We start from the raw sequence: 113,918 nt of genomic DNA, 5'->3' as shown, positions 1-113,918 counted from the left end.
GGTCCCACCCCGAGCGCCGCCCAACCGGCGAGCAGCGAGGTGCCGACCACCACGACCGAGGCCAGCACCGCGGCGGCGGCGACGGCGGACGCCTTCAGCAGCACCAGCCGGCCGGGCCCGACCGGGGACAGCCGCAGCCCGTCCAGGGTGCCGCGGGCCCGCTCGGTGGCGAACGCGTCCGCTGCGACGAGCACCACCGGCATGCCGAGCGAGAACGCGGCGGGCTCGGCCAGCGCGACCATCAGCACGCCGAGGACGTAGGCGTAGCGCTCCGGGCCGCTCGCCGCGAGCGCGGCCGCCCCCAGGATCGGGACGAGCGCGGCGGCCGCCAGGGCGACCGCGGTCCGCGGGCGGGCCAGCGCCAGCTCGATCTCCGAGCGCAGCAGCCGGGACAGCGGCGCCGCCGTCCGGCGCCGGGTACGGGCCGGACGGTCCGCCGGCGGACCGGGCTGCGGGAACCGGCCGGCACCGGGCCGGGCGGGCGCGCTCATCGGTGCAACCCGGCCGGTACCGCCGGGCGCCCCGGCCGGCCGGGACGGACTGACGCGTTCACCCGGTGCAACCCGGCCGGCACCGCCGGGCACCCCGGCCGGCCGGGACGGGCGGGCGGGTTCACCGGTACGCCCCGACCGGCACCGCGGGGGACCCGGGCCCGCCGGTGTCGCCGGTGAGCCGGGCGAACACGTCCTCCAGCCGGACGGTGGGCCGGGTGACCTCGTGCACCGCGACGCCGGCGTGCACCAGCAGCGCCACCACCTCGGGGGCCCGCGCCCCCGGCACGTGCACCCGGCCGTCGGCCGCGGCGACAGCGTCGAACCCGCGCTGCCGCAGGGCCTGCACGGCCCGGCCGCCGCCCGGGGTGGTGATCACGAGCAGGTCCGGGGCGCCGCCCAGCAGCTCGTCCAGCGGCCCGGCGGTGAGCAGCCGGCCGGCCCGGAGCACGGCGACGTGGGTGCAGGTCGCCTCGATCTCGCCGAGCAGGTGCGAGCTGATCACGACGGTCGCCCCGGCCGTGTGCATCTCACCGATCAGCCGCCGGACGTCGCGGGTGCCCGCCGGATCGAGACCGTTGGTCGGCTCGTCGAGCACCACCAGGCGGCGCCGGGTGAGCAGCGGGACCGCCAGGCCGAGCCGCTGGCGCATGCCGAGCGAGTACTCGCGCACCCGGCGGTCGGCGGCCCCGGACAACCCGACCCGGTGCAGCACCGCAGCGACCGCGGACGGGATCCGGGCGGTGTCCAGCAGCGGCTCGGCGGCGGCGTAGCGGAGCAGGTTCTGCCTGCCCGTCCGGTGCGGGTGCACGGCGGGCAGCTCGATCAGCGCGCCGACGTGCGGCAGCACCTCGGCGGCCCGCCCGGGCAACCGCCTGCCGAGCAGCTCGACCGTGCCCTCGGTCGGCGCGAGCAACCCGAGCAGCATCCGCATCAACGTCGTCTTGCCCGCCCCGTTCGGACCGAGCAGGCCGAGGACGGAGCCCATCGGGACGTCGAGATCGACGCGGTCGACGGCCCGGACCCCGCGGAAGCCACGGCCGAGGCCGACGGCGCGGACGGCGGGTGGGCGGCCGGGCGGAAGGGTGACGGTCGGGTGCACCGGGACAGGGTGGCCGTCCGGGACCGTGGGCGGGCCGTTTCGGCAACATCCACCGGTGACGTCCACTCCCGGCACCCACCGGTGCCGCGCACCCGTCCGCACCGCCCTGCGAGGATCGGTGCCGTGCCGGTGATCAGTCTCGACCATCGCGTGGCCGGCCCGCCCGAGCTGGTGGCGGGCGTGCTGCGGGAGACGGCGCCGGCCGCGGCCGCCGTCGCCCGGGCCGGTGCCCGGCTGACCGCGCAGGCGGCGCTGCTCGTCGCGGGCGACGAGGTCCGGGTGACCCTCCCGGGCGGGCTCGTCGGCTGCCGGACCCGGATCACCCGGGCCGGCCGGGACGGCCTGTGGTCCGAGCTCGCGGCCGGCCCGGCGGCCGCGCTGCGGCACGCGACCCGGATCGTCGCGGACGGCACCGGCGGGACCCTGGTGCGGGACGAGCTCGCCTGGACGGCGCCGCTCGGCGGGCTCGGCCGGCTCACCGACCCGGTACTGCGACGCTACGGACACCGGCTGCTCGACGCCCGCCGCGACGCGCTGGCCGAGCGGGCCGGCGAGCTGAGCGTGGCACCGGTCGTCGTCGGTGCGGCGATCGTGCGGGACGGGAGGCTGCTGGCCGCCCAGCGGTCCTACCCGGCCGCGCTGGCCGGCCGCTGGGAGCTCCCGGGCGGCGGGGTGGAGCCGGCGGAGTCCGAGGCCGGAGCGCTGGTCCGGGAGTGCGCCGAGGAGCTGGACGCCCGGGTGGAGATCGGCGAGCGGCTGGGTACCGATCTGCCGATCGGCCGTCGCGTGCTGCGGATCCACACCGCCCGGCTGCTGCCCGGATCGCCGGAGCCGCAGCCGCGGGAGCACCGGGCGCTGCGCTGGGTCGGGGTGCGTGAGATCGCGGCGCTGGGCTGGCTGGACGCCGATCGCGCGGTCGTCGCGGAGCTGCTCGGGCTGCTGCGGCCCTGATCCGGCGCTGGTCCGGCGCTGGTCCGGCGCTGGTCCGGTGCTGATTCGGTGCTGATCCAGCGCCGGACCGGTGCCGGCCCGGCGCGGTCGCCGGTGCCGAAGTGGAGATCATCCGGGACGGGCCGGAACCGCGAGGGCCCCGGCGTCGTCCAAGCCACATGAACCGGAATCCCGTCACCAGAGTCCCGACCCCGACCCCGACCCCGACGAACGCCGCCCGGCCGCTCCCGGCGCCGCTCGCCCGGCTCGTCACCGCGCAGGACGGACTGGTGACCCGGGCCCAGGCCCTCGCGCACGGCCTGTCCCGCGACGTCGTCGACCGGCGGCTCGCGGCCCGGCGCTGGGAGCCGGTCCATCCCCGGGTCTACCGCGATCCCGCGGGCCCCACCTCGGAGCGGGCCCGGATCCGCGCCGCGGTGCTGTGGGCGGGCGACGACGCGGTGCTGACCGGGGCGGCGGCCGCCTGGTGCTGGGGCCTGCTCGCGACCGCACCCGCCGAGGTCACCGTGACGGTCCCGCGCTGCCGGGCACCCCGGTCGCGCGCCGGGATCCGGGTTCGCAGACGCGATCTCGACCCGGCCGACGTCGCCGGGCACACCGGCATGGCCGTCGCCGCTCCGGCGCTCGCCGTGCTGGAGACCGTGCTCGATCCCGGGGTGCCCGGCGCCGAACTCCTGGAACACGTCCTGTGCGGGGCCGGCCCGGATCTGGCGGCGCTCACCGCCGCGCACTCACGCAACCTGGGCGCACACGGGTCGGCGGAGAGCGGCAGGCTGCTGGCCGAGACGTCGCGGCGGGCGGCCGACCGGGCGGTGCACCGGCTGCGCGTCCTGCTGCTGCGGGACCGGATCCGCGGCTGGCGGTGCGCGCATCCGGTGGCCGGGATCGTGCTGCCGCTGGCGTTCCCCGGCGCCGGGCTCGCCGTGGAGATCGACGGGCACGCCGGGGCGCGCGCGGGCAGCGGCTGGCGGCAGGCCGTGCTGCGACGGCACGGCTGGCGGGTGTTCGTGCTCGATCCGGCCGAACCGTGGCTGCGTCCGGCGGCCACGCTGACGGCGCTGCGGCTCGCGCTGACCCGCCGCCCCGGCGGCCCCGGCGGCGGCGCGGCCGGGCGCGCAGCATGAACAGCGGCGGCCTGGGCGGCGGTGTGAACACCGGACGGACGGGATGTGCCGGACCGGTGCACGGCAGCCGGCCGGGACCCGGACGGGCGGTGCCGCCGGGCAGGAGTGACCGGGACGACGATGTGATTCCGGCCATGGCCGGACGGGACTCGCAGAGCCCGGCCGGCGGCCCCGTCGAGGACGTTCGCGGCGGATCTGCGGGTCGCCCGGGCGGGCGCCCACGCGCCCGCGCAGGCGCCGCGGCCGGACCGTTCCGCGGCGCACTGCGGTGCCCGCGCGAACGGTGTCGTGGCCGGTCAGCGCCCTGACGGACGTGTCAGTAGATGCGCGCGATCTTCAGTGCGCGCTCGAAGGCCTTGCCGCTCAGATCGTCCGCACCTGCCTTGCGCAACCGCATCGCGACGACCGGACAGCTCTTGCAGCGCTTCGGCTTGGACCGGCAGCACTTCTTCTTCACCTTGCCCATGAGGAGGCCAGGCTAACCTGCGCCCGGCGCAGGGACCAGGGGTTGCCCCGGATACCGTGGAGGTGTGACCATCCCTCGTTCCGCCTCGGCCCTCGATGCTCGCTCCGCGCTCGAGAGCGACGCCGTGCCCGATCAGGCCGGCCGTCCCGAGCTGCGTAACGTCGCGATCGTCGCGCACGTCGACCATGGCAAGACCACCCTCGTCGATGCGATGCTGCGCCAGTCCGGCGCCTTCGGCGAGCGCGCCGAGCTCGTCGACCGCGTGATGGACTCCGGCGACCTGGAGCGCGAGAAGGGGATCACGATCCTCGCCAAGCACACCGCGGTGAGCTGGCAGGGCTACACGATCAACGTCGTCGACACCCCGGGCCACGCCGACTTCGGCGGCGAGGTCGAGCGCGGCCTGTCCATGGTCGACGGCGTGGTGCTGCTCGTCGACGCCTCCGAGGGCCCGCTGCCGCAGACCCGGTTCGTGCTCCGCAAGACCCTCACCGCCGGCCTGCCGGTGATGCTCGTCGTCAACAAGACCGACCGCGGCGACGCCCGGATCGCCGAGGTCGTCGACGAGTCCCTGGAGCTGCTGCTCGAGCTGGCCGACGAGCTGGACCTGGACGAGTCCGTCACCGGCCACCTGCTCGACCTCCCGGTCGTCTACGCCTCCGGCCGCGCCGGCAAGGCGTCCCGGATCCGTCCCGGCGACGGCGAGCTGCCCGACGCCGAGGACCTCACCGCGCTGTTCGAGACGCTGCTGGCGACCGTGCCGCCGCCGTCCGACGACCCGGACGCCCCGCTGCAGATGCACGTCACCAACCTCGACGCGTCCAGCTTCCTGGGCCGGATCGCGCTCTGCCGGGTCCGCGCGGGCGTGGTGCGCCGCGGCCAGCAGGTCGCCTGGTGCCGGGAGGACGGCAGCACGCCGCGGGTCAAGATCACCGAGCTGATGATGACCGAGGCGCTCACCCGCGTCCCGGCCGACGAGGCCCGCGCCGGTGACCTGGTCGCCGTCGCCGGCATCGCCGAGGTGACCATCGGCGACACCCTCGCCGACCCGGAGCGGCCGGTCGCGCTGCCCCGGATCGACGTCGACGAGCCCGCGATCTCGATGACGATCGGCACCAACACCTCGCCGCTGGCCGGCCGCGACCCGGTCCCCGGCAAGAAGCTCACCGCGCGGCTGGTGAAGAACCGGCTCGACGCCGAGCTCGTCGGCAACGTGTCGGTCCGGGTGCTGCCCACCGAGCGCCCGGACACCTGGGAGGTCCAGGGCCGCGGCGAGCTGGCGCTGGCCGTGCTGGTCGAGACGATGCGCCGGGAGGGCTTCGAGCTCACCGTCGGCAAGCCGCAGGTGGTCACGAAGACCATCGACGGCAAGCTGCACGAGCCGTTCGAGCAGCTGTCGGTGGACGTCCCGGAGGACGCCCTCGGCGCGGTGACCCAGCTGCTCGCCGCCCGCAAGGGCGAGATGGGCGACATGGTGCACGGCGAGGGCCGGGTGCGGATGGAGTTCCGGGTCCCGTCGCGGGGCCTGATCGGCTTCCGCACCGAGTTCCTCACGATCACCCGCGGCGCCGGCATCGCCAGTCACGTCTTCGACGGCTACGGCCCCTGGGTCGGCGAGATCCGCACCCGCAACAAGGGCTCGCTGATCTCCGACCGGTCCGGGCCGGTCACGCCGTACGCGATCGACCAGCTCGCTGACCGCGGCACCCTGTTCGTCGGGCCGACCACCCTCGTCTACGGCGGCATGGTCGTCGGCGAGTACACGCGCAACGAGGACCTCGAGGTGAACATCACCCGGGAGAAGAAGCTGACCAACATCCGCTCCTCGACGAGCGACGTGCTGGTCAAGCTGATTCCGCCGACGATCCTCTCGCTCGAGCAGTCGCTCGAGTTCTGCGCGACCGACGAGTGCGTCGAGGTCACGCCGGAGAACGTGCGGATCCGCAAGACCGAGCTGGACCCGAACCTGCGGGCCCGCGCCCGGTCCCGGGCCAAGGCGGCGGCGAACGCCGCCAAGTGAGCCCGGCGGTCGGCCGCGGGCGGGGTGACCGCCGGCGTGCCCAGGTGAGCAGAGCAGAGTGCCCCGCCGACCCACCCCGTCCGGTGGGCCGGCGGAGCCCGGCGGGGATACTGCGGACGTGAGAGCACGGCGACCGTTCCGAGCGCTCCCCGCGCTGCTGCTGGCCGGCCTGCTGGCGCTGACCGCGTGCAGCGCCGATCCCCAGCCCGCCCCGCCGCCGGACATCGACGCACCCACCGAGCCGATCACCACCCCGACCCGGGTGGTGGCCGGCGTCGACGAGCTGGGGCCCGGGTTCAACCCGCACCTGCGCTCCGACCAGTCGCCGGTGACGACGGCGATCGCCACGATGGCGCTGCCGTCGGTGTTCCGCCCGGACGCCGACGGGAACCTGCAGCTGGACCGGACCGTCGCGACCGACGCGAAGGTCACCTCGCAGGAGCCGTTCACGGTCAGCTACGAGCTGAACGTGGAGGCAGGCTGGTCGACCGGCGCGCCGATCGCCGCGGAGGACTTCGTCTACCTCTGGCAGCAGATGCGCACCCAGCCGAACACGATCGGCGCCGCCGGCTACCGGGAGATCACCGACGTCCGGTCGCGGGCCGCCGGCAAGGCCGTCGACGTCGTCTTCGACCGGCCCTACCCGCACTGGCAGGAGCTGTTCGACAACCTGCTCCCCGCGCACCTGCTCAAGGATGCGCCCGGCGGCTGGACGGCTCCGTTCGCGAACGGCGTGCCCGCCTCGGGCGGCCCGTTCCGGCTGATGCAGGTCGACCGGCTGCGCGGCGAGGTGCTGCTGGTCCGCAACGACCCGTACTGGGACACCTCCGCGGTGATCGACGAGATCGTGCTGCGCCGGATCCCGCCGAACACACTGCCGACCGCGCTGGAGAGCCAGGGCATCGACCTGGCGCTGCCGGACGCCCGGCCGGAGATCGGGCAGGCGCTCGACGTGCTCGCCGGGTCCCCGGAGCCACCGACCGTGCAGCGCGGCCCGCGCCCGGCCGTGCAGCAGCTGGAGTTCCGCACCCAGGACGGCCCGCTGGCCGATCCGCGGGTCCGCGAGGGCATCGCGGCGACGCTGGACCGGGCCGCGATCCGCGAGCGGGTCAGCCCGGAGGCCGTCCCCGCCGACGCGTTCGGCGCCGCCCCCTCCGATCCCGGCTACCAGCCGACCGCACCGCCCGGGGCGCCCGGCCGGCCGGACCCGGCCGTCGCCGAGGCGGCCTTCACCGAGGCCGGGTACGTGCGCGGCGGGAACGGGCGCTGGACGCTCGGCGGACGGCCGCTCGGCGTCGTCATCGGGGCCGGCGCCGAACGGAGCGAGGACGTCGAGGTCGCCCGGATCGTGGCCGAGCAGCTGACGGCGGGCGGCATCCAGGCGACGATCGTCGCGCCGTCCGCACCGGAGCTGCTGACCAGCGCCAGCGTCGCCCCGACGACGCCGAGCCCGACCACCACCCCGGCGCCCGGGGCGGGCCCCGCCCCCGGCGACGGGGCAGGCACACCACCGCCGGCCGCCGGGCCGACGGACCCCGCCGAGCCGACGAGTCCGCCGACCACGGCCCCGACCACCGCCGCGGGCGGCGGCGCACCGGTCGCGGTGGACGTGCTCGTCGCGCCCCGGCCGGCCTACGGAGCGATCGGGCCGCGGCTGGACTCGGTGTACGGCTGCCCGCCGGACGACGTCGGCGAGGACCTGCCCGGCACGTCCTGCTTCCCGGTCCTGCAGCCGCTGCTGGACGAGCTGACCGGCTCGGTGGCCGATCCGGCGGTCGTCGCCGAGGCCGAGCGGGTGCTGTGGCGCCAGCTGCCCGCGCTGCCGCTCTACCAGGCGCAGGGGCTCGTGATCAGCAACCGGGAGACCGACGCGTCGACCGGCGTCACTCCCGGCCCGATCGCGACCGGGCCGATGACCGGCGCGCAGACCTGGTCCGAGCCGGAGGGCTCGCGGGAGGACGACACCGGCACCGAGGAGCCGGACGCCGACAACTGATCCGGCATCCGGCCCACCGCGGTGGCCGCGCCGCACGGCACGGCCACCGCGGGCGGATCAGCCGGGCAGCAGGTTCTCCTCGTGCGCATGGTGGCAGGCGCTGAGATGATGCCCGCCCGAGCGGACGGTCAGCTCCGGCTCCTCGGTCGAGCAGATCTCGGTGGCCTTCCAGCAGCGCGTCCGGAACCGGCAGCCGCTCGGCGGGTCCACCGGGCTGGGGACGTCGCCGGTCAGCCGGATCCGCGACCGTCCCTCGCGCACCGACGGGTCGGGCACCGGCACCGCGGACAGCAGCGCCTGGGTGTACGGGTGCGCGGCCCGGGTGTAGATCTCGGCCTCGGTGCCGAGCTCCACCATCTTGCCCAGGTACATGACGCCGACCCGGTCCGACAGGTGCCGCACCACCGACAGGTCGTGCGCGATGAAGATGTAGGACAGCCCGAACTCGCGCTGCAGCTCGCCCAGCAGGTTCATCACCTGCGCCTGGATCGACACGTCCAGCGCGGACACCGGCTCGTCGCAGATGATCACCTCGGGGCGCAGCGCGAGCGCCCTGGCGATCCCGATCCGCTGCCGCTGCCCGCCGGAGAACTGGTGCGGGTAGCGGTTCACGAAGTCCGGGTTCAGCCCGACGACGTCGAGCAGCTCCTGTACCTTCCGCCGCCGGTCGCCCTTCGGGGCCACCTCCGGATGGATCTCGAAGGGCTCCCCGACGATGTCGGCGACCGTCATCCGCGGGTTCAGCGAGGTGTACGGGTCCTGCAGCACAATCTGGACCTGCCGGCGCAGCGCCTTCAGCGCGGCGCCGCGCTTGGTGAAGATGTCCTCACCGTGGAAGCGCACGGCGCCCGCGGTCGGCGGTTCCAGCCGCATCAGCACCTGGGCCAGCGTCGACTTGCCGCAGCCCGACTCGCCGACGATGCCGAGCGTCTCGCCCTTGTTCAGGGTGAACGACACCCCGTCGACGGCGCGGACGTGGCCGACCGTCCGTTTGATCACCGCGCCGATCTTGACCGGGAAGTGCTTGACGAGGCCGTCGACCTCGAGGATCTGTTCGGATGTGCTCATGACTGCGCCAGCTCCTCGGCGAACAGGCACGCCGAGGCACGCCCGCCGGGCAGTGCCAGCAGCGGCGGGTCGGTCTCCCGGCAGACGTCCCTGACCCGCGGGCAGCGCGGGTGGAACGGGCAGCCGGACGGGATCCGGGTCAGCGTCGGCGGCAGCCCGCGGATCGCCTGCAGCTCGGTGCCCTTGCTGTCCAGCCGCGGGATCGACGCCAGCAGGGCCTCGGTGTACGGGTGGCGGGGCTCGGCGAACAGCTGGTGCACGTCGCCCTGCTCCACGATCCGGCCCGCGTACATCACCGCGATCCGGTCCGCGACCTCGGCGACGACGCCGAGATCGTGGGTGATCAGGATCAGGCCCATCTCCCGCTCGCGCTGGATGTCGGCGAGCAGGTCCATGATCTGGGCCTGCACCGTGACGTCCAGTGCGGTGGTCGGCTCGTCGGCGATCAACACGTCCGGATCGAGCGCCAGCGACATCGCGATCATCGCGCGCTGCCGCATCCCGCCGGAGAACTCGTGCGGGAAGCTGGTGACGCGCTGCTTCGCGCCCGGGATGCCGACCATGTCGAGCAGCTCGACGGCCCGGGCCCGGGCGTCCCGGCGGCTCATCCCGCGCCGGGTGCGCAGCTGCTCGCCGATCTGGAACCCAACGGTGAACACCGGGTTCAGCGCGGACAGCGCGTCCTGGAAGATCATCGCGACGTGCTCGCCGCGCAGCTCCCGGCGCCGCTCCTCGTCGGCGGTCAGCAGCTCCTCGCCGCGGTAGCGGATCGCGCCGCCGGTGATCCGGGCCGGCGGCACCGGCAGGATGCCCATCACCGTGTTCGCGGTGACCGACTTGCCGGAGCCGGACTCGCCCAGCACGGCGAGGGTCTCGCCGGCCCGGACGTGGTAGCTGACGCCGTTGAGCACCGAGGCCACGCCGTCCCGGGTGTGGAACTCGACGCGCAGGTCCTCGACCTCCAGCAGCGGTGCGTCGGCGAGGCCGGTGGGCCCGGGCGCCGCACTCGTCTCGGTGTGGACGAGCGGCCCTGCGGGTGGGGTGCTCATGAGCGGCCCTTCGGGTCGAACGCGTCACGGACGGCGTCACCGAGCAGCACGAAGGCGAGCACGGTGACGACCAGGAAGCCGCCCGGGAACAGCAGCAGGTGCGGCGAGGTCCGCAGATAGCTCTGCGCCTCGCTGATCATCACGCCCCAGGAGACGACGGGATCGCGCAGGCCGACACCCAGGAACGACAGCGTCGCCTCGGCGCCGATGAAGGCGCCGAGCGCGATGGTGGCGTAGACCATCACCGGCGCGATCGTGTTCGGCAGCATGTGCCGCACGATGATCCGCCACGGCCCGGCGCCCAGCGCGCGGGCCGCCTTCACGTAGTCCTGGCTGCGGGCCGCGATCGCCGCCGACCGCATGATCCGCATGGTGACCGGCCAGGACAGCAGGCCGATCGTGCCGATCACCAGGCCGCTGATCCCGATCACGCTCTGCCCGACGGACTGGCGGAACGTGGAGAGCACCACGATGGCGCCGAGCACGAACGGGACGCCGAAGAACACGTCCGCGATCCGGGCCAGCAGCGAGTCGAGCCAGCCGCCGACGAAGCCGGCGATCAGACCCATGACGGCGCCGAGCAGCACCACGAAGCTGGTCGCCAGCACGCCGACGACGATCGAGACCCGGGTGCCGTAGATGGTGCGGGCGAACACGTCGCGGCCGAGGTTGTCGTAGCCGAACCAGGCCTCCGCCGACGGCCCCTGCCGGGCCCGCGAGAGGTCGCCGACGGTCGGATCGACCGAGGTGAACAGCTGCGGGAACGCGGCCAGCACGAGCAGCGCCCCGATCAGCGTCGCGGCGACGATGAACAGCGGCCTGCGCCGCAGGTCGTACCAGGCGTCGGCGCCGAGGCTCCGGGAGCGGGTGACGGCGGCCTCCGCGGCCGCCGGCGACGCGACCGGCTTGTCCGAGGTGACGGAGGTGGGGTCAGTCAAGGCGGATCCTCGGGTCGAGCAGCGCGTAGGTGACGTCCACGAGCAGGTTCGCGAGGAGGTAGACCATCACCAGGAGCACGACCACCCCGGTGACGACCACCCCGTCGAGCCGCTGGATCGACTCGAAGATGAGCCCGCCGATCCCGCGGATGTTGAAGATGCCCTCGGTGACGATCGCGCCGCCCATCAGGCTGCCGAAGTCCGCGCCGAGGAAGGTGATCACCGGGATCGCCGAGTTGCGGGTCAGGTGCACCCCGACGACGCGATTACGGCTCAGGCCCTTCGCGGTCGCCGTCCGCACGTAGTCGGCCCGCGAGTTCTCCGCGATCGAGGTCCGGGTCAGTCGGGCCACGTAGGCCAGGGACAGACTGCCGAGCACGTAGCCGGGCACGATCAGGTCGAGGAAGCCCGGGTTCGCCGGGACGGTCGGCGGGATCAGCCCCAGCCGCAGCCCCAGGACGGCCTGCAGCACGTAGCCGGTGACGAACACCGGGACGGCGACCAGGAACAGCGTCGCGGTGAGCACGACGTTGTCCAGGAAGCCGCCGGGCCGCAGTCCGGTCAGGACGCCCGCGGTGAGACCGATGACCGCCTGGATGAGCAGCGCGACCACGGCCAGCTTGATCGTCACCGGGTAGGTGTTCGCGATCAGCGTGCCGACGTCCTGGCCGCGGAAGTTCTGCCCGAAGTCGCCCTGCAGCAGTCCGCCGAGGTACGAGAAGTACTGGACCAGGATCGGCTGGTCGAGGCCGTACTCCACGCGCATGCGTTCGATGAAGGCGGGAGGACAGGCCTGGTCGCCGCACTTGCCGGCCAGCGGGTCGCCGGGCAGCGCCCAGACCATGAAGTAGATGAGGAAGGTGGTGCCGATGAAGACCGGCACCAGCTGCAGGAGTCGTCGCAGGACATAGCGCCCCACGGGTCACCTCCGGGTTCGGGACACGCCCGGCGGACCGCGCCGGACACGTGCGCCGACGGCCGGGGATCACCCGGCCGTCGGCGGCTGTGCGTGTGGTGGTGGCGTGCGTGGTGGTGCGGACTACTCCTGGACGGTGACCGACATCAGGTCGAGCTCACGGTCGTAGGTCATCGACACGTTGTCCAGCCGCTCGGACCAGCCGAACTGCGCGGACTGGTCGTTGATCGGCACGGCCGGCATGTCCTGGATCAGCACCCGCTCGGCCTCGGCCCACAGCTCCTGCGCCTCCTCGATCGAGGCGGCGCTGCTGCCCTGCGCGACCAGCGCGTCGAAGGCCGGGTTGGTGTACTGGCCGTCGTTGTTCTCGGCGCCGGTGACGTACTGCGGCTGCAGGACGTACTCCATTGTCGGCTGCGCGGCGATCCAGCCGGAGCGCCAGATCCCGGTCAGCTCCTGCGCCTGGCGCTGGGTGAGGAACTCGGCGAAGGTCGGCACCGGCACGAAGTTGCACTCCACGCCGAGGGTGTTGGAGATGCTGATGCAGGCGGCCTGCATCCACTCGCGGTTGATCGCCGAGTCGACGTTGGAGATCAGCTCGATGGTGCCCTCGAAGCCGGACGCGGCGAAGAGCTCCTGGGCCCGCTCGGGCTGGAAGGTGCACAGCTCGCCGCACTGGTCGGCGACGTAGCCGGGCACGCCCTCGGGGATGAAGCCGGTGGCCGGCCGGACCAGGCCGTTGTAGACGTTGTCGATGATCGCCTGGCGGTCGACCGCCATCGAGATGGCCTGGCGGACCTGCGGGTCGGCGTAGCGCTCCTCGTAGATCGGGAACGCCATCGTGTTGATGCCGGCGTAGGGCTGGTTCCCGTTCCGCTCCGGCAGGTCCTGCTGGTACAGGTTGTCGATCAGGAACGAGCCGGGGATCGACTCGAGGAAGTCGAGGTTGCCGCTGACGACGTCCTGGTAGGCGGCCTCGCTGTCGGCGTAGAACCGGAACTCGACGCCGCCGACGTTGGCCGGGGCGGCCCCGCCGTACTCGTCGTAGCGGGTGACGGTCACGTTCTGGTCCGGCACCCGGGACTCGAAGCGGAACGGGCCGTTGCCGATCGGGTTCTCCTCGAACGCCTGCGGGTCGGCGAAGAACGACTCGGGCATCGGGAAGAACGAGATGTCACCGAGGGTGGTCTCGAAGACCGGCGACGGCGAGGTGAGGGCGACCGTGAAGGTGCGGTCGTCGACGACCTGCAGGCCGGACATGGTCTCGGCGGTCGGCTCGCCCTCGGCCGGCGCGACGTCGTCGTACCCGGTGATCGGGGCGAAGAACCCGGTGCTGGACTGCCCGTTGGGCGCGTAGGCCACGTAGTTCCAGGCGTCCACGAAGCTCTGCGCGGTGACCGGCGTGCCGTCGTGGAAGGTCCAGCCCTCGCCGATGGTGATCGTGTAGTTCTGCGAGTCGGTGGACTCGATCGACTCGGCGACGATGTTCTCGGTCTCGCCCTCCGGGGTGTAGCCGACGAGGCCGACCCAGAGCGAGTCGATGATCTTGCTGCCGCCGGTCTCGCGGGTGTTTCCGGGGAGCAGCGGGTTCTGCGGCTCGGTGCCGAAGACCGAGATCGTCGGTGCGTCGGCCTGGGCGTCACCGGTGGCGTCCCCGCCTCCGCCGCAGGCGCTGAGTACCAGTGTGGTGGAGAGGGAGAGCGCGAGGAGCGCAGCAGCTCGGCGTGATCGCATCGGGTTCCGGTTTCTGTGCAGTGGGCCGGGCGGGGGTGGGGGCACGGCCGTACGGGCGATTGTGGCTTGGGACAGTAACCGCCGCGAACCGTCGAGTAGGTTACAAATCGGTTGCACGGGACGGGCGGCATCATCAGGATGTTCCGGGCGGTCAGCCGCGACAACCAACGTGCCTGACGATGAGTGGTACATGTGTACCAAACGGTCCTCGGTGTGTGGTAGATGCCGAGTGGCGAGGATCTCCCGTTATGAGCGGTCGACGCCGCCCCTGACCTCGCTATCCCTTTTCACGGTCTCTGTTTGGTCACGATCCACCGCGCCCATCGCGAGCGGGGGACGGGATTTTCGCGTCCTTCCCGGCGGTACATCCGGTGCCCTGCCATCCCGGATCGGGCGCCGCACCGGCGTGCGCCCGCTGATCTCGAGAGGCACATTCGACCAGGCGGATGAAGGCGGCGGCTGCGGTCGCGGTGGCGGGCGTGGGGGCCCTGCTGCTGAGCGCGTGCGGCGTGGGGGAGGCGGTGGCGATGCCACCGCCAGCGCAGCAGGAGGAGTACACCGACAACCTCGCGGGCACCGACCTCGGCAGCGGCAACGTCGAGCGGGCCCGGGCAGATCCTCACCGAGGCCGGCTACACCGGCGTCGGCCAGGACCTGGTCGCGCCGGACGGCCAGGCCGTCCCGGACCTGCGGATCCGCTACACCGTCGGCGCGATCCGGCAGAGCCAGTCCGAGCTGTTCGCGCAGTACATGCAGCAGCTGGGTATCGGGATCACGGTCGAGCCGACCGACGACCTCGGCACCACGCTCACCGCCGGTGAGTACGACATCATGGTGTTCGCCTGGGTGCAGTCACCGTTCCCGTTCGGCGGCGCGCAGCAGCTGTGGCTGTCGGACTCCGGATCGAACTTCGGCCAGTACAAGAACCCGAGGACCGACGAGCTGATCAACGCCGCCGCGTCCAGCACCGACAAGGCGGCCGCCGCAGAGCAGCTCAACGAGGCCGACAAGATCATCCTCGGGGGACGCCTACGTGCTGCCGATCTACCAGAAGCCGACCCTGCTGGCGACCCGCGACAACGTCGCCAACGTGCGGCAACGCCACCCTGGACGGTCCGATGTACAACGTCGCCGAGTGGGCACCGCGCGCCGAGGGCTGATCCGTACCCGCGGGCCACACCGACGACCGCTCCCACCACGGCGGAGAGACACCTTCATGCTCATGTACGCAGTGCGCCGGGTCGTGATCTCGATCCCGATCCTGCTCGTCTCGTCGTTCATCGTCTTCTGGCTGGGCACGCTGTCCGGCAACCCGCTCACCCCGCTGCTACTGCGCAACCCACCACCAGCGCAGAACGTGCTCGACGCCGAGGCGGCCAGGCTCAACCTGGACCAGCCGCTGCTCCCGCGCTACCTGTCCTGGCTGGGCGGGGTGCTGCGCGGTGACTTCGGGCCGTCGGTCGTCTCCACCCAGGTGGTCGGCGACGAGCTCGCCGCCCGGTTCTGGGTGACCATGCGGCTGGTCATCCTGGCGATGCCGTCGTTCTGGCTGGCCATCCTGCTCAAACAGCGCGGCATCGACGTCAACAACATCCTCGGCGTCCAGCTGATCTCCACGATCGGCGCCGAGTCGATCCCGCCCGAGCAGGGGTCCACCCGGGCCTCGATGCTGAGATCCTGAACTCGGACTACGTCCGGCTGGCCCGGGCGAAGGGGCTGCCCCGGCGCACGGTGATGGTCCGGCACGCGCTGCGCACCGCGCTGATCCCGCTGACGACGATGACGGCGCTGGACATGGCGGCCATCCTCGGCGGCGCCGTGGTCACCGAGCGGGTCTTCCAGTGGCGCGGCCTCGGCGACTTCCTGCTCGAGTCGATCAAGCTCTACGACACCTACGCGGTCGCGTCCTGGCTGCTCGTCACCGCGGTGATCGTCATCGCCTTCAACCTGGTCGCCGATCTGCTCTACGGCGTCCTCGACCCCAGGATCCGTTATGCCTGACGCGACCGGAACGAAGCCGGACGCCGTGACCGAGCGCGAGTTCACCATTGCCGAGCGCAGCCAGGCGCAGCTGGTGCTGCGCCGCTTCGTCCGGCACCGGGCCGCGATGGTCAGCCTGGTCGTGCTCGTCGCACTGGTGCTGCTGGCCTACGTCGGCGGCTGGCTGTGGCGCTACGACGTCGGCGAGATCACGCCGTCGAACTCGCAGCCGCCGTCGCTGCAACACCGAGCATCGCGGCGACCGCGACCAGCGGGAGGGTGAGCACCAGGTCGGCGATCCGCATCATGAGGCTGTCCACCCAGCCGCCGAAGTAGCCGGCGACCGACCCCCACAGGGTGCCGACGAACGTCGCGACGAGCGCGACCAGGACCGACACCTGCAGCGAGATGCGGGTGCCGCCCGAGTTCGTCGAGGCCGCCCGGGCGCTCGGCGCGTCCGACACCCGGATCATCCTGCGCCATCTCGTGCCGAACGCACTCGGCTCGATCCTGGTCAACCTGACCATCCTGGTGGCGCTCGCCATCCTGCTCGAGACGGCGCTGTCCTACCTGGGTTTCGGCGTGCAGACGCCGGACACCTCGCTCGGGCTGCTCGTCTCCGAGGCGCAGACGGCACTCACCACCCGCCCGTGGTTGTTCTACTTCCCGGGAATCTTCATCATCGTCATCGCGCTCACGATCAACTTCATCGGCGACGGCCTGCGTGACGCGTTCGACCCGCAACAGACGAAGGTGCGTCAGTGAGCAAGGTGCATCAGTGAGCAGAGCAACGGACCCGGCGGTGCTGGACGTCTCGGGTTTGACCGTCACCTTCCCCAGCGCCGACGGCCCGGTCCGCGCCGTCCGCGGGGTCGACTACCGGCTGCGCCGCGGCGAGGTACTCGGCATCGTCGGCGAGTCCGGCTCGGGCAAGTCGGTCACCTCGCTCGCCGTGATGGGCCTGCTGCCGCGCACCGCGCAGGTGACCGGCTCGATCGTCTTCGACGGCCGGGACCTGCTCACGCTGTCGGAGAACGAGCTCAACGGGATCCGCGGCGAGCGCGTCGCGATGATCTTCCAGGACCCGATGACCTCGCTGAACCCGGTCTACACGGTCGGCTACCAGGTCGAGGAGGCGGTGCTCGCGCATCGCGACGTGAGCAGAGCGCAGGCCCGGGAACGGGCCGTCGAGCTGCTCGGCCTGGTCCGGATCCCGAACCCGGAGCAGCGCGTCTCGTCGTACCCGCACGAGCTCTCCGGCGGGATGCGGCAGCGGGTGGTGATCGCGATCGCGATGGCCAACGACCCGGACGTGATCATCGCCGACGAGCCGACCACCGCCCTCGACGTGACCGTCCAGGCCCAGGTGATGCAGGCGTTGCAGGCCGCGCAGCAGGCGACCGGCGCCGCGATGGTGCTGATCACCCACGATCTCGGCGTGATCGCCGGGCAGGCCGACCGGGTGATGGTGATGTACGCGGGCAAGCTGGTCGAGGTCGGCGACGTCGAGCCGATCTTCTACGAGCCGCGGATGCCCTACACGCTGGGCCTGCTCGGGAGCCTGCCCCGGCTGGACCGGCCCACCGAGCGATTGACCCCGATCCCCGGGGCGCCGCCGTCGGTGGTGAACATGCCGCCCGGCTGCCCGTTCTCGCCGCGCTGCCCGCTGTCCACCGACGTGTGCCGGGACAGCGAGCCGGAGCTGGTGGCGGTGGGCGACGGCTCGGCCGACCACCACGCCGCCTGCCACCACTCGTCGCAGGTGTCCGGGGTGGCGGCGGAGGACGTGTTCGACCCGGCCGCGGTCGCCGACGGCGACCTCGCCGTCGGCCCGGTCGGCCCCGCCGACCTGCTCGACCCGGAGAGCCCGGCGACCACGGAGGGGGCCCGATGAGCGACACGGTGACCACTCCGGCGCTGCTGTCGGCGCGCAACCTGGTCAAGAACTTCCCGATCCGTTCCGGCGGCCTGTTCCGCAGGCAGGTCGGGGCGGTGCAGGCGGTCAGCGACGTGTCGTTCGACATCGCCGGCGGCGAGACGCTCGGCCTGGTCGGCGAGTCCGGCTGCGGGAAGTCGACGCTGGCCCGGGTCGCGCTGAACCTGATCCCGGCGACGTCCGGCGAGGTCCGGTTCGACGACCGGGAGATCACCGGGCTGTCCGGCGGGCGGATGCGGGCGCTGCGCCGCGAGATGCAGCTCGTCTTCCAGGACCCGTACGCCTCGCTCGACCCGCGGATGCCGGTCAACGAGCTGATCGCCGAGCCGCTGCGCATCCACGGCCGTTACGGCGACGACGGCCGCCGCCAGGTTCGCGACCTGATGAGCACGGTCGGGCTGCGCCCCGAGCACGGCAACCGGTACCCGCACGAGTTCTCCGGCGGCCAGCGGCAGCGGATCGGGATCGCCCGCGCGCTCGCGCTGCAGCCCCGGCTGATCGTGCTCGACGAGCCGGTCTCCGCGCTCGACGTGTCCATCCAGGCCGGCGTGCTCAACCTGCTGCAGGAGCTGCAGGCCGAGCGCGGGCTGTCCTACCTGTTCGTCTCGCACGACCTGTCGGTGGTGCGGCACATCGCCGACCGGATCGCCGTCATGTACCTGGGGAAGATCGTCGAGACCGGGCCGGCGGCGTCGCTGTTCGAGGCGCCGGCGCACCCGTACACGCACGCGCTGATCTCGGCGATCCCGCTGCCCGATCCGCGCCGCGAGCGGGCCCGGGAGCGGATCACCGTGGTCGGGGACCTGCCCAGCCCGGCCGATCCGCCGTCCGGCTGCCGGTTCCGCACCCGCTGCCCGACCTTCGCCGACGCGCTCACCGAAGGTGAGCAGAGCAGGTGCGTCGAGGAGGAGCCCGCGCTCGTCGACCGGGGCAGCGGGCACCCGGTGGCGTGCCACTACGCGCAGGCCCGCGCGCTGCTGTAGGCCGGGGCGCCGCCGGCGACACGCTGCCCGGTGCGAGACTGGACGGCGTGTCGCTGGTGCTGGGAATCGAGACGTCCTGCGACGAGACCGGCGCCGGGCTCGTCCGGGACGGGGCGCTGCTGGGCGAGGGATTGGCGTCGTCCGCCGACGAGCACGCCCGGTTCGGCGGCGTGGTGCCCGAGGTCGCCGCCCGCGCGCACGTGAGCGCGGTGGTGCCGACGGTGCGGGCCGCCGTCGCCGCGGCCGGGGTGTCGCTGTCCGACGTGGACGCCGTCGCGGTCACCGCGGGCCCCGGGCTGTCCCCGGCGCTGCACGTCGGGGTGGCGGCGGCGAAGGCGTACGCGACGGCGCTGGACGTCCCGCTGTACGGCGTGCACCATCTCGCCGGGCACGCCGCCGTCGACGTCCTGGAGCACGGCCCGCTGCCGGCCCGCTGCATCTGCCTGATCGTGTCCGGCGGGCACACCTCGCTGCTCTCGCTCGGCGACCTGGCCCGCGACCCGGTCGAGCACCTCGGCGACACCGTCGACGACGCGGCGGGGGAGGCGTTCGACAAGGTCGCCCGGCTGCTCGGGCTGCCCTACCCGGGCGGGCCGTCGGTGTCGGCGGCCGCGCTCGACGGCGATCCGGCCGCCGTCGCGTTCCCGCGGCCGATGACCGGGCCGCGCGACGCCGCGTTCGGCTTCTCCTTCTCCGGCCTGAAGACCGCCGTCGCCCGGCACGTCGAGGCGGCCCAGGACGCCGGCCGGCCGGTGCCGGTGACGGACGTGGCGGCCTCGTTCCAGATGGCCGTGGTCGACGTGCTGGTGCGCAAGGCGCTGCGGGCGTGCGCCGAGCGCGGGGCGGACACCCTGCTGATGGTCGGCGGGGTCGCCGCCAACCGGGTGCTGCGCGCGGAGATGGAGCGGGCCTGCGCCGCCGCCGGGATCACCCTGCGGGTGCCCGCGCCCCGGCTGTGCACCGACAACGGCGCGATGATCGCCGCACTGGGCGACCTGCTGGTGCGGTCCGGGATCGGACCGGCCGGGCTGGCGACGACGGCGGTGCCGACCGTGCCGCTGACCGGTGCGTCGGTCCCGGTCCCGCCCACGGAGGGGGAGGCCGCGGCGCACCCGCTGCCCACCACCGCGACGGCGGGACGGATCATCGCCTCGTAAGCTCCACGGGTGTCTCCCGACCGCCGCCTGCTGCTCGTCCACGCCCATCCGGACGACGAGACCCTGACCACCGGCGGCACCATCGCCCGCTACGCCGCCGAGCCCGGCACCGGGGTCACCGTGGTGACCTGCACGCTCGGCGAGGAGGGCGAGGTGATCGGGCCGGAGCTGGCCGAGCTCGCCCCCGACCGGGGCGACCAACTGGGCGGTTACCGGATCCGCGAGCTGGAGACGGCGCTGGCCGCGCTCGGCGGGCCGGAGCACCGCTTCCTGGGCGGGGCCGGGCGCTGGCGGGACACCGGCATGGTGCTGGCCGGGCACGGCACCCGGGCCGCGCTGCCGCCGCAGCTGCACCCGCGGGCGTTCGCCGCCGCCGATCCGTTCGGCGCCCAGCTCGCCCAGCTGCTGGAGATCGTCGACGAGGTGCGGCCGCAGGTCCTGGTGTCCTACGCCGCCGACGGGACCTACGGCCATCCCGATCACGTCCGCGCGCACGAGCTGACGGTGGCCGCCGCGGCCGCCCGCCCGGACGTCGTCGCCAAGCTGTACTTCGCCGTCCGGTCCGGGGCGCTGCTGGAGGACGGCCTGGACCGGCTGCTGGCGGCCTGCGGTGCCACCGGCGGGACCGGGCTGCGCTGGCCGGAACCCGACGAGCACCCCGGCCACGACGCCGGTGCCGTGACCACCCGGATCGACGTCGGCAAGTACGACGCCGAGCGGATCGCCGCGATGCGCGCGCACGCCACCCAGATCGACGTCCGCACCGGGCCCGGCTGGACGGCGTTCGCGATGAGCAACGGGATCGTGCAGCCGCTGCTCGGGGTGGAGGAGTTCGTGCTGGCCGGGGCCGAACCCGGATGCGCGGAGACCGACCTGTTCGAGGGGGTGGACCCGTGACCGTCCTGGCCCGGGCACCGCTCGCGGCGCTGCTGTTCGTCATCTCGGTGCTGCTGGTCGCGTTCCAGCTGATGTTCCAGATGCTCTACATCGGACCGGTCCCGGTGCCGATCGGCACCGTGATCGTGCTGGTGTCGCTGCCGTGGCTGGTGCACGCCACGGTGACCGAGATCTCCCCGACGACGGCCGGGGCCGCGGCCCCGGTCCTGGTGTGGTTCGCCTCCGTCCTGGTGCTGGGCATGTTCGGTCCCGGCGGCGACATCCTGCTCCCGGCGACCTGGCAGTCCCTGCTGCTGCTGCTGGCCGGGGCGGCGGCCGGGCTGATCGCGTTCCGCAGGGCCGTGGAGAACATCGCGGCAGCCGACTCCGGAAGGACCCTGCGATGAGCGGGATGACCGACCATCACCTGGTGACCGTGCTGCGCCCGTTCGTCCGGGCCACCCGGCCGGTGCTCGACGGGCTGCGGGAGTCGGACCCGTTCGGGCTGCGCTCCCGGGCGACGCCCGGCGCCACCGGTGCGGCGCCGGAGGAGCGGCGGCTGTCCGAGAAGATCCTGGACACGCTCGCGTCGGTACAGGTCCCGGGCACGGCGGCCTGGGCCCGGATGGACGTCGACGGTCGCGCGCACTGGTGGATCTACCGGGTTGGCCGGTTCACCACGCTGATCGCGGCGATCCCCGGCCTCGGCGGTGCGCTGGCGCGGACGCTGCCGGTGTCCGACGCCGTCGGCGCCGCCGGCGAGGGCCTGCTGCTGGTCGCCATCGCCGGCGAGCACGGCGTCCGCGACGAGGACCGGCTGGTGGAGCTGCTCGCCTCGGTGCTGTTCCAGCGGGAGCTGACGGTCGCGGACCTGGCGCTCACCGCCGAGGAGGACGCGGCGGCCGACGCCCGGGCCCGCGAGCTCACCGGCGAGCTGGCCGGCTCCGGCACCCGGGCCACCCTGAAGAAGGTCGGCGGCGCGGTCTGGCGGCTCGGCCGCGCCCTCTGGTCGGTCGAGGACGAGCTGGACAAGCGCCCGCACGGGCGCTTCTACCACCAGTGGCTGGGGCTGCTGCCGGTCGTCGGGGCGGTCGGGAAGTACCTCGGGGAGTGGTCCGGGCTGAAGCGGGCGGCCAAGCAGGGCCGCAGCTGGCTGGACCGGCACGGCCTCGCCGCGACCGGCTGAGCGGCGGGCCGCCGCCGGATCAGCCCGATCCGGGCACCAGGTAGTGGTACCGATGGTGCTCGGTCCACCCTTCGCGGGCGTACAGCGCGCGGCCTGCCGGGTTGTCGACCGCGACGTCGAGCAGCGTGAACCGCGCGCCCCGCGCCGCGCCCCAGGCGAGCGCGTCCCGGGTGAGCCGGGTGGCGAGGCCGCGCCGGCGGAAGGGCTCGGCGACCTGCAGCCGCGCGACGTACACATGATCCTCGACGACGGCGGCGCGGATCGCCGCCGCCGGCACCCCGTCGTCGGTCTCGGCCACGCCGAACCCCACCTGCGGTGTCGCTCTGCTCTGCTCACCATGCGGCGGCGGGCCGGTCTGCCCGGTCTGCCCGGCCGGCCCGCCCTCCTTGCTCTGCTCACCTCCTCCGCGCACCGGCCCGCCCGCGCCGGTCAGCACCGCCCAGGCCGGTGAGCCGGGGGACGGCGGCTCCTCACCGGACGCGGCCCACCACGCCGCCGACGGGATCGCCGGCCAGCCCGGTGCGCCGTCGGCGGCCCCGGCGGGTGCGACCAGCACCAGGCATTCCCCGCCCCATTCGGGCAGCACCCGCCATCCGGCGTCGAGCACCCGGTTCGACCAGGGTGAACCGGCCGGGGCCTGCACGACGGGGGCGATGCCGTGCCGGGTCGCGAACTCCCGGACCCGGTCCAGGGCCTGCTCCACCGGCACACCCGGGTCCGCCGGCGCGAGCGCGGAGTTCGCCCGTTTCGTGTACCCGCCCGCGGCGCGCAGCAGCCAGCCGCCGAGCTGTTCCCGCACCGGCGCGGGCCAGGCGTCGGCGCGGAGCCGTTCCAGGCGGGCCACGGCGGCGCGGGACGCCCGGCGCGGCGGGGTGGGCGGCACGGCCCGGATCGCGACGACGGCGTCCCGCTCCACCCGGACCGGTCCGCCGCGGGTGTGCACGATCACCGCGTCCGGCCCGTCGGGGGCGAGCTCGCCGACCGCGTCGGTGAAGCGGGGGCCCTCCGCCCCGTCGTCGGCGATCCGGTGGCGCAGCGCCACCCGGCGTCCGAGGAACTTCTCCGGCATGGCGCCGACCACCTCACTCCTGCCCCTGCCGGGGTCGCGGGTTAACCTGCGGGAGTCCCAGTTTGACCGGGCCCCCCGCCACCACACGATCTCCGGGGGCCCGCGCCCCGAGTGGAGGACCACCGAAGTGACCTACGTGATCGCCGAGCCCTGCGTCGACCTGCTCGACAAGGCGTGTATCGAGGAATGCCCGGTGGACTGCATCTACGAGGGCGGCCGGATGCTCTACATCCACCCCGACGAGTGCGTCGACTGCGGTGCGTGCGAGCCGGTCTGCCCCGTGGAGGCCATCTACTACGAGGACGACGTGCCCGAGCAGTGGGCCGCCTACACCAAGGCGAACGTCGACTTCTTCGACGAGCTGGGCTCGCCCGGCGGTGCCTCCAAGGTCGGCAAGGTCGACCACGACGTGGAGCCCGCGAAGAGCCTGCCCCCGCAGGAACACGACGAGTGACCAGGCTGGACCTTCCCGACTTCCCGTGGGACTCGCTGGTCCCCGCGCGTGAGCGGGCCGGCGGGCACCCCGGCGGCATCGTCGACCTGTCCGTCGGCACCCCGGTCGACGGCGTCCCCGGCCTGCTGCGCGATGCGCTGGCCGGCCCGGCCGCCGCGGAGCCGGGCTACCCGACGACGCACGGCCCGGCTCCGCTGCGCGAGGCGATCGCGGCCTCGCTGCAGCGGCGCTTCGGGGTGACCGGCGTCGATCCGGCCGCCGTCCTGCCGACCATCGGTTCCAAGGAGCTGGTGGCCTGGCTGCCGACGCTGCTCGGGCTCGGGTCCGGCGACACCGTCGTCATCCCGGAGCTGGCGTACCCGACCTACGAGGTCGGGGCCCGGCTGGCGGGGGCCGAGCACATCCGGTCGGACGGGCTGACCGCGGCCGGTCCGGCGCGGGTGCGGCTGGTGTGGCTGAACTCGCCGTCCAACCCGACCGGACGGGTGCTGCCCGTCGAGCACCTGCGCAAGGTGGTTGCCTGGGCACGCGAGCGCGGCGCCGTCGTCGCGTCCGACGAGTGCTACCTCGGACTGCCCGGCGACGCCGATCCCGCGCCACGGTCGGTGCTGCATCCCGACGTCTCGGACGGCGACCACACCGGCCTGCTGGCGGTGCACTCGCTGTCGAAGGTGTCGAACCTCGCCGGCTACCGGGCCGGGTTCGTGACCGGTGACCCGGCGCTCGTCTCGGGCCTGCTGGAGGTGCGCAAGCACGCCGGCATGATCGTGCCGCGGCCGGTGCAGGCGGCACTGCAGGCCGCCGTGTCCGACGACGCCCACGTTGCCGAGCAGGCCGCCCGCTACGACGCCCGCCGGACCCGCCTGCGGGCCGGTCTGGAGAAGGCCGGCCTGCAGATCGAGCACTCCCAGGCCGGGCTGTACCTGTGGGCCACCGATGGTGAGCAGTGCAGGACGACCGTCGACCGGCTCGCCGGGCTCGGGATCCTGGTCGCGCCGGGCGAGTTCTACGGACCGGCCGGAGCGCGTCACGTCCGGGTCGCGCTGACCGCGCCGGACGAGCGGATCGACGCCGCCGTGGAGCGGCTCGGCGGCACCTGAGCCCGTCCACCGGTGTCCGCACGTCCCCGCTGGGGGGCTGCTGCGGGCCGGTGCGCCGGGTCCTGGTCCAGCGAGGCGAAGGAGCCTGATGTCGTCCCCGGCGAGCCCGTCGCCCGCGCTGCGAACGGTCCGGCCCGCGCTGGTCCTGCTCGGGGTGCTGGCGGTGGCGGTGAACCTGCGTGCCGCGCTGGCCGGCTATCCGCCGCTGCTGGAGACGATCCGGGCCGATCTCGGCGTCGGCTCCGGTGTGGCCGGCCTGGTCCAGGCCGGTTCGGTGCTGATGATGTCGGCCGGATCGTTCGGTGCGGCGGCGCTGACCGCCCGCATCGGGCGGGAGCGGCTGCTCGGGATCGCCGTGGCGACGATCGCGCTCGGCAGCGCGCTGCGGTCGGTCGCCGCGTTGCCCGCCCTCGTCGGCGGCAGCGTGCTGGTCGGGCTGGGGATCGGCATCGCCGGTGCCCAGCTGACCGGGGTGGTGAAGGAGCACCTCGCCGACCGGGCCGGTGCGGTGACCGGCGCCTACGTCGTCGCGATGATGGTGGGGGCGACGGTCGCGTCCGCGGTCGCGGTCCCGTTGGCGGTGCTGCTCGGCGGCTGGTCGCTCTCGCTGGCCCTGTGGACCGTCCCGGCGCTGCTGGCCCTCACCGTGTGGCTGCCGGTCGCCGCCCGGATCGGCCGGTCCCGGCCCGTGACCCCCGGTTCCGTGACCGCCGGTTCGGCGACTGCCGGTTCGGTGACCGCCGGTTCCGGGCCGGCTGGTGCCGGGACGCCGGAGGTGCGCACCTGGCGGGACCCGTTTGCCCGCTGGACCGCCTGTTACCTCGCCGGTTCGTCGACCGCGTTCTACGGCTGGCTGACCTGGCTGTCGCCGTACTACGAGTCGCAGGGCTGGAGCCCGCAGGCGGCGGGTCTGCTCCTGGCGGTCTGGAGCGTCGCGCAGATCCCGGTCGCGCTGCTGGTGCCCGCGGCGGCGGAACGACGGCGGCGCTGGCGGTTCTGGGCCTCGTTGTCCGTGCTGAGCACCGTCGCCGGGACTGCCGGGGCCCTGCTGGCGCCGGCGCCGGAGACGGCCCTGCCGTGGCTGTGGACGGTGCTGATCGGCTTCGGTGTCGGGTCCGGTCTCCCGCTGGGGCTGACCGTGATCGCCTGGCGGACCCCGACCCCGGCCCGGAGCGCGGGGATCAGCGGGTTCGCGATGGGGATCGGCTACCTCGCGGCCGGCCTCGGCCCCCTGGTGATGGGCCTGCTCATCGACGTGGGCGGCTTCGGACCGGCCATCGGCCTGCTCGTCGCGGCCGGGCTGGTCCAGGGGATCGCCGTCGCCCGGATCGGCGATCGCCCGGCGTAGCGGGAACGGCGCAGCTCAGAGCCGGTCGGCCCGCGCGGAGAGCGACTCCCACGCCTCCCACCAGCAGCCGCGGAGCTGCTCGGCGCGCGCCCGCTCACGTTCCACGAGCCGGCCACCGACGAAGACCTCGTGGGCGTCCGGGGAGTCGCCCAGCTCGTCGAGCAGCGCACGGATGCGGTGCTCGGCGACGCAGGCGTCCTGATGGTCGCCGAGGACCTCCTGCAGGCCCTCCGCGGCCTTGAGCATCTTCCGGACCCGCTTGGCGTCCGAGGTGCGCTTGCCCTTCGACGTGCGCATCGCCGGTTCGACGAGCTCGCCGGTGTAGCGCAGCCGCTTCGTCCGGATCCGCAGGTCGTGCAGGATCATCTCCGGCGGGTTCGGCCCGGCCCGGCGCACCGCCCTGGTCAGCTTGCGGGTCTCGGTCCGGACCAGGTCGATCAGCGCCGGTCGCGACCCGTCGTCGGGCGGCTCCGGCAGCGGCGCCGACACCGCCTCGACGAGACGGCGGCGCAGCGCGGCGTGCCGGTCGGCGTCGAGCTCGTCGAGCATCTCCGACCGCGCTCCGATCCGGTCGGCCTCCAGCACCGACACCAGGCGTTGCCCGGCGGCCTGCTCGGCGGGCGGCAGCGTCGCCACCGCACCGCGCAGCCGTTCGATCATCACGTCGAGATCGCGGACGGGGCCCAGCGCCCGGCCGAGCCTGCCCAGCTCTGCACGCAGCTCGTCGGCCCAGGCGCCGTCGAGGAGCGGCCGCGCGGACTTCAGCGCGGCGCGTATCCGCCGGACGGCGACCCGCATCTGGTGCAGCTCCTCGGGATCGGAACCGTCCCGGACGCCCGGTTCGTGGTGCAGCATCGCGCGCAGTCGCTTGTCCAGCAGCGCCCGCACGTGGTTCACCGCCGGCTCCCCGGGGCCGGCCGCCAACGGCTCACCGAGATCCGCGGCGCCGTACAGGTTCGAGGGAGGCTGCGGGGCCCCGTCCATGCTCACGGCCTAGTTGGCGTGCAGCGCGGCGTTGAGGGCGATGCCGTCGCCGGTGCGCGGCAGCGCCTCGACCGCACCGGTCACGGAGTTCCGGCGGAACAGCACCCCGTCCCGCCCGGACAGGGTGTGCGCGGCGGCCGTCGTCCCGTCGGGAAGCGTCACCTTCGTTCCGGCGGTGACGTAGAGGCCGGCCTCGACCACGCAGTAGTCGCCCAGCGAGATCCCGAGGCCCGCGTTGGCGCCGAGCAGGCAGCGCCGCCCGATCGAGATGACCTCCTTGCCGCCGCCGGACAGGGTGCCCATGACCGAGGCGGACCCGCCGAGGTCGGATCCGTCGCCGACGACGACGCCGGCCGAGATCCGCCCCTCCACCATCGAGGTGCCCAGGGTGCCGGCGTTGAAGTTGACGAACCCCTCGTGCATCACGGTCGTGCCCTCGGCCAGGTGCGCTCCCAGCCGGACGCGGTCGGCGTCACCGATGCGGACACCGGAGGGCACCACGTAGTCGACCATCCGCGGGAACTTGTCGACGTGGCTGACGGTCACCGGGCCGCGTGCCCGCAGCTTCGCGCGGGTCAGCTCGAAACCGGCGACCGGGCACGGTCCGTGGTTGGTCCAGACGACGTTGGCGAGGAGGCCGAACTGGCCCTCCAGGTTCACCTGGTGCGGCTGGACGAGACGGTGGCTGAGCAGGTGCAGGCGCAGGTAGACGTCGGCGGCGTCGGCGGGAGCGTCGGCCAGTGACGCGATCTCGGTGCGGACGACCTCGGAGCGCACCCCGCGCAGCTCGTCGGAGGTGACGAGCGCGGCGAGATCGTCAGCGGGATCGGTCACCTCGGTCCCGGCGAGCGCCGGGGCCGGGTACCACACGTCCAGGACGGTGCCATCGGTCGTGACGGTGGCCAGGCCGGTGCCGGAAGCGCCTTCGCGGCGGTACTCGGTACTCACGGACCACGAACCTACCGGTCCGGTGACGGTCGCGGCGCGCCGCCGTGGGTGCGCCCGGCCACCCTCGTGCCCGCCACCTGAGCGCTCGCGATGCGGGCGGCCGCGTCGAGGTAGCGATGGACCCGCTCGACGGTGAACGGCGGCGGAACCGGCGGTGGGATCCGCCCGCACTGTTCGCACCGAGCCTGCAGCTGGATCCACCGCTCGATCGTGGGCGGCGGATCCGCCCACTGGTAGTCCTTCACCCGGACCTCCCAGACGCTGCGACGGCGCATCACGTCGCGCATCGTCCGATCCCGCCGGAACGTCTCCGGTGGCCGGGCGAAGCCGTAGCGGTCGGCCCACCACTCGCCGGGCTCCGGATCGAGGATGACGTCGAGATGGGACGGGAAACGCCGGCCTGCGCCGTCGCGGAGCTCGTCGCCGGGCGGATCCTCCATCGGCGTGACCCGCCGGTTCTCCTCGTCGACCGCGACCAGCCGAATGCCGCCGACGGCGAGAATGGCCGCGAGCGTGGTGAGGGCGGGGACCAGCGACCGGCTCTCGATCCGGCCGATCGTGGCCGGTGACAGGCCCGTGCGCTCCGCCAGCTCCCGCTGGGAGAGATCGGCCCGGCGCCGCACCGCGCGCACGATCCCGGAGACGTCGGGCACCGGCCCGACCGGGGTGGGGGGTCGCGGATCCTCGGGTGGACGATCGTCGTCCGCCGGCCTGTTCATGCCTCGATCGTGAGCGGGATCCGGCCCGACGGACCGGCGATCTCCGTGCCTGTGGATCGTTCGACCCCCTGTGGGCAACTGCCTGCCCGGCCGCCGGTACGGGCGCGCCCTGCCGGGCGGCACAGGACGGGAGGTGGGTGGGGGGGTGTGTCCCGCTTTGCTCTGCTCACCCGGCCGGGGTCGGTGCGCGAGCGGAGCGGTGGCGCCCGGCCACCACCGAGCCGACCGGCCGAGCCGGGAGGCAGGCGCCGGCCCGTATCCGGGGCAGGTGGCGATGGGGCCGCGGCCTACGGCGGTGGCCCGCGGTACGCGGCACCGCGACGCGCACAGGCGGTAGCCCCCGGCAGGGCTCCGGGCCGGTGTGGAGCCGGCGGAGAGCCGAGGTGAGCAGAGCAAAGCGACACAGAGGGTCCCCACCCCTGGGCCCCGGCCGCCGGTCCGGCCCCGCTCCACGGACGCCTTCGGGTCCGGAGCGCGGTCGGCGGCGGGAGACCTCCGCGGGGTCGGTACCGTCGTCGCGGTGACGAGCACGATCCCCGCCCTGGACCTGACCGCCGATCCGGTCGCGCTGACCGCGGCGATGGTCGACGTCGCGAGCGTGTCCGGCGAGGAACAGCAGCTCGCCGACCTGCTCGAGCGGGCCCTGCGGGACCAGGCCCCGCATCTGGAGGTGCTGCGGTCCGGGAACGCGGTCCTGGCGCGCACCCGGCTCGGCCGGCCGCACCGGGTGCTGCTCGCGGGCCACCTCGACACGGTGCCGATCGCGGACAACGTGCCGTCCCGGCGGTCCGGCGGGATCGTGCACGGCTGCGGCACCTCGGACATGAAGGCAGGCGACGCCGTCTTCGCCCATGTCGCGGCGACGTTGCCCGAGCCGCGGCACGACGTCACCTACGTCTTCTACGACTGCGAGGAGATCGAGGCCGAGCGCAACGGGCTCGGCCGGATCGAGCGGGAGCACCGCGAGTGGCTCGACGCCGATCTCGCGATCCTCGGCGAGCCGACCGACGGCGCGCTGGAGGCCGGATGCCAGGGCACACTGCGGGTCGAGCTCCGCACCGGCGGCCGGCGCGCACATTCGGCGCGCTCCTGGCTCGGTGACAACGCGATCCATCGGGCCGGGGAGATCCTCTCCCGGCTGGCGTCGTACCAGGCCCGCGACGTCGACATCGACGGCTGCCGGTACCGCGAGGGCCTGCAGGCCGTCCGGATCTCCGGCGGGGTCGCGGGCAACGTCGTCCCCGACGAGTGCACCGTCACCGTGAACTTCCGGTTCGCGCCCGACCGGTCCGCGGACCAGGCCGTCGAGCACGTCCGTGAGGTGTTCGACGGCTTCCCGCTGACCGTCACCGATCTCTCGCCGGGTGCACTGCCGGGACTGTCGGCGCCGGCCGCAGCCGAGTTCGTCGAGGTCAGTGGCGCCGTGCCGCGTGCGAAGTACGGCTGGACCGACGTGTCGCGCTTCGCCGCGCTGGGGATCCCGGCCGTCAACTACGGCCCGGGCGACCCGAACCTCGCGCACACCCGCGACGAGCACGTCGCCGAGGCCGCGATCACGGCCTGCACGGCCGTGCTGCGGCGGTATCTCGCGCCCTGAGCCATCCGGCCGATCGGCCGTCCGGACCCCGGAATACCGTGCTCCGCATGGCCGACCAGAACGCCGACCCCCAGAGGCTGCCGGAGAAGCAGCGCGGCCCCGTGGTGCTCCGCCGCAGCCGCAGCATCGAGCCCACGACCACCGACCAGCGGCTGCTCGACTCGCGGGGCCCGGCGGACTGGGTGCACACCGACCCGTGGCGGGTGCTGCGGATCCAGGCCGAGTTCGTCGAGGGCTTCGGCATGCTCGCCGAGCTGCCGCGCGCCGCGACCGTGTTCGGTTCGGCGCGGACGCCGCCCGGTTCGGCCGAGTACGAGCTGGGACGTGAGCTCGGCGCCCGGCTCGCAGGAGCCGGGTTCGCGGTGATCACCGGGGGCGGACCGGGTGCGATGGAGGCCGCCAACCGCGGGGCCTCCGAGGCCGGCGGGCTGTCGGTCGGCCTGGGGATCGAGCTGCCTTTCGAGCAGGGCCTCAACCCCTGGGTCGATCTCGGGATCAACTTCCGGTACTTCTTCGCGCGCAAGACGATGTTCGTGAAGTACTCGCAGGCGTTCGTCTGCCTGCCCGGCGGGTTCGGCACCCTGGACGAGCTGTTCGAGGCCCTCGTGCTGGTCCAGACGAAGAAGGTCACGAAGTTCCCGGTCGTCCTGCTCGGCACCGAGTACTGGGGCGGCCTCTACGACTGGATCGCGACGACCGTCCAGCGTGACGGCAAGATCTCGCCGCGGGATCTCGACCTGCTGCACGTCACCGACGACATCGACGACGCCGTCGACGTGGTGAACGAGGCGTACCACGCCTGGGAGGAGACGCACTGATGGACGGCGGCGAACGGGGTTTCGCGGTCTGCGTCTACTGCGCCAGCTCGGACGGCGTCGCCGCGCAGCACCTCGATCTCGCCGAGGCCGTCGGCCGCGGCATCGCGGCGCGGGGGTGGACGCTGGTCTCCGGGGGCGGCCGGAAGTCGATGATGGGCGCGGTCGCGGCCGGTGCGCGCGCCGCGGGCGGTCGCACCGTCGGGATCATCCCGCGGTCGATGGTCGAGCGGGAGTGGGCCGACCACGACAGCGACGAGCTCGTCATCACCGGCAGCATGCGGGAACGCAAGCAGCTGATGGAGGAACGATCCGACGCATTCCTCGCACTGCCCGGCGGCATCGGCACCTGTGAGGAGCTGTTCGAGGTGTGGTCCTCGGCGGTGCTCGGACTGCACGGGAAGCCCGTCGTGCTGCTCGATCCGGGTGGGCACTGGGACGGACTGCTCACCTGGGTCGCCAGTCTCGCCGCGGGCGGCTTCACCTCGTCGGCGCCGATGGAGCGGTTGCGGGTCGTGCGTGGTGGCGGCGGATCCGGCGCGGACCCGGGCTCGGCGGCCGTCGCGGTGTCCGTGGCCGACCCGGTCGAGGAGGCGCTCGCGGCCTGCGCCCGTCCCGTCAGCTAGGGCGTGTCTCCTAAAGCGCGGAGCCAGGTGACGATCGCCTTCAGGACGGCGCCGCCGCGGAAGGTCAGCGCGAGCTTGTCGTAACGGGTGGCCAGCCCGCGCCACTGCTTGACGTGGCAGAACCCGCGTTCGACGACGTTGCGATTGCGGTAATCGGCGCGGTCGAACGCGGGCGGGCGGCCGCCGCGTGCCCCTCGCCGTTTGCGGTGTCCTTGCTGGTCGGCGGGCTCGGGAATGACGGCGACGATCCGCCGCTCGCGTAGATGGCGGCGGATCGCGCGCGAGGAGTAGGCCTTGTCAGCGCGCAGTCGTTCCGGCCGTGTTCGGGGACGTCCCGGGCCCGCTCGCGCGATGCTCAGATGCGCCATCAGGTGCGGGAACATCGGCGAGTCCCCGCCTTGGCCCGGTCCGAGCAGGACCACCAGCGGCCGGCCGTGACCATCGACGAGCTGGTGGATCTTCGTCGACAGCCCGCCGCGAGACCGACCCAAGGCGTGATCGCCGGGCTCGGCGAGCAGATTCGTGTAATTCGATCCTGCCCCCTGTGTCGCGGGCCAGGGTCGCGGCGTGTTGGTGGGCGCGGAGGATCGTGGAGTCCACACTGACCGCCCAGTCCACGATCCCGGCGGTGTCGGCGTCGGTCAGCAGAGCCGCGAGAACGTGGTCCCAGGTGCCATCGCCGGAGTAGCGGCGGTGCCGCTTCCACAACGTCTGCCACGGCCCGAACTCGGACGGGACATCCCGCCAGGCCAGGCCGCACCGGTATCGGTAGATGATGCCCTCGAGTACTCGACGGTTGTCTCGAAACGGGCGCCCGCGACGACCCTCCGACGAGGGCAGGAGCGGGGCCAGCCGGGCCCACTGAACGTCGGTCAGGACCGCAGTGCGCGACACCGCTACAGCATCGCGCACCCCGACCCACCTATTTCGGAGACACGCCCTAGTCGTTCGGCCGCCCGGCGCGCGGTGGCGAACGGCCCAGCGGGGCGGGATGTCGGTATCGCCGGCACGTGATGAGATGGCGCCATGGGGACCGCGCTGGTGTACGTGCTCGTCCTCGCGGTCGTGGCGGGGCTGGTGTTCGTGCTGGCCGCCGCGGTGTTCGGCCGTGGCGAGGAGCTCGCCCCGCTCGCCCCGGACGCGACGCCGACGAGATTGCCCGCCCGCGAGGTGTCCGGCGCCGACGTGCGTGACCTGCGGTTCCAGCAGGTCCTGCGCGGGTACCGGATGGCCGAGGTCGACTGGGCGCTGGACCGGCTGGCGGGGGAGCTGGACCGGATCCGGGTCGAGCGGCACGAGCTGGCCGAGCGGGTCGTCCGGCTGGAGGCGACGATCGCGCGGATGCGCGCCGAGGAGGGTCCGGATGACGGGAACCGGCCGGAACAGTGAGCAGAGCAGTACCGGTGAGCAGAGCAGAGCGGCGGAGCTGACCGTCACCGTCGACGTGAACGTCCCCGCCGACCTGCTCTGGGAGGTCGTCTCCGATCTCGAGGGCCAGTCCGACTGGATGCTCGCCACCACCGTCGAGGTCGTCGCCGGCGACGGCCGCTCGGTGGGCACCGAGCTGCGCGCCGTCACCGGGTTCGGCCCGCTGGGCGTCGCCGACACGATGCGCGTCACCGGGTGGACCGAGCCACCGGCGGGCGAACCGGGTGTCCGGCGGATCGTCGTCACCCACACCGGCAGGCTGATCCGTGGCGACGGGATCTTCGCCGTCGAGGAGCTCGGTCCGCGGCGCAGCCGGTTCCTGTGGACCGAGCTGCTCGACCTGCCGCTGGGGGCGCTCGGCCGGACCGGCTGGCCGGTGGTGCGCCCGGCACTGCGGGCCGGCGTCGCCCGGTCGCTGCGCACGATGGCCGAACGCACCGAGGACCGCTACCGGGCGGGCCGGTGACCGGGCCGACGACCGGGCCGACGACCGGGCCGGACGGTCGCGGCCGCTGCGACTGGGCGCTCTCCGCGCCCGACTACGTCGCCTACCACGACGACGAGTGGGGCAAGCCGGTGCACGGCACCGCCGCGTGGTTCGAGCGGATGACGCTGGAGGGCTTCCAGTCCGGGCTGTCCTGGATCGTCATCCTGCGCAAGCGTCCGGCGTTCCGCGAGGTGTTCGCCGGGTTCGACCCGGAGCGGGTGGCGCGCTTCGGCGACGACGACGTGGCCCGGCTGCTCACCGACGCCCGGATCGTCCGGAACCGGCAGAAGATCGAGGCGACGGTGTCGAACGCCCGCGCGGTGCTCGACCTGATCGACGCCGGTGACGATCTCGGCGGGTTCCTGGCGTCGTTCGCACCCGATCCGGCGACCCGGCCCCGGCCGGCGACCCTCGCCGACGTCCCGGCGAGCACGCCCGGATCCACCGCGCTGTCGCGGGCGCTGAAGAAGCGCGGGTTCCGGTTCGTCGGGCCGACCACCTGCTACGCACTCATGCAGGCGACCGGACTGGTCGACGATCACGTGGCGTACTGCTGGCGGGCCGGCGGCGGCGCGGAGCCCTCCGGGCGGCCCGGATGAGCTGACCGGAACGTCGCCGGGCCGTTGCGCTGCGTCGATGCCGGATCGGCTCCGGACGGCCGCCGCCGCGCCGTGATCGCCTCGGTTGCACCCCGGCACCGGTGATGAGGGACAATGGTGTTCCCGCCGCGGCGCGTGCCCCGAACGCGTCGACGCGGGACGACAGTGTGTGTGGACCTTGACGGAGGACGGACGAATGGCCGCGATGAAGCCCCGCACCGGCGACGGGCCCCTGGAAGTGACCAAGGAGGGCCGGGGCATCGTGATGCGCGTCCCGCTCGAGGGTGGTGGCCGCCTGGTGGTCGAGATGACCCCCGACGAGGCCGCCGACCTCAGCGAGGCGCTGAAGGCGACCGTCGGCTGACCCCCTCCGGGTGGCGGCACCGTGCGCGGTGCCGCCACCCGCCCGTCACACCACGCTCTCGTAGACGTCCAGCGTCTGCCGGGCCATCTCGGCCCAGGCGAAGTCGCCGACCGCGCGCTCCCGCCCGCGCTCTCCCATCCGGGCCGCCCGTTCCGGGTCCGCGACGAGCTCGTTCACCCGGTCCGCGACCGCGGTCTCGAAGGCCGCGGTGTCGCCCGCGTCGTAGTGCGCCAGCAGTCCCGTCTCGCCGTCCGCGACGACCTCCGGGATGCCCCCGACGTCCGAGGCGACCACGGCCGTCCCGCAGGCCATCGCCTCCAGGTTGACGATGCCGAGCGGCTCGTACACCGACGGGCACACGAACACCGTTGCGGCGGACAGCAGCTGGCGGACCTCGGTGGTGCGCAGCATCCGCTGGATCCACACCACCCCGGACCGGGACGCCGACAGCTCGGCCACCGCCCGTTCGGTCTCGGCGGCGATCTCCGGCGTGTCCGGTGCGCCGGCGCACAGCACGACCTGGGCCGACGGGTCGAACCGGTGCGCGGCGGCGATCAGGTGGGCGAGCCCCTTCTGCCGGGTGATCCGCCCGACGAACACCACGCTCGGCCGGTCCGGGTCGATCCCGTTCTCGACGAGCGCGTCGCGGGCCGGGTCGGGCCGGTAGAACTCGGTGTCGATCCCGTTGTGCACCACATGCACCAGCTCGGGGTCGATCGCCGGGTAGGCGGCCAGCACGTCGCGGCGCATGCCGTGCGAGACGGCGATGACGGCGTCCGCGGCCTCGTAGGCGGTCCGCTCGACCCAGGACGACAGCCGGTACCCGCCGCCCAGCTGCTCGGCCTTCCACGGCCGCAGCGGCTCCAGCGAGTGCGCCGTGACCACGTGCGGGCGGCCGTGCAGCAGCCCGCCGAGGTGCCCGGCCATGTTCGCGTACCAGGTGTGCGAGTGCAGGATGTCGCAGCGTTCCAGCTCGGCCGCCATCGACAGGTCCACCCCGAGCGTGGACAGCGCCGCGTTCGCCCCGTCCGGCAGCGGCGGCGCGGAGTGGGTGCGGGCGTCCGGCGGGGCGTCGCTCCCCGGCTCGGCGAAGCAGTGCACGTCGACGTCGACGAGCTCCCGCAGGGCGGGTACGAGGTGTCCGACATGGACCCCGGCACCGCCGTAGACGGCAGGGGGGTACTCACGGGTGAGGAGGCCGACGCGCACGGCGGCTGACCGTACGGGATCCGGGCCGGGCGTCGCGAGCAGTGATCGAGTGCTCCCCGGCCCGCGGCCGCAGGGCGCGCCGGACGTATGGCCCCTTCACCGTGCGGGCACTAGGGTTCACCCCATGCGACCGACGTCGTCCGGACGGCTGCCCGGCAGGGTCTTGGGAATCGTGCTGGCGGGTGGCGAGGGCAAGCGTCTGTGGCCGCTCACCGCGGACCGTGCGAAGCCGGCCGTCCCGTTCGGCGGGAACTACCGGCTGATCGACTTCGTGCTGTCGAACCTGGTCAACGCCGGTATGGACCGGCTGTGCGTGCTGACCCAGTACAAGTCGCACTCGCTGGACCGGCACATCTCGACGACCTGGCGGCTGTCCAGCGTCCTCGACCAGTACATCACCACCGTCCCGGCCCAGCAGCGGCTCGGCCGCCGCTGGTACACCGGCAGCGCCGACGCGATCTTCCAGAGCCTCAATCTCGTCTACGACGACGAGCCCGAGTACATCGCGGTGTTCGGCGCGGACCACGTCTACCGGATGGACCCGGCGCAGATGATCGCCGAGCACGCCGAGTCCGGTGCCGGGGTCACGGTCGCCGGGATCCGGGTGCCGCGGGCCGAGGCGAAGGCGTTCGGCTGCATCGCCTCCGACGAGACCGGGCGGATCACCGAGTTCCTGGAGAAGCCGTCCGACCCGCCGCACGTGCCGGACGACCCGGACGTGACGTTCGCCTCGATGGGAAACTACGTCTTCACCACCCAGGCCCTGCTCGACGCGCTGCGGGCCGATGCCTCGAACGCGGACTCCGACCACGACATGGGCGGCGACATCATCCCGGCGCTGGTCGAGCGCGGCGAGGCGAACGTCTACGACTTCGCCGACAACATCGTCCCGGGCGCGACCGACCGGGACGCCGGCTACTGGCGCGACGTCGGGACGATCGACGCGTACTACGACGCGCACACCGATCTCGTCTCGGTGCACCCGATCTTCAACCTGTACAACGCGCGCTGGCCGATCCGCAGCGCGACGCCGGCGCTGCCGCCCGCGAAGTTCGTCGAGGGCGGGATCGCCCAGGACTCGGTGGTCGGCGCCGGGACGATCATCTCGGGGGCGATCGTCCGGCGGTCGGTGATCAGCCCGAACGTGAGCGTCCAGGGCGGCGCCGAGGTCTCGGACTCGGTGGTGCTCCCGGGGGCCCGGATCGGCCGCGGCGCGGTGGTGCGCCGGGCGATCCTGGACAAGAACGTCGTCGTCCCGGACGGTGCGCTGATCGGCGTCGACATGAACCTGGACCGCAGCCGCTACACGGTCTCCAACGGCGGCGTGGTCGTGCTCGGCAAGGGCGTCACCGCCCACTAGGCGCGGGGCCTTCCGCAGGGCGGACCGGGCTCAGCGCCGGACCGCGCACAGCATGCCGTCGGCGACCGGCAGGAGCGCCGAGAGCAGCCGCTCGTCGTCGCGGACCAGCCCGGCGGTCTCGCGCAGCGCCGCCGTGCCCGGCCCGTCGCCGCTGCCGTCGCCGGCGACCCGGCCGCCGTCGAGCACCCCCTCCAGGATGAGCACGCCACCGGGCCGCAGCAGCCGGATCGCCTCCGCGAGGTAGCCCGGGTACTCACCGGGGACGGCGTCGGCGACGACCAGGTCGTACCCGCCGTCGGTGAGCCGGGGGAGCACGTCCAGCGCCATCCCGTTGATCAGCCGCAGCCGGCCCGGCCCGTACCCGGCGTCCAGGAACGTGCGGCGGGCCGATCGTTGCAGTTCCGGATCGACGTCGATGGTGGTCAGCACGCCGTCGCCGGCCATGCCGCGCAGCAGGTACAGCCCGCTGACCCCGGCCCCGGTCCCGACCTCGACGACCGCCCGCGCGGAGATCGTCGCGGCCAGCACGGACAGCGCCGCACCGCCGGCCGGGCTGATCGGGTGCGCCCCGGCGGTGGCGCCGAGCGAGCGCGCGGCGCCGAGCGCGTCGTCCTCGGCGAGGTAGCCCTCGGCGTACGCGGTCGCGCCCGCGGGTGTGCTCATGGCGCAAGATTATCGGTGCGACCCCGCGGGCGAGATTTCACAGACTTCTCTCAGACGGGTTTCACATCTTCCTCATCGGGCGAGGGCACTCTGTATCGCAACGAACGACACCGCGCTGGTCGCACGCATCCGTCGCACGGACACGGACGGGATCGTGTGAGCTCGCCACACCGGAGGTGCCCCGCCCCGATGCCCGCTCCTCGTGATCACGACGACGCCCCGGTCCGGGACGCCGCCGACGGCACCCGCCCCGGCGAGGGTGCCGACTGGACCCCGCCCAGCTGGGACGAGGTCGTCCGGGAGCACGCCGACCGTGTCTACCGTCTCGCCTACCGGCTGTCCGGCAACCAGCACGACGCCGAGGACCTCACCCAGGAGACGTTCATCCGGGTGTTCCGGTCGCTGGCGTCCTACAAGCCGGGGACGTTCGAGGGGTGGCTGCACCGCATCACCACGAACCTCTTCCTCGACATGGTCCGCCGCCGCGCCCGGCTGCGGATGGAGGGGCTGCCCGACGACACCGACCGGCTCCCCGGTGGCGGCCCCGAGCCGGAGACGGTGTTCGCGATCAATCACCTGGACCCGCACCTGCAGGCCGCGCTCGACGAGCTGCCGCCGGACTTCCGGGTCGCGGTCGTCCTGTGCGACGTCGAGGGACTGTCCTACGAGGAGATCGGCGCGACGCTCGGGGTGAAGCTCGGCACCGTCCGCAGCCGGATCCACCGTGGGCGGACGGCGCTGCGGGCGTCGCTGGAGCGCCACCGGGCAGCCGACGCGGAGCCTGCGGAGCGGCGCACCGGAACCGACATGCAGGAGGCGGTGGCACCCGACCGCGGCCCGGTGGCAGAGTTGGTGCCGTGACCGATCGGCGGCGTTTCCAGGTCGTCCCCCCGAACTGGGGGGAGGCCCACCTGACGCTGGAGGCCGTCGTCGCCTACGTGGACGACGAGCTGGCCTCCGGTCCGCACGAGCGGGCCACCCGGCATCTGCAGCGGTGCGCCGACTGTGCGGCCGAGGTCGCGGAGCAGCGGCGGGCCCGGTCCGCGCTGCGCGGTGCGGACGCGCCGACCCTGCCGCCGTCGTTGATGAGTGCGTTGCGGTCGATCCCGCAGGACACCGAGCTGCCCCCGCCGCCGGCCGGGCTGTCGCTCACCCCCGAGGGCGAGCTGGTGGCGGTCCTGCGTCCGGCGCCGCTGGCCGAGCCGCCGCGCCGGTCCAGCCGTTCCCGGCGGGTGAAGCTGGGTACCGGCGCCGCCGTCTCCGGGATCGCGCTCGGCGCGCTGGCCTTCGGGATGCCCGCGACGACGACCTCGGCGCCGGCCCCCGGCCAGGGTGGACAGGGCCCGGCGACGGCCGCGGTGGCCCGGTTCGCGACCACCCCCACGCAGGCGCCGCGGCAGCGTTCGGCGTCGGCGAAGCCCGCTCCGGGCGGCTCCGGCGCGCCGGAGGTGACCGGTGTCACGCGTGCTCCGGATCCCGGGGCGCCGATGCGGAACGCGGGCCTGCCCCCGTCCGGCTGAGGCCGGACCCGGGCAGGTACCCGAAACAGGAACTTCACCGGCTGACCGGCAGGCTGGTCCGGTGCCGACCGTGATGGACCGCCGATGAGCGAGACCCCGGACCCCGGTCCGTCCGGAGGCCCCGGGGCGCCGGTCGGCGACGGGTCGGCCCCGCCACGGCTGGAGCCGAGGCCGCTGGAGCGGCCGGACCCCGATCCGGCGGACCGCGCGGCGTTCGGCAGACCGGACGGTGTCGGGTCGTCGTTCGCGCCGCCTGCGCACGCCGTCCCGAACGGGTCGGTCCCGGTCGCGCCGCCGCCGACCGCGGCCGTCGCCCGCGCGTTCGGCAGGCCGGACGGTGGTGGGACCGGTCTGCAGCGGCCGCCGTCGGGTGCGGCGCCCGGCACGCCCGGCGGCGATGGTGAGCAGAGCAAGGACGCGTTCTGGCCCGGTGGCTCCGCCGACGACCCGTGGCGCAACCCCGGTGCGCCGGTGGTCGCCGCGCCCCCGCACGGCGACGCCGATCCGGAACCGGCCCCGGACCACCCGGACGGGCCCCGGCTGAGTGTGCGCGAGGTGCTGTTCGGCGACCGCGTCCAGCCGCGGGCGCTGGCGCTGCTCGGCGTGCTGGCGCTCGGCATCGGTGCGATCGGGGGGCTCGCCGGGCACTGGACGGCGTCCGGGGCGAGCGCGCTGACCAGCCCGGGCGCGGTGCTCGCGACCGCCGAGGAGGCGAAGGAGCGCCCGCCCGGCTCGGTGCCGGACGTCGCGGCCCGGGTGCTGCCGTCGGTCGTCTCGCTGGAGGTGACGGTCGGCAACCAGGCGGGCAACGGTTCCGGGGTGGTCATCGACCCGGACGGCTACGTGCTCACCAACGACCACGTCGTCGCCCCTGCCACCGGGCCCGGCGAGGGCTCGATCGAGGCGGTCTTCTCCGACGGGTCCCGGGTCCCGGCGGCCGTCGTCGGCACCGACCCGCTGACCGACCTGGCGGTGCTCCGGGTCCCGGTCGCGAACCCGACGGTGGCCGCGATCGGCCGTTCGTCGGAGCTCGCGGTCGGTGACGCGGTGATCGCGATCGGCTCGCCGTTCGGGCTGGCGGGCACCGTCACCACCGGCATCGTGTCGGCGGTGGACCGGCCGCTGCGGCTCGATCCGGAGGGCAGCGCCGGGGACGCGGTGATCGACGCCGTGCAGACCGACGCCGCGATCAACCCGGGCAACTCGGGCGGCCCGCTGGTCGACGCGACCGGCGCCGTCGTCGGGATCAACACCGCGATCCGCAGTGCCGGGACCGAGGCCGGCGGACAGGGCGGGTCGATCGGGCTGGGTTTCGCGGTGCCGATCGACGACGCCCGGACGATCGCCGAGGAGCTGATCCGCACCGGCCGGGTCGCGCACGCCGATCTGGGGGTGAACGCGCGCTCGGTCACCGACGGCGCCACCGACGGCGCCCAGGTCCAGAACGTCACCGCCGGCGGACCGGCGTCGGCGGCCGGACTGCTCGAGGGGGACGTCGTCGTGCGGGTGGGTGGACGCTCGATCGCCGGGGCCGACGAGCTCGTCGTCGCGGTGCGGGAGCACGCGCCGGGGGAGCAGGTGCCGATCGAGCTGGTGCGTCAGGGCAGGCCGCTCACGGTGACGGCGACGCTCGGCGAGCGCTGATCCCGGGCGACGTCCCGGCGCTGATCACCGGCCTGCGCACCCGGCACACAGCCGGTGTCCGTACCCTGGTGGGGTGTTCGAGAACATCGGCATGTGGGAGATCCTCATCCTGGTGGTCGCGGGGTTGTTCATCCTCGGCCCGGAGCGGCTCCCCGAGGCTGCCCGCTGGCTGGGCAGCGCCGTGCGCCAGGTCAAGGAGTACGCCACCGGTGCCCAGGACCATCTGAAGCGTGAGCTCGGCCCGGAGTTCGACAAGATCCAGCAGCCGCTGAACGACCTGCGCAGCCTGCGGTCGTTCAACCCGCGGACCGCGATCACCCGCAGCCTGTTCTCCGACGACGAGCCGGTGAAGCGCAACGGGCACAGCCCCGGCGCCCGCGGCACGGCCGGCGGGCTCGGCGCCGCCGCCGCGGGTGGTGCGGCGGCCGCCGCGGCGGGAGGCGCCGCGACGTCCGGGAGCACCGCACCCGGCAGCACGTCCGGTGCCAGCACGTCCGGTGGCACGGCGTCCCAGAGTTCTGCGTCCGGCGGCACGACCGCGGCCGGCACCCCGCAGACCGGCACGACGGCCACCGCACCGGCCGGACCGGTCCCGCAGCAGCCACTCGCGGCGGACGAGCGTCCCCCGGTCGATCCCGACGCCACCTAGGCACGCCGCTCCGCCGACCAGCACGGCCGACCAGCACGGCCGACCAGTTCGGCCGACCCCGCACGGCCGACCGGCACGTGACCCGGTGCGCGGACCCGCGGGCCCGCACACCGGGTGCCGGATCAGCCCAGCAGCGGCGGGCGCCGGAGGTGGTGGTCGGTCGCCTGCTGGTACGCGTGCGCGGCGGCGAGCACCGTCGCGTCGGCGTGCCGCGGCCCGACCACCTGCAGCCCGACCGGCAGCCCGGCCGAGGTGAACCCGCACGGCACGCTGGTCGCCGGCTGCTGGGTCATGTTGAACGGGTAGGTGAACGGCGTCCAGGACGTCCAGCGCGGGTCCGGCCAGCCCTCCGGGACCTCCCGGCCGCCCTCGAACGCGGTGATCGGCAGCGTCGGGGTGAGCAGCAGGTCGTACTCGTCGTGGAAGGCGCTCATCAGGGTGCCGAGCTCGTTGCGGACGGCCATCGCACCCAGGTAGTCGAGCGCCGTCACCGACGTGCCCTGCTCGGCGATCTCGACCAGCGCCGGGTCCATCCGTTCGCGGGCCCGGGCGTCGATCGGCTCGAGGGACTTCGCCGCCGCCGCGAACCACAGGGTGTGGAACGGCTCGACCGGATCGGCGAACCCGGGATCGGCGCTCTGCACGGTCGCCCCCAGCGAGCTGAAGACCTCGACCGCGGCGGCGACCAGTGCGGCGACCTCGGGATCGACGTCGACGAACCCGAGGGTCGGGGAGAAGGCGATCCGCAGTCCCTGCGCGCCGCCGGCGAGCCGGTCGACGGCGGACTCGCGGGGCACGTCGAGCACCCACGGGTCGCGGGTGTCGGGACGGGCGACGACGTCGAACAGCAGGGCCGCGTCGGCGACGGTGCGGGTCATCGGGCCGACGTTGGCGAGCGTGCCGAACGCCGAGCCGGGGTAGTGCGCGATCCGGCCGTAGGTGGGCTTGTGCGCGACGGTCCCGGTGAACGCGGCCGGGATGCGGACCGAGCCGCCGGCGTCGGTGCCCAGCGACAGCGGGCCCATGCCCAGCCCGACCGCGGAGGCGCTCCCGCCGGACGAGCCGCCCGCGGTGCGCGACGGGTCCCACGGGTTGGTGGTGACGCCGGTCAGCGGCGAGTCGGTCACGCCCTTCCAGGCCAGCTCCGGGGTGGTGTTCTTGCCGAGCAACACCGCCCCGGCCTCCCGGACCCTGGCCACCGGCGGGCCGTCCACCTCGGACGGCCCCTCGGACGGGGTGGTGGTCGAGCCGCGCCGGGTCGGCCAGCCGATGGTGAGCAGCATGTCCTTGATCGAGGTGGGGACGCCGTCGAGCGGGCCGATCGGCTCGCCGGCCTGCCAGCGCGCCTCGGAGTCCTTCGCCGCCGCCAGCGCCGAGTCGGCGTCGACGAGGCAGAACGCGTTCACCGCGCCGTCGTGCTCCTCGATCCGCTCCAGCGCGTCCCGGGTCGCCTGCACCGGGGAGATCTCCCCGCTGCGGTAACCGGCCAGCAGCTCGGTCGCGCTGAGGTCCGCCGTGCCGGTCGTGTCCCCGGTGGTGGCCCTGTCCCTGCTCACTGACGTCACGCCCTTCCCCCGGAGGAGCTCACGTACCCACGTTCCTTGTCCACCACGTTGCGCAGCTCCCGGCCCGTCCGGTAGCGCTCCAGATTGTCCACGAACAGCTCGACGAGCATGTCCTTCCAGCCGACGACGTCGCCGGACATGTGCGGGGAGATCAGCACGTTCTCCATCGTCCACAGCGGCGAGTCGGCGGGCAGCGGCTCGACCTCGAACACGTCCAGCGCGGCCCCGGCGATCCGGCCCGATGCGAGCGCGGCGGTGAGGTCGTCCTGCACCACGAGCGGCCCCCGGCCGATGTTGATCACGCGGGCGCGCTCCGGGAGCAGCGCGATCGTCCCGCTGTGCAGCATGCCGCGGGTCGCGCCGGTGAGCGGCGCCGCCAGCACCAGGAAGTCGGAGTCCGGGAGCAGGCCGGGGAGCTCGTCGAAGGCGTGCACGCCGTCCGCGGCCCGCCGGCCGACCAGCCGCACGTCGAGCCCGGCGGCGGCGAGCAGCTGCGCGATCGCCTGCCCGATCGGCCCGCTGCCGACGACGGTGGCGATCCGGCCCGCGATCGTCTCGGTCTCCCGGTGCCGCCAGGTCCGGTCCCGCTGCAGGGCGAGCGACCGGGCGGTGTCCTTCGCGAACGCCAGCACGGCGCCGAGCACGAACTCGGCGATCGGCCGGTCGAAGACGCCACGCGAGTTGGTGAGGGTGAGCGGGGCCGCGAGCAGCTCCGGGAAGGCGACCCGGTCGACGCCGGCGCTGGCGGTGTGCACCCAGCGCAGGGACCGTGCCAGGTCGTCGTGCCACACCTCCTTGACGGCATCGGAGGTGAAGTCCCAGGTCAGCAGCACGTCGCTGCCGGGGAGGGCGCCGGCCAGCTCGTCGGCGTCGGCGGCGAACCGGAGACGTGCGTCACCCGCGCGGGCCTCCAGCCCGGGCGGGGTCTCGCCGGCGTGCAGCACGGCAACGGTAATGGGGTCCTGACCAGCGGAAACCGGCAAAGCAAGATCCTGTCGGTGGTGAGGTCGGGCGGCGTTGACACGCTAGGAAGCGCACCTACGATTGTCAACAATCCGCCGATTCGGTGGAGGTCTCCCCGCACCCACGATCGTTCCTGGGGGAACCGTGACCAAGCTGATCAGGATCGAGCTCGCGAAGCGCGGCGTCGCCTGCACCGCGGAGCTGCTGGAGAAGGACGCGCCGCGGACGGCGGCCGCCGTCTGGGAGTCGCTCGCCGGCGGCCCGGTGGGTGGCGACGCGCAGCACGCCAAGTACGCGCGCAACGAGGTCTACACGATCGTCCCGCGGTTCGGGCCGCGGATCGGGCAGGAGAACCCGACGGTCACCCCGATCCCGGGTGACGTGTGCTACTTCGACTTCCACGGCGGCATGCTCGACGCGTCGTTCAAGGACGACCAGGGCATCGACGCCGAGGCGGGCGGCATCGATCTCGCGATCTTCTACGGACGCAACAACCTGCTGCTCAACGGCGACGTCGGCTGGGTCCCGGGCAACGTCTTCGCCACCATCGTGGACGGCCTGGACGCGATGGCGACGGCCTGCCACGACGTGTGGCGCTCGGGCAGCGTCGGTGAGCGGCTCGTCTACTCGCGGATCGGGTGACCCTTGCGGGCCCCGGGGCCTCTGTAGGATTGTCGACAACATGAGCACGGTCGGAATCCTGTATCCCGGTCACTCGGCCGAGGACGACTACCCGCGCGCCGAGAAGCGGCTGGACGACGGCAGCCTGCTCCCGCTGGTGCACACCGAGATGAAGGTCGACGCGCACCGGCCGGACGCGCTGCTCGACATCGGCGGTGACGAGGTGCTGGCCGACGGCGCCCGGCGGGTCGCGGCCGAGGCGGGGCCGTTGGACGCGATCGTCTGGGCCTGCACGTCGGGCAGCTTCATCTTCGGTCCGGAGGGTGCCGCGCGTCAGGTCGCGGCGCTGGAGGGTGTCGCCGGGGTGCCGGCGTCGAGCACGTCGTTCGCGTTCGTGGACGCCTGCCGACGGCTCGGGATCTCGACCGTCGCGCTCGGCGCGACCTACCCGCCCGACGTGGCGGACGCGTTCGTCGCCTTCCTCGCCCATCACGGCATCACGGTGCTGACCGTCTCGGCGCGCGACATCATCACCGCCGCCGAGGTCGGGACGCTGCCCGCGCAGACCGTGCTGGACTTCGTCTCGGCGGTCTCGGCGGACGCCCTGGAGGCCGACGCGGTGCTGCTGCCCGACACCGCGCTGCACACCGTCGAGCTGCTCGACGCGCTCGACACCCGGGTGGGCAAGCCGGTGCTGACGGCGAACCAGGTCAGCATCTGGCAGGGCCTGCGCCTGGCCGGTGCCGACATCGTCCGCCCCGGCCTGGGGACGCTGTTCCGGAAGGGATGACACGGTGAGCATCGAGGTCCCGGAACTGGAGCCGGTCAGCAGGCGGTCCACCGCGGAGATCGTCGCGGACCGGATCCGCACGGCGATCATGCGCGGCACCTTCGCGCCCGGGGCCCAGCTCGGCGAGGTGGACCTCGCCGGGCGGCTCGGGGTGAGCCGCGGCCCGCTGCGCGAGGCGATGCAACGCCTGGTCGCGGAGGGACTGCTGCGCAGCGAGCGGCATCGCGGGCTGTTCGTGCGCGAGCTCGGCCCGGACGACGTGCGGGACGTCTACCTGGCCCGGACCGCCGTCGAGCGGGCGGCCGCGCTGCAGGTGCTGGCCGCGGACCGGGCCGCCGCCGTCGTCGCGCTGGAGATCCCGCTGGGCGCGATGCGGGCGGCCGCGGCTGCCGGGGACGCGGTGGGGCTGGCCGACGCCGACCACGACTTCCATGCCGCGCTGGTCGCCGCGTCCGGCAGTCCCCGGCTGCGCCGGATGACCGACGGGCTCCTGGTGGAGACCCGGATGTGCCTGGCCGCGTTCCAGCAGACTGCGCCGCCGGCCCCCGATCTCGTCGCCGAGCACGAGCTGCTGCGGGACGCGCTGCGCGACGGCCGGACCGAGCTGCTGCTCGACCGGCTGGCCGCACACATGGACGACGCCGTCGCACGGATCCTGGCCGCGATGCCCGGCGCCGCCTGACCGGCGTGTTCTGCGTGTGAGCCCGCGCGCTCGGCACGCCGCAGGAGCGTTGTCCTACGTAAGGTGACGGCGTGTGACGGGTGTGTTCGAGGGGTTCCTGGTCATCGGCGTGGTCGTCGGTGTCGGATACGTCCTCGGGCGCTACCACCTGCTCGGCGACCAGGGTTCCCGGGTGCTGGCCCGCGCCGCGTTCTTCGTCGGGACGCCCGCGCTGCTGTTCACCACGCTGGCCCGGGCCGACATCGCCGCGGTCTTCTCGTCGGGCCTCCTGGTGACGGCGGTGACCAGCTCGCTGGCCTGCTTGCTCTTCGTGCCGGTGGCGCTGCTGCGCCGCCGGCCGGCCGGCGAGACCGTCGTCGGGTCGATGGCGTCGGGCTATGTCAACGCCGGCAACCTCGGCATCCCGATCGCGACCTACGTGCTCGGCGATCCCGCGGCCGTCGCACCGGTGCTGCTGTTTCAGCTCGCGGTGCTGACGCCGCTGTTCACGACGCTGCTCGACGTCCTGCCCGGCGACGGCCGGGGCGAGCGGCCGGGCCCGCTCCGCGTCGCACTCGCGCCGCTGCGGAACCCGATCGCGATCGCCACCGCCGCCGGCCTCACGGTCTCCGGGACCGGGGTGCAGCTGCCGGAGCCGGTGATGGCGCCGGTGGAGCTGCTGGCCGCGCTCGCGGTCCCGGCGATGCTGCTGGCCTTCGGGCTGTCCCTGCACGGCGCCCGCCGCCCCGGCGTGGGCGACACCGCGCTCTCGGTGTGGACCGCCGTGCTGATCAAGAACGTGGTGCATCCGGCGATCGCCTGGGCGTTCGCCGCCGGCGTGCTCGGCCTGACCGGCCCGGCCCTGCTGGCGGTCGTCGTGCTGGCCGCGCTGCCGACCGCGCAGAACGTCTTCGGCTACGCGGTGCGCTACGAGCGCGGCATCACCCTGGCCCGGGACACCGCGCTGGCCACGACCGTCGTCGCGGTGCCGGTGCTGCTCGTCGTGGCCGCCCTGCTGAGCTGAGCGCTCCGCCGGCCCGCCCGGCCGCCCGGCCGCCCGGCGGCCTGCCCGCCGGCCGCCCGGTGCGTCGCGAGCCTGCGGCGCCGCCGGCGGGGGAGGGGTGTCTCCGGGTGTCGCTCTGCTCTGCTCACCATGGCGGGCGGGGGTGGTCCGTACCTCGCTTTGCTCTGCTTACCCCCGGAGCGGCCCGCGCCCGGCCCCGCACCCGGCCCGGCCCGCATCCGGCCCGGCCCGCACCCGGCCCGCGCCGCGCTCGCGCCGGTGCCGGCGCCGGAAGGGGCTCCCGGAAGCGACCGGCCGGCCCCGCCCGCCACCGGGCGGGACGGGTCCGATGGACCCGGTCCGGGCGGTCCGGGGGCGGAGCCCCGGATGGTGAGCAGAGCAAAGCGAGGAACAGGCGGCCCCTTGCCCGAGCCGCCCGGGCATGATTCCCTGAGATTGTCGACAACTCGACAACCTCGATCGATGCCTCCGGTCGACCCCGGAGCCGGACGCACGACTCTCGACGCATCAGGAGTTGCGAACCCATGGCACAGCTGTCCCCGCTGCTGAAGCAGGCCACCCCGGTCCAGGCCGCCCGCGGTGAGGGCGTCTATCTCTTCGACACCGACGGGCGACGCCACCTGGACTTCACCGCAGGCATCGGCGTCACCTCGACCGGGCACTGCCACCCGGCGGTGGTCAAGGCCGCGCAGGACCAGGTCGCGACGCTGATCCACGGCCAGTACACGACCGTCATGCACCAGCCGTTGCTGAAGCTGGCCGAGCGGCTCGGTGACGTGCTGCCCGAGGGGATCGACTCGGTCTTCTTCTCCAACTCCGGTTCGGAGGCCGTCGAGGCGTCGGTGCGGCTCGCCCGCCAGGCCACCGGCCGGCAGCTGGTCGTCGCCTTCGACGGCGGGTTCCACGGCCGGACGATGGGTGCGGCGGCGCTCACCACCTCCGGCGCGAAGATCCGCGCCGGGATCGGCCCGATGATGGGCGGCGTCGCGTTCGCGCCGTTCCCGTACGCGTACCGGTACGGCTGGACCGAGGAGCAGACGGTCGAGTTCGCGCTGAACGAGCTCGACCGGCAGCTGGCGAGCACCGCGCCGGTCTCCGACGTCGCGGCGTTCATCGTGGAGCCGGTGCTCGGTGAGGGCGGCTACGTGCCGACCCCGGCCGCGTTCCTGCAGGGCCTGCGCGAGCGGGCCGACCGGCACGGCATCCTGCTGATCGCCGACGAGGTGCAGACCGGGTTCGGCCGCACCGGGCGGTTCTGGGGCCACCAGCACGCCGAGGGCGTCGTCCCGGACGTCATCGTCACCGCCAAGGGCCTGGCGTCGGGCTTCCCGCTGTCCGCCATCGCCGCGCCGAAGGCGATCATGGAGAAGGCGTGGCCCGGCTCGCAGGGCGGCACCTACGGCGGCAACGCGGTCGCCTGCGCCGCCGCGCTGGCCACCCTGGACGTGGTGCTCGGCGAGAACCTGGTGGAGAACGCCCGGGTGCAGGGCGAGCGGCTGGTCGCCGGCGTCCGGGACGCCGCGCAGGGCATCGCCGCGATCGGCGACATCCGCGGCCGCGGCCTGATGGTCGGCATCGAGTTCGTCGACGCCCAGGGCAAGCCGGACGGCGCGACCGCCGCGAAGGTGCACGCCGCCGCCGCCGAGCACGGGCTGCTGCTGCTGACCTGCGGCGTGCACGGCAACGTCGTGCGGATGATCCCCCCGCTGGTGGTCACCGCCGAGCAGGTCGACGAGGGCCTGGCGCTCTGGACCAAGGCGCTGACCGACGCGCTCTCCTGAGTGCACGTCCCGCAGCACGCGAACGGCCCCGTCCACCGGATCCGGTGAACGGGGCCGTTCGCGTACGGCCGGGGTGCCGGCAGGAGGTCAGCGACCGGCCGGGGAGATGTTGAGGCTCATCCCGGCCAGGCCGCGCGACTTCACCACGAGCTGCTGGGCGACGCTCTCCAGCGCCTGTGCGGCCGCCGTCTCGGGCTTGCCCAGGACGATCGGGGTGCCGGCGTCGCCGCCCTCGCGCAGCGCCACGTCCAGCGGGATCTGGCCGAGCAGCGGCACCGTGGTGCCGACGACCCGGCTCAGCGAGTCGGCGACGGTCTGCCCGCCACCGGAGCCGAAGATCTCGGCCCGGGAGCCGTCGGGCATCTCCATCCAGGACATGTTCTCCACCACGCCGGCGAGCCGCTGCCGGGTCTGTGTGGAGATCGCCCCGGCCCGCTCGGCGACCTCGGCGGCCGCCTGCTGCGGCGTCGTCACGACCAGCAGCTCGGCGTTCGGGACCAGCTGCGCCGTCGAGATCGCGACGTCGCCGGTGCCCGGCGGGAGATCGAGCAGCAGCACGTCCAGGTCGCCCCAGAACACGTCGGCCAGGAACTGCTGCAGCGCCCGGTGCAGCATCGGTCCGCGCCAGACGACCGGGGTGTTCCCGTCGGTGAACATGCCGATCGAGATGACCTTCACGCCGTGCGACTGCGGCGGCATGATCATGTTGTCGACCTTGGTCGGCCGGTCGTCGGCGCCGATCATGCGCGGCACCGAGTGGCCGTAGATGTCGGCGTCGACCACGCCGACCTTCAGGCCGCGGCGGGCCATCGCGGCCGCCAGGTTGACGGTGACCGAGGACTTGCCGACGCCGCCCTTGCCGGAGGCCACGCAGTACACCCTGGTCAGCGACCCGGGCTGGGCGAACGGGATGACCGGCTCGTCGGAGTCGCCGCGCAGCGAGCGGCGCAGCTCGGTGCGCTGCTCGTCGCTCATCACGTCGAGCTCGACCTCGGCGCGCTCGACGCCGGGGACCTTCGTGACGGCCTCGGTGACCCGGGCGGTGATCGTCTCCCGCATCGGACAGCCGGCGACGGTCAGGTAGACCCCGATGCGGGCCGTGCCGTCGTCGGTGACGTCGACGCTCTTGACCATCCCCAACTCGGTGATCGGCTTGTGGATCTCCGGGTCCTCGACGGTCCCGAGGGCGGCGTGCACGGCCTCGGAGACGGTGCTGGTGCTGCCGGTGACGGACATGAGCTTCAACGACCTCTTTCCTCTCGCGACACCGCCATGCTACGTGGGTGTCCGGAGCGTCCCGCTCGTCTCCTAGCATCACTGTGGTGGACGAGACGGCGGGCGGCGCCCCGGGGCGCGGGAACCCGGGACGGCGGCGGGTGGTCCCGACCCGCGACGAGCTCGAGTCGTGGCGCAGCTTCCTGCGCGCCCACGCCGGGATCACCAAGCTGCTGGAGACCGAGCTGGAGGCCGAGCAGCGGTTGTCCCTGGCCGCCTACGACGTCCTGGTCCAGCTGTCCGAGGCGCCGGACCACCGGCTGCGGATGACCGAGCTGGCCGACGCGGTCCTGCTGTCCCGGTCCGGGGTGACCCGGCTGGTGGACCGGCTGGAGAAGGCCGGCCTGGTCGAGCGGGCCAGGGTCGCCGACGACGGGCGCGGCGTCACCGCCCGGATGACCGACGCCGGCTACGAGCGGCTGCGGATCGCCGCGATCACCCACATGCGCGGGGTCCGGGAGCACTTCGCCGACCGGCTCGACGCCACCGACCTCGCCGACCTGGAGCGGGTCACCCGCAAGCTGATCCCCTGATCAGTCCCGCCGGCGGCCCCGCCTGCGCTCGCCGCGCCCGGTGTCCGGGCCGGCGCCCGCCGCGGCCCGGTGCACCGCGTCGTCGAGCTGCCCGGACAGCTTCTCCAGCTCCCCGCGCAGGTAGTCGCGGCTGACCGTCTCGCCGACCGCGAGCCGCAGTGCCGCCAGCTCGCGGGCCAGGAACTCGGTGTCGGCCTTGGTCCGCTCGGCCCGTCGGCGGTCCTCCTCGAGCGCGATCCGGTCCCGGTCGTCCTGCCGGTTCTGGGCCAGCAGGATCAGCGGCGCGGCGTACGCGGCCTGGGTGGAGAACGCCAGGTTCAGCAGGATGAACGGGTACGGGTCCCAGCGGATCTGCCAGGCGACCAGGTTCAGTGCGATCCACACGACGACGATCACGCTCTGGATGGCCAGGAACCGGCCGGTCCCGAGGAACCGGGCGACCCGCTCGGAGAGCCGGGCGAAGCCGTCCGGATCGACCTCGAACCGCCTGCGGCCGATCCGGGGCTGGTCCAGCCGGCGGCCGGTGGTGATCTCAGGCATGGTGCGCCCCCGGTCGTCCGTTCGCCGATCCGCGGCCCACCTCGGCCGGTCCGAGATCGCGGTCCCGCCAGCCCTGCGGCAGCAGGTGGTCCAGCACGTCGTCGACGGTGACGGCGCCGAGCAGGTGGTTCTGCGCGTCGACGACCGGGCCGGCGACCAGGTTGTAGGTGGCGAACCAGCGGGTCACCCCGCCGAGCCCGGTCTCCGGCCCGATCTGCGACAGCTCGGTGTCCACCATTCCCGCGACCAGCTCGAACGGCGCCGCGCGCAGCAGCTGCTGGGCGTGCACGCAACCGAGGTAGCGGCCGGTCGGGGTGGCGGTGGGCGGCCGCACCACGAACACCATCGACGCCAGTGCGGGCGGCACCTCCGGGTTGCGGATCCGGGCCAGCGCCTCGGCGACCGTCGCGTCCGGCCCGAGCGTGATCGGCTCCGGCGTCATCAACCCGCCTGCGGTGTCCCACTCGTAGCGCATCAGCCGGCGCACCGGCTCCGACTCGCCCGGCTCCATCAGTCCCAGCAGCCGGCCGGCCTCGTCGTCGGGCAGCTCGCCGAGCAGGTCGGCGGCGTCGTCCGGGCTCATCGCCTCCAGCACGTCGGCGGCCCGGTCGTCGTCGAGGTAGGCCAGCAGCTCGCGCTGGTCGGACTCGGAGAGCTCCTCGAACACGTCGGCCAACCGCTCGTCGTCGAGCGCGTCGACGACCTGGTGCTGGCGCTCGTCGGGCAGCCGGGACAGCGCCGCCGCCACGTCGGCCGGGCGCATCGAGTCGAACACCGCGAGCAGCCGGTCCGCGCCCTGCGCCGCGGCCACGTCGAGCCCGGACACGTTCTCCCAGCCGTGCACGTCGACCCGGGCGCGGCGGGCCAGCCGGGTGCGGCGGAACCGCACCGCCACCCGGGTGATCGCCCAGTCCCGGGTGCGCGTCGGCTCGATCGCGACGTCCACCACGACCCCGTCCTCGCCGGAGTCGCGCACGGTGACCGGCGAGTTCAGCAGCTCGCCCAGCACCAGCGTCTCGTTCGCCCGCTGGTCGAACGAGCGCAGGTTGACCGAGCCGCTGGCCAGGGTGACCGCCGATCCGGCGATGTCGGAGACCCGCAGCATCGGCACGAAGATGCTGCGCCGCGCGGACAGGTCCACCACCAGGCCGAGCACCCGCGGCGGATGGCTGTCGACCCGCAACGACACCACGACGTCGCGGACCTTCCCGATCCGCTCGCCGTCCGGGCCGAACACGGCCAGCCCGGCCAGCCGCGCGACGAACACCCGTGCCGAGGCCATGGCGTCGAGAGTAGAGCGGCCGCTCCGGGCGGTGCCCGCGGCGGCGCCGGCGCGGCATGCGGTGATTAGGCTCGCGCGACGTGAACGAGCCGCATCCCGAACCCGTGCACCGGCCCGGCCCGGACCCGCTGCGCTACGACCTCGTCGACGTCTTCACCGACCGGCCCTACGCCGGCAACCAGCTCGCCGTGGTGCACGGCGCCGAAGCGCTCTCCACGGCCCGGATGCAGGCGATCGCCGCGGAGTTCAACCTGTCCGAGACCGCCTTCCCGCTGCCGCCGACCGGCGACGCCGACGCGGGCGCCGACTACCGGGTGCGGATCTTCACCCCGCGCCGCGAGCTGCCCTTCGCCGGGCACCCGAGCGTCGGCACCGCCTGGGTGCTTGCCCGGGACGGCGTGATCGGGCACGGCGAGCGGATCCAGGAGTGCGGCGCCGGACTGCTCCCGGTCCTGGTGGACGGCAGCGGCGCCCGGGTCGAGGGCGGCCCGCCGTCGGTCGGCGACGAGCTGGACGCGGCCGCGCTCGCCGCCGCGGTCGGGCTCGGGCCCGACGACGTCGACGGCGCGGCCTCCCCGGGGCTGGCCGGCGCCGGCGTCGAGTACGCGATCCTGCTCGTGCACCCGGGTGCGGTCGCCAGGGCCCGCCCGGACGCCGCCGCGATCGCCGCGCTGCCCGGCGACGTGATCGGGGTGCTCGTCGCCGCGGTCGACGCGACCGCCGAGCGGGTGCACGCGCGGATGTTCGCGCCCGCCTCGGGGGTCCCGGAGGACCCGGCGACCGGGTCCGCGGCCGTCGCGCTCGGGGTGTTCCTGGCCGATCGCGGACTGGTGCCCGACGACGGCGAGCACGCGTTCGTCGTCTCCCAGGGCGCGGAGATGGGGCGGCCCTCGACGCTGCACGCGGGCGTGCGCACGGCGGGCGGACGGCCGGTCGGGACCTGGGTGGGCGGCACCGTCGCCGCCGTGGCGAGCGGATCCCTGACCCCACCTCCCGAACAGGACTGACTCGCGGGTAACCCCTCGTGACCACCTGCGGGTGAGAAACCAATCACCTGGGCGGGGCGTCCGGCGGGTCGCCGTGCCAGCATCACCCAGCAGCCCGACTGCCCGCCGCGCCGTCCCCGGTGCGCGGGCGAGGACGAACTCGACGAGGAGCCAGCCTGTGAGCACCACCCTCCGCGCCCGCCGGTCCTGCCTGGCCGTGCCCGGGTCGAGCCAGAAGTTCATCGACAAGGCGCGCACGCTGAACTCGGACCAGGTGTTCCTGGACCTGGAGGACGCCTGCGCCCCGCTGGCGAAGCCGGGAGCCCGCAAGACGATCGTCGAGGCGCTGAACGAGGGCGGCTGGGGCGAGAAGATCCGGGTGGTCCGGGTCAACGACTGGACCACCGAGTGGACCTACCGCGACGTCACCGAGGTCGTCGAGGGCGCAGGCGCCAATCTCGACGCGATCATGCTGCCGAAGGTGCAGACCCCGGAGCAGGTCGTCGCGCTGGACCTGCTGCTCACCCAGATCGAGAAGACGATCGGCTACGAGGTCGGGAAGATCGGCATCGAGGCCCAGATCGAGAACGCGCTCGGCCTGACCAACGTGAACGCGATCGCCACCGCCTCGCCGCGGGTCGAGACGATCATCTTCGGCCCGGCCGACTTCATGGCCTCGATCAACATGAAGTCCCTGGTGGTGGGGGAGCAGCCGCCCGGCTACGACGTCGGCGACGCCTACCACCACATCCTCATGTCGATCCTGATGGCCGCCCGCGCGCACGACAAGCAGGCCATCGACGGCCCGTTCCTGCAGATCAAGGACGTCGACGCGTTCCGCAGGGTGGCCGGCCGCTCGGCCGCGCTGGGCTTCGACGGCAAGTGGGTGCTGCACCCCGGCCAGATCGACGCGGCGAACGAGACCTTCTCGCCGGCGCAGAGCGACTACGACCACGCCGAGAACATCCTCGACGCCTACGAGTACTTCACCTCCGAGGCGGGCGGCAAGCGGGGCGCCGCGATGATCGGCGACGAGATGATCGACGAGGCCAGCCGCAAGATGGCCCTGGTCATCTCGGGCAAGGGCCGCGCCGCGGGGATGACCCGCACCGACAAGTGGACCCCGCCGGAGGCGTGAGCACGCCGCGGCAGCTGACCAGAGACGCTCAGGAGGAACACAGATGGCGCGGCTCGCGCAGACCGCCGGTCTGACCGACATCCAGACCGAGATCCTGTCCACCGTCCGCAGCTTCGTGGACAAGGAGATCATCCCGCACGCGACCGCGCTCGAGCACGAGGACGCGTACCCCACCGACATCGTCGAGGGCATGAAGGAGATGGGGCTGTTCGGCCTCATGATCCCGGAGGAGTACGGCGGGCTCGGCGAGTCGCTGCTCACCTACGCCCTGGTGGTCGAGGAGATCGCGCGCGGCTGGATGAGCGTCTCCGGTGTGATCAACACCCACTTCATCGTGGCCTACATGCTCCGCCAGCACGGCACCGAGGAGCAGAAGCAGCGCTATCTGCCGGCGATGGCGACCGGTGAGACCCGCGGCTCGTTCTCGATGTCCGAGCCCGATCTCGGCTCGGACGTCGCGGCGATCAAGACGAAGGCGGTCGAGGCCGGCGACGGCAGCGGTGACTACGTGATCGACGGCGCCAAGATGTGGCTGACCAACGGCGGCACGTCGAACCTGACCGCGGTGCTGGTCCGGACCGACGAGGGCGCCGAGAAGGCGCACCAGAACCTGACGACGTTCCTGGTCGAGAAGCCCACCGGCTACGGCGAGGTCGCGCCCGGCCTGATCGTCCCCGGCAAGATCGACAAGATGGGCTACAAGGGCGTCGACACCACCGAGCTGGTGTTCAAGGGCCACCGGGTCCCCGGTGGGCAGATCCTCGGCGGGGAGCGCGGCAAGGGCTTCGCGCACATGATGGACGGCGTCGAGGTCGGCCGGGTGAACGTGGCGGCCCGCGCCTGCGGCATCGCGATCCGGGCGTTCGAGCTGGGCGTGGAGTACGCGCAGCAGCGCTCCACCTTCGGCAAGCCGATCGTCAACCACCAGGCGATCGCGTTCAAGATCGCCGAGATGGCGACCAAGGTCGAGGCCGCGCACCTGATGATGGTCAACGCCGCGCGCCTGAAGGACCGCGGCGAGCGCAACGACGTCGAGGCCGGGATGGCCAAGATGCTCGCCTCGGAGTACTGCAAGGAGGTCACCGAGGACTCGTTCCGGATCCACGGCGGCTACGGCTACTCCAAGGAGTACGAGATCGAGCGGCTCATGCGCGAGGCGCCGTTCCTGCTGATCGGCGAGGGCACCTCGGAGATCCAGAAGACGATCATCTCCCGCGGCCTGCTGCGCGACTACAAGCTGCGCTGAGGTTACGCCGCACGTCACGTGCGCGTCGTGCGCGCACGTGACGTGCGAGACGTCGCTAGTCTCCTCGGGCACACCGGACGGCCGTCGACCGTTGCCCGGTAGCAGAAGCGGAACACCACCTGCGAGGAGAATCGCCATGACCAACCCCTTCGGCGGCCAGGCACGCCCGGCACCGGGCCTGCCGCAGCTGCCCACCCCGCCGACCGGGTGGCCGGTGGGCTCCTACGCCACCTACGAGGAGGCGCAGCGGGCCGTCGACCACCTGGCCGACTCGGACTTCCCGGTCCGCGACGTGACGATCGTCGGCGTCGACCTGATGCTGGTCGAGCGGGTGATCGGCCGGCTCACCTGGGGCCGGGTGCTGGGCTCGGGCGCCGCGTCCGGTGCCTGGCTGGGTCTGTTCGTCGGTCTGCTGCTGTCGCTGTTCTCGCCGGACGGCAGCTTCTGGCCGATCGTCGTCGGCCTGGCGTCCGGCGCCGTGTTCGGCATGGTGTTCGCGGCCGTCGGCTACGGCGCGAGCCGCGGGCGCCGGGACTTCCAGTCGGCCAGCCAGATGGTCGCCGGCCGGTATGACGTGCTGTGCGAGCCGCGCAACGCCGAGCAGGCCCGCGAGATGCTCGCCCGGCTCGCGATGGGCAGCCCCGGCGGAGGTTTCTGAGCCGGTAGCGCGATCACGGCCGCCGTCACCCGCCGGGGTGACGACGGTCTCGTTCCTCAAGATCTCCACAAGGCCCTTTCATTCCGCACCGAACTGCTTATAGTCCGCCTCGGACATACCGGGAGGGACGCGCTATGACACAGGTGTCAGGCGGCGGTGCGGCGGGGCAGGAACTCCCGCCGGCCGCGGTGGACGAGGACGTGTTCCTCGCCGAGCGGCGCACATGGACGCCGCTCAAGATCGCGATCTGGACGACGATCGCGCTGCTGGGTGGCCTCGGGTGGGTGATGCTGGCCCTGGTCCGCGGCGAGACGGTGAACGCGATCTGGTTCGTGTTCGCGGCGGTCAGCACCTACCTGATCGCCTACCGCTTCTACTCGACCTACATCGAGCGGAAGCTGCTCAAGCCGGACGACCGGCGGGCCACCCCCGCCGAGTACGCCGAGAACGGCCAGGACTTCGTCCCGACCGACCGGCGGGTGCTCTACGGCCACCACTTCGCCGCGATCGCCGGCGCCGGTCCGCTGGTCGGCCCGGTCCTCGCCGCGCAGATGGGGTACCTGCCCGGCACGATCTGGATCATCGTCGGCGTCATCGTGGCCGGTGCGGTGCAGGACTACCTGGTCCTGTTCTTCTCGATGCGTCGCGGCGGGCGCTCGCTGGGTCAGATGGCCCGCGAGGAGCTCGGCCGGGTCGGCGGCACGGCCGCGCTGGTCGCCACCCTCTCGATCATGATCATCCTGATCGCGGTGCTCACGCTGGTCGTGGTCAACGCGCTCGGCGAGAGCCCGTGGGGCGTCTTCTCGGTGGCGCTGACCATCCCGATCGCCCTGTTCATGGGCGTCTACCTGCGTTTCCTGCGGCCCGGGAAGGTCTCCGAGGTCTCCTGGATCGGCTTCGCGATGCTGATCGCCGCGATCGTCGCCGGCGGCTGGGTCGCCGAGACCGAGTGGGGCCAGGCGCTGTTCACCCTGGACCGGGTGACGATCGCCTGGGGCATCATCATCTACGGCTTCGTCGCCGCGGTGCTCCCGGTGTGGCTGCTGCTGGCGCCGCGCGACTACCTGTCGACCTTCATGAAGATCGGCACCATCGTGCTGCTCGCGGTGGCGATCATCGTCGTCCGGCCGGAGCTGGCGGCGCCCGCGTTCAGCGAGTTCGCCGGGCGGGACGACGGCCCGGTCGTCGCCGGGTCGCTGTTCCCGTTCCTGTTCGTCACGATCGCCTGCGGTGCCCTCTCCGGGTTCCACGCGCTGATCTCCTCGGGCACCACCCCGAAGCTGGTCGAGAAGGAGCGGCAGACCCGCTTCATCGGCTACGGCGGCATGCTCATGGAGTCGTTCGTGGCGATCATGGCGCTGGTCGCGGCGCTGTCGATCGACCGCGGGCTGTACTTCGCGATGAACGTCCCCGCCTCGCTCACCGAGGGCACCGTCGAGGGCGCGGCCGCGTTCGTGAACTCGCTGGGCCTGATGAACGTCAACGTCACGCCGGACCAGCTCGCGTCGACCGCGGCGCTGGTCGGCGAGGAGTCGATCGTCTCCCGCACCGGCGGCGCCCCGACCCTGGCGGTCGGGCTGGCGAACATCATGCAGCAGTTCATCGGCGGCCCGTCGATGATGAGCTTCTGGTACCACTTCGCGATCATGTTCGAGGCGCTGTTCATCCTCACCGCGGTGGACGCGGGCACCCGGGTGGCGCGCTTCATGCTGCAGGATGCGATCGGCACCGTCGTCCCGCGGTTCAGGGACACGTCGTGGCGGGTCGGCGCCTGGATCTGCACCGCGCTGATGGTCGGCGGCTGGGGCGCGATCCTGGTGATGGGCGTGACCGACCCGCTCGGCGGGATCAACACGCTGTTCCCGCTGTTCGGCATCGCCAACCAGCTGCTCGCCGCGATCGCGCTGGCCGTCTGCCTGGCCCTGGTGGCCCGGCGCGGGCAGGTGCGGTATCTGTGGATCATCGGGGTGCCGCTGGCGTTCGCCGCGGTCGTCACGATCACCGCGTCGATGTTCAAGATCTTCTCGCTGAAGCCGGCGATCGGCTACTGGGCGCAGCACTTCGCGTTCCGGGAGGCCATCGCGGCCGGTGAGACGAGCTTCGGCAACGCGGCCACCCCGGAGGCGATGGCCGCGGTCGTCCGCAACACCTTCATCCAGGGCTCGCTGTCCATCCTGTTCGTGACGCTGGCGATCATCGTGATCGTCACCGCGGTGCTCTCGGCCTGGCGGTCGATCGCCATCGGCGGCCGTCCCGAGCTGGAGGACCCGCCGGTGCCGTCGCAGATCTACGCGCCGTCCGGGCTGATCGCCTCGCCGGCCGAGAAGGAGCTGGAGAAGCGCTGGACCGAGGCGGTCGGCGACCGCGTGCGGGCCGGGCACTGATGGCCGGCGCCGGGCGGGCGGAGGCGGTGCGGGACGGCCTGCGCGGCCTCGCCTGGTGGTGGCGGGGCGTGATCGGGGCAGACCGCTACGAGCGCTACCTCGACCACCACCGCCGCGCCGGGCACGACCACCCGCCGATGACCGAGCGGGAGTACTGGCGGGCCCGGACCGAGCACCAGGAGAACAACCCGCAGGGCCGGTGCTGCTGAGCGAGCGTGCGGAACGGTCCCGGGCGCCGACCGGCCCCGGGAACCGCTGCGCCGCACGGGTGGTGTGACGGCTCCCGAACGGGGGATCGGGCCCGGTCGGGTGGGTGGTGAGCCCACCCCGACCGGGCCCGTACCGGTATCGCCCGGGCGCGTCGGGTTCCGGGGAGGGTGCCCGCCGGGGCAGGATCACGCCCGTGAACGGCGAGGCGCGGCAGACCGACGAGATCCGCCCGTCCACGGTGCACCGCGCCTACGGGCGCGGCGCGGGCGGGTACGACGGGTTCGTCGGCTCCATCCCCAGCTACAAGGCGCACCTGCGGGTCTCGGCGTCCCGGATGGGTCTGGGTGACGGGCCCGGCCTGCGGCTGCTCGACATCGGCTGCGGCACCGGGGTGTCCACCGAGGCGCTGCTGACGACGGTGAAGGGCGCCGAGGTCGTCGCCGTCGACGCCTCCGCGGAGATGCTCGCGGTCGCCAGGAAGAAGAACTGGTCGCCCCGGGTCACCTTCGTGCACGCCAAGCTGGAGACCCTCGCCGAGGCCGGGATCGAGGGCCCGTTCGACGGCATCCTCGCCTCCTACCTGGTGTCGAACCTGCCCGACGCCGAGCACGGCCTGCGCCGCCTGCTCGCCCTGCTCGCGCCCGGCGCGCCGCTGGCGGTGCACGACTACGCGGTCGGCGGGACCCGCGGCCGGATGCGCTGGGCCACCGCCGCCTGGACCTACCTGGTCCCGATGGCCGCGATGCGCTGGGGCGTCGCCGATCTCGCGCGCTACCGGGCGAAGCGGATCAGCGGCGCGGGCGGCCCGGAGCAGATGGTGCACCGGATGGAGCGGGCCGGGTTCTCCGACGTCCGGGTGCAGACCGTCGGCGGCCTGCAGCAGCACCTGGTGCACACCTTCCTCGGCAGGCGGCCGGACGAGCCGGACGTGGTGGGGGAGCGGATCGCCCGCTCGTCCGCGCTGGCCGCGGCCGGCTGGCGGCCGGCGCCGTCCGAGCCCGGACCGCCCGCCGACCCGGACGGCCCGGTGGACCCGGACGACCGGGACGGCCCGGCGGACCCGGACGACCGGGCGGACCCGACCGGCCCGGACGAGGCCGAGCCGGTCGACGAGGGCGGCCCGGACGACCCGGGCTATGCCGACGAGCTGCCGCCGGAGGCCACCGGGGACGCCGGCGGCCCCGGGTACTCCGACGACGTCACCGTGGGCGACGCGGAAACCGCCGCCGGCCCGGGCGGTACCCCCGGGGACGACGACGAGCCGCCCACCCCACCGGCCGGCGCCCCACGGGTCTGAGCCCCGGCCGGCAGAACCTGCTACAGCCAGCCGTTGCGGCGGAAGTTGCGGTACAGCAGCGTGCAGATCGTCGCGATGATCAGCAGCACCATCGGGTACCCGAAGCTCCAGTGCAGCTCGGGCATGTAGTCGAAGTTCATCCCGTAGACGCCGGCGATCATCGTCGGCACCGAGATCAGGCCGGCGTAGGCGGTGATCTTCCGCATGTCGTTGTTCTGCCGCATGCTGATCTTCGCGAGGACGGCGTCGACCAGCGTGGTGAGCAGCTCGTTGAACCCGGCGACCTGCTCGGCGACACCGCCGAGGTGGTCGTCGACGTCGCGGAAGTAGGACCGCACGTCGTGCGGCACCAGCGCGCTGTAGCCCTCGGACAGCTTGCGCATCGGCCCGACCAGCGGCATCACGCAGCGCCGCAGGTCGAGGATCTCCCGCTTCATCACGTAGATCTGCTCCGGGTTCATCGTCGAGCCCGGCGAGAACACCTCGGCCTCGACAGCGTCCAGGTCGTTCTCGATCTGCCGGACGACCTCGATGTAGGAGTCCACGACGTGATCGGCGATGGCGTGCAGCACCGCGGCCGGGCCCAGCCGCAGCCGCTCCGGATCGTCCTCCAGCCGCCGCCGCACCTCGCCCAGCCCGGTGTGCCTGCCGTGCCGGACCGTCACCACGAAGTCCCGGCCCAGGAACGCCATCACCTCGCCGGTCTCGACGATCTCGTTCGCCGTCGTCGGGTCCGCGTGCCCCACGTAGCGGACCGTCTTGAGCACCATGAACAGCGTCTCGTCGTAGCGCTCCAGCTTCGGCCGGTTGTGCGCGTGCACCGCGTCCTCGACGGCCAGCTCGTGCAGCCCGTAGGTCTCGGCGACACCGGAGATCTGCTCGGCGTCCGGCTCGTGCAGCCCGATCCACACGAACCCGGCGCCGCGCTCGCGGACCTCGGCGATCGCCTCGTCGTGCGTCCAGCGGCCGGGGAGCCGCTCGCCGTCGACGTACACGCCGCAGTCGACGACGTAGGCCGACAGCGGCACGCGCAGCCGGGCCGGGCGCTCCGCCTCGGCGCGGGCCGCGATCCGGTCGGCGCGCCGGGTGCGGCCTGCGGCGGAGCGGATGGAGGGGCGGAGCTGGGAGAGCGAGGGCATCACGGGGACCTCCGGGCGGCGGGCCGGCTCGCCGGGCGAGCACGGCTCGTGGACGTGCGACCGCCGCGGCGGCCGCCGGACACGGGTCACGCCTCCCGCCGGGATCAGCCGGGGTGCACCGTCCGGGTGACGGGCGGCGGGAGGCGGCACGTACTGCTCACCGGTGCCTGGGGTTCGGACGACTGTTCGGGCGACACCGCGCTCACCTCCCCGCTCCCACTCGGATCGTTGCTCCGTGCATCGAACATCGCGCGCGGAACGTGTCGGGAATGTGAGATGCCCGACCGTGCGCGTGTGAGTTGGACCGCCGCTGCCCGCGCGGGTCGCCCGATAGATTACCCCCGCAACGGATCAAGAACGTGATGGGAGCGTGAACGGTGCAGTTCGGGCGCTACTACGAGGAGTTCGAGGTCGGTGCGGTCTACAAGCACTGGCCCGGCAAGACGGTCACCGAGTACGACGACCACCTGTTCTGCCTCCTCACGATGAACCACCATCCGCTGCACATGGATGCGCACTACGCGGGGGAGACCACCGACTTCGGCAAGAACGTGGTCGTCGGCAACTACATCTACTCGCTGCTGCTGGGCATGTCGGTGCCCGACGTCTCCGGCAAGGCGATCGCCAACCTCGAGGTCGAGTCGCTCAAGCACACGAAGCCGACCTTCCACGGCGACACCATCTACGGCGAGACCGAGGTCCTGGACAAGACCCCGTCGAAGTCGAAGGACGACCGCGGCGTCGTGTACGTCGAGACCCGCGGCTACAAGCAGGACGGCACCGTCGTCTGCACCTTCCGGCGCAAGGTGATGGTGCCGAAGCAGTCCTACGGCGACGCCCGCGGCGGCGAGCAGCCCGGCCGCCCCACGCCGCAGGGCTGAGCCCGGCCGGACGGGTCAGATCCGGGGCAGCGCGCCCCACCCGCGCAGGACCCCGGTGAGCCCGTCCACCACCGGCAGCGCGTCGTAGCCGGCGAGATCGACGAACCGGGCGTCGTCGGCGTCGTCCCCGGCAGTGGGCCGGACGGGTGAACCGGGGGCGAGGTCGCACCGGTAGTCCGCGATCCGGTACGGCCCGCGGACGACGACGCCGGCGAGCTCGCCGGGCCGGACCGACAGGCCGGTCTCCTCGGCGAGCTCGCGGACGACGGCGGACCGCTCGTCCTCACCCGGCTCGACCCGCCCGCCGGGGACCGACCACAGTCCCCGACCGGGCTCGTTCGCCCTGCGCACCAGCAGCAGTCGGCCGTCCGGGTCATGGACGATTCCACCCACGCAGGCGATGTGTCGGCTACTGTCGGTCATCCGGAATGACGGTACGCTGCTCGGGTGCCGGTACCCGTGCCTTGGCGGGTTCGGGTACCAATGTCGAGGTTGTCCCAACGGGCCGGAACGGGTGACGGGTAACGTGCGCAAGATTCTCATCTTGGTCGCTGTGGCGCTGGGTATCTTCCTGGTCGTGACCGCGCCGCAGGCGGCGGCGAACTCGGTGACGAACGTGGGCAACATCCTCTACGACGCGGCGCAGTCGGTGTCGACGTTCGTCACGTCGCTGCTCTGAGTCGTGCTCGCGCCCCGGGAGATCGACGAGTACCTGCTCCCCACGGAGCGGCGGGTCATCCGCGTGCGCCAGCACTGGGCCGTCATGGCGAGGCACATGACGCAGACGACGCTGTTCATCGCCGTCGTGGTCGGCTTCGAGCTGCTGATGAACCGGGCCGGGAACAGCCCCGCGGTTGAGGTCGTCGTCGACAACCTGACGTTCTACCTGGTGTTGGTCGCGGTGCTGCGGTTCACGGCGCTGACGATCCTGTGGTGGATCGAACGGATCGTCATCACCGACAAGCGGGTGATGATCGCCCAGGGCATCATCGTGCACAACGTGGGCATGATGCCGCTGGGCAAGGTCACCGACCTGACGTTCCAGCGCACGCTGTCCGGGCGGATGCTCGGCTACGGCACGATGGTCGTCGAGTCGGCGGGCCAGATCCAGGCGCTCAACCGGATCGACTACATGCCCCGCCCCGAGGAGATCTACGAGGCGCTCTCCGAGCTGGTGTTCGGCGAGAAGGGCAAGACCCGCGCCACCGGGATGCTGGCGAAGCCGCGCTGGCGGCGCTGATCCCGGCCGCCGGTTAGGGTCGGGACGTGTCCCGGCCCGTGATCGACCTGCACGCCCACTCCACCGCGTCCGACGGCACGGACAGCCCCGCCGGGCTGGTCCGCGCGGCGGCCGCCGCCGGGCTGGACGTCGTCGCGATCACCGACCACGACACCACCATCGGGTGGGACGACGCCGTCGCGGCGCTCCCGCCCGGTCTGACCCTGGTCCGCGGCGCCGAGTTCTCCTGCCTGAGCCCGACCGGCCGCGACGGCGAGCCGCGCTGCTCGGTGCACCTGCTCGGCTACCTGTTCGACCCGCAGCACCCGGCGATCGTCGCCGAGCAGGAGCGGCTGCAGGTGGAGCGGGTGCAGCGGCTGCACACGATGATCGGCCGGATGGCGGCCGACGGGTACCCGGTGGACGTCGACGGCGTCTTCGCGCACCTGCCCGAGGGCGCCAGCGCCGGGCGGCCGCACCTGGCCCGCGCGCTGGTCGCGGCCGGCGTCGTCGGGTCGGTGAGCGAGGCGTTCGCCGAGCTGCTGCACAACGACAGCCCCTACTACGTCCCGCGGGCCGACACGCTCGTCGAGACGGCCGTCGAGATGATCTCCGCGGCCGGCGGGGTCGCGGTGTTCGCGCACCCGCTGGCCCGGGTCCGCGGGACCGTGATCGAACCGTCGGTGCTGGTCGACCTGGCGGGCCGCGGGCTGGCCGGGATCGAGGTGGACCATCCCAACCACGTGCCCGACGACCGCGGGCTGCTGCGCGCACTCGCCGCCGAGCACGGTCTGCTCGTCACCGGATCGAGCGACTACCACGGCACGAACAAGCCGACCCCGCTCGCCGAGGAGACCACCGATCCCGAGGTGTACGCCGCGATCGTGGACCGCACGACCGGGGTGAAGCCCGTCGGCGGCTGATCAGCACGGCGCCGGTCGGGCGGGCTCCCGGCCGCTGTACCGTTGCCGGATGGCCCCTCCCGCCACCGGGTCCCCGGACGGCCAGCTCGGACTGGACCTGCTGGATCCCGACTTCGGGGCGACCGCACTGCACCGGGTGACCCCGGCCCGCCTGGACACCTGGGACGCCTGCCCGCGGCGCTACCGGATGCTGCACGTCGACCGGCCCGCCCCGGCCCGCGGCGGCGCGTTCGCGCACACCACGCTGGGCGCGGTCGTGCATCTCGCGCTGCGCTCCCTGGCGTCGCTGCCGGCGCACCGGCGCACCCCGGCGCAGGCCGCCGCGCTGGTCGGGAAGCACTGGAACGGGGAGGGCTTCCGGGACGACGCGCAGGCCGCGCGCTACCGGGACCGGGCCGCCGACTGGCTGGCCGCGGCCGCCGAGGGCCCGGCCGGCACCGCCGAGCCGGTCGCCGTCGAACGGTGGGTGAGCGCGCCGGTCGGGTCGTTGCTGGTGGAGGGCCGGATCGACCGGCTGGACGCGGGACCCGACGGCGGGCTGCGGGTGGTGGACTTCAAGACCGGCCGCCGGGTCCCCACCGACACCGACGCCCGCGACTCCCGCCAGCTCGCGCTCTACGCCGTCGCCGCGGGGGAGGTGTTCCACCGCCGGTGCCGGCAGGTGGAGCTGCACCACGTGCCGACCGGCACGGTCGCCGTCTGGGAGCACGACGACAGCTCGCTGGCCGGGCACGTGTCCGCCGCCGAGGCGACCGCGGTCCGGGCGGCCGACGCCGTCGCGGCGCTGGCCGCGGGCGCCGGGCCGGACGAGGCGTTCCCGCCGCGCACCGGTGAGCAGTGCGGCACCTGCCCGGTGCGCAGGCACTGCGCCGACGGCCGGGCCGCGGTGCCCGAGCCGCGGCCGTGGGATCTGCTCGTCCCGTGACGCGCGTGCCGGACCACCACGACCGGGCCGGGCATCCCGCGCCGGACGCCCGCCGCCCGCCCGCATCCGGGCCCGCGCCGGGGGGCCCGCCCGCCCGGGGCGCCGCCGGCCCGGGCCGGCCGCAGCCGCCCGCACCGGGCGTCGAGCCACCGACCCGGCCGACCGGTCACCCGGCCCCGCCGCGCCGTCCCGCGCCGCCGCAGGCCCGCGGCCGCGGTGCGGCGCCGCCCGCCGGCGGTGCACCGGGCCGGATCGGGCCGCCCGACAACCGGGGCCGCCCCGGCGCCCCGGACGGTGCGCGCGGGGCCGGAACCCCGGACCGTGGGCGCGGTGCCGGTGCCCCGGACGGTGGGCGCGGTGCCGGTGCCCCGGACGGTGGGCGCGGTGCCGGTGCCCCGGACGGTGCGCGCCGCGCCGGTGCCCGCGACGGTGGGCGCGGAGCCCCGGACAGTGGCCGCCGGACCGACGGCCCCGTCGACCCGCCCACGGTGCGCCGCGGCGCGCTCGGTGCCCGCGGGGGAGCCGGTTCCCGGCGCGGGATCGGCGGCGGGGCCGCCGACCCGGGACCGGACGACCATCCCGCATCGCGCCCGCCCGCCCGCCGCCGCGGCGGCGCCGGCCGGGCCGATCCGGGCGACGCCGGCCGGGACGGTGCCGGCCGGGACCGGGAATCCCGGCCGGTCGACCCGCCGGTCCGGGTGTCCGGTCCCGGCCGCCTCCTGCGCGGCCTGGCCGGGGTGCTCGCCGGCGGGCTCGTCGTGCTGGCGGCCGGACTCGTCGTCGTGGAGTGGCTGGCCGGGCGCAACGGCGTGCCGGGCCCCGGCACCGGGGCGATCGCCGCCCACCTGGTCGCCGCGGTGGTCGCGGTGACCGGGCAGGTGGTCGCGGACCGGCGCGCCGACCGGACCGGCACGCTCGCCGCGCTCGGGGTGATCGGCACCGTCGCGCTGGTGCTGGGCCTGGGCTGGTTCCTCTAGGAGCGGGCCGCCGGCCCGAGCACCACGATCTCGGTCCCGCGCAGCTCCACCAGCAGCCCGCCCTGCGCGGCGACCTGCACCGGTCCGGTCCGGTCCCCGCGGTCGACCGGCAGGGTGCGGCGGACCGCGCCGTCGGCCGGATCGACGTCGGCCAGCCCGCCCGGCACCGGCACCAGCAGCCGGTCGCCGTACCGGGTGCCCGGGCCGAGCGTGCCGGGCACCGACCAGCGCGGCTGCAGGGTGCCCGCGTCCAGCGCGACGGTGGCGCCACCGGTCCACCAGTAGCGGGTGGGATCGTCCGGCCCGCCGGTGCGGGTTCGCGCGACGCCGTCGGCGGGCACCGACATGGTCGCGCCGGCGGCGACCGGGAACTCGCCGATCCGGCGGCCACCGCGGTCGAACAGGGCGAGCCGCGGCACGCCGGGCAGCAGCACGGCGGCCCGCTCCGGGGACAGCGCGATCAGCTGCGCCCCGTCGGTGCCGATCTCGGCGGAGGAGTCGAACGCGGGGCGGTCGCCGTCGGTGCTGCTCGGGCGGAGCACGGACAGCCGCTCGGTCGTCTCACCGGGGCAGCGTTCCAGCACCCCGGCCCGGTCCTGGGCGGCGGCGAACGACCGGAAGGTGCAGCCGCTGCGCGGTTGCGTGCCGGGCTCGGCGGGCGCCCGGACGGTGCCGTACTCCGCGGTCCGCACCAGGTCCGAGCGGAACGTCTCCAGGTAGTCCTCGCCGGTCGCGAGCACCGGGTCCTGGCCGATCAGCCGGGTCCCCGGGCGGGCGTCCAGGGTCCGGTTCGGGCCGCGCCCGCCGGTACCGGGATCGAGCGTGGTCAGCTCGGAGCAGTACTCGTCGTTGCGGTAGAGGGCCATCACGCGGCCGTCGGCGAACCCGGTCGTGCACAGGGCGAGATCGCGGGAGTACGACCAGCGCTCCGCACCGGTGACGGCGTCGCGCCCGGAGAGCCGGGTCCCCTCGGCGACGACGACGCCGTCCCCGGCGACCAGCGGGACCGGGGTGGCCGGGCTGGCCGCCCGCCACAGCTCGTCGAAGGACGCGGGGACCGGGCCGGCCGGCGGCGGCGGGGTGGCGGCGGTCGTCGCCGGGACCGACTCGGTGTTGGCCGCGGGGCTCTGCACGCCGTAGAGCAGTGCCACGCCGCCGAGCAGCAGCACGAGCACCGCGGCGACCATGCGGTCGCCGCGGTGTCGTCGTTCGGCGGGCACCTGCGGCCACGGTGCGCGGCGCAGGTTCCGCGGGCGCAACACGCGGTACGGGCCCGTCAGCTGGCGGCGGCGTCGGCCCCGTCGGCGGACTCGCCACCGGACCGCCGCCGGGACCCGCCGCGGCGCCGCCTGCGGCGCGGCTTCGTGCCCTCGCCGTCGGCGGAGCCGGACGCCTCGGGGCCGGTGGCGGGTGCGGCGGAGCCGGACGACTCCTGGGGGGCCTCGCCGGCCGTGGAACCGGCGTCGACGGTCACCCCGCCCCGGGTCCGGGTGCGGGCGCGCCGCTTGCGGGCGGGACGACGGCCGTCGTCGTCACCCGGCTGGGCGGACGGCCCGGAGTCCCGGCCGGTGCGGCCGCCGCCGCGCTGCTTGCGCGATCCTTGGTGGTCGCCCTCGGAGTCGATGTACTCGGCGCCGAGCCCGGCCCGGGTGCGCGCGGACAGCGGCAGCCGCCCGGTCGCGCTGGTCGGGATGTCCAGGTCGGTGAACAGGTGGTCCGACGTCGAGTACGTCTCCACCGGCTCGTCGATGCCCAGCGACAGGTCGTCGGAGATCATCTTCCAGCGCGGCATCTCGTCCCAGTCGACGAGCGTGACGGCGACGCCCTCGCGCCCGGCGCGCCCGGTCCGGCCGATCCGGTGCACGTAGGTCTTGGAGTCCTCGGGGCACTGGTAGTTGATCACGTGGGTGACCCCGGTGACGTCGATGCCGCGGGCCGCGACGTCCGTCGCGACCAGCACGTCGACCTTCTCCGAGCGGAACGCGCGCAGCGCCTGCTCGCGGGCACCCTGACCCAGGTCGCCGTGCACCGCGGCCGCGGCGAACCCGCGCTCGGCCAGGTCGTCGGCGACCCGCTGGGCGGTCCGCTTGGTCCGGGTGAAGATCATGGTCAGGCCGCGCTCACGGGCCTGCAGGACCCGGGTGACCAGCTCGACCTTGTCCATCGCGTGCGCCCGGTAGACGAGCTGCTTGGTGCGCTCGTGGATGGAGCCCTGGTCGGCCTCCTCGGCGCGGATGTGCGTCGGGCGGGTGAGGAACGCCCGGGACAGCTGCACGATCGGGCCCGGCATGGTCGCCGAGAACAGCATCGTGTGCCGCTCCTCGGGGAGCATCCGCAGGATCCGCTCGACGTCGGGCAGGAAGCCCAGGTCGAGCATCTCGTCGGCCTCGTCGAGGACGAGCGCCTTGACCCGTCCGAGGACCAGGTGCCGCTGCTCGGCGAGGTCCAGCAGCCGGCCGGGGGTGCCGACGATGACGTCGACGCCCTTGCGCAGGGCCTCCAGCTGCGGCTCGTAGGCGCGGCCGCCGTAGATGGCGACGACCCGCACGCCCAGGTTCTTGCCCGCCGCGGCGATGTCCCGCGCGACCTGCACGCAGAGCTCGCGGGTCGGGACGACGACGAGCGCCTGCGGGACGTCCTTCGTGCGGTCCGCGGCCTCGCCCTCGGCGGTGGCGGCGGCCCGCTCGCCGGGCGGGGTGATCCGCTGCAGCAGCGGCACGCCGAAGCCCAGCGTCTTGCCGGTGCCGGTACGGGCCTGGCCGATCACGTCCTCACCGGCCAGCGCCAGCGGGAGCGTCAGCTCCTGGATCGCGAAGGTGCGGACGATGTCGTTCTCCGCGAGCGCGGAGACGATCTCCTCGCGGACGCCGAGCTCGGCGAAGGTCGGGGGCAGCTTCTCGCCGCCGGGATTGGTGACGCCGAGCGGGGCCTCGGCGGGGGTGATGCCGGTGGACAGGAAGCCCGGGTCGGCCTCGGTACCGGTGGTCTCCGTGGCGGGACCGGCACCGGTTTCTGCGCTGTCTTCGGGAACGGACAGGATGATCGCCTCTCTCCGCGCACAGGAGCCGTGGCGTGGCTCGTCGACCGCCGCTCGCCCGCGTCGGGGTCGGGGCAGGAGAGCCGCCGAGGCGCTGCGCGCACCATGTCGGGTGCGGGTCCGGTGAGATGTGGCCGGCCGAGGTACGGCCCGCCCGCCCCGTTTCCCGGTCCCGCGCGTGTGCACGTCGTCCGCATGTCGGCAACGCGCTGTCCGCATGATACCCCTCGACGTCCCATTGCACGACGAGGACGCCTCGCGCCGGACGAGTGAGATACCTCGCGCACCCGCAGGTGATCATCCGGGGTGCCGCCCACCATCCGGTTAGGGTGGCCGCCATGACCACCGATGCCGGTTCGCCGGCCGCCGGACCCACCCCGGTGACCGTCGAGCTGCTCGGCGTGCTCGGCTACGGCGAACTGTCCGCGTTCGACCGGCTCGCCGAGGACGCGCGGGCCGCGCCGACCCTCGCGGGCCGGGCCCAGCTGTCCACCATGGCGGCCGCGGAGATCGGTCACTTCCGGCTGATCGAGGAGCACCTCGGCGGGGCAGGCGTGGCGATCGCCGACGCGATGGCGCCGTTCGTCACCCTGATCGACAGCTACCACGCCTCGACCGCCCCGCGGAGCTGGCTGGAGTCGCTGGTGAAGGCCTACCTGGGGGACGGCCTGGGCGCCGACTTCTACCGCGAGGTCGCCGGCTGGGTGGATCCGGCCACCGGTGACCTGGTCCGCCGGGTGCTGGCCGACACCGGCCACTCGGCGTTCGCCGAGCGCGAGGTGCGCGCCGCCTGCGAGGCGAACCCGCACCAGCGCGACCGGCTCGCCCTGTGGGGCAGGCGGCTGCTCGGCGAGGCCGTCACGCACGCCCAGCGGGTGGTGGCCGAGCGGGACGAGCTGGCCGAGTTCATCGTGCTCGGGTCGGGGGAGAAGGGCGGCGTCGCGGGCCTGATCAAGACCGTCCAGGTGGCCCACGGCAGGCGGATGAGCAGGCTCGGGCTGTCCTGAGCCCGTTCTGGACTAGCCTGGCGCCGGCAAGGGCAGGACGTGAACGGATCGGGAGGCCAACCGGTGAAGGTCAAGATCGGCATCGCGGAGACCCCGCGCGAGCTCGTGGTGTCCAGCGACCGCACGCCGGACGAGGTGGCCCAGCTCGTGAGCGGGGCGATGAAGTCCGACGACGGTCTGCTGGACCTGACCGACGATCAGGGCAACCGCTTCGTCGTCCCGGTGGGGCGGATCTCCTACGTGGAGATCGGCCCGGGCGAGGAGCGCAAGGTCGGGTTCGGTCTGGCTGCCAAGCCCTGAGCGGCGTGCGCCACCGGCGCGACTGACCGGTGGCCGCGGGCCCGGTCCCTGCGGGGGCCGGGCCCGTTTCCGTGTGCTGCCGCCGGGGCCGCTCAGTCGGTCTCCGGCGGCGGCGGGTCGTCCAGCGCGAACGGCGGACGCCCGGTCCCGGCGATCCGGAACCGGTCCCACAGATCCGGCTCGGACAGCGTCCCGGCGGCGGCGTGCCCCGGGGTCCGGATCTCGGCGTCGGCGCCCCGGGCGCCCAGCAGTTCGCTCAGCCGCGGATGCGCGAGCACCCGGCCGGACCAGTGCAGGCGGCCGTCGAACGGCTCGTGCCGGGCGTCCAGCAGCACCTCCACCGGGATCTCCTCGCCGTCGACGACCAGCGTCGCCGGGCCCCGGTACCCCTCGTCACCGTGCTCGTGCTCGTCCATGCCGGTCAGTCCTCCGGGCCGGTGCCGGTCGCGGTGTGCGGGTTCGGCACCAGCCGCAGGATGTCGGCGTTCGCGGTCGGCGCGTCCAGCCCGGCGACGCCGGCGATCCCGCCCCAGATCAGCGCGGACAGGTAGTTGGTCAGCGCGTCCCGGCTCATCGTGCGGCGGTCCAGCCACCACTCGCCGGCGGCCTGGACGAGCCCGATGAGTCCGATCGCCCAGACCTCGGCGCCGCCGGAGTCACGTCCGTCGGCGCGCAGGCGCTCACCGATCAGGGTGGCCAGCAGGGCACCGATCCGGCCACGGACGTCCTCGACGATCTCGGCGCCGGGGGCCGGCTCCGCCGGGTTGGCGACGACGAACCGGTAGAGCTGCGGCTCGTCCTCGACACCGCCGAGGAACGCGTCGATCACCGCGGCGACGTGCTCGATCGGCTCGGCCTCCACCGCGAGCACCGGGTAGATGCGCTCCATCAGCATCTCCGCGGCCCGCTCGCCGACGGCGCGTTGCAGGTCGGCCCGGTCGGTGAAGTGCCGGTAGAGCACCGGCTTGGTGATCCCGGCGGCCGCGGCGATCTGCGCGACGGACACGCCGGGGCCGTGTTCGCGGACGGCCTCGACGGCCGCATCGACCATCTCCGACCGGCGTTGCTCGCGGCGCTGGGTGCGGGCGTCCGGCTTGACATCCCTCTGTTCCTGGGGCACGTTACCAGTGGTAGCCGTTACCGCCGGTAACAGCAAGTCGCCTGCGGTGTCCGGAACAGCACATCGCCCACGGATCCGGCCCCCGGCCGGACCGGCGTCAGACAGGAAGGCGTGCCCGATGAGCGCTCCCGCCCGCACCGGCAGCAAGGCCCGGGTGGCCGACCGCGAGGACACCGCGCGGCGGCTGCTGCGCAGCTCGGTCGACCGGTCCTACGACCCGTCGATCGACATCGACTGGGAGGCGCCGCTGGTCGAGGGCCGCTACGGCGTCGTCCCCGAGCGGGTCTCGCTGTACGGCACCCCGCTGTGGGACGGGCTGTCCGAGGAGCAGCGGGTCACGCTGTCGGTGCACGAGTTCTGCAGCGTCGCCCGGATCGGGCTGTGGTTCGAGATGATCCTCATGCAGATGCTGCTGCGCTACGCCTACGACCGCGACCCGCGCCGCGCGCACATCCAGTACGCGCTGGTGGAGATCGCCGACGAGTGCCGGCACTCGATGATGTTCGCCAAGGCCACCGAGCGCTACGGGGTCCCGGACTACGCGCCGGACCGGATCACCCACGAGCTGGGCCGGGTGATGAAGACGATCGGGACCGGTCCGGCGATGTTCGCCGGGACGCTCTACGTCGAGGAGATCCTCGACCAGCTGCAGCGCGAGGGGATGCGCGACGAGCGCGTCCAGCCGCTCTCCCGGATGATCAACAAGATCCACGTGACGGAGGAGGCGCGACACGTCCGCTACGCCCGCGAGGAGCTGCAGCGGCTCATGCCGCGGACGAACGCGGCGCAGCGCATGCTGGCCCGGAACGAGACCGCGGCGATCGCCTACGTCGTCGCCCGGAACCTGATCCATCCCGAGGTGTACCGCAGCGTCGGCATCGAGCCCTCGGTCGGCCGGCGGGCCGCGCGGTCCAATCCGCACCATCGCGAGATGCTGCGCTGGTCGGCCCGCAAGCTCGTGCCGTTCCTGCGGGAGCAGGGCGTCATCGGCGGCCCGTCGGAGCTGCTGTGGAAGCGCGCCCACCTGATCTGAGACCCAGCCAGAACCGAGAGGAGCCGGACGTGAGCAGGCGGATCGTGACCCGTGACGGGACCGGGCTGTACGTGCGGGTGTCCGGGCCGGAGTCGGCACCGGTGACGGTGCTCCTGGCGCACGGCTGGACCCTCGACGAGCGCTGCTGGGCGCCGGTCGCGGACGTGCTGGCCGGCGGCGCGCAGTCCGCACCGCCGGCCCGGGTGGTCCGCTACGACCACCGCGGCCACGGCCGGTCCGACGACACCCCCGACGAGCACAAGACCCTCGAGCGGCTGGCCGACGACATGGCCGAGGTGATCACCCAGGTCGTCCCGGCCGGGCCGGTGGTGATCGCCGGGCACTCGATGGGCGGGATGACCGCGATGTCGCTCGCCCAGCGGCATCCGGACCTGGTCGCGGCCCGGGTCGCCGGGGTGGCGCTGGTCGCCACCGCCAGCGGCGGGCTCGGCGCGGCGGCGACGCTCGGCATGAGCGGCCGTCCGGCGGAGCTGTTCCTGGCCGGCAAGGAGAAGGTCACCGTCAGTCCGCTGTGGACCGACCGGCGGGCGCTGAGCACGCATCCGGCGCTGCTGCGGGCCGCCGTCCGGCCGTTGCTGCTCGGGCGGCACCCGGACCGCGACGCGGTCCGGCTCACCTGCGACGCGATCGCCGCCTGCCGTCCGACGACGATCTCCGGGTTCACCCCGACGCTGACCGCGCACGAGCGGGACGCGGCGCTGGCCGCGTTCGCCGAGCTCCCGGTCGAGGTGCTGGTCGGGTCCCGGGACCGGCTGACCCCGCCCCGCTACTCGCGCCGGATCCGGGACCGGCTGCCCCGGGCCGGGCTGACCGTGTTCCCGGACGCCGGGCACATGCTGCCCGTCGAGCGGGTCGCCGGCGTGGCGGCCCGGATCGGCGCGCTGGTGTGCGGGACGGCCGGGCTCGACCGGGCGGCGTGACCGCCCGGCCCGGTCGGTGCAGGTGCAGGTGCGGTCAGTGCAGGTCGGTGCGCTGCTGCTCGGGTCGCTGGTCCGGGCTGTCGGTGAGCTTGGGGAATCCGCCGATGCCCCGCCAGGCCAGCGACGTCATCAGCGCCACCGCCTCGTCGCGCGGGACCCGCTGGTCGGAGTCCAGCCAGAACTGGGCGCCGACCTGGCTGAGCCCGACCAGCCCGACGGCGAGCAGCCGGGCCCGGTCCTGGTCCAGCCCGGCGTCGGTGGTGACCGCACCGGCGACCGCGTCGATGCACCGGTCGAGCGCGCTCTCCACCACGGAGGCGGCCTCCGGGTCGCCCCGCAGGTCGGACTCGAACACCAGCCGGTACGCCTTGCCCTCACCGGCGACGAAGTCGAAGTAGGCGGCGACGGCGGCCTGCACGCGTTCCTTGTTGTCGCCGGTCCGCTCGATCGCCCCGGAGACGCGCTCGACGAGCTCCTCGGCGTAGGTCGTCAGCAGCGCCTGGTACAGCTCGAGCTTGCCGGGGAAATGCTGGTAGAGGACCGGCTTGCTGACCCCGGCCCGCTCGGCGATGTCGTCCATCGCCGCCGCGTGGTAGCCCTGCTCGGCGAACACGTCGCGGGCGGCCAGCAGCAGCTGTGCGCGGCGCGCTCCACGGGACAGGCGCGCGCCCCGAGGCGTGGCGGTTCCGGTCATCGGCCCCCTACCTTTCACCCGGTGTGGGGTCACCCTACCCGCTGGTAACCGGGATTACGAACGCTGCGTCATCGGCCTTCCGGAGGTGCGCCGGACGGTGCCCGGACACCCGTCCGGATCCGCCGGGCGCGCACCGCGAGCGCCCCCAGGACCGGCAGCGCGGCGACCGCGGAGCCGGGTGCTCCGGCGACCGCGAGGGCCGTCCCGACGGCCGCCAGCACCGCCGCGGCGACGACCGCGCGACGGGTGTGCGCGCGGGCCCGCCGGGCCAGCACGAGGGCTGCGGCCACCTCGGCGGGGCCGCCCCGGGCGGCGATCCTCGCGGATCCCGTCGCGGGGGCGGGAACCGGGTCCGGCTCGCCGGGACCGGGGGTGGTCACGCCGTCCCCGGCGGGCCAGGGGAACAGCGCGACGGCGAGATCGGCGCCGGCCAGCGCGTCCGGGTCGGTCCCGGGATCGGCCGCGACGGCGACGGTGCGGCCGCGGGCACGCAGTCCCGCGACGGCGGCCGCCCGGGCCGCGGGACCCAGCCCGGCGCGGACGGCGTCCGCGTCCGCCGGGTCCAGTCCGGCGGCCCGGGCGAGGGCGTGCGCGGCACCGTCGTCGTCGGGGGTGAGCAGAGCAGGCGCGGCGCCGGCGGCCCGCAGCGCCGCCGTCCCGGCGGCCACCGACGGGTGCGCGACCCGCTCCAGGGTGCAGACCGCCCGGGCCGCGCCGTCCCAGGCGACGGCGACCACGGAGGCCCCCGCGGCGACGGCGCGCTCGCGCTCCGCCCGCAGGCCGGGCGGGAGCCGGACGCCGTGCTCCCGGAGCCACTCCGCGGAGCCCGCGAGCACCGCGTGCGCCACCACCGTCGCGGCCGGGCCGGGCACGGGACCAGCGGAGCCAGCAGGAGCGGCGGGGCCGGTGGGACCGGCGGGACGAGCGGGACCGGCGGCGTGGTCGGGACCGGCGGGGGCAGCAGGCCCAGCGGGGCCGGCGGCGCGGTCGGGACCGGCAGGACCGACGGGACGAGCAGGACCGGCGGCGCGGTCGGGACCGGTGGCGGGACGAGCGGGATCAGCCGTGCGCGCGGGACCGGCGGGGTGTTCGGCGAGGGCGACCACCGGCTGCCCGGCGACTGTGCCCGCGACTGTGCCCGCCGTCGTACCCGCCGCTGTCCCTGCCGCTGTGCCCGCCGCTGTGCCCGGGCCGATGCCGTTGGCAGGCCGGTTCCCGGCCCCGCCGCGCAGCCGGCCGGTGGCCACCCCCGGCCGCAGTCCGTCGACCGGGACCAGCTCGGCGACCAGCCCGGACACCCCGAGGCCCGGCTGCTCGTCGGCCTCGGCGACGTCCGGCACCGGCCCGCCGTGGGCGGCGGCCAGTGCCCGGGCGACCGGCGCGAGATCGGATCCGGGCCGGCAGCCCGCCGTCACCGACGCGGCCAGCCGCAGCACCGTGGCCGGATCCTCGCCGGGCGCCGGGTGCACGACGACCGCGCCGGGACCGGCCCCGGTGAGCACGTCCGGCCCGGCGAGCACGACGGTGTCGATCCGCGCGACGACGCCGTGCGCGCCGAACGGCCGGGTCCACCCGACCGGGTCCTGGCGGGGCCCGCGGCCGGGCAGCGGCAGCCGCACGTCCGGCCCGCCGGCCCGGTCGGCGGCCCGCACGGCGGCCGGGACCGCGGCGAGCAGCGCGACCGGGCAGGCGGCCAGCAGCACCGCGAGACCGGCCTGGCCCGCCTCCGGCCACGGCTGCCCGGCACCCACCCGGAACCCGGTCACGGCCAGCGCGAGCAGCACCACTGCCGGGACCGCGCGGGCGCACCAGCGGTCCGCCACCGCGCGCAGCGCGTCCCGCGGGCCCGGCGCGGCGCCCGCCGGGCCGGCCCCTCGCGCCGGCCGGCCCGTGCCGGCGGTCGCCGAGCCGTTCCGGCCGGTGCGCTGCACGAGGACCGCGAGCACGGTCAGCACGGCCGCCGTGCCGGGCAGCAGGGCCGGGCCGCCCAGCAGCCCGAGCAGCTCCGCCGGCCCGGCCCCGGCACCCCACCCGCCGAGCACGGCCTGTGGTCCCGCCGGGGAGACGGCCGCGGCGAGCACCGCCGGTGCCGCCCACGCCGACGCGCCGAGCGTCGCGACCGAGACGCCCACGTCGGCGGTGACGGTCCCGGTCCGCAGCGCGGCGGCCGCCGCCCGGTGCCCGGCCCGGCCGGCGACCAGGACGACGCCCGTCGCGAGCAGCACGCTCACCGCGAGCAATCCCGGCAGGGCGGGCGGCGGCGCGAGCGGCGGTCCGGCCACCGGCAGCAGCAGCGCCGTCACAGCGGCGGTGACGGCGACCGGGAACGGCTGCGGGGAGCGCACGGCTCAGCTCCCCGGCGCCGTCGGCAGGGTGAACTCGCAGGAGCGGAGCTCCCCGTCGGACCGGTAGTCGAGGAACAGCCGGTGGTCCCCGGCCGCCGGGACCGATGCGGAGAACGCGATGCCGGGCCCGGCCCGGTCGTCGGCGTCCGCCCCGGTCACCTCCGGCCGCACCGGGAACCGGGCCAGGTCGCCCTGCCGGACCACGGTCAGCGAGCCGAACGCACCGCCGTCGACCGGTTCGAGATCGGTGACCGGGACGCCGTCGCGGGCGACCGTGGCGAACAGCCGCGAGGTGCCGCCGGGCAGCAGCGCGCCGTCCAGCCGGACCTGCTGGTCACTGGGACCGCACAGGCCGGACCGGTCCTCGTGGTCGAACCGGAACGCGCCGTACGGGCCGGGGACGTGCACGTCCACACCGAGATCGAGGGCCGGCCCGCCGGTCGGGGTGAACGCCGCGTAGAGCCGCCACACGCCCTCGCCGGGGAATGTCATCGGGGCCCGCCACACGCCGTCCGGGCCGGCCTCGGCGCGCAGCCGGGTGTACCCGGCGACGTCCCGGCGGATGACGGCGACGTCCATCACCGGCGAGCCGTCACCGGGGGTGTCGAACCGGGTCACCGGCTCGCCGTCCGAACCGGTGACGGTGAAGGTGATCTCGGTGGCCTCCCGCCACGGGTACATCAGCCGGGTCGGGGTGAGCGTGTAGCCGGCCGCGGTGCTGGTCACGCCGCCGGGCTGCGGGACATCCGGCCCGGCGGCCGGGAGCACCCGCCCGTCGCCGAGCTCGGCGGTCTCCCCGCTCTCCGCCGCGGCGATCGCGTCCAGCGCGCCACCGGCCGTCCACGCGCCGGTGAAGACGAGCACGGACGCCGCGCCGAAGCCGGCGAGCCGGGCCGCAGCCGATCCGGCGATCCGCCCCATGCGCGTCCTCCCGTGTCCGGCGTCCCCCCGGTACAACGCGTGGACCGCCCGGTCGTTGCGCTCGGTGTGCGCCGGAGAACGCGGAGTGACGAAGACCGGTGCCGGTGACGAGACGGCCGTCACCCGTGATCGGCGTGGCCGGGCGCGGCACGTCATCCTGGTCGGATGGCCGCCGGTACGTCGCTCCCCGTTCACCCGTCCGTCACCGCGCCCCGGCCCGCCCGCACGCAGGTCCCGCAGCCGCGCACCGCCGATCCGGCGACGCTCGCCACGCTGCCCGACGAGATCCCGCCGTGGCCCGGCGCGACGATCACCGCGGGTGGCGTGTCGCTGCACGTCCGGGCGACCCCGGGGACCGGTGCGGCGTGTGCGCCGGACGCGTCGGAGGCCGTCTACGTGCACGGTCTCGCCGGGTCGGCGACGAACTGGACCGATCTGGCCGGGCTGCTGGCGCCGCGTGCGGCCGGGCTGTCGGTCGACCTGCCCGGGTTCGGCCTGTCCGAGCCGACCGCGGCCCGCGACTACACCCCGGACGGCATGGCGGACGCGCTGCTCTGCTGGCTGGCCGGGCGGCGCGAGCAGCGGGCCCGGGCCGGGGAACGCCACGACGGCCGGTTCCACCTGGTGGGGAACTCGCTCGGCGGGCTGATCGCGATGACCGTCGCCGCCCGGCGTCCCGAGCTGGTGCGGTCGCTGACGCTGGTGTCGCCCGCGATGCCCGACCTGCGCCCCGATCCGCGGCGGCTCTCCGACCCGCGGATGGCGCTGGCCATGGTCCCGGTGCTGGGCCGGGGTGCGCGCCGGGCGCTGGCCGTCGAGCCGGTGCGCGACCGGGCCGAGCGGATCGTGCGGATCTGCTTCGCCGACCCGCAGCGCGGGTCCGAGCGCAGGCTCGACGAGCTGATCGCCGAGCACGAGCACCGCGCGACGCTGCCGTGGGCGGCCGAGGCGACCGACGGCGCCACCCGCGGCCTGCTCGCCACCTGGGCGGGCCGGTCGGCCTGGCAGCGGGCGTCGAAGGTGCGGGCGCCGTCGCTGGTCCTGTGGGGCGGCGCGGACCGGATCGTGTCGCCGCGGCTGGCCCGCCGGACCGCCGCCGCACTGCCGGACGCGCGGATGCTGGTGCTGCCCCGCACCGGGCACGTCGCGCAGATCGAGGACCCCGAGCGGGTGGCGCTCGCCGTCGCCGGGCTGTGGGACGAGACCTGATTGCCCGGTCGGGGAAGATGGAGCGGCCCCGGTGCGTTGAGACGCCCTGAGACCCGCACGTGAACTTCGGAGGAGTGGACGAGATGGCGCTACCGCCGCTGGTGGAGCCGGCTGCCGAGCTCACCAAGGAGGAGGTCGAGCGGTACAGCCGCCACCTCATCATCCCGGACGTCGGGATGGACGGGCAGAAGCGGCTGAAGAACGCCAAGGTCCTGGTCGTCGGAGCGGGCGGCCTCGGTTCGCCCGCGCTGCTGTACCTGGCGGCCGCGGGGGTGGGCACGCTGGGGATCGTCGAGTTCGACGTGGTCGACGAGTCGAACCTGCAGCGTCAGATCATCCACGGCCAGTCCGACGTCGACCGGCCCAAGGCCGAGTCGGCCCGCGACTCGATCCGCGAGGTCAATCCCTACGTCGACGTCCGCCTGCACAACGAGCGGCTGACCAGCGAGAACGTCCTGGACGTGTTCCGGGACTACGACCTGATCCTGGACGGCACCGACAACTTCGCCACCCGCTACCTGGTGAACGACGCGGCGGTGCTGCTCGGCAAGCCCTACGTCTGGGGCTCGATCTTCCGCTTCGAGGGGCAGGCGTCGGTCTTCTGGGAGGACGCGCCGAACGGGCAGGGCCTCAACTACCGCGACCTCTACCCGGAGCCCCCGCCGCCCGGGATGGTGCCCTCGTGCGCCGAGGGCGGCGTGCTCGGCGTGCTCTGCGCGTCGATCGGCTCGATCATGGTGAACGAGGCGGTCAAGCTGATCACCGGGATCGGTGAGCCGCTGCTCGGCCGTCTGGTGATCTACGACGCGCTGGAGACGACCTGGCGCCAGGTGAAGATCCGCAAGGACCCGGAGACGCCGAAGATCACCGAGCTGATCGACTACGAGGCGTTCTGCGGCACCGTCACCCAGGACGCGCAGGACGCGGCCGCCGGGAACACGATCACCGTCGGCGAGCTCAAGCAGATGATCGACGCGGGCAAGGACTTCCAGCTGATCGACGTACGGGAGCCGCACGAGTACGAGATCGTCTCGATCCCGGGGGCGACGCTCATCCCCAAGGACCGGATCCTGTCCGGGGAGGCGCTGTCCGAGATCGCGCAGGACCGGCCGGTGGTGCTGCACTGCAAGTCCGGTGGCCGTTCCGCCGAGGCGCTGGCGGCCCTGCACCGGGCCGGTTTCGCCGACGCCGTGCACGTCGGTGGCGGCGTGCTGTCCTGGGTGAAGCAGATCGACCCCTCGCAGCCGACGTACTGACCGTCGCGCTCACTGCACCGACACGGCCGCCGTCCCGCACACGCGGGACGGCGGCCGTTCTGGTAACCGGTGAGTAACCGTCCAACTACTTGATACGCGGTCCGATTTCACTCCGCCGAACGGGTGAAGATCGGGGATTCGGCTCCGAAGTGGACCGTTTCGCCGAAACATCACGCCGGGTCACCGCGACAAGCCGGTGCGCGCCGGTGACCGGCGTGACGACGGCGGGGGAGGACACTGTGGACGGACCGGTGCGACGGTGTGCGCTGGACGGTTGCGACGTGGTGATCGAGCCGGACGACGGTCCGCCGGTGGCGCGGCCGCAGCGCCGGTACTGCTCCGCTGCGCACCGGGTCCGGGCCCGGCAGGCGCGCCGGGCCGCGGCCCAGGCGGCGGGTGACGAGCGGCTCGCCGGGACGCTCCCGTGGCTGCGCGAACCCGAGCCCGAGCCCGAACCCCGGCCCGCGCCCGAGACCCGGCCCCGGCCTCAGACCGGTCCCCGGTCCGGGACCCGGCCCGGCTCCGGGGCCGGACGCGTCGGGGAGGAACCGCGCCCGGATCGTGCGGCCGCGGCGCCCGGGGGCCGCGACCGTCCGCTGCGGTCCGATGCCCCGGCCCGGCAGCGCGCGCCGCGCGGGCCGCTGCGGCACCGCCGGACGTTCGCCCTGATCGGGGCCACCGCGACCCTGCTCGCCGGATACGCCCTGATCACGACGCCGCCGGTACCGCCGGTCGGCGGACCCGGCGCCGACGGCGGCCGTACCGCGGACGAGTGGGCGGGCGACGCGCGGATCGCACTGGCGGCGCTGGACGAGCAGCTGGTGACCCTGGAGGAGGCCGAGCAGACCTGGCGCAGCTCCCCGCACGCCGGGCAACGCACCCCGGCCCCGGTGGCCCGGCTGCAGCAGCGGCGGGACGTCCTGCGCCAGCAGCAGGCCGCGCTGCGGTCGCAGCTGGACGTGTACGCCTCACGGGGGAAGGTCGGGGACTCGCTGGCGCTCGCCGAGCAGGAGCTCGCCGAGATGGAGCAGATCGTCGCGGAGCTGCCCCCGCCTACCCGGCGGATGGGTGAGCAGGTGGCGGCGGCGGCGTCGCTGGAGGAGCAGCGGGACCTGCGGGCCCGCCGCCGCGACACCACGGCCGAGGAGCTGAGGGCCCTGGAGGAGGGGCTGCGGCGGGCGACGGCGGCGCCGCTGCCGGGTGACCGGACGGGCACCGACCAGGTGTCCGGGGACGTGCTCGCGCTGGCCCGCGGCGAGCGCCCCGTGTCGCCGGAGCCGATCGGCCGCCGCCGGGACCTGCAGATCGTGGCGGGCGGCCGGGAGACCGCGGGAGACCGGGGACGGGACGACGTGAGCACCAGCGGGCCGCCGCTGGATCCGCGCGGGCCGCGGGACGGCGGCACGGCGTCGGCGGAGCCGGAGCCGGAACCGCGGGGGACCGGCGATCGCGCCCCGCAGCAGCCCGCCGGGCCGGGACAGGCGCTCGGCGGCGTGGTCTCGGAGGCCGCCGACGGGATCGACACCCTGGTCGGTGGCCCGTCCGGCGGGCGTGCCGCGCGGACCGGCGGATCGGAGGGAGCCGGACGTCCGGCCCGGGACGCCGGACCGGACGGCCCGGTCGCCGACGCCGGCTCGCGGGTCGGTCTCGTCGCACCGCCGGGCCGGGGCGGGGCGGACCGCCCGTCGCCGGTCCCGCGGAACCGCCCCGCACCGGAGGCGGCCGGGCCGGACCGCTCCGGGCAGTCCCCCTCGGCGACCTCCCGTGCGGAGCCGTCCCGACCGGGCCGGACCGCCCGTCGCCGTTCCCACGGAACCGCCCGGCCCCGGACGGCCCGGTCGAGCGGATCGGCGAGGGGGCCGGCCGGGTGACCGAGGGTGTGGGCGACACCGTGCAGGACGCCGGCCGGGCGCTGGGCGAGGTCACCGGCGGTCCGGGCCGTCGCACCGGCACGACGCAGCCGGACAACGAGCCGGGCGGGGTGCGTCCCGGCCGGTCCGGGGAGGACCGGTCGGGTGGGTCGGCCGACTCCGGGGCGGCGGAGCGCGGGCCCGGCGCGGGAGCGCGGCCGGCCGATCGGGATGCGGCCCGGGAGACGCCTGCGGGATCCGGCTCGGGTCCCGTGGCGCCCCGGGATGCGAACCCACCGGCGGAGCGGTCCCGCGCGGCCGAGCCGTCCCGCCCCGCGGTCCTCGACCGCGCCGCGGACGAGTCCCGCTCGGAGCAGTCGGACCGGTCGGATCAGCCGGGCCGGTCGGATCAGTCGGACCGGTCCGGGCAGCCGGAGCGTTCGCGCTCCGGGGCGGCCGCGGGTGCGATCGAGCGGGTCGCCGCGGTGCGCTCGGAGGTACTGGGCGGCGCGGACCGGTCGGGCGGCGCGGACCGGTCGGGCAGCGCGGATCGGTCGGGTGGCGCGGATCGGTCGGGCGGTGCAGCGGGCTCGGTCAGCCCCGAGCGGTCCGGCAACTCCGAGCGTTCCGGCAGCTCCGAGAGCTCCCAGGGGTCCGGTGGCCAGGAGCGATCCGGTGACGCGGACCGGTCGAGGAGCACAGAGCGGTCCGGTGACACAGAGCGGTCCGGTGACGGCACCCCGTCCGGCGGCCCGGAGCGTTCCGCGGAACGCTCCGCGGCCCCGGAGCAGTCCCGCGGGCCGGGCCGCTCGGACGCATCCGGCTCCGCCGGCGGGATCGCCTCCGCGGTCGCCGGCTCCTACGTCGAGGCGGTGATGGGCAAGGAGGCCGCCGCGCCGGTGCTCGCCGAGGCCGACCGGCAGGCCGAGGAGCAGATGGCGGAACGGGTGAACGAGTGGGCGGCGAGCCGTTCGACCGATGGTGCCCGGGACGGTTCCGCGGAACGGTCCTCGGCCCGGGACACCGATCGCGACGGCGGCACGGGCAGCAGTGGCCGGGACTCCGGCGGGGATTCGGCAGGGAGTTCCGGCGACGATTCCGGCGGGGGCTCGGGAGGGAGCTCCGGTGGGGATTCCGGCGGGGGCTGGGACGGCGGCTCCGGCGGCGCCGGCCGGTGGACCTCCGGCGGTGCGCAGGACTGAGCACCGCCCGGGACGCGGCCGGGCTGGTGTACGGCGCCCCCGTGCAGCGGGGCGCCGAGCCCCGGCGGCGGCGCGGCCGGACCGGTCCGGCCGCGCTCGTCCACCGAACGTGGTGACGCGTTGCGGCTGTTCGGGCGTGGCGCGGTCCGGAGTATCCGGTGGCGCGGGTACCGTCGCGACCGTGACCGCTGCCCGCCCGCTCGCCACCGCGCCGGCCGCGAGCGCCCTGCCCGAGCACGTGCGCGTCGCCTTCGGCGTGCGTGACACCGCCCCACGTCCCGTCGTGTGGGCCGGCCAGCGGGCCTGGCAGTGCGGCGACACGCTGCTCCGCCCGGTCTCCGACCACGTCGTCGCCGCCTGGTCGGCGACCGTCCTGGAGAACCTGGAGGTCGAGGGCGTCCGGCTGGCCCGCCCGGTGCGGTCCAGCGACGGCCGCTGGGTGGTCGGCGGCTGGGCCGCGTCTCGCTACGTCCCCGGCGCGCCGGAGCCCCGGCACGACGAGGTCGTCGCCGCGTCCCTGCGGCTGCACGCCGCGACGTCCACGGTGCTGCGGCCCCGGCTGCTCGACGACCGCGACGACCTGCTGTCCCGATCGGCCGCCGCCGCGTTCGGCGAGCGCAGGCTGGACCTGCATCCGGAGACCGGTGGCCGGCTGTTCGCCGAGCTCGCCGCGCACCGGCGCACGATCCGGCTCACCCCGCAGGTCGTGCACGGCGAGCTGTTCGGCGCGATGCTGTTCGACCCGACCGGCCGCCCCGCCGTGCTCGATCTGGTTCCGTTCTGGCGCCCGGCCGAGTGGGCCGCCGCCGTCGTCGTGGTCGACGCCGTCGCCTGGGGCGGGGCCGACGAGGACCTGATCGAGCGCTGGTCGGAGCTGCAGGAGTGGCCGCAGTCGCTGCTGCGGGCCGTGCTCTACCGGCTCGCCCTGCACGCCCAGCACCCGGAGGCCACCGCCGAATCGCTGTCCGGGATCGAGCGGGTCGCCGGGCTGATCAGCCGCAGGCTCTGAGCCGGGTGACGACGGTGTCGCTCGTGCTGACCGGTGCCGCCGGCAACATGGGGACGCTGCTGCGGCCCCGGCTCGCCCGCGACGGCCGGGTGCTGCGCCTGCTCGACAGCGCGCCGCTCACCGCCGGACCGGGGGAGCAGGTGCACGCCGGATCGGTCACCGATCCCGCGGTGGTCGCCGCCGCCGTCGACGGGACCGACGCCGTCGTCCATCTGGCCGGCATCAGCGGCGAGGCCGGCTGGGACGAGATCGTCGAGGCGAACCTGACCGGCACCCGCACGGTGCTCGACGCCGCGGTCGCCGCCGGTGTCCGGACCGTCGTCCTGGCGTCCAGCAACCATGCCGCCGGGTTCCGCACCCGCGACGACGGCGTTCCGCTGCCCGCGACCACCGGGCACGCCCCGGACACGTTCTACGGCTGGAGCAAGGCCGCCGTCGAGGCGCTGGGCAGGCTGTACCACGAGCGCTACGGCCTGACCGTCGTCAGCCTGCGGATCGGGACGTGCTTCGACGAGCCGCGCAACGCCCGCGCGCTCGCCACCTGGCTGTCGCCGGACGACGCGGCCCGGCTGGTCGAGGCCGCCGTCGATCCCGGCACCCGCGGCCACCACGTGGTGTGGGGCGTGTCGGCGAACACCCGCCGCTGGTGGTCGCTGGAGGAGGGCGCGGCGATCGGCTTCCACCCGCGCGACGACGCCGAGGTGTTCGCCACCGCGATCCTGGCCGGCGGCCCGGAGCCGGATCCGGCCGCGCCCGAGCACCACCGCGTCGGGGGCGGGTTCTGCGAGCTCCCGCTCGGCGTCCGGATGCGCTGACCTACCGCACTTCTCACAGGCGTGACAACGTGCATGTGAGATAAGCGTTTCCGGCGTGTCACAGGGGGCCACCCGTCGGAAACTGGGGCTCCTTAGCGTCGTCGACGACGTGAACGCCGGCGATCAGGAGTGCCATCCGTGACGACCTCAGCTTCCCCCGGCCGCCGTTTCGGCGGACGCTGGATCGAGCACTGGGACCCCGAGGACGAGGGGTTCTGGGAACGCACCGGTAAGAAGATCGCCTCCCGCAACCTCTGGCAGTCGATCTTCTCCGAGCACATCGGGTTCTCGGTGTGGACGATGTGGTCGGTCCTGGTGCTCTTCATGGGGCCGGAGTACGGCATCGACGCGGCCCAGAAGTTCTTCCTGGTCGCGGTGCCGACCCTGGTCGGGGCGATCCTGCGGCTGCCCTACACGTTCGCGGTGGCCCGTTTCGGCGGCCGGAACTGGACGATCTTCTCCGCGGCCCTGCTGATCGTGCCGCTGCTGCTGGCGCTGATCGTGATCGAGCCGGGCGTCTCGTACACGACGCTGCTGCTGGTCGCCGCGGTCGCCGGTGTCGGCGGCGGGAACTTCGCCTCGTCGATGGCGAACATCAACGCGTTCTACCCGGAGCGGAGCAAGGGCTGGGCGCTGGGCCTGAACGCGGGCGGCGGCAACCTGGGCGTGCCGGTGGTGCAGCTGCTCGGGCTGCTGGTCATCGCGACCATCGGGGCCGGGCAGCCCCGGGTGCTGATCGCGATCTACATCCCGCTGGTGATCGTGTCCGCGGTGCTGGCGTGGCTGCGGATGGACAACATCGCCGCCATGTCGAACGACACCGGCGCCTTCGCCGAGGCCTGCCGGGACCGGCAGACCTGGATCATGTCGTTCCTCTACATCGGCACCTTCGGCTCGTTCATCGGCTACTCGTTCGCCTTCGGCCTGGTGCTGCAGAACCAGTTCGACCGCACCCCGCTGCAGGCGGCGGCGGTCACCTTCATCGGGCCGCTGATCGGCTCGCTGATCCGCCCGATCGGCGGCCGGCTGGCCGACCGGTACGGCGGCGCCAACGTGACACTGTGGAACTTCGCCGGGATGGCGGTCGCCACGCTGATCATCATCGCCGCGTCCGGTGCGCAGTCCCTCGCGGTGTTCACGCTCGGCTTCATCCTGCTGTTCACGCTGTCCGGCATCGGGAACGGCTCCACCTACAAGATGATCCCGGCGATCTTCACCGGGCGCGCCCGGGTCGCGATCGCCGCGGGTGGCGACCGGGAGACCGAGCTCGGCACCGCGCGCAGGCTGTCCGGTGCGGTGATCGGCATTGCCGGGGCGGTCGGGGCGCTCGGCGGCCTGTTCATCAACCTGGCGTTCCGGCAGTCGTTCCTGACCGTCGAGTCGGGTACGCCCGCGTTCTGGAGCTTCCTCGCGTTCTACGTGGTGTGCATCGGCGTCACCTGGGCGGTGTACCTGCGACCGAAGCAGGCGTCCGTGCCGGGCGGCGCCGAGCTCGCCCGGGTCTGACCGGTGGGTCCCGGCGAGAACCGGACCGCCACCCACTGCCCGTACTGCGCGCTGCAGTGCGGGCAGTGGGTCGGGCCGTCCGGCGAGGTCGACGCCCGCGACTTCCCGACCAACGCGGGCGGGATGTGCCAGAAGGGCTGGACCTCCTCTGCTCTGCTCACCCACCCGCAGCGGCTGACGAGGCCGCTGGTCAGGGACTCGCGGACGGCCGGTTTCCGGGAGACCGGCTGGGACGACGCGCTCGGCGGGATCGCCGGGCGGCTGGCCGCGCTGCGCGCCGAGCACGGGCCCGACTCGGTCGCCGTGTTCGGCGCCGGCGGCCTCACCAACGAGAAGGCGTACCTGCTCGGCAAGTTCGCCCGGGTCGCGCTGGGCACCTCCCAGATCGACTACAACGGCCGATTCTGCATGTCGTCGGCGGCCGCCGCGGGCAACCGCGCGTTCGGGATCGACCGCGGACTGCCGTTCCCAGTGACCGATCTCGACGACGCCGAGCTCGTCGTGCTGGCCGGTGCGAACGTCGCCGAGACGATGCCGCCGCTGATGTCGCACCTGGGCACGGCACGGCTGGTCGTGATCGATCCCCGGCGCACGCCGACCGCCGAGCGGGCGATAGCGTCCGGCGGCCTGCACCTGGCGCCGCGCCCGGGCACCGACCTGGTGCTGGCGCTCGGGATGCTGCACGCCGCCGTCGTCGACGGGCACCTGGATCTCGGCTACGTCGACGACCGGACCAGCGGGTTCGACGACGTCTGGCTGATCGCGTCGCAGTGGTGGCCGGAACGGGCCGAGCGGATCTGCGGGGTCGCCGCCGCCGACATGCGCACCGTCGTCCGGTGGCTGGCGACGACGTCGCGCCGGTACGTGCTGACCGCCCGCGGTGCCGAGCAGCACGCGCACGGCGTCGACACGGTCACCGCGTGGATCAACCTGTCGCTCGCGCTCGGTCTGCCCGGCCGGCCCGGATCCGGGTTCGGGACGATCACCGGCCAGGGCAACGGCCAGGGTGGCCGCGAGCACGGCCAGAAGTCCGACCAGCTGCCCGGCTACCGGCGGATCGACGATCCGGCCGCCCGCGCGCACGTCGCGTCGGTGTGGGGTGTCGATCCGGCCTCGCTGCCCGGTCCCGGCCGCAGCGCCGTCGAGCTGCTGGACTCGCTCGGACGGCCCGGCGGACCGAAGGCGCTGCTGGTGTTCGGTTCGAACGTGCTGGTGTCCGCACCGGACGCCCGCGCCGTCGCCGACCGGCTGGACGCGCTGGACCTGCTGGTCGTCGCCGACGTCGTGCCCGGGGAGACGGCGATGCGCGCCGACGTGCTCCTCCCGGTGGCCCAGTGGGCCGAGGAGGAGGGCACCATGACCAACCTGGAGGGCCGGGTGCTGCGCCGCCGGCGGGCACTCGCCCCGCCGTCGGACGTCCGCACCGACCTGGAGGTGATCTCCGGGCTGGCCGCCGCGCTGGACGCGCCGGGGGCGTTCCCGGCGGACCCGGAGACGGTGTTCGACGAGCTGCGGCGCGCGTCGTCCGGCGGGATCGCCGACTACGCGGGTGTCTCGTACGCGCGGCTGGACGCGGGGGAGGCGCTGCACTGGCCGTGCCCCGCCGAGGACCATCCGGGGACGCCGCGGCTGTTCGCGGACCGGTTCGCGCACGCCGACGGCCGGGCCCGGATGGTGCCGGTCGAGCACGTCGAGCCGGACGAGGACGTCGACACCGGATACCCGCTGCGGGCCACCACCGGGCGGGTGCTCGTGCACTACCAGTCCGGTGCGCAGACCCGGCGGGTCGACGAGCTCGCCGTGATCGATCCGGAGGTGTTCGTCGAGGTGCACCCGGACACCGCCGCCCGGCACGGGCTCGCCGACGGCGACCTCGCCGACGTGACCTCCCGGCGCGGCACCACGACGGCCCGGGTGCGCTGCGTGCCGACGCTGCGGCCGGACACCGTGTTCCTGCCGTTCCACTACGGCGGGGCGGGCGCGGCGAACAACGTCACGAACCCGGCGCTGGACCCGGTGAGCCGGATGCCGGAGTTCAAGGTCGCCGCGGTGCGGCTGGAGCCGGCCCGGCTCACCGTGGACGGGGGTACGCCGGTCGAGGCCGCCGCCCGGGCCTGAGCGGCTCATCGGCCGCCGATCCCGGCGGCCAGATCGTCGACATCGACCGACCGGATCCGGGGCGCGCCCAGGGGAGGACGTGGTGGACCTCGCACCAGGCGGGTGGCCGGTCGCAGCCGGGGTGGGCGCAACCGCGGTCGCGGGCGATCAGCGCGCGGCGCTGAGGGCCGGTGAAGGTGCGCCTGGCCCGCCCGACGTCGACCGGTCGACCGTCACCGCCGAACACCACCGGCAGCACGCGGCATCACAGGCGAGCATCCGCAGCGCTGCCGGACCCAGCTGCCCGCCGAACTCCAGGGTCGCCGCCCGCGCGCGCCGTTCGAGGTCGTCGAGCTGCACGGTCACCACGAGCTGCGGGCGGCGCCCGCCGGACTCGGGCAGCACCCGTCCCGGGGCATGGGCGAGGGCGAGAACCCGCAGAGCTCGGCCAGGGCTTCGGCGGCGCGTTCCGGGTTGTCCCGCGTGTCGTCGGCGTCGGCGGGCCCGGACAGTGTGTCGAGGGCGGCGGCGATCCGGTCGAACATCGCGGCGTATTGAGTCCATGTTCGACAGTCCGTTGTCGCAGCTCAGCGACCGTTCGTCGGTTTGCGATCGCGAACCTGGGATCGGGTCAGCCGATCCGTGGATGCACCGCCCAGCGTCCCGGCAGGTCGTAGAACCGCCCGGCGCGGACGGCGACCAGGCCTCGGTACAGCGCGAGCGACAGCGCCACCGCCACCGCCGTGACCAGCGCGACGATCCCGTACTGCGCGGCGGCCGGCGGGTCGATGCCGGCCAGCAGCGCGGTGAGCAGGGCGACCAGCGGCACGTTCGCCAGGTAGATCGGCAGCGTCCGCCTGCCCAGCGCGGCGACGCCCCGCCCGATCCGCCACCGGGCGAGCTGCGCGGACGCCAGTACGCCGCCGTCACCACCCACAGCGGCGACGACCGGGCGGCGACCCACTCGACGGGCCGGCGGCCGTGCCAGCCGAGTACGAAGAAGAACGCGTAGCGGGCGGTGAGCTCCCAGGCGTGCCAGCCGAACTCGACGATCCCGGCGCCGACCAGTGTGCTCAGCACGCCGGTCGCGGCGAGCAGCACCCAGCCCGGGACGCGGCGCAGCAGCCCGGGCCGCGACCGAGTAGAGCGCCAGCGCGTAGAGGAACCACATCGACGGGTCCGGGTACAGCAGGACCAGCGGTAGTTCGGCGGCGTCGAGCACGGCGAAGTCGGGTGCGCTGCCCGCGGGCAGCGGGGTGACCACGGCGAACTGCACGAGCGTCCAGAGCAGGTAGAGCCAGCCGAACAGGGCGACCCGCCGGTGCAGCAGGGTCCGCCAGCCGCGTTCCAGGACCGGCAGGAACATCACCGCGTGGTGCAGCACCACCAGGACGATGCTGATGCCCTTCGTGACGTCGACCCAGCCGAGCCGTCCGCCGGCGGGCTGCCGGGTCGTCGTGGCCCTGTGCCTCCCGGTTCGCGTGCGAGTCAATCGACCCTCCGGGCGCCGTCGCGGGTGTGTACGTCACCCCGCGTGGCGGTTCGGGGCAGTGGGACGATGTCGCTGCGCAACTGCATAGCCCGTTCGGGGCAGCACGGCCGGGCCCCCGTGGCTGATCTCACGCTCTGCGGTCGACGTCGTCAGGCCGGCCCACCCGGTACGACGACGCCGGTCTCGTAGGCGTGCACCACCAGTCCGACCCGGGGCGTCGTGTCCAGCTTGGTCAGCAGACGGCTCACGTAGGACTTCACGGTGGCGACGCCGATGTGCAGGTCGCGGGCGATGTCGGCGTTGGACCGGCCGCGGGCGACCAGCACGAGCACGTCCCGCTCCCGGGCGGTGAGCGCCGGGCCGGTGCCCTGCGGCACCGGCGGCGGGGCGGCCGCGAACGCCTCGACCAGCCGGCGGGTGATCACCGGGGAGAGCAGCGCGTCGCCGTCGGCGGCGACCCGGACGGCGCGCAGCAGCTCCTCCGGCGAGGTGTCCTTCACCAGGAACCCGACGGCGCCGGCCCGGAGCGCGCCGAACACGTACTCGTCGAGCCCGAACGTGGTGAGGATGACGACGCGGACCCCGCCGAGCGCGGGATCCGCGGTGATCGTGCGGGTGGCGCCGATCCCGTCGCCGCCCGGCATCCGGACGTCCATCAGGACGACGTCGGGGCGGGTCGCCCGCACCGCCCGCACGGCGTCGTCACCCCGGCCGGCCTCGCCGACGACGGTGAAGCCGTCGGTCCCGCTGAGCAGCGCGACGAAGCCGGCGCGGACCAGGTCCTGGTCGTCGGCCACGACCACCCGCAGCGTCATCCCGGCCCCGTACCGGTCCGCAGCGGGAGGGTGGCGTGCACCCGGAAGCCGCCGTCCGGCCGTCGTCCGGCCCGCAGGTCGCCGCCGAAGATCGTGACCCGCTCGCGCATGCCCAGCAGGCCCAGCCCGCCGTCGCCGCGGGGCGCCGCCGGGGCACCGCGGTCGTTGTCCACCCGCAGCGTCAGCAGCCGGCCCGTACAGCCGATCCGGACGTGCACCGCCGCACCCGGTGCATGCACCGTCGCGTTCGTGACGGCCTCCTGGACCAGCCGGTACAGGGTGTGCCGGATGCTGCCGGGGAGCCCGTCGACGTCGGTGCCGGCGTCGACGTCGAGACGTCCCCGGGTCGCCCGGTCGAGCAGCGCGGCGAGCTCGGCCCGCCCCGGCGCCGGGCCGGGCGCGGCGGGTTCGCCGCCGGGGGCGAGCACGGAGAGCAGGTCGCGCAGGTCGTCCGACGCGGATCGGCCCACCTGTTCGATCACCGCCAGGGCCGGTGCGGCCTGCGCCGGCTGCGATCCGGCGAGGAACCGTGCGACACCGGACCGGACGGTGATCACCGACAGGGAGTGCCCGACGACGTCGTGCAGCTCGCGGGCGATCCGCAGCCGCTCGGCCAGCGCGGCACGCTCGGCGTCGTCGTCCCGCTGACGTTCGGCGGCCAGCGCGGCCCGCCCGGCCAGCCGGGACGCGTGCCTGCGGCGCCGCGCGAGACGGCCGAGCGCCCACGCGGTGGTCAGCGCGAGGACGCTCACGAGCGCCAGTGGATGGTCGAAGTACGGGGCGCGCAGCAGCGCCAGGACGCCGAGCAGGGCGTACACCCCGAACAGGGCGGCCGTCGCGGGGAGCGTGCCGCGCCAGGCGCCGGCCGAGTAGAGCGCGACCGCCAGGCACAGCGGGAGCTCCGCGGCGTTCCCGCCGAGCAGGACGACGGCGGCGGTCGCCGACGCCGTCACGGCCAGCGCCGGGACCGGGCAGGTCCGGCGGCCGGCGAGAGCCAGCGCACCGGCCGCGGTGAGCCCGAGCAACAGCGGGCCCGGCTCGCGGTAGACGTAGGCGTCGGTCGATCCGGCGAGCGCGCCGCTCACCGCGAGGACGGCCGCGATCACGCCGATCCCCAGATCGACCAGGCGGTCGCGGGGGCCGGGACGGTCGTCGGCGGTGTCCGGCCCGGCGGTGTCCGGCACGGTGGTGGCCGGCACGGTGGTGGCCGGCACGCTGGTGTCCGGCACGGCGGGGCCGGCCGGTGGCGCGGGCCGGGCGCGCAGTGCGCCGAGCATCCGGCGCAGGTCCTCCAGCGCGGTGCGGCCCAGTCGCTCGATGTCGCCGAGCACGGCGGCCGGGGCGCCGGGGCCGGTCGTGCCGCTCCGGGCGTCCGCGGCCAGTCCGGTGATCGTGGTGAGCGTCCGGCTCACGACCTCGTGCAGCTCTCGGGCGATCCGCAGCCGTTCCGCGGTGACCGCCCGGTCGGCGGCCTCGGCCCGGGTCCGCTCGGCGGTGGTGATCCTGAGCTGCGCTTTGCTCTGCTCACCTGTCCAGCGACGGACCAGCGCGCCGACCCCCCAGGCCCCCGCGACGACGAGATGTTCGGGCAGCGACGCGCCGTCGTACCAGGGCGGGTTCTGTACCGCCCAGACGACCGCGCCCGCGGCGTAGACGGCCGCCAGGCACGGCACCGAGACCACCGGTGGCCGATGGACCGCGACGGTGAACAGGGCGACCAGCATGCAGACCGCGATGAGATCCGGTTCCCAGCCCAGCCACTCGGCGGTGGTGCTCGCGGCCGCCGTGACGGCGAGGACGGCGACCGGGGCCCGGCGCCGGAACGCCAGGGCGGCTCCCGCGACGAGTGCGGCGGCGACCAGCCGCGCGTCCGGGGATGGTTCCACGTGGCCGAGCGACGGGTCCTCGGTCAGCGCGCTCGCCACGCTGACCGCGGTCAGGGCCAGCGCGAGCGCCGCGTCCAGCGCGGTCGTCCGGGAGCGGCCCGGGTCCGCCCCGGCGGGGTCCGGCGGGGCGCCCGGTCCACCGGGCGGCGGCGGCGCGGCGGCGGGGGCACCGGGCGGTCCGGCACCGGCACCGGCACCGGCACCGGCACCGGCACCGGCACCGGCACCGGCACCGGCACTGCCACCGGCACCGGCACTGGCACCGGCACCGGCACTGCCACCGGCACCGGCACCGGCACCGGCACCGGCACCGGCACCGGCACTGCCACCGGCACCGGCACCGGCACCGGCACCGGCACTGCCACCGGCACCGGCACCGGCACTGGCACCGGTGGCCGGCGGGATGGCGCGACTGGGCGGCGGTTCGGTGTGGCTGCCGCGGGGCGGTTCGGTGTGGCTGCCGCGGGGCGGTTCGGTGTGGCTGCCGCGGGGCGGCCCGGCGGCACGGTGCGGCGCCGCCACGGGGGACCGGTCCGCGTCCACGGCGAGCAGGGTACGGCGGATCGGCCGCCACCGGACCGGCCCACGGGGGGACCCCGCGAGCCCGTCCCGGGACGGAATCGCCGGGCCGGGACGTCCCGGTGACGGTTGCCGCGATGGGCCCCGCCGGCCGCAGCGGCCGGTCCGCGGCGCGGCGCAGGCTGGCGCCGTCACCGAACACCGGGAGGAAACGATGACCGCTGTGAACCCGGGCCGGGCGCAGGCACCGGATCCCGCACCGTCCGGGCGCCGTCCGTCGTGGCCGGACACCGCCGTCGCCGCCGGGGGGCTGGTGACCGCGGTCGGGGCTGCGGCCTACGTCTCCTCCCACGTCCTGCTGACCGGGATGAGCGGCCGGGAGGCGGTGGGCAGCCCGCTGTGCGTGACGGCGAACCTCGTCATGACGGCCGGTCTGGTCACCCTGGTGCTCGGGCTGCCGTCGTTCGGCGCGCGATCGGGACTGCCGCGGGTCGCGGTGGCCGTCGCGGTGGCGGCGTGCGTGTTCGCGGCCGCCAACGCGTGGTCGATGGGCACCGAGCTGGCGGGGCTCACCGGGCTCGTGACCGACGCCCAGTGGGAGGCGATGGACAACCCGATGGTGCTGCTGAGCCGGGTGCCGAAGATGGTGCTCGGGCTGGTCGGCTTCGGCGCACTGGCGGTGGCCGGCTGGCGGCGGCGCGCGTTCTCCCGCGGCGCGTGCGTGCTGCTGGCGCTGGGGGCCGTGGTCGGACTGCTGCCGCCGCACCAGCCGGGGGCGCTGGTGGCCGGGGTGGCACTGGGCTGGGCGGCCCTGACCGTCCGGCGCTGAGCATCCGGCGGGCCGGGCACCCACCCGACGGTCGCCGACCGTCCGGCGGCGGGCGCGCGCGGCGGGCCGGGCACCCCGCCGACGGTCCGGCGGTGGGCACCCGGTGGAAACGGGCTGCCCGTCGAGCACTGTCAGGGTTACCCTGACAACTATGACCATCAGCCTGGAGCACGTGCTCACCACCGACGTCGGCCCCGCCGCCCGGGCGGTCACCGCCGTCGCGGTCGCCGAGCTCGACCGGCACGCCGACGCCGTCGCCGGTGTCCCGCCGCTGCCCGGCACCCCCGAGTGGGAGGCGGAGCAGGGCACCGACCTCCCGGCCCGCCGGGAGACCGCCTGGCAGCTCGCCGCGTTCCGGATCGCGCTCGCGGCCGGCCTCGATCCGCTGCCGAACCTGCTGGGGCTGCGGGTGGCCGGGGTCAGCTGGGCGACGATCGGCCGGGCGGCCGGGATCACCCGGCAGTCCGCGCACGAGCGCTGGGCCGGCCGGGTGGCCGCCGTCCACCAGGGGCAGTGGACCGGGATGTGACGCACCGCCGATCCCGCCCGGCCGCGGCCATCGGCCGCACCGTCGGGCGGGCCCCCGGCGCGGCCATCCGCCTCACGGTCCCCACCTGCGGAGAATGAGGACCTCGTAACTCCCGTGTCATCCCGGGCCGCCTGCGTGTAACCCCGCGTTCCTAACGTCGTGGCCATGAGCAGGCGCGTGGTGGTGGTCGGGCACGGGATGGTCGGTGCCCGGTTCGCCGAGGAGGTCCGCCGGCGCGACCCGGACGGCGAGCGGGTGTCGCTGACCGTCCTCGGCGCCGAGGCCCACCCCGCCTACAACCGGGTGCTGCTGTCCACCGTGCTCGCCGGCGGATTGACCGCGCCGATGGTGGCGCTCCCGGCCGCGGAGGGGGTGACCGTGCACCCCGGCGTCGCCGCGACCGCGCTGGACCGGTCGGCGCGCGTCGTGCACGACACCGCGGGCGCCGAGCACCCTTACGACGAGCTGGTCCTGGCCACCGGCTGCCGGGCCTGGCTGCCCCCGGTCGACGGCCTGGCCGGTGCCGACGGCGCCCCGGCGCCCGGGGTCAGCCTGTTCCGCGATCTCGACGATTGCGCGCGGATCCTCGACGTGGCCGAGCCGGGGGCGCGGATCGCCGTCGTCGGCGGCGGGCTGCTCGGCGTGGAGGCGGCCCGCGGGCTCGCCGGCCGCGGCGTCGCCGTCACCCTGGTGCATCCGCGCACCCACCTGATGGAACGCCAGCTCGACGCCGGCGCCGGTGAGGTGCTCGCCGGGGCGCTGCGCGGGCTCGGCGTCGACGTGCGCTGCGGGGTCGGCGCCAAGGCGTGGGCCCCGGAGACCGGCCTGGACTGCGACGACGGCACCCGGATCGCCGCGGACGCGGTCGTCGTCGCCGCCGGGGTGCGGGCCGAGACCGGGCTCGCCGCCGGCGCCGGGCTCGCCGTCGACCGGGGGATCCTGGTGAACGACCGGCTCGCCACCGACGACGGCCGGGTGCACGCCATCGGCGACTGCGCCCAGCATCCCGCGGCCGCCGCCGGGCTGGTGCAGTCCGGCTGGGAGCAGGCCGCGGTGCTCGCCGACCTGCTCACCGGGGCCGACCCGGCCGCCCGCTACCGCGGCACCCGCCCGGTCGCCAGGCTGAAGGCGGCCGGGATCGATCTCGCCGCGCTCGGTGACGTCGCCGACGGCGACGAGCAGCTGCACGTCTCCGATCCGCGCCGCGGCCGGTACGGGCTGCTGGCGCTGCGCGACGACCGGGTGGTCGGCGCGATCATGATGGGCCTCCCGGACGCCGCCGCGGCCGTGATCGGGCTCTTCGACTCCGGCGCGCCCGCCCCGTCCGACCGGCTCGCGCTGCTGCTCGGGCGCGCGCTGCCCGGTGAGCCGGCCGCCGCGGGGGACCCGGGCCGGCTGCCGGGCACCGCCGTCGTCTGCCGTTGCAACACCGTCACCAAGAACGCGCTGGTCGCCGCGTGGCGCGAGGGCGCCCGCGAGCTGGACGCGCTGTCCCGCCGGACCCGTGCCGCGACCGGCTGCGGCAGCTGCCGGGACGCCGTCTGCGGGATCCGCGAATGGCTGGAACACGCCGATCCGTCGCGGGAGAGCGCGGCATGAAGGGGGAACGCACCGTGAGTCGTCTGGTGGTCGTCGGGAACGGCATGGTCGGGCATCGGCTCGTCGCCGCGATGCGCGACCGGGACACCGCGGGGGACTGGGAGGTCACCGTCCTCGGCGAGGAGTCCCGCCGCGCCTACGACCGGGTCGCGCTGTCGTCCTACGTGGACGGGAGCTCCGAGGAGGATCTCCGGCTCGACGACGACGCCCTGCGCGGTGATCCGCTCGTCACCTACCACCTGGGTGACGCCGTCACGACCATCGACCGGGACGCCCGCCGGGTCACCACCGCCTCCGGCCGGGTCCTCGGCTACGACGCGCTGGTGCTGGCCACCGGCTCGTACCCGTTCGTCCCGCCGGTGCCCGGCCGGGACCTGCCCGGCTGCTTCGTCTACCGCACCCTCGACGACCTGGACGCGATCACCGAGGCCGCCGCGGCCGCCTCGGCAGATCCGGAGCGGAAGGGCCGGCCGTCGGCGATCGTCGTCGGCGGTGGGCTGCTCGGGCTGGAGGCGGCCCGCGCGATGCGGCTGCTCGGGCTGTCCCCGCAGGTCGTGGAGATCGCGCCGCGGCTGATGCCGGTGCAGGTCGACGAGGGCGGGGGAGCGCTACTGCGCTCGCTGGTCGAGTCGCAGGGCATCGCGGTCCGCACCGGGGTGTCGCTGACCGGGATCGCCGCCGACCGCGGCCGGCTGGTCGGGACGCTGTCCGACGGCGTCGAGCTGGACGCCGACCTGGTCGTCTTCTCCGCCGGGATCCGGGCGTCCGACCAGCTGGCCCGCGACTGCGACCTGCCGGTCGGGGAGCGCGGCGGGGTGCTGGTCGACGACCGCTGCCGCACCGGCGACGACGCCGTGTGGGCGATCGGCGAGTGTGCCGCCCTGGACGGCCGGACCTACGGCCTGGTCGCGCCCGGGTACGCGATGGCCGAGGTGGTCGCCGACCGGCTGCTCGGCGGCGGCGCCCGGATGACGCCCGAGGAGCTGGACATGTCCACCCAGCTCAAGCTGCTGGGCGTCGACGTGGCCAGCTTCGGCGACGCGCACGCCGAGACCGACGGCGCGCTGGAGATCGTCGTCAACGACCCGGTCGCCGGAACGTACTCGAAGCTGGTGGTGTCCGACGACGCGTCCACCCTGCTCGGCGGGGTGCTGGTCGGCGACGCGTCCCGCTACGGCTCGCTGCGGCCGCTGGTCGGCTCGGCGCTGCCGGACGATCCGGTCACGCTGATCTCGAAGGGCGGGGCCGAGCCGGACGCGTCCGCGCTGCCGGACTCGGCGCAGATCTGCTCCTGCAACGCCGTGACCAAGGGCGCGCTGTGCGCGGCGATCGACGACGGCGCGCACGACGTGCCGGCGCTCAAGGCGTGTACGCGGGCCGGCACCACCTGCGGGTCCTGCGTGCCGACGCTCAAGAAGATCCTGGAGCAGCAGGGCGTCGAGGTGTCGAAGGCGCTGTGCGAGCACTTCGACCGGTCGCGGGCCGAGCTGTTCCAGATCGTCGCCGGGGCCGGGATCACCTCGTTCTCCGAGCTGATCGCGACGCACGGCCGCGGCGCCGGCTGCGACATCTGCAAGCCGGTCGTCGCGTCGATTCTGGCGACCCTCTACAACGAGCACGTCCTCGACGGCGAGCGGGCCACCCTGCAGGACACCAACGACCACTTCCTGGCGAACATGCAGCGCAACGGGACCTACTCGGTGGTGCCGCGGATCGCCGGCGGCGAGGTGACCCCGGAGGGGCTGATCGTGATCGGTGAGGTGGCCCGCGACTTCGGGCTCTACACCAAGATCACCGGCGGGCAGCGGATCGACATGTTCGGCGCCCGGGTCGACGACCTGCCGGCCATCTGGCGTCGGCTGGTCGACGCCGGGTTCGAGTCCGGGCACGCCTACGGCAAGTCGCTGCGGACGGTGAAGTCCTGCGTCGGCACCACCTGGTGCCGCTACGGCGTGCAGGACTCGGTCGGGATGGCCGTCGAGCTGGAGCTGCGCTACCGCGGGCTGCGGTCCCCGCACAAGATCAAGTCCGGGGTCTCGGGCTGTGCCCGGGAGTGCGCCGAGGCGCGCTCCAAGGACTTCGGGGTGATCGCCACCGAGGCCGGCTGGAACCTCTACGTCGGCGGCAACGGCGGGTTCACCCCGCGGCACGCCGAGCTGCTCGTCTCCGACGTCGACTCGGCGACCCTGATCCGGACCATCGACCGGTTCCTGATGTTCTACGTCCGCACCGCGGACCGGTTGCAGCGCACCGCACCGTGGATCGAGTCGATGGAGGGCGGGCTCGACCACCTGCGGTCGGTGATCGTCGACGACTCGCTGGGCATCTGCGCGGAGCTCGACGCCGCGATGGCCCGGCACGTCGACTCCTACGCCGACGAGTGGGCCGGCGTGCTCGACGACCCGGAGAAGCTGGCCCGCTTCGTGTCCTTCGTCAACGCGCCCGATGCGCCCGACCCGACCATCCGGTTCGTGCAGGAGCGGGGCCAGAACGTGCCCGCTCCCGGGCGGCCGGACGAACCCGTCCTGATCGGCCTCCCGGAGGTGTCCCCGCGATGACGGCCGTGCACACGTCCCCGGTCCCCGCAGGTGTCGACGACGAGCCGTCCGGCTGGGTCGAGGTCTGCGCCGTGCACCGGCTGCTCCCCGGCCGCGGGGTCGCGGCGCTGGTCGGCGACGTCCAGGTGGCGTTGTTCCGGCTCGCCGACGGCGCGCTGTACGCGGTCGGCAACGTCGACCCGTTCAGCGGGGCCGGGGTGATGTCCCGGGGCATCACCGGCGACCGGGCGGGCGAGCCGACCGTCGCCTCACCGATCCTGAAGCAGGTCTTCGCGCTGCGCGACGGCCGCTGCCTGGACGACGACACTGTGAGCCTGCCCGCCTTCGCCGCGCGCGTCGTGGGCGGCTCGGTACAGGTCGGGATACGGTGAGACTTCCGACCCGAGCAGCCGCGACCACCACCACCCGCGACATTCCCGGGGTCCCCGCCGCACGTCGGCCGTTGGCGACCGGCCGGAGGAACGGAGGACCGGTGACCCGATCCGCCGCACGAGACACCGCACCCGCGCCCGACGCGGGGCCGGTGCCGCCGCTCGCCGGGTTCACCGTCGGGATCACCGCGGCCCGGCGGGCCGAGGAGCTCGCCACGATGCTGGAACGGCGCGGGGCGACCATCCAGCACGGCCCGGCGCTGCGGATCGTCGCGCTCGCCGACGACGACCGGCTGGAGCACCGCACCCGGGAGCTGGTCGCCGCGCCGCCGGACATCACGGTGGCGACCACCGGGATCGGCTACCGCGGCTGGATCGAGGCGGCCGACGGCTGGGGCATCGGCGAGGACCTGCTCGCCGCGCTCGGCCGCTCCGAGATGCTGGCCCGTGGCCCGAAGGCGCGCGGCGCGATCCGGGCGTCCGGGCTGGTCGACGCCTGGTCGCCGGAGTCCGAGTCGACCGCCGAGGTCCTGGAGCACCTGCTCGAACGCGGTGTGGAGGGCTGCCGGATCGCCGTCCAGCTGCACGGCGAGCCGCTGCCCGACGTCGTCGACGCCCTGGAGATGGCCGGCGCCGACGTGGTGACCGTCCCGGTGTACCGGTGGGCGCCGCCGCTGGACATCGGCCCGCTGGACCGGCTGATCGACAGCACCCTCTCCGGCGCGATCGACGTGCTGGCCTTCACCAGCGCACCGGCCGCTGCCGGGATCCTGGCCCGGGCCGGGGAACGCGGCCTGCGCGAGGAGCTGCTGACCGCACTGCGCGGCCCGGTGCTGGCGCTGTGCGTCGGCCCGGTCACGGCGGCGCCGCTGGAGGCGCTCGACGTGCCCACCGCGCAGCCGCAGCGGTCCCGGCTCGGCGCGATGGTGCGGACCTGCGAGTCGGTCGCACCCGGCCGGGCCCGCACGCTGCCGGTCGCCGGGCACCTGCTGGAGCTGCGCGGGCACGCGGTCCTGGTGGACGGGCGGCTGTGCCCGCTGCCGCCGACCCCGATGGCGCTGCTGCGGCTGCTCGCCCGCCGGCCGGGCCGGGTGGTGTCGCGTGCCGACCTGCTCGCCGCCCAGCCCGGCGGGGCCGGTGACGAGCACGCCGTGGAGAACGCGATCGCCCGGCTGCGCGCCGCGCTCGGCGTCCCCGGTCTGGTGCAGACCGTGGTCCGCCGCGGCTACCGGCTGGCGCTCGAGCCCGGGCACGGCGGGCACTGCGCGGACGTCCCGGGGGTCGAGCGGTGAACGGGCCGCCGCTGCTGCTGGTCGCGCACGGTTCGCGGTCCGACGCCGCCGACGCGGTGATCCGCTCGCTGGCCGACGCCGTCGCCGCACGGGGTCCGCGGGTGGAGATCTGCTACGTCGACGTCCGCGGGCCGAAGGTGGTCGACGCGGTGATCGCGCTGCGCGACGCCGGTGAACCGGGTGCGGTGGTGGTGCCGGCGTTCCTGGCCGCCGGGTACCACGTGCGGATCGACCTGCCCGCCCAGCTCGCCGACGCCGGGGCCGATCCGGCCCGGTTCCGCACGACGCCGTCGATGGGCCCGGATCCGCTGCTCGCGGCCGCCGCGCTGGACCGGCTGCGGGCCGCCGGGTACCGCGACGGCGACGCCGTCGTGCTGGCCGCGGCGGGATCGTCGGACCCGGCGGCCGTCGCCCAGGTCCGGCTGGCGGCCGGGATGCTGTCCCGGCTGGTCGGGCGGCGGGTCCGGGTCGGGTTCGCCGCGACCGGGACGCCGACGGTGTCCGCGCTGGTCGAGGGCCTGCGGCAGGCGGGGGAGCGGCGGGTCGCGGTGGCGTCCTGGCTGCTGGCGCCCGGGGTGTTCCAGGACCGGCTGCTCGGCTCCGGCGCGGACGTCGTCGCCGATCCGCTGGGCGTGCACGACGACGTGGTCCGCGCGGTGCTCGACCGCTACACGGCCGGCGCAGCCGAGATCGGGCGCGCCGCCTGATCCGGGCCGGATGAGCGCGCCACTGACCGCCCGGCTGCGGGCCGCCGGCTGCGTGTTCGCGGAGGAGGAGGCGGCACTGCTGGAGGCCGCCGCGTCCGGCGCGGAGCTCGAGCGGCTGGTCCGGCGCCGGATCGCCGGGGAACCGCTGGAACCGCTGCTCGGACACGTCCGGTTCGACGGCGGGCGGATCCGGGTGGTGCCCGGCGTGTTCGTCCCGCGCCGCCGGTCCGAGGCGCTGGTGCACGCCGCCGTCCGCGGGCTCCGGCCCGGCGCCGTCGTCGTCGACCTGTGCTGCGGGTGCGGTGCGATCGGGCTGGCCATCGCCCGCCGGGTCCCGGTCGAGCTGCACGCCGCCGACGTCGACCCGGTCGCGACCGCCTGCGCCGCGGACAATCTCGCCGGTGCCGGGACGGTGCACATCGGGGACCTGTTCGACGCGCTGCCGCAGACGCTGCGCGGCCGGGTCGACGTCGTGGTGGCGAACACCCCCTACGTGCCGGCCGCCGGGATCGCCGGGATGCCGCCGGAGGCCCGTGAGCACGAGCCCCGCATCGCGCTGGACGGCGGCACCGACGGTCTCGATCCGGCTCGCCGGGTGGCCGCGGAGGTGACCCGCTGGCTCGCCCCCGGCGGCCGGGTGCTGATCGAGACCTCGGCGGCCCAGGCCCCGGCCCTGGCGGTGTCGTTCGAGCAGGCCGGCCTGGCCCCGCACCCCGGCCGCGACCCCGCCCGCGACGCCACCTGGGTCGAGGGCACCCTCCTCCCTCGAGACGCCCCCTGACGTGCGCCTTTGCTCTGCTCACCTACCGGGGCCGCCCGCCGGGCGTTGCAAGATGGCGCCCACGGGCGCCATCTCGCAACGCTCGAACAGCGTCGGCACGATGGCGGTGTCAGTTCACCCAGGTCAGATTCTCCGACCCGAACAGCCCACCCTCGTAGACGACGGTCCAGGTGCCTTGCTGCTGATCCTTCGCGTCGAAACAGACCTGCCCGCTCACCGTTCCGCCAGGAGCCAGTTCGCCGGAGCTCAGATCGTTGTCGCTGCCGATGCTGATCCGGCGGATGGCGCCGTCGGGGTCCTGCAGCTTCCAGTCCCAGATGTTGAAGCTCTCGTTGCCCGGGCTGCCGTTGCGATAGGTGACGTCCGTGCACTTCACGGCTCCGACGAAGGCCTTCCGGTCCTGCAGCGGACTGGTGCCGACCTCCATGCCGTCGTCCGTCGTGAGAACAGTCCCGGGTGGCCCGCTCGTGACCGGTGCCGGAGCGGAAGACGTACGGTCGGCGCTCCGAATGCCGTCGACGGCCGTGGTCGTCGTAGCATCCGCCGCCGTCGTGGAGGAGATGCCTGAGAACGCTGCGGCGAAGGCCATCGTGTAGAGGACGCAGACCACCAACCCGAATGCGGACAGGATCGTTCCGGAGATCGCGACCCCCCGGTTGTCGGCCTTGCCCGCCTGCGCCCGCACGATGCCCAGCGCACCAAGCACCAGGCCGGTGATCACCATGGGCCAGGCGATAATGCCGATGATCGGAATCAGCGAGAACAGGACACCGAGGATCCCGAGCACGAGCGCTGCAGTACCGAGACCGTTGCTGGGCCGCTGAGGAGTCCAACCGTGCGGAGGCTGGGGCGGACAGGGCGGCTGCGGCGGGTACGGGGGCTGCGCGGACGTCACGACGGTCATGTCGTCCGGGGTGGCCGCCCAGTTGCCGGAACATCCCGGGAGTCATCAGAACTGACGATCCGGCGCCGCTCAGCGGCTCTGCTCACCTCGCCGCTCAGCGGCTCTGCTCACCTCGCCGCTCAGCGGCTCTGCTCACCTCGCCGCTCAGCGGCTCTGCTCACCTCGCCGCTCAGCGGCGGCGGTGCTCGCGGGGCAGCCGGCCGTCCACCATGAGCACGCCCTCGGCGCGGAGCCGGGCCGCCTGCTCGACGGCGAGGTGCGGGGCCGCCCGGCCGTCCGAGCGCAGCACCCGGTGCCAGGGCAGGTCGGCGCCGTCCTCGGCGAGGATCCGGCCGACCAGCCGGGCCGAGCGCAGCCCGGCCAGCTCGGCGACCTCGCCGTAGCTCAGCGTCCGGCCGGCCGGGATCGCCGCGACGACGTCCCGGACCCGCTCCACGGTCTGCTCGTCCACACCGGGATCCTCCCCGGTCGCCGGGCCCGGGTGCCACCGGCGTCGCCCGGGCCGCCCGCGGGCCCTGCCGCCCGCGGGCCCTGTCGTCGGTGTCGGTGCGGCGTGGTCGAATCGGCGCATGACCCGAGCGACCGCGGAGCAGGCGTCCCCCCGCCTGGTGCGCTTCGGGCCGATCGCCGAGCCGGTCCGGGAGTGGTCCGGCGCCGCGGCCCGGGTGCTCGAGCACGACCGCGGCCCGCTGCGGGTGCTCGGCGGGCCCGGCACCGGGAAGACCAGCCTGCTGCTGGACGCGGTGGTCCGGCGGATCCGCGCGGGTGCACCGCCCGGCTCGGTGCTGCTGCTGGTCGGCAGCCGGCGGGCCGCGGAGGAGCTGCGGGGGCGGCTGACCGCGCTGCTCACCGCCGGTGCGGGCGGACCGGCCGGTGACTTCGGCGCCCGCACCACCCGGGAGCTGCTGGTGCGGACGGTGCACTCCTACGCGTTCGGCGTGCTGCGGCTGCACGCCGCGCGGCACGAGGACCCGCCGCCCCGGCTGCTGGCGTCCGCCGAACAGGATGTCGTGGTCCGCGAGCTGCTCGCCGGGGAGATCGAGAACTGGAACGGCAGCGTCCCCGGCTCCGGCTGGCCGGAGCGCCTCGATCCGGCGCTGGGGCTGCCCGGGTTCGCCGCGGAGCTGCGCGAGCTGCTGCTGCGGGCCGCCGAGCGCGGGCTCGGCCCGCAGGAGCTGGCCGAGCTGGGCCGGGCGTACGGCCGCGACGAGTGGGTGGCGGCCGCCCGGTTCTTCCGCACCTACGAGGAGGTCACCCTGCTCCGCGGCGCCGCGGGCCGGGGCGCCCCGCAGGCCACCGCCCCCGCGCTGGACTCCGCCGAGCTGGTCGCCGCCGTGCTGGACGCGCTGGCCGCCGATCCGGGACTGCGCGAGCAGGAGCGGCAGCGGATCCGGCACCTGCTGGTCGACGACGCGCAGGATCTGGACCCGCAGCAGATGGAGCTCGTCGCGACCCTCGCCGCGGACGCCGGGTCCACCCTGGTCGCCGGCGACCCGGACCAGGCGGTGCTGACCTTCCGGGGCGCCGACGCCCGCGGGCTGGACGCGATCGCCGCCCCGACCGAGCTGCTCACCGCCGACCACCGGCAGACCGCGGAGGTACGGGCCGCCGGGCTCCGGCTGGCCGAGAAGCTGCCGGGTGCAGGCCGCACCAGGACCCGGCGCGGGCCGGCCGCCCCGCCGGGCGACCCCGGTGAGTCCGCGACCCGGCCCGGCGACCCCGCCACCCCGCCTGGCGCGCCCGCCACCCGGCCCGGCGATCCCGCGACCCGGCCCGGTGAGCCCGCGATCCGGCCCGGCGAGCCCGGCCCGGTGGGCGCCGGGGCGGGCGAGGCGGTGCAGGTGCGGGTCTTCGGCTCCCCGTCGGCGGAGGCCGGCTGGATCGCCGACCGGCTCCGCCGCGCACACCTGGTCGACGGCGTGCCCTGGTCGGAGATGGCGGTGCTGTCCCGGTCAGCGCGCCGCACCCTGCCCGCGCTGCGCCGTGCGCTCGCCGCGGCGGGCGTCCCGATCGTCGCGCCGCCGGACGAGGTGCCGCTGCCCCGCCAGCCCGCCGTCGTCCCGTTGCTGCTGGTGCTGCGCGCGGCGGTGCGGCCCGCGTCGATCGACGCCGACCTGGCGATCTCGCTGCTGACCTCGCCGTTCGGCGGCGGCGACCCGATGCGGATGCGGCGGTTGCGGCGCGGGCTGCTGCGGCTGCACGCCGCCGCGGGCAACGACGTGCGGCTGTTCCCCGACGACGAGGATCCCGAGCCCGGCCAGACCGACCCGGCCACCGCGAGCAGCGATCCGCTGCTGGTCGCGATGCTCCGCGAGGCGGTCGGGGGCCGCCCCGATCCGCTGGCGATGCTGTCCCCGGCGGAGGCGGCGCCGATGCGCGACGTCGGCCGCCTGCTCGACACCGCCGCCCGGTCCATCGCCGCGGGCGACCCGGTCGAGGAGACCCTGTGGCGGGTGTGGCGCCGGACCGGGCTGGCCCGCCGCTGGAGCGAGGCGAGCGCCCGCGGCGGCCCCGGTGGTGCCGCCGCCGATCGCGATCTCGACGCCGTGCTGGCGCTGTTCGACGCGGCCGCCCGCTACACCGACCGGCTGCCCGGCGCCGACGTCGGCGGCTTCCTGGAGTACCTGGCCGACCAGCAGCTGCCCGGGGAGACGCTGGCCCCGCAGGCGCCGCGCGGCGACGCCGTCGAGCTGCTCACCGCGCACGCGGCGCGCGGCCGGGAGTGGAGGGTCGTCGCCGTCCCCGGCGTGCAGGAGGGCCTGTGGCCGGACCTGCGGCTGCGCGGCAGCCTGCTCGGGCACGAGCAGCTCGTCGACCTGGTCGCCGGGGCCGCCGAGCCGGGCGCCGCGGTCTCCCGGACGGCGCCACTGCTCGCCGAGGAACGCAGGCTGTTCTACGTCGCCTGCACCCGGGCCCGCTCGATGCTGCTGGTCAGCGCGGTGCAGGGGGAGGACGAGCAGCCGTCCCGGTTCCTCGACGAGCTCGATCCGCGCCCCGCCGACGCCGCCGAGGCCCGGCCGGTGCACCGCCCGGGCCGCTCCCTGGTGCTGCCCGAGCTGGTCGGTGAGCTGCGCCGCGCGGTGACCGCGCCGGACCGCGGCGACCCGGCCCGCGCGGCCCGCAGGCGCCGGGCGGCGACCCAGCTCGCCCGGCTCGCCGCGGACGGCGTCCCCGGCGCGCACCCGGACGACTGGTACGGCCTGGCCGACCTGTCCGATCTCGCCCCGCTGCGCGCCGACGGCGAGCTGGTGCCGATCTCGCCGTCCGACGTGGAGACGATCGCCGGCTGCCCGCTGCGCTGGGTGCTGTCCCGGCACGGCGGCGACGAGTCCGGTGCGCTGTCCGCGGTCACCGGTTCCCTGGTGCACGCGCTGGTGCAGGCCCGGGCGGCCGGGGCCGACCCGGCCGAGCTGGAGCAGGCCCTGCAGTCGGCGTGGCGGCGGCTCGACGCGGGCGCCCCCTGGTTCGGCCGGCGCGAGCTGACCCGGGTCCGGGAGATGCTGGCCGCGTTCGACGACTGGGTCCGGCGCAGCCGGGCCGAGGGGCTGGAGCTGGTCGCCGTCGAGCAGTCGATGCAGCTCGATCTCGAGGGCGAGCCGCCGCCGACGGGCCCCGGGACCGAGGGTGAGCCGCCGCCGGCCGCGGATCCGGTGCTCGACGAGGAACCGGCCGCGGGCGGGGGAGCGGCGCGGGCCGCGCGCCGGGTGCGGCTGCGCGGCCGGGTGGACCGGCTCGAACGCGACGACCGGGGCCGTCCGGTGGTGGTCGACGTGAAGACCGGGAAGACGGCCACCTCGGCCCGGGCCACCGCCGAGCACCACCAGCTGGCCGTCTACCAGCTCGCGGCGTCGCTCGGCGCGTTCGACGAGGTCGTCGGCCGCGGCGCCGAACCGGGTGGGGCGCGGTTGCTGTTCCTCGCCGACCGGAAGGCGAGCGGGGAGGCGAAGGAGCCCCGGCAGGACCCGCTCCGGCCCGAGGAGATGGGGCACTGGCGGGACGTGCTGATGCGCTGCGCCGACGACTCGGCGGGCGCGGTGTTCGTGGCCAGGGCGGGACCGGACTGCGACCGCTGCCCGGTGCGGACCAGCTGCCCGGCGGTCGAGACCGGGCGGACCGTCGTCGACGGCTGACCGGCACCCGCCCCGAGCTGCCGCCGCCGCTGCCGTGCCGCCACAGCCGTGCCGCCGCCGGGGCGGCAGGCGGGTCCGGGCTACGGGGCCGGCCCGGTGCCGCCGATCCGCCGGTCGGCGATCCGGTCGATCGCCATCGCGGCACCGAGCCCGAGCGCGAGCGCCGCGCAGAAGCCGCCGATCGTGTCGGTCGCGTAGTGCGCGCCGATCCGCACCATCCCGGCTCCGACGACGCCGCCGGCGAGCAGCACGGTCCCGGCGAGCACGGACAGCGCCGCCACCGGCCGGACCACGGGCACCGCACCGATCAGCAGCACCGCCGCGACCAGGCCGATCGAGACCGCGCCTCCGGTGTGGCCGCTGGGGAACGCGAAGCCGTCGCCGTCGATGGTCCGGCCGATCAGCGGTTTCAGGGCGGTCGTCGCGACACCGGTCAGTCCCGGCCCGACGACCGCGAGCACCGCCACCCGGCGCCTGCGCAGCAGCAGTGCGAGCCCGGCCAGCGATGCCGCCGCGACCACCACGAAGCCGGGCGAACCCAGGCCGATCGCCCGCGCGAGCCCGGCCCGGGGCAGGGCGTCGACCGCGGACCAGGCACCCTCGTCGACCCGGCCGGCGACCGCGTCACCGGCGTATCGCCAGGTCAGGACCAGGAACACGATCGCCGCCGCGGCGGTGACCGGCGGCGCGGCGCGGTGCAGGGGACCGAGCAGGGAGGTGGTCCTGCCCGCGGTGTCACGCACCGGATCGACAGTAGCGGCCCGGCCGGGCGCGCCGGGACGCCGGACGACGGTGACCCGGCCCGCGGTCCCGGCCCGCGGTCCCGGCTCAGCCGATCCCGAGCGCCGACGCGAGCCGGCCCAGGTCCGGCTCCGGGTCGCGCATCCCGCGGGTGAGCACCTGCGCGCACACGTGATCGGCCCCGGCGGCGAGGTGCTCGTCCAGCCGGGCCGCGACCTGCTCGGGGGTGCCGTGCGCGACCAGCGCGTCGATCAGCGCGTCGGTGCCGCCGTCGTCGAGATCGGACTCGGCCCAGCCGAGCCGCAGCAGGTTGGCCCGGTAGTTGCGCAGTCCGAGGTAGGGCCGCTGGACGACGGGCCTGCCGAGCGCGCGGGCGGACTCCGGGTCGTCGTCGAGGACGACCTTGTGCTCCGGTGCCAGCAGCACCCCGTCGCCGAGCCGCTCGCGTGCGGACCGGGTGTGCTCGGGCGTCGTCAGATAGGGGTGGGCTCCCGCGGTCCGGTCCCGGGACACGTCGAGCACCTTCGGGCCGAGCGCGGCGAGCGCGCGGCCCGCGACCGGGACGTCCAGCGCGTCCAGCCGGTCCAGGTACTCCACGATCGTCGCGTACGGGCGGCTGTAGTCGCCGGTCGCCTCCGGGTGCCCGATCCCGACGCCGAGCAGGAACCGGTCCGGATGCCGCTCGGCGATCCGGTGGTAGGACGGCGTGACCTCGTCCGCCGGCGTCGTCCACATGTTGACGATCCCGGTCGCGACCACCAGCGAGGTGGTGGCGTCGAGCAGGTCCTCGGCGAGCTTCAGGTCCCCGGGCGGGGAGCCGCCGATCCAGACCGCGCCGAACCCGAGGGACTCGATCTCGCGGGCGAGCTGCGGTGAGAGACCCGTCGCGTGCCGCCATACGCCGTACCGGCCGGGGGAGACTGTCATGTCCCAGGTCTACCACCGCGCGGGCCCGACCATTCCCCGCTCTACGATGGCGACTCCCCACTCGAGAGGCTGGACGTGCAGTGATCGACCTGAAGGCGGCCCGACAGGACCCGGACCGGTTCCGCGCGGCACTGTCCCGTCGCGGTGCGTCCGCGGACTTCGACGCCCTCATCGCGGTCGACGTCCGATGGCGGGAGCTGACCGACCACGTCGGCGGCCTGCGTGCCGCCCAGAAGCAGCGGCCGAAGGGGAAGCCGACCCCGGAGCAGGTCGAGCAGTTCAAGAAGGAGAAGGAGGAGCTGCGCGGCGCCGAGGAGGACCTCGCCGCGGCCGACGCGGAGCGCTCCGCGCTGCTCGCCCGGATCCCGAACCTGCCGGACCCGACGGCCGCCGACGGGATGGCCGAGGAGGACGCGGTCACCGTCCGCACCTGGGGCGAGCCGCCGTCGTTCGACTTCGAGCCGCGCGACCACCTCGACCTGGCCTCGACGACCGGCCGGGTCGACATGGCCCGCGGCGCCCGGCTGTCCGGCTCCCGCTTCGCCTACCGGTTCGGTGACGTCGCCCGGCTGGAGATGGCGCTGTTCCGGTACGTCATGGACAAGATCGTCGGCGAGGGCTTCGTGCCGGTGCTCGGCCCGGTGCTGGCGAACGAGCGGGCGATGTACGGCACCGGGTTCCTGCCCACCGAGGAGTCGAACCTCTACCGGCTGGAGCGCGACGACCTCTACCTGACCGGCACCTCCGAGGTGGCGCTGGCCGGCATCCACATGGACGAGATCGTCGATCTCGACGAGCTGCCGGCCCGCTACGTCGCGTTCTCGACGAACTTCCGGCGCGAGGCGGGCGCCGCGGGCAAGGACACCAAGGGCATGTTCCGGGTGCACCAGTTCGACAAGGTCGAGATGTACGTCTACTGCCTGCCCGAGCAGTCCCAGGACGTCCACGAGCAGCTCCTCGCGCACGAGGAGTCGATCGTGCAGGAGCTGGGCCTGCCCTACCGGGTGCAGAACATCTCGGTCGGCGACCTCGGCAACCCGGCCGCCAAGAAGTACGACATCGAGGCGTGGTTCCCGGTGCAGCAGCGCTACCGGGAGATCACGTCCTGCTCGAACACCACCGACTACCAGGCACGACGGCTGAACGTCCGGTTCCGCCGCGAGCCCGGTGCGCCGACCGAGACGCTGCACACCCTCAACGGCACCGGGGCGACCGCCCGGGCGATGCTGGCGATCATGGAGAACTTCCAGGACGCGAACGGCACCGTCGCCGTCCCGGAGGTGCTGCAGCGGCACGGCGCACCCGCCACCGTCGGGACGCCGGCCGGCTGATCCGGGCCGCCCGCAGGACTTCCCCGCGGAACCGTCGGAGGTGGCGGGTAGAACACCGGTATGGATCCGTCACCGGCCGAGCTGGCCGCCGCGCTCGGTCTGCACCCGCCGACCGGGGAGCAGGCCGCGGTGATCGCCGCCCCGGCCGGGCCGGCGCTGGTGGTGGCCGGCGCGGGCGCCGGGAAGACCGAGACGATGGCGGCCCGGGTGGTGTGGCTGGTCGCCACCGGCCGGGTGCTGCCCGAGCAGGTGCTGGGGCTCACCTTCACCCGCAAGGCGGCGCAGCAGCTGGGCACCCGGGTCCGGTCCCGGCTGCGCCGGCTCGCCGGCTCCCGCCTGCTCGACGACCTGGATCCGGGTGGCTCCCGGCGGGCCGCGCTGCTGGCCGGCGAGCCGACCGTCTCCACCTACCACGCCTACGCCGGGCGGCTGGTCGGCGAGCACGCCCTGCGGTTGCCGGCCGAACCGGCGAACCGGCTGCTCGGCCCGACCGCGACCTGGCAGCTCGCGCACCGGGTCGTCTCCACCTGGGCGGCCGACCTGGAGATCGACCGGGTCCCGGCGACCGTCACCGGCTACCTGCTCGCGCTGGCCGGCGAGCTCGGCGAGCACCTCGTCGAGCCGGCCGAGGTGGAGCGGCTCGCCCGGCGGATCCTGCCGGTGCTGGAGCACGCCCCGCCCGGCAAGCGGCAGCGCGCCGAGCCGTCCGCCGGGTACAAGGCACGGATCGCCGGTCAGCGGATGCGCTGCGAGCTGCTGCCGCTGGTCGAGGAGTTCGCCCGCCGCAAGCAGGCCGAGCAGGCGATGGACTTCTCCGACCAGATGGCGCTCGCCGCGCGGATCGCCGAGGCGGACCCGGAGGTCGGCCGGATCGAGCGCGACCAGTTCCGGGCCGTCCTGCTCGACGAGTACCAGGACACCGGGCACGCCCAGCGGGTGCTGCTGCGGGCCCTGTTCGGCGTGCCGCCCGGGCTCGCCCCGGATCCGGTCGCCGACCGGCACCGGTCGGTCACCGCCGTCGGCGACCCCTGCCAGTCGATCTACGGCTGGCGCGGGGCCAGCGCCGGCAACCTCAACCGGTTCCGCACCGACTTCCCGGCCGCCGGCGGCGATCCGGCGCCGGTGCACGGCCTGCTCACCAGCTTCCGCAACCCGGCCGAGGTGCTGGTGCTGGCGAACCGGGTCTCCGAGCCGCTCCGCGGGGCGCCGGGCGCCGTCCGGGTCGGCGAGCTGCGCCCGCTCGACGGCGCCGGCCCCGGCGACGTGCGGGCCGCGCTGCTGCCCGACGTCGCCGCCGAGATCGCCTGGGTCGCCGACGGCGTGGCCACGCGCTGGCACGCCGCGGCCGGGGAGGAGGGCACCGGCACCCCGCCGACCGCGGCGGTGCTGGTCCGCCGCCGCTCCGACATGGACGCGCTCGCCGCCGCGCTGCGCGACCGGCGGGTCCCGGTCGAGGTCGTCGGCCTCGGCGGGCTGCTGTCCACCCCGGAGGTGCGGGACCTGGTCTCCGCGCTGCGGGTGGTCTCCGATCCGCTGGCCGGCCCGTCGGCGGTCCGGCTGCTCACCGGTCCGCGCTGGCGGCTGGGCATCGCCGACCTGGCCGCGCTGTGGCAGCGCGCCCGCGAGCTCGTCCCCGGCCGCCCGGGCCGTCCCGGTCCGCTCAGCGCGGCCGAGCTGGCCCTCGGGGCGCTGCCCGGCGACCAGGCCGAGCAGGCCGGCCTGGTCGACGCGCTCGACGACCCGGGCGGGCCGGAGCGCTACTCGCCCGCCGGGTTCGACCGGATCCGCCGGATCGGCCGCGAGCTGTCGCACCTGCGGGCGCGGGCCGCCGCCCCGCTCACCGATCTGGTCGCCGACGTCGAGCGGACCCTGCTGCTGGACGTGGAGACGACGTCGCGGCCGGGGCCGACCGGCCGGGCCCATCTCGACGCGTTCGCCGACGTGGTCGCCGACTTCGCGGCCGGCGCCGACGTGCCGTCGCTGGACGCGCTGCTCGACTATCTCGACACCGCCGAGCAGGCCGAGGAGGGGCTGACCCCCGGTGAGGTCGAGGTGGCGCCGGACCGGGTGCAGATCCTCACCGTGCACGCCGCGAAGGGCCTGGAGTGGGAGATCGTCGCCGTCCCGCACCTGGTGGCGCAGGTCTTCCCCGGCCGCAAGATGTCCGGCAGCTGGCTGAAGGACCCGTCCGACCTGCCGGTCCCGCTGCGCGGCGACGCCGACGACCTGCCCGGCTTCGAGCTGCCCCCGCCGGGCGCCGACCGCAAGCAGGTCGAGCAGGCGCTCGACGCGCACGACGCGGCGCTCGACGACCGGCGGCTCGCCGAGGAGCGCCGGCTGTTCTACGTCGCGCTGACCCGCGCCGAGCGCACCCTGCTCGTCTCCGGGCACCGCTGGCCGGCCGCCGGGGAGCGGCCCAAGGAGCCGTCGGTGTTCCTCACCGAGGTGGCCGAGATCCTGGAGGGGCCCGGCGGGTCCGAGGTCGGTGTGCTGGAGAGCTGGGCGCCGCCGCCGGAGGCCGACACCGGCAATCCGGCGCTCGGTGTGGAGCGGACCGCGCAGTGGCCGCCGGACCCGTTCGGGGACCGCAGCGACGACGTCCGGTCCGGCGCGGACCTCGTGCGGGAGGCGCTGCGGGCCCGCTCCCGCCGGGCCCGGCGGCCCCGCCGCACCCCCGCCGACCAGCTCACCCTGCTCGACCTGCCGCCCGCGGAGGAGGCCGTGCCGGATCCCGGTCCGGCGGTCGCCGACGCCGAGGGCGATCCGGAGGGCTGGGCCGCCGACGTCGACGTGCTGCTCGCCGAGCGCGCCGCGGCCGCCGACCGGCCCTCGGTCGCGCTGCCCGGGCGGCTCTCGGTGAGCCGGCTGGTCGAGCTGGCCGACGACCCGGATGCGCTCGCCGTCCGGCTGCGCCGCCCCGTCCCGCTGCCGCCCAACCCGTACGCCCGGCGCGGGACCGCGTTCCACGCCTGGCTGGAGCAGCGGTTCGGCGCGGAGCGGCTGCTCGACATCGACGAGCTGCCCGGCGCCGCCGACGAGAGCGCCGGCTCCGAGACCGACGCGGCGGAGCTGGAGGAGCTGCAGGCCGCGTTCGAGGCGTCCGAGTGGGCCGACCGCAAGCCGGTCGACGTCGAGGTGGCCTTCGAGACGGTGCTGGCCGGGGTCGCGGTGCGCGGCCGGATGGACGCGGTGTTCGCCGACCCGGACGGCGGCTGGACGGTCGTCGACTGGAAGACCGGCAGCCCGCCCGGGCCGGACCGGGAGCACGCGGTCGGGGTGCAGCTGGCCGCGTACCGGCTGGCCTGGGCGGCGCTGCAGGGCGTGCCGGCGGACCGGGTGCGGGCGGCCTTCCACTACGTCCGGGACGGGGTGACGCTGCGCCCCGCCGACCTGCTCGACGCCGAGCGCCTGCACGCACTGGTGGCCGGGGTGCCCGCGGCCTGACCAGCCGGGAGCCGGCCGGACCGGCCGGGAACGGCGGCGAGCCCGCGCCCCGGGGATGCCGGGACGCGGGCTCGCGTGCTGCGCGCGGGGGGATCGTCCCGCTAGTGCGCGCTCGCCTTCGCGATGCCGACACCGGTCAGCGACCGG

The 113,918-nt window shown here is 74.8% G+C and carries 108 protein-coding genes and 2 pseudogenes (2 of these 110 cut by a window edge); 70 read left to right on the top strand and 40 right to left on the bottom strand.

Features of this window, described 5'->3' with window-relative positions:
• Both ACVJO7_RS01920 and ACVJO7_RS01915 read right to left on the bottom strand, forming a co-directional pair.
• Positions 1–491 carry the 5' portion of an ABC transporter permease gene (locus tag ACVJO7_RS01920; RefSeq protein WP_491671433.1) on the bottom strand. Its footprint begins 346 nt before the window's first position, so only the first 491 of its 837 coding nucleotides appear in the window; it begins with the start codon at positions 489–491; its stop codon lies beyond the left edge, outside the window.
• Between the two features lie 121 nt (positions 492–612).
• Positions 613–1,593, bottom strand: coding sequence for an ABC transporter ATP-binding protein (locus ACVJO7_RS01915; RefSeq protein ID WP_491671432.1), 981 nt, complete (start codon positions 1,591–1,593; stop codon positions 613–615).
• A 123-nt stretch (positions 1,594–1,716) separates the two neighbouring features.
• Here ACVJO7_RS01915 and ACVJO7_RS01910 point away from each other — a divergent pair, with 123 nt between their 5' ends.
• Positions 1,717–2,544, top strand: a complete 828-nt coding sequence (locus ACVJO7_RS01910; protein WP_491671431.1) for an NUDIX domain-containing protein — start codon at positions 1,717–1,719, stop codon at positions 2,542–2,544.
• Positions 2,545–2,702: 158 nt separating this feature from the next.
• Positions 2,703–3,668, top strand: a complete 966-nt coding sequence (locus ACVJO7_RS01905; protein ID WP_491671430.1) for a type IV toxin-antitoxin system AbiEi family antitoxin — start codon at positions 2,703–2,705, stop codon at positions 3,666–3,668.
• 316 nt (positions 3,669–3,984) lie between these two features.
• Here ACVJO7_RS01905 and ACVJO7_RS01900 read toward each other — a convergent pair whose 3' ends face one another.
• Positions 3,985–4,134 (bottom strand): hypothetical protein, encoded by a 150-nt coding sequence (locus ACVJO7_RS01900; protein ID WP_344026465.1) that lies wholly within the window; start codon positions 4,132–4,134, stop codon positions 3,985–3,987.
• A 124-nt stretch (positions 4,135–4,258) separates the two neighbouring features.
• On the opposite strand from ACVJO7_RS01900, the gene typA reads away from it, so the two are divergent.
• A complete protein-coding gene (gene typA / locus ACVJO7_RS01895) occupies positions 4,259–6,154 on the top strand; it encodes a translational GTPase TypA (protein WP_491671570.1) in 1,896 nt (631 codons plus the stop codon).
• Between the two features lie 118 nt (positions 6,155–6,272).
• A complete protein-coding gene (locus tag ACVJO7_RS01890) occupies positions 6,273–8,150 on the top strand; it encodes an ABC transporter family substrate-binding protein (protein WP_491671429.1) in 1,878 nt (625 codons plus the stop codon).
• 57 nt (positions 8,151–8,207) lie between these two features.
• Here the strand turns inward: ACVJO7_RS01890 and ACVJO7_RS01885 are convergent, their stop codons facing one another.
• The 6 genes from ACVJO7_RS01885 to ACVJO7_RS01860 form a co-directional block, all read right to left on the bottom strand.
• On the bottom strand, positions 8,208–9,218 hold the full coding sequence (locus tag ACVJO7_RS01885; RefSeq protein WP_344026461.1) for an ABC transporter ATP-binding protein: 1,011 nt from the start codon (positions 9,216–9,218) through the stop codon (positions 8,208–8,210).
• The gene (locus ACVJO7_RS01880; RefSeq protein ID WP_491671428.1) at positions 9,215–10,267 is read right to left on the bottom strand and encodes an ABC transporter ATP-binding protein; all 1,053 of its coding nucleotides are present in this window, start codon (positions 10,265–10,267) and stop codon (positions 9,215–9,217) included. The genes ACVJO7_RS01885 and ACVJO7_RS01880 overlap by 4 nt, the downstream gene beginning before the upstream one ends.
• Positions 10,264–11,205, bottom strand: a complete 942-nt coding sequence (locus ACVJO7_RS01875; protein WP_491671427.1) for an ABC transporter permease — start codon at positions 11,203–11,205, stop codon at positions 10,264–10,266. The genes ACVJO7_RS01880 and ACVJO7_RS01875 overlap by 4 nt, the downstream gene beginning before the upstream one ends.
• Positions 11,198–12,124: an ABC transporter permease gene (locus ACVJO7_RS01870; protein WP_344026455.1), complete on the bottom strand. Its 927-nt coding sequence runs from the start codon at positions 12,122–12,124 to the stop codon at positions 11,198–11,200. Before ACVJO7_RS01870 ends, ACVJO7_RS01875 begins: the two co-directional genes overlap by 8 nt.
• A gap of 120 nt (positions 12,125–12,244) precedes the next feature.
• Entirely contained in the window at positions 12,245–13,855 is a 1,611-nt protein-coding gene (locus ACVJO7_RS01865; RefSeq protein ID WP_491671426.1) for a peptide ABC transporter substrate-binding protein, read from the bottom strand.
• A 698-nt stretch (positions 13,856–14,553) separates the two neighbouring features.
• Positions 14,554–14,853: a hypothetical protein gene (locus ACVJO7_RS01860; protein WP_491671425.1), complete on the bottom strand. Its 300-nt coding sequence runs from the start codon at positions 14,851–14,853 to the stop codon at positions 14,554–14,556.
• 218 nt (positions 14,854–15,071) lie between these two features.
• Between ACVJO7_RS01860 and ACVJO7_RS01855 the strand changes: the two genes are divergently transcribed.
• The 9 genes and pseudogenes from ACVJO7_RS01855 to ACVJO7_RS01815 all read left to right on the top strand — a co-directional run bounded on the left by ACVJO7_RS01855 (position 15,072) and on the right by ACVJO7_RS01815 (position 21,973).
• Entirely contained in the window at positions 15,072–15,536 is a 465-nt protein-coding gene (locus ACVJO7_RS01855; protein ID WP_491671424.1) for an ABC transporter permease family protein, read from the top strand.
• Between the two features lie 50 nt (positions 15,537–15,586).
• Positions 15,587–15,856, top strand: a complete 270-nt coding sequence (locus ACVJO7_RS01850) for an ABC transporter permease subunit (RefSeq protein ID WP_491671423.1) — start codon at positions 15,587–15,589, stop codon at positions 15,854–15,856.
• Positions 15,849–16,600 (top strand): annotated as a pseudogene (locus ACVJO7_RS01845) (ABC transporter permease). The gene ACVJO7_RS01850 and the pseudogene ACVJO7_RS01845 overlap by 8 nt, the downstream one beginning before the upstream one ends.
• A gap of 13 nt (positions 16,601–16,613) precedes the next feature.
• Positions 16,614–17,729 (top strand): ABC transporter ATP-binding protein, encoded by a 1,116-nt coding sequence (locus tag ACVJO7_RS01840; RefSeq protein WP_491671422.1) that lies wholly within the window; start codon positions 16,614–16,616, stop codon positions 17,727–17,729.
• Positions 17,726–18,754 carry an ABC transporter ATP-binding protein gene (locus tag ACVJO7_RS01835; protein WP_491671421.1) on the top strand — a complete coding sequence of 343 codons (1,029 nt, stop codon included), beginning with the start codon at positions 17,726–17,728 and terminating at the stop codon, positions 18,752–18,754. Before ACVJO7_RS01840 ends, ACVJO7_RS01835 begins: the two co-directional genes overlap by 4 nt.
• A gap of 47 nt (positions 18,755–18,801) precedes the next feature.
• Complete coding sequence (gene tsaD, locus ACVJO7_RS01830) at positions 18,802–19,911, top strand: tRNA (adenosine(37)-N6)-threonylcarbamoyltransferase complex transferase subunit TsaD (protein WP_491671420.1); 1,110 nt, start codon at positions 18,802–18,804, stop codon at positions 19,909–19,911.
• A 9-nt stretch (positions 19,912–19,920) separates the two neighbouring features.
• Positions 19,921–20,808, top strand: coding sequence for an N-acetyl-1-D-myo-inositol-2-amino-2-deoxy-alpha-D-glucopyranoside deacetylase (gene mshB, locus ACVJO7_RS01825; protein ID WP_491671419.1), 888 nt, complete (start codon positions 19,921–19,923; stop codon positions 20,806–20,808).
• The gene (locus tag ACVJO7_RS01820) at positions 20,805–21,194 is read left to right on the top strand and encodes a hypothetical protein (RefSeq protein WP_491671418.1); all 390 of its coding nucleotides are present in this window, start codon (positions 20,805–20,807) and stop codon (positions 21,192–21,194) included. The genes mshB and ACVJO7_RS01820 overlap by 4 nt, the downstream gene beginning before the upstream one ends.
• Positions 21,191–21,973 carry a hypothetical protein gene (locus ACVJO7_RS01815; RefSeq protein ID WP_344026430.1) on the top strand — a complete coding sequence of 261 codons (783 nt, stop codon included), beginning with the start codon at positions 21,191–21,193 and terminating at the stop codon, positions 21,971–21,973. The genes ACVJO7_RS01820 and ACVJO7_RS01815 overlap by 4 nt, the downstream gene beginning before the upstream one ends.
• 19 nt (positions 21,974–21,992) lie before the next feature.
• On the opposite strand, the gene ACVJO7_RS01810 is transcribed toward ACVJO7_RS01815, so the two are convergent.
• Positions 21,993–23,054: a GNAT family N-acetyltransferase gene (locus ACVJO7_RS01810; protein ID WP_491671417.1), complete on the bottom strand. Its 1,062-nt coding sequence runs from the start codon at positions 23,052–23,054 to the stop codon at positions 21,993–21,995.
• A gap of 115 nt (positions 23,055–23,169) precedes the next feature.
• Here ACVJO7_RS01810 and fdxA point away from each other — a divergent pair, with 115 nt between their 5' ends.
• From fdxA to ACVJO7_RS01795, 3 genes are all read left to right on the top strand, one after another.
• Positions 23,170–23,496 carry a ferredoxin gene (gene fdxA / locus ACVJO7_RS01805; protein ID WP_344026424.1) on the top strand — a complete coding sequence of 109 codons (327 nt, stop codon included), beginning with the start codon at positions 23,170–23,172 and terminating at the stop codon, positions 23,494–23,496.
• Entirely contained in the window at positions 23,493–24,596 is a 1,104-nt protein-coding gene (gene dapC / locus ACVJO7_RS01800; protein ID WP_491671416.1) for a succinyldiaminopimelate transaminase, read from the top strand. The genes fdxA and dapC overlap by 4 nt, the downstream gene beginning before the upstream one ends.
• Positions 24,597–24,684: 88 nt before the next feature.
• Positions 24,685–25,944, top strand: coding sequence for an MFS transporter (locus tag ACVJO7_RS01795; protein WP_491671415.1), 1,260 nt, complete (start codon positions 24,685–24,687; stop codon positions 25,942–25,944).
• Positions 25,945–25,959: 15 nt separating this feature from the next.
• Here ACVJO7_RS01795 and ACVJO7_RS01790 read toward each other — a convergent pair whose 3' ends face one another.
• From ACVJO7_RS01790 to ACVJO7_RS01780, 3 genes are all read right to left on the bottom strand, one after another.
• A complete protein-coding gene (locus ACVJO7_RS01790) occupies positions 25,960–26,841 on the bottom strand; it encodes a CHAD domain-containing protein (RefSeq protein WP_491671414.1) in 882 nt (293 codons plus the stop codon).
• Between the two features lie 96 nt (positions 26,842–26,937).
• Positions 26,938–27,876, bottom strand: coding sequence for a 2,3,4,5-tetrahydropyridine-2,6-dicarboxylate N-succinyltransferase (gene dapD, locus ACVJO7_RS01785; protein ID WP_491671413.1), 939 nt, complete (start codon positions 27,874–27,876; stop codon positions 26,938–26,940).
• 11 nt (positions 27,877–27,887) lie between these two features.
• The gene (locus ACVJO7_RS01780; protein ID WP_491671412.1) at positions 27,888–28,595 is read right to left on the bottom strand and encodes a helix-turn-helix domain-containing protein; all 708 of its coding nucleotides are present in this window, start codon (positions 28,593–28,595) and stop codon (positions 27,888–27,890) included.
• A 532-nt stretch (positions 28,596–29,127) separates the two neighbouring features.
• Here ACVJO7_RS01780 and dapE point away from each other — a divergent pair.
• The 3 genes from dapE to ACVJO7_RS01765 are packed head-to-tail and all read left to right on the top strand — an operon-like array spanning position 29,128 to position 31,633.
• Positions 29,128–30,192: a succinyl-diaminopimelate desuccinylase gene (dapE, locus tag ACVJO7_RS01775; protein WP_491671569.1), complete on the top strand. Its 1,065-nt coding sequence runs from the start codon at positions 29,128–29,130 to the stop codon at positions 30,190–30,192.
• Between the two features lie 47 nt (positions 30,193–30,239).
• Positions 30,240–31,010, top strand: a complete 771-nt coding sequence (locus ACVJO7_RS01770) for an LOG family protein (RefSeq protein ID WP_344026410.1) — start codon at positions 30,240–30,242, stop codon at positions 31,008–31,010.
• The gene (locus tag ACVJO7_RS01765) at positions 31,010–31,633 is read left to right on the top strand and encodes an LOG family protein (RefSeq protein ID WP_491671411.1); all 624 of its coding nucleotides are present in this window, start codon (positions 31,010–31,012) and stop codon (positions 31,631–31,633) included. Before ACVJO7_RS01770 ends, ACVJO7_RS01765 begins: the two co-directional genes overlap by 1 nt.
• On the opposite strand, the gene ACVJO7_RS01760 is transcribed toward ACVJO7_RS01765, so the two are convergent.
• Positions 31,630–32,545 (bottom strand): IS5 family transposase gene (locus tag ACVJO7_RS01760; protein ID WP_376772685.1). Its coding sequence is split into 2 segments (ribosomal slippage): positions 31,630–32,134 and positions 32,133–32,545, totalling 918 coding nucleotides; the frame shifts between segments, so codons are not numbered across the junction. The genes ACVJO7_RS01765 and ACVJO7_RS01760 overlap by 4 nt on opposite strands.
• A gap of 114 nt (positions 32,546–32,659) precedes the next feature.
• Here ACVJO7_RS01760 and ACVJO7_RS01755 point away from each other — a divergent pair.
• From ACVJO7_RS01755 to ACVJO7_RS01740, 4 genes are all read left to right on the top strand, one after another.
• The gene (locus ACVJO7_RS01755; RefSeq protein WP_344026406.1) at positions 32,660–33,022 is read left to right on the top strand and encodes a DivIVA domain-containing protein; all 363 of its coding nucleotides are present in this window, start codon (positions 32,660–32,662) and stop codon (positions 33,020–33,022) included.
• The gene (locus ACVJO7_RS01750; RefSeq protein WP_491671410.1) at positions 32,997–33,527 is read left to right on the top strand and encodes an SRPBCC family protein; all 531 of its coding nucleotides are present in this window, start codon (positions 32,997–32,999) and stop codon (positions 33,525–33,527) included. Before ACVJO7_RS01755 ends, ACVJO7_RS01750 begins: the two co-directional genes overlap by 26 nt.
• A complete protein-coding gene (locus ACVJO7_RS01745; protein ID WP_491671409.1) occupies positions 33,524–34,147 on the top strand; it encodes a DNA-3-methyladenine glycosylase I in 624 nt (207 codons plus the stop codon). Before ACVJO7_RS01750 ends, ACVJO7_RS01745 begins: the two co-directional genes overlap by 4 nt.
• A gap of 196 nt (positions 34,148–34,343) precedes the next feature.
• Positions 34,344–34,511, top strand: coding sequence for a DUF3117 domain-containing protein (locus ACVJO7_RS01740; protein ID WP_344026400.1), 168 nt, complete (start codon positions 34,344–34,346; stop codon positions 34,509–34,511).
• 45 nt (positions 34,512–34,556) lie between these two features.
• On the opposite strand, the gene glgA is transcribed toward ACVJO7_RS01740, so the two are convergent.
• On the bottom strand, positions 34,557–35,720 hold the full coding sequence (glgA, locus tag ACVJO7_RS01735; RefSeq protein ID WP_491671408.1) for a glycogen synthase: 1,164 nt from the start codon (positions 35,718–35,720) through the stop codon (positions 34,557–34,559).
• A 124-nt stretch (positions 35,721–35,844) separates the two neighbouring features.
• On the opposite strand from glgA, the gene glgC reads away from it, so the two are divergent.
• A complete protein-coding gene (gene glgC, locus ACVJO7_RS01730) occupies positions 35,845–37,080 on the top strand; it encodes a glucose-1-phosphate adenylyltransferase (protein ID WP_344026396.1) in 1,236 nt (411 codons plus the stop codon).
• 30 nt (positions 37,081–37,110) lie between these two features.
• On the opposite strand, the gene ACVJO7_RS01725 is transcribed toward glgC, so the two are convergent.
• The gene (locus ACVJO7_RS01725) at positions 37,111–37,743 is read right to left on the bottom strand and encodes an O-methyltransferase (RefSeq protein ID WP_491671407.1); all 633 of its coding nucleotides are present in this window, start codon (positions 37,741–37,743) and stop codon (positions 37,111–37,113) included.
• Between the two features lie 189 nt (positions 37,744–37,932).
• On the opposite strand from ACVJO7_RS01725, the gene sigE reads away from it, so the two are divergent.
• From sigE to tatB, 4 genes and pseudogenes are all read left to right on the top strand, one after another.
• Entirely contained in the window at positions 37,933–38,604 is a 672-nt protein-coding gene (sigE, locus tag ACVJO7_RS01720; protein ID WP_344026393.1) for an RNA polymerase sigma factor SigE, read from the top strand.
• Positions 38,601–39,263, top strand: coding sequence for an anti-sigma factor family protein (locus tag ACVJO7_RS01715; protein ID WP_491671406.1), 663 nt, complete (start codon positions 38,601–38,603; stop codon positions 39,261–39,263). Before sigE ends, ACVJO7_RS01715 begins: the two co-directional genes overlap by 4 nt.
• Before the next feature lie 84 nt (positions 39,264–39,347).
• Positions 39,348–40,907: a S1C family serine protease gene (locus tag ACVJO7_RS01710; RefSeq protein ID WP_491671405.1), complete on the top strand. Its 1,560-nt coding sequence runs from the start codon at positions 39,348–39,350 to the stop codon at positions 40,905–40,907.
• A gap of 73 nt (positions 40,908–40,980) precedes the next feature.
• Positions 40,981–41,283, top strand: a pseudogene (gene tatB / locus ACVJO7_RS01705) (Sec-independent protein translocase protein TatB); the annotation flags it as partial.
• 395 nt (positions 41,284–41,678) lie between these two features.
• Here the strand turns inward: tatB and ACVJO7_RS01700 are convergent.
• Entirely contained in the window at positions 41,679–43,112 is a 1,434-nt protein-coding gene (locus ACVJO7_RS01700; RefSeq protein ID WP_491671404.1) for an amidase, read from the bottom strand.
• A 5-nt stretch (positions 43,113–43,117) separates the two neighbouring features.
• On the bottom strand, positions 43,118–44,065 hold the full coding sequence (locus ACVJO7_RS01695; RefSeq protein ID WP_491671403.1) for a D-2-hydroxyacid dehydrogenase: 948 nt from the start codon (positions 44,063–44,065) through the stop codon (positions 43,118–43,120).
• Between the two features lie 163 nt (positions 44,066–44,228).
• Between ACVJO7_RS01695 and ACVJO7_RS01690 the strand changes: the two genes are divergently transcribed.
• From ACVJO7_RS01690 to ACVJO7_RS01670, 5 genes are all read left to right on the top strand, one after another.
• Positions 44,229–44,726, top strand: a complete 498-nt coding sequence (locus ACVJO7_RS01690; protein WP_344026383.1) for a DUF3830 family protein — start codon at positions 44,229–44,231, stop codon at positions 44,724–44,726.
• A gap of 40 nt (positions 44,727–44,766) precedes the next feature.
• A complete protein-coding gene (locus tag ACVJO7_RS01685) occupies positions 44,767–45,495 on the top strand; it encodes a maleate cis-trans isomerase family protein (RefSeq protein ID WP_491671402.1) in 729 nt (242 codons plus the stop codon).
• Between the two features lie 10 nt (positions 45,496–45,505).
• Positions 45,506–46,177 (top strand): GntR family transcriptional regulator, encoded by a 672-nt coding sequence (locus tag ACVJO7_RS01680; RefSeq protein ID WP_344026821.1) that lies wholly within the window; start codon positions 45,506–45,508, stop codon positions 46,175–46,177.
• A 73-nt stretch (positions 46,178–46,250) separates the two neighbouring features.
• Positions 46,251–47,180, top strand: coding sequence for an AEC family transporter (locus ACVJO7_RS01675; RefSeq protein ID WP_491671401.1), 930 nt, complete (start codon positions 46,251–46,253; stop codon positions 47,178–47,180).
• A 524-nt stretch (positions 47,181–47,704) separates the two neighbouring features.
• Positions 47,705–48,961: an aspartate aminotransferase family protein gene (locus ACVJO7_RS01670; protein ID WP_344023730.1), complete on the top strand. Its 1,257-nt coding sequence runs from the start codon at positions 47,705–47,707 to the stop codon at positions 48,959–48,961.
• Positions 48,962–49,048: 87 nt separating this feature from the next.
• Here the strand turns inward: ACVJO7_RS01670 and ACVJO7_RS01665 are convergent, their stop codons facing one another.
• A complete protein-coding gene (locus ACVJO7_RS01665; protein WP_491671568.1) occupies positions 49,049–50,197 on the bottom strand; it encodes an Mrp/NBP35 family ATP-binding protein in 1,149 nt (382 codons plus the stop codon).
• A gap of 86 nt (positions 50,198–50,283) precedes the next feature.
• Between ACVJO7_RS01665 and ACVJO7_RS01660 the strand changes: the two genes are divergently transcribed.
• Positions 50,284–50,769 carry a MarR family winged helix-turn-helix transcriptional regulator gene (locus ACVJO7_RS01660; RefSeq protein WP_491671400.1) on the top strand — a complete coding sequence of 162 codons (486 nt, stop codon included), beginning with the start codon at positions 50,284–50,286 and terminating at the stop codon, positions 50,767–50,769.
• Here ACVJO7_RS01660 and ACVJO7_RS01655 read toward each other — a convergent pair whose 3' ends face one another.
• Complete coding sequence (locus tag ACVJO7_RS01655) at positions 50,770–51,309, bottom strand: DUF1003 domain-containing protein (RefSeq protein ID WP_344023734.1); 540 nt, start codon at positions 51,307–51,309, stop codon at positions 50,770–50,772. It abuts the gene before it with no gap.
• Entirely contained in the window at positions 51,302–52,591 is a 1,290-nt protein-coding gene (locus tag ACVJO7_RS01650) for a magnesium transporter MgtE N-terminal domain-containing protein (protein ID WP_344023736.1), read from the bottom strand. The genes ACVJO7_RS01655 and ACVJO7_RS01650 overlap by 8 nt, the downstream gene beginning before the upstream one ends.
• A gap of 80 nt (positions 52,592–52,671) precedes the next feature.
• On the opposite strand from ACVJO7_RS01650, the gene ACVJO7_RS01645 reads away from it, so the two are divergent.
• The 7 genes from ACVJO7_RS01645 (at position 52,672) to ACVJO7_RS01615 (ending at position 60,510) form a co-directional block, all read left to right on the top strand.
• Positions 52,672–53,598 carry a PhzF family phenazine biosynthesis protein gene (locus ACVJO7_RS01645; protein WP_491671399.1) on the top strand — a complete coding sequence of 309 codons (927 nt, stop codon included), beginning with the start codon at positions 52,672–52,674 and terminating at the stop codon, positions 53,596–53,598.
• A gap of 157 nt (positions 53,599–53,755) precedes the next feature.
• Positions 53,756–54,715: an HpcH/HpaI aldolase/citrate lyase family protein gene (locus ACVJO7_RS01640; RefSeq protein WP_085911672.1), complete on the top strand. Its 960-nt coding sequence runs from the start codon at positions 53,756–53,758 to the stop codon at positions 54,713–54,715.
• A gap of 43 nt (positions 54,716–54,758) precedes the next feature.
• Positions 54,759–55,961, top strand: coding sequence for an acyl-CoA dehydrogenase family protein (locus ACVJO7_RS01635; protein ID WP_344023747.1), 1,203 nt, complete (start codon positions 54,759–54,761; stop codon positions 55,959–55,961).
• Between the two features lie 136 nt (positions 55,962–56,097).
• A complete protein-coding gene (locus tag ACVJO7_RS01630) occupies positions 56,098–56,619 on the top strand; it encodes a general stress protein (protein ID WP_344023750.1) in 522 nt (173 codons plus the stop codon).
• Positions 56,620–56,753: 134 nt separating this feature from the next.
• Complete coding sequence (locus ACVJO7_RS01625; RefSeq protein ID WP_491671398.1) at positions 56,754–59,003, top strand: carbon starvation CstA family protein; 2,250 nt, start codon at positions 56,754–56,756, stop codon at positions 59,001–59,003.
• Positions 59,003–59,212 (top strand): YbdD/YjiX family protein, encoded by a 210-nt coding sequence (locus ACVJO7_RS01620; RefSeq protein ID WP_344023754.1) that lies wholly within the window; start codon positions 59,003–59,005, stop codon positions 59,210–59,212. Before ACVJO7_RS01625 ends, ACVJO7_RS01620 begins: the two co-directional genes overlap by 1 nt.
• 194 nt (positions 59,213–59,406) lie before the next feature.
• Positions 59,407–60,510 carry a class I SAM-dependent methyltransferase gene (locus tag ACVJO7_RS01615; RefSeq protein WP_491671397.1) on the top strand — a complete coding sequence of 368 codons (1,104 nt, stop codon included), beginning with the start codon at positions 59,407–59,409 and terminating at the stop codon, positions 60,508–60,510.
• Positions 60,511–60,530: 20 nt separating this feature from the next.
• On the opposite strand, the gene corA is transcribed toward ACVJO7_RS01615, so the two are convergent.
• A complete protein-coding gene (corA, locus tag ACVJO7_RS01610; protein WP_491671396.1) occupies positions 60,531–61,649 on the bottom strand; it encodes a magnesium/cobalt transporter CorA in 1,119 nt (372 codons plus the stop codon).
• A 377-nt stretch (positions 61,650–62,026) separates the two neighbouring features.
• On the opposite strand from corA, the gene ACVJO7_RS01605 reads away from it, so the two are divergent.
• Positions 62,027–62,530: a MaoC family dehydratase gene (locus tag ACVJO7_RS01605; protein WP_344023760.1), complete on the top strand. Its 504-nt coding sequence runs from the start codon at positions 62,027–62,029 to the stop codon at positions 62,528–62,530.
• Between the two features lie 15 nt (positions 62,531–62,545).
• On the opposite strand, the gene ACVJO7_RS01600 is transcribed toward ACVJO7_RS01605, so the two are convergent.
• Positions 62,546–62,953 (bottom strand): NUDIX hydrolase, encoded by a 408-nt coding sequence (locus ACVJO7_RS01600; RefSeq protein WP_491671395.1) that lies wholly within the window; start codon positions 62,951–62,953, stop codon positions 62,546–62,548.
• Between the two features lie 130 nt (positions 62,954–63,083).
• Between ACVJO7_RS01600 and ACVJO7_RS01595 the strand changes: the two genes are divergently transcribed.
• From ACVJO7_RS01595 to ACVJO7_RS01575, 5 genes are read left to right on the top strand one after another with little or no spacing between them, the layout of a single operon-like run.
• On the top strand, positions 63,084–63,209 hold the full coding sequence (locus tag ACVJO7_RS01595) for a hypothetical protein (protein WP_344023764.1): 126 nt from the start codon (positions 63,084–63,086) through the stop codon (positions 63,207–63,209).
• Between the two features lie 3 nt (positions 63,210–63,212).
• A complete protein-coding gene (locus ACVJO7_RS01590) occupies positions 63,213–63,770 on the top strand; it encodes a PH domain-containing protein (RefSeq protein ID WP_344023766.1) in 558 nt (185 codons plus the stop codon).
• Between the two features lie 26 nt (positions 63,771–63,796).
• A complete protein-coding gene (locus ACVJO7_RS01585; protein WP_491671394.1) occupies positions 63,797–64,672 on the top strand; it encodes a PHP domain-containing protein in 876 nt (291 codons plus the stop codon).
• A gap of 49 nt (positions 64,673–64,721) precedes the next feature.
• Entirely contained in the window at positions 64,722–65,597 is an 876-nt protein-coding gene (locus ACVJO7_RS01580; RefSeq protein ID WP_344023770.1) for a RecB family exonuclease, read from the top strand.
• Positions 65,594–66,574 (top strand): hypothetical protein, encoded by a 981-nt coding sequence (locus tag ACVJO7_RS01575; protein WP_491671393.1) that lies wholly within the window; start codon positions 65,594–65,596, stop codon positions 66,572–66,574. Before ACVJO7_RS01580 ends, ACVJO7_RS01575 begins: the two co-directional genes overlap by 4 nt.
• Here the strand turns inward: ACVJO7_RS01575 and ACVJO7_RS01570 are convergent.
• Entirely contained in the window at positions 66,571–67,794 is a 1,224-nt protein-coding gene (locus ACVJO7_RS01570) for an Rv3212 family protein (RefSeq protein WP_491671392.1), read from the bottom strand. The two genes, ACVJO7_RS01575 and ACVJO7_RS01570, sit on opposite strands and share 4 nt — an antisense overlap.
• Before the next feature lie 56 nt (positions 67,795–67,850).
• The gene (locus ACVJO7_RS01565; protein ID WP_491671567.1) at positions 67,851–69,689 is read right to left on the bottom strand and encodes a DEAD/DEAH box helicase; all 1,839 of its coding nucleotides are present in this window, start codon (positions 69,687–69,689) and stop codon (positions 67,851–67,853) included.
• 260 nt (positions 69,690–69,949) lie between these two features.
• On the opposite strand from ACVJO7_RS01565, the gene ACVJO7_RS01560 reads away from it, so the two are divergent.
• On the top strand, positions 69,950–70,618 hold the full coding sequence (locus ACVJO7_RS01560) for a ferritin-like fold-containing protein (protein ID WP_344022364.1): 669 nt from the start codon (positions 69,950–69,952) through the stop codon (positions 70,616–70,618).
• A gap of 63 nt (positions 70,619–70,681) precedes the next feature.
• Complete coding sequence (locus tag ACVJO7_RS01555) at positions 70,682–70,918, top strand: DUF3107 domain-containing protein (RefSeq protein ID WP_344022366.1); 237 nt, start codon at positions 70,682–70,684, stop codon at positions 70,916–70,918.
• Between the two features lie 92 nt (positions 70,919–71,010).
• On the opposite strand, the gene ACVJO7_RS01550 is transcribed toward ACVJO7_RS01555, so the two are convergent.
• Both ACVJO7_RS01550 and ACVJO7_RS01545 read right to left on the bottom strand, forming a co-directional pair.
• Positions 71,011–71,334 carry a DUF4873 domain-containing protein gene (locus ACVJO7_RS01550; protein ID WP_491671391.1) on the bottom strand — a complete coding sequence of 108 codons (324 nt, stop codon included), beginning with the start codon at positions 71,332–71,334 and terminating at the stop codon, positions 71,011–71,013.
• A 5-nt stretch (positions 71,335–71,339) separates the two neighbouring features.
• Entirely contained in the window at positions 71,340–72,038 is a 699-nt protein-coding gene (locus tag ACVJO7_RS01545; protein WP_491671390.1) for a TetR/AcrR family transcriptional regulator, read from the bottom strand.
• 118 nt (positions 72,039–72,156) lie between these two features.
• Between ACVJO7_RS01545 and ACVJO7_RS01540 the strand changes: the two genes are divergently transcribed.
• Positions 72,157–73,071: an AurF N-oxygenase family protein gene (locus ACVJO7_RS01540; RefSeq protein ID WP_491671389.1), complete on the top strand. Its 915-nt coding sequence runs from the start codon at positions 72,157–72,159 to the stop codon at positions 73,069–73,071.
• 29 nt (positions 73,072–73,100) lie between these two features.
• Positions 73,101–74,012 (top strand): alpha/beta fold hydrolase, encoded by a 912-nt coding sequence (locus tag ACVJO7_RS01535; RefSeq protein ID WP_491671388.1) that lies wholly within the window; start codon positions 73,101–73,103, stop codon positions 74,010–74,012.
• A 34-nt stretch (positions 74,013–74,046) separates the two neighbouring features.
• Here the strand turns inward: ACVJO7_RS01535 and ACVJO7_RS01530 are convergent, their stop codons facing one another.
• The 3 genes from ACVJO7_RS01530 to ACVJO7_RS01520 all read right to left on the bottom strand — a co-directional run bounded on the left by ACVJO7_RS01530 (position 74,047) and on the right by ACVJO7_RS01520 (position 77,972).
• Positions 74,047–74,706 (bottom strand): TetR/AcrR family transcriptional regulator, encoded by a 660-nt coding sequence (locus ACVJO7_RS01530; RefSeq protein ID WP_358483168.1) that lies wholly within the window; start codon positions 74,704–74,706, stop codon positions 74,047–74,049.
• A gap of 68 nt (positions 74,707–74,774) precedes the next feature.
• Complete coding sequence (locus ACVJO7_RS01525; protein WP_491671387.1) at positions 74,775–77,051, bottom strand: hypothetical protein; 2,277 nt, start codon at positions 77,049–77,051, stop codon at positions 74,775–74,777.
• A gap of 3 nt (positions 77,052–77,054) precedes the next feature.
• Positions 77,055–77,972: a DUF8832 domain-containing protein gene (locus ACVJO7_RS01520; protein ID WP_491671386.1), complete on the bottom strand. Its 918-nt coding sequence runs from the start codon at positions 77,970–77,972 to the stop codon at positions 77,055–77,057.
• Positions 77,973–78,137: 165 nt separating this feature from the next.
• Here ACVJO7_RS01520 and ACVJO7_RS01515 point away from each other — a divergent pair, with 165 nt between their 5' ends.
• The 8 genes from ACVJO7_RS01515 (at position 78,138) to ACVJO7_RS01480 (ending at position 88,937) form a co-directional block, all read left to right on the top strand.
• Positions 78,138–79,181 carry an alpha/beta fold hydrolase gene (locus tag ACVJO7_RS01515; RefSeq protein WP_491671385.1) on the top strand — a complete coding sequence of 348 codons (1,044 nt, stop codon included), beginning with the start codon at positions 78,138–78,140 and terminating at the stop codon, positions 79,179–79,181.
• 83 nt (positions 79,182–79,264) lie between these two features.
• Complete coding sequence (gene moeZ / locus ACVJO7_RS01510; RefSeq protein WP_344022382.1) at positions 79,265–80,437, top strand: adenylyltransferase/sulfurtransferase MoeZ; 1,173 nt, start codon at positions 79,265–79,267, stop codon at positions 80,435–80,437.
• Between the two features lie 281 nt (positions 80,438–80,718).
• Positions 80,719–82,308, top strand: a complete 1,590-nt coding sequence (locus ACVJO7_RS01505; protein WP_491671384.1) for a hypothetical protein — start codon at positions 80,719–80,721, stop codon at positions 82,306–82,308.
• Positions 82,305–83,489, top strand: a complete 1,185-nt coding sequence (locus tag ACVJO7_RS01500; RefSeq protein WP_491671383.1) for a hypothetical protein — start codon at positions 82,305–82,307, stop codon at positions 83,487–83,489. Before ACVJO7_RS01505 ends, ACVJO7_RS01500 begins: the two co-directional genes overlap by 4 nt.
• 181 nt (positions 83,490–83,670) lie before the next feature.
• Positions 83,671–84,498, top strand: a complete 828-nt coding sequence (locus ACVJO7_RS01495; protein ID WP_491671382.1) for a TIGR02569 family protein — start codon at positions 83,671–83,673, stop codon at positions 84,496–84,498.
• 5 nt (positions 84,499–84,503) lie between these two features.
• The gene (locus ACVJO7_RS01490) at positions 84,504–85,313 is read left to right on the top strand and encodes an NAD-dependent epimerase/dehydratase family protein (protein ID WP_491671381.1); all 810 of its coding nucleotides are present in this window, start codon (positions 84,504–84,506) and stop codon (positions 85,311–85,313) included.
• 138 nt (positions 85,314–85,451) lie between these two features.
• The gene (locus ACVJO7_RS01485; protein ID WP_344022390.1) at positions 85,452–86,819 is read left to right on the top strand and encodes a nitrate/nitrite transporter; all 1,368 of its coding nucleotides are present in this window, start codon (positions 85,452–85,454) and stop codon (positions 86,817–86,819) included.
• A 3-nt stretch (positions 86,820–86,822) separates the two neighbouring features.
• Complete coding sequence (locus tag ACVJO7_RS01480) at positions 86,823–88,937, top strand: molybdopterin oxidoreductase family protein (RefSeq protein WP_491671380.1); 2,115 nt, start codon at positions 86,823–86,825, stop codon at positions 88,935–88,937.
• A 147-nt stretch (positions 88,938–89,084) separates the two neighbouring features.
• On the opposite strand, the gene ACVJO7_RS01475 is transcribed toward ACVJO7_RS01480, so the two are convergent.
• The 5 genes from ACVJO7_RS01475 to ACVJO7_RS01455 all read right to left on the bottom strand — a co-directional run bounded on the left by ACVJO7_RS01475 (position 89,085) and on the right by ACVJO7_RS01455 (position 93,652).
• The gene (locus ACVJO7_RS01475) at positions 89,085–89,282 is read right to left on the bottom strand and encodes a hypothetical protein (RefSeq protein WP_491671379.1); all 198 of its coding nucleotides are present in this window, start codon (positions 89,280–89,282) and stop codon (positions 89,085–89,087) included.
• Positions 89,279–89,461 (bottom strand): hypothetical protein, encoded by a 183-nt coding sequence (locus ACVJO7_RS01470; protein WP_491671378.1) that lies wholly within the window; start codon positions 89,459–89,461, stop codon positions 89,279–89,281. Before ACVJO7_RS01470 ends, ACVJO7_RS01475 begins: the two co-directional genes overlap by 4 nt.
• An 86-nt stretch (positions 89,462–89,547) precedes the next feature.
• Positions 89,548–90,408 carry a hypothetical protein gene (locus ACVJO7_RS01465; protein ID WP_491671377.1) on the bottom strand — a complete coding sequence of 287 codons (861 nt, stop codon included), beginning with the start codon at positions 90,406–90,408 and terminating at the stop codon, positions 89,548–89,550.
• Between the two features lie 149 nt (positions 90,409–90,557).
• A complete protein-coding gene (locus tag ACVJO7_RS01460; RefSeq protein ID WP_491671376.1) occupies positions 90,558–91,223 on the bottom strand; it encodes a response regulator transcription factor in 666 nt (221 codons plus the stop codon).
• The gene (locus ACVJO7_RS01455) at positions 91,220–93,652 is read right to left on the bottom strand and encodes a histidine kinase (protein ID WP_491671375.1); all 2,433 of its coding nucleotides are present in this window, start codon (positions 93,650–93,652) and stop codon (positions 91,220–91,222) included. Before ACVJO7_RS01455 ends, ACVJO7_RS01460 begins: the two co-directional genes overlap by 4 nt.
• Positions 93,653–93,842: 190 nt before the next feature.
• Between ACVJO7_RS01455 and ACVJO7_RS01450 the strand changes: the two genes are divergently transcribed.
• The 8 genes from ACVJO7_RS01450 to ACVJO7_RS01415 all read left to right on the top strand — a co-directional run bounded on the left by ACVJO7_RS01450 (position 93,843) and on the right by ACVJO7_RS01415 (position 102,294).
• Positions 93,843–94,457 carry a hypothetical protein gene (locus ACVJO7_RS01450; protein ID WP_491671374.1) on the top strand — a complete coding sequence of 205 codons (615 nt, stop codon included), beginning with the start codon at positions 93,843–93,845 and terminating at the stop codon, positions 94,455–94,457.
• 151 nt (positions 94,458–94,608) lie between these two features.
• Positions 94,609–94,986, top strand: coding sequence for a hypothetical protein (locus tag ACVJO7_RS01445; RefSeq protein ID WP_491671373.1), 378 nt, complete (start codon positions 94,609–94,611; stop codon positions 94,984–94,986).
• A gap of 165 nt (positions 94,987–95,151) precedes the next feature.
• Positions 95,152–96,585 carry an FAD-dependent oxidoreductase gene (locus ACVJO7_RS01440; protein WP_491671372.1) on the top strand — a complete coding sequence of 478 codons (1,434 nt, stop codon included), beginning with the start codon at positions 95,152–95,154 and terminating at the stop codon, positions 96,583–96,585.
• Between the two features lie 14 nt (positions 96,586–96,599).
• Entirely contained in the window at positions 96,600–99,143 is a 2,544-nt protein-coding gene (gene nirB, locus ACVJO7_RS01435; RefSeq protein WP_491671371.1) for a nitrite reductase large subunit NirB, read from the top strand.
• Positions 99,140–99,514: a nitrite reductase small subunit NirD gene (gene nirD / locus ACVJO7_RS01430; RefSeq protein ID WP_491671370.1), complete on the top strand. Its 375-nt coding sequence runs from the start codon at positions 99,140–99,142 to the stop codon at positions 99,512–99,514. Before nirB ends, nirD begins: the two co-directional genes overlap by 4 nt.
• 101 nt (positions 99,515–99,615) lie before the next feature.
• Positions 99,616–100,806, top strand: a complete 1,191-nt coding sequence (locus ACVJO7_RS01425) for a uroporphyrinogen-III synthase (protein WP_344022412.1) — start codon at positions 99,616–99,618, stop codon at positions 100,804–100,806.
• Entirely contained in the window at positions 100,803–101,513 is a 711-nt protein-coding gene (locus ACVJO7_RS01420; RefSeq protein ID WP_344022414.1) for a sirohydrochlorin chelatase, read from the top strand. The genes ACVJO7_RS01425 and ACVJO7_RS01420 overlap by 4 nt, the downstream gene beginning before the upstream one ends.
• Positions 101,514–101,523: 10 nt before the next feature.
• Positions 101,524–102,294 (top strand): putative protein N(5)-glutamine methyltransferase, encoded by a 771-nt coding sequence (locus ACVJO7_RS01415; RefSeq protein ID WP_491671369.1) that lies wholly within the window; start codon positions 101,524–101,526, stop codon positions 102,292–102,294.
• Between the two features lie 109 nt (positions 102,295–102,403).
• On the opposite strand, the gene ACVJO7_RS01410 is transcribed toward ACVJO7_RS01415, so the two are convergent.
• Together ACVJO7_RS01410 and ACVJO7_RS01405 are read right to left on the bottom strand one after the other, a co-directional pair.
• Positions 102,404–103,081 (bottom strand): DUF4190 domain-containing protein, encoded by a 678-nt coding sequence (locus tag ACVJO7_RS01410; protein WP_491671368.1) that lies wholly within the window; start codon positions 103,079–103,081, stop codon positions 102,404–102,406.
• Between the two features lie 286 nt (positions 103,082–103,367).
• Entirely contained in the window at positions 103,368–103,649 is a 282-nt protein-coding gene (locus ACVJO7_RS01405) for an MGMT family protein (RefSeq protein ID WP_344022418.1), read from the bottom strand.
• Between the two features lie 118 nt (positions 103,650–103,767).
• Here ACVJO7_RS01405 and ACVJO7_RS01400 point away from each other — a divergent pair, with 118 nt between their 5' ends.
• Positions 103,768–107,328 (top strand): ATP-dependent helicase, encoded by a 3,561-nt coding sequence (locus ACVJO7_RS01400; protein ID WP_491671367.1) that lies wholly within the window; start codon positions 103,768–103,770, stop codon positions 107,326–107,328.
• An 80-nt stretch (positions 107,329–107,408) separates the two neighbouring features.
• Here ACVJO7_RS01400 and ACVJO7_RS01395 read toward each other — a convergent pair whose 3' ends face one another.
• Complete coding sequence (locus ACVJO7_RS01395) at positions 107,409–108,071, bottom strand: phosphatase PAP2 family protein (RefSeq protein ID WP_491671366.1); 663 nt, start codon at positions 108,069–108,071, stop codon at positions 107,409–107,411.
• A gap of 85 nt (positions 108,072–108,156) precedes the next feature.
• Positions 108,157–108,996: an LLM class F420-dependent oxidoreductase gene (locus tag ACVJO7_RS01390; RefSeq protein ID WP_491671365.1), complete on the bottom strand. Its 840-nt coding sequence runs from the start codon at positions 108,994–108,996 to the stop codon at positions 108,157–108,159.
• Between the two features lie 80 nt (positions 108,997–109,076).
• Between ACVJO7_RS01390 and serS the strand changes: the two genes are divergently transcribed.
• Positions 109,077–110,327, top strand: a complete 1,251-nt coding sequence (gene serS, locus ACVJO7_RS01385; protein WP_344022426.1) for a serine--tRNA ligase — start codon at positions 109,077–109,079, stop codon at positions 110,325–110,327.
• A gap of 60 nt (positions 110,328–110,387) precedes the next feature.
• A complete protein-coding gene (locus ACVJO7_RS01380) occupies positions 110,388–113,771 on the top strand; it encodes an ATP-dependent helicase (RefSeq protein WP_491671364.1) in 3,384 nt (1,127 codons plus the stop codon).
• 101 nt (positions 113,772–113,872) lie between these two features.
• Here the strand turns inward: ACVJO7_RS01380 and ACVJO7_RS01375 are convergent, their stop codons facing one another.
• Positions 113,873–113,918 carry the 3' portion of a monocarboxylic acid transporter gene (locus ACVJO7_RS01375; RefSeq protein ID WP_344022806.1) on the bottom strand. It continues 1,598 nt past the right edge of the window, so only the last 46 of its 1,644 coding nucleotides appear in the window; the start codon falls outside the window, past its right edge — the gene reads right to left on this strand; its stop codon occupies positions 113,873–113,875.

The organism is Pseudonocardia sp. DxW (assembly GCF_058448985.1).
Note: the sequence above shows the minus strand (reverse complement) of the source record. Positions and strands in the feature narration are given on the sequence as shown.

Coding starts and splice junctions, on each gene's coding strand:
- ACVJO7_RS01520 (WP_491671386.1), bottom strand. CDS start 77,972: ATGGGGCGGATCGCCGGATCGGCTGCGGCCCGGCTCGCCGGCTTCGGC.
- ACVJO7_RS01685 (WP_491671402.1), top strand. CDS start 44,767: ATGAGCACGGTCGGAATCCTGTATCCCGGTCACTCGGCCGAGGACGAC.
- ACVJO7_RS01885 (WP_344026461.1), bottom strand. CDS start 9,218: ATGAGCACATCCGAACAGATCCTCGAGGTCGACGGCCTCGTCAAGCAC.
- ACVJO7_RS01530 (WP_358483168.1), bottom strand. CDS start 74,706: ATGACCGGAACCGCCACGCCTCGGGGCGCGCGCCTGTCCCGTGGAGCG.
- ACVJO7_RS01855 (WP_491671424.1), top strand. CDS start 15,072: ATGCTCATGTACGCAGTGCGCCGGGTCGTGATCTCGATCCCGATCCTG.
- ACVJO7_RS01880 (WP_491671428.1), bottom strand. CDS start 10,267: ATGAGCACCCCACCCGCAGGGCCGCTCGTCCACACCGAGACGAGTGCG.
- ACVJO7_RS01630 (WP_344023750.1), top strand. CDS start 56,098: ATGACCAACCCCTTCGGCGGCCAGGCACGCCCGGCACCGGGCCTGCCG.
- ACVJO7_RS01665 (WP_491671568.1), bottom strand. CDS start 50,197: ATGTCCGTCACCGGCAGCACCAGCACCGTCTCCGAGGCCGTGCACGCC.
- ACVJO7_RS01620 (WP_344023754.1), top strand. CDS start 59,003: ATGGCCGGCGCCGGGCGGGCGGAGGCGGTGCGGGACGGCCTGCGCGGC.
- ACVJO7_RS01460 (WP_491671376.1), bottom strand. CDS start 91,223: ATGACGCTGCGGGTGGTCGTGGCCGACGACCAGGACCTGGTCCGCGCC.
- ACVJO7_RS01755 (WP_344026406.1), top strand. CDS start 32,660: ATGGGGACCGCGCTGGTGTACGTGCTCGTCCTCGCGGTCGTGGCGGGG.
- ACVJO7_RS01835 (WP_491671421.1), top strand. CDS start 17,726: ATGAGCGACACGGTGACCACTCCGGCGCTGCTGTCGGCGCGCAACCTG.
- ACVJO7_RS01770 (WP_344026410.1), top strand. CDS start 30,240: ATGGCCGACCAGAACGCCGACCCCCAGAGGCTGCCGGAGAAGCAGCGC.
- ACVJO7_RS01780 (WP_491671412.1), bottom strand. CDS start 28,595: ATGAACAGGCCGGCGGACGACGATCGTCCACCCGAGGATCCGCGACCC.
- nirD (WP_491671370.1), top strand. CDS start 99,140: ATGACGGCCGTGCACACGTCCCCGGTCCCCGCAGGTGTCGACGACGAG.
- ACVJO7_RS01905 (WP_491671430.1), top strand. CDS start 2,703: ATGAACCGGAATCCCGTCACCAGAGTCCCGACCCCGACCCCGACCCCG.
- ACVJO7_RS01635 (WP_344023747.1), top strand. CDS start 54,759: ATGGCGCGGCTCGCGCAGACCGCCGGTCTGACCGACATCCAGACCGAG.
- ACVJO7_RS01765 (WP_491671411.1), top strand. CDS start 31,010: ATGGACGGCGGCGAACGGGGTTTCGCGGTCTGCGTCTACTGCGCCAGC.
- ACVJO7_RS01560 (WP_344022364.1), top strand. CDS start 69,950: ATGACCACCGATGCCGGTTCGCCGGCCGCCGGACCCACCCCGGTGACC.
- ACVJO7_RS01380 (WP_491671364.1), top strand. CDS start 110,388: ATGGATCCGTCACCGGCCGAGCTGGCCGCCGCGCTCGGTCTGCACCCG.
- ACVJO7_RS01795 (WP_491671415.1), top strand. CDS start 24,685: ATGTCGTCCCCGGCGAGCCCGTCGCCCGCGCTGCGAACGGTCCGGCCC.
- ACVJO7_RS01440 (WP_491671372.1), top strand. CDS start 95,152: ATGAGCAGGCGCGTGGTGGTGGTCGGGCACGGGATGGTCGGTGCCCGG.
- moeZ (WP_344022382.1), top strand. CDS start 79,265: ATGGCGCTACCGCCGCTGGTGGAGCCGGCTGCCGAGCTCACCAAGGAG.
- ACVJO7_RS01540 (WP_491671389.1), top strand. CDS start 72,157: ATGAGCGCTCCCGCCCGCACCGGCAGCAAGGCCCGGGTGGCCGACCGC.
- ACVJO7_RS01580 (WP_344023770.1), top strand. CDS start 64,722: ATGGCCCCTCCCGCCACCGGGTCCCCGGACGGCCAGCTCGGACTGGAC.
- ACVJO7_RS01515 (WP_491671385.1), top strand. CDS start 78,138: ATGGCCGCCGGTACGTCGCTCCCCGTTCACCCGTCCGTCACCGCGCCC.
- ACVJO7_RS01625 (WP_491671398.1), top strand. CDS start 56,754: ATGACACAGGTGTCAGGCGGCGGTGCGGCGGGGCAGGAACTCCCGCCG.
- ACVJO7_RS01815 (WP_344026430.1), top strand. CDS start 21,191: ATGAGCGGGATGACCGACCATCACCTGGTGACCGTGCTGCGCCCGTTC.
- ACVJO7_RS01550 (WP_491671391.1), bottom strand. CDS start 71,334: ATGGACGAGCACGAGCACGGTGACGAGGGGTACCGGGGCCCGGCGACG.
- ACVJO7_RS01445 (WP_491671373.1), top strand. CDS start 94,609: ATGACCATCAGCCTGGAGCACGTGCTCACCACCGACGTCGGCCCCGCC.
- ACVJO7_RS01725 (WP_491671407.1), bottom strand. CDS start 37,743: ATGAGCACACCCGCGGGCGCGACCGCGTACGCCGAGGGCTACCTCGCC.
- sigE (WP_344026393.1), top strand. CDS start 37,933: ATGCCCGCTCCTCGTGATCACGACGACGCCCCGGTCCGGGACGCCGCC.
- ACVJO7_RS01390 (WP_491671365.1), bottom strand. CDS start 108,996: ATGACAGTCTCCCCCGGCCGGTACGGCGTATGGCGGCACGCGACGGGT.
- ACVJO7_RS01865 (WP_491671426.1), bottom strand. CDS start 13,855: ATGCGATCACGCCGAGCTGCTGCGCTCCTCGCGCTCTCCCTCTCCACC.
- ACVJO7_RS01900 (WP_344026465.1), bottom strand. CDS start 4,134: ATGGGCAAGGTGAAGAAGAAGTGCTGCCGGTCCAAGCCGAAGCGCTGC.
- ACVJO7_RS01400 (WP_491671367.1), top strand. CDS start 103,768: ATGACCCGAGCGACCGCGGAGCAGGCGTCCCCCCGCCTGGTGCGCTTC.
- ACVJO7_RS01710 (WP_491671405.1), top strand. CDS start 39,348: ATGAGCGAGACCCCGGACCCCGGTCCGTCCGGAGGCCCCGGGGCGCCG.
- ACVJO7_RS01450 (WP_491671374.1), top strand. CDS start 93,843: ATGACCGCTGTGAACCCGGGCCGGGCGCAGGCACCGGATCCCGCACCG.
- ACVJO7_RS01740 (WP_344026400.1), top strand. CDS start 34,344: ATGGCCGCGATGAAGCCCCGCACCGGCGACGGGCCCCTGGAAGTGACC.
- corA (WP_491671396.1), bottom strand. CDS start 61,649: ATGCCCTCGCTCTCCCAGCTCCGCCCCTCCATCCGCTCCGCCGCAGGC.
- glgC (WP_344026396.1), top strand. CDS start 35,845: ATGCGACCGACGTCGTCCGGACGGCTGCCCGGCAGGGTCTTGGGAATC.
- ACVJO7_RS01470 (WP_491671378.1), bottom strand. CDS start 89,461: ATGTTCGACCGGATCGCCGCCGCCCTCGACACACTGTCCGGGCCCGCC.
- ACVJO7_RS01750 (WP_491671410.1), top strand. CDS start 32,997: ATGACGGGAACCGGCCGGAACAGTGAGCAGAGCAGTACCGGTGAGCAG.
- ACVJO7_RS01415 (WP_491671369.1), top strand. CDS start 101,524: ATGAGCGCGCCACTGACCGCCCGGCTGCGGGCCGCCGGCTGCGTGTTC.
- ACVJO7_RS01600 (WP_491671395.1), bottom strand. CDS start 62,953: ATGACCGACAGTAGCCGACACATCGCCTGCGTGGGTGGAATCGTCCAT.
- ACVJO7_RS01655 (WP_344023734.1), bottom strand. CDS start 51,309: ATGCCTGAGATCACCACCGGCCGCCGGCTGGACCAGCCCCGGATCGGC.
- ACVJO7_RS01650 (WP_344023736.1), bottom strand. CDS start 52,591: ATGGCCTCGGCACGGGTGTTCGTCGCGCGGCTGGCCGGGCTGGCCGTG.
- ACVJO7_RS01670 (WP_344023730.1), top strand. CDS start 47,705: ATGGCACAGCTGTCCCCGCTGCTGAAGCAGGCCACCCCGGTCCAGGCC.